Origin of the sequence: Saccharothrix xinjiangensis, assembly GCF_039527585.1 — a bacterium.
Lineage (GTDB): Bacteria > Actinomycetota > Actinomycetes > Mycobacteriales > Pseudonocardiaceae > Actinosynnema > Actinosynnema xinjiangensis.
In genome coordinates this window covers 1-115,343 of sequence record NZ_BAAAKE010000030.1, presented here as the reverse complement: position 1 = coordinate 115,343, position 115,343 = coordinate 1, and the positions used below count along the sequence as shown (strand labels likewise).

Sequence of the window (115,343 nt, the reverse complement as noted above, 5' to 3'; positions counted from 1 at the left end):
CAGGTCGCGATCCGTGAAAGCATTCCCGCCGTTGTCCTCGCTGGCTCGCACCGCAAGGACTGGGTGTTGGACGATCGACTGCGCTACGAGGCGGGCGAGGCTGTCGCCATCACTACCTACAGCAGCGTGTTCAACAGTTCTCCGAAGCTTCTGACGGCTGACTTGTTGCTATTCGACGATGCGCATGCCGGGGAGCAGTATGTCGGAGAGCAGTACGCCGTAGGTATCGGCAGGCGCGAGAACATCGCCGTATACGCGTTGCTGTTGGAGGCCGTGGCCCCCGCATTGGACGGAATGATCTTGCAGCGACTGCGAGACGCCTCGCCCGATCCAGGAGCCCACCACCAGGTGCGCCTGGTGGTGCCGTTGCGCAACGACGGGATGGTCGCCAAGTTGGACGCGGCCCTCGCCACTCTTGAGGGTGACCAGGCTTTCCGGTACTCCATGATCCGCGGTGGTCTCTCGTCGTGCCTGGTGTACGTGTCCTACAGCGGCATCCTGATCCGTCCGCTGATTCCGCCGACCTCGGACAACTCACTGTTCGTCGGTGCGCATCAGAGGCTCTACCTGTCTGCGACGTTGGGCAGCGGTGGTGAGCTGGAACGGGCCTTCGGGCGCTCGCCCATCACCCGGCTCACGTTGCCGGACAAGTCGCCGACACCACGGTCGGGTCGCCGGTTCTTCGTCTTCCTGAGCATGGTGGAGGACGCCGACCCGGTTGCGCTCGCCCGCGAGATCGTCGCGCTGACCGGCAAGGCCCTGGTCTTGACCCCCGACGGCGACACCGCCGCAGCACGCGCTGCCGAACTCGCGCAGCCGGGATGGCCGGTGATGACCATCGGCGATGTCGAGAAGGGGATGGAGCCCTTCGCGAAGCTGCGCAACGGCACCTGTGGGTTGGCCAGTCGCTACGATGGACTCGACCTGCCCGGGGACGACTGCCGAGTCGTGGTCCTGGAGGGCACGCCGAACAGGGACACGCTCCAGGAACGTTTTCTCTCGGTTCGGGTGCGAGCGCAGAGCGCCCTGGCGGAGCGGGTGCGCACCCGCGTGGTGCAAGGCGCGGGCCGTTGTACCCGCGGACCCAATGACTGGGCGGTCGTGGTGGTATTGGGTGAGGACCTGACCGGCTATCTCCTGCGACCGGAGACCCTATACGCCCTGGATCCGGAGATGCAGGCGGAGATCCAATTCGGCGTCAGTAACAGCCGCGACACGAGTCAGGCCGAGGTTCTGGACAACGTCCGCATGTTCCTGGCCCAGGGGGAGCAGTGGCGCACCGGCGCCGAGCCGCTGCTGTTGCAGAACCGGCAGGCTGCGGTCAAAACGCCGCCACCGGGCACCGCCGCACTCGCCGACGCCGTGGGCATCGAGATCGAGGCCACCAGCGATGCCTGGGCCAAGCGGTGGGCCGATGCCGGGCGTCGAGCCCAGGACGCGGCTCGCAAGATTCATGAAGGCGGAGACGTTAACCACGGCTACCGGGCCTTGTGGACCTACCTGGCCGCGGTGTGGACCGATCAGGCTGGAGTGACTGGCGGTGACGCGGGAGCACGACTGGCTGCGCGCACGCTGATCCAGCAGGCCGAGCAGATCGCCAAGCCCGGAACGTGGCTGCGCGAACTGCCACCGCTGCCCGACGTCGAACCCGAACCACTGGGCCCGGAGGACACCGCCGCCGTGGCGGCCGTCGTCCACCGGCTTACCGCCGGGTTTACCCAAGCCAACCATGACACCGCCGTGCAGGCGATGCGCGAAGGATTGGGCAACACCGAGGCAACGTTGTATGAGGCGGCGCTCGCGCAGCTGGGCACTCTGCTCGGCGCGGAGGCGGGCAAGCCGGAAGGCACTGGCCGGTGCGACGCCCTCTGGAGCTGGGCGAATCATCTATGGATCGCATTGGAGGCCAAGAGCGAGCAGAAGCCGGTCGGCCTGGTCTCGCATCGCTACGTTCGACAGGCCAATGACCAACTGCGGCTGCTTGCCGCTGACCGCGGTGTCGTCGCCGCACCGTTGGGCAGCGTCACTGTGATCGTCTCTCCTCGGCCCGGTATCGAAACCGAAGCGGCCAAGGGAGCCGAAGACCATGTGCACCTGGTGCACCCGAATATCCTGTTCGATTTGTTGGAGGACACCCAGGCGGCCTGGCGGACCGTCATCGCTCAAAGCCCCGGCCGTAATCGTGAGCAGCTACGAGTCCTGATCGCTACGACGTTCGGAGAACGCGGTCTGCTGCCCACTCAGGTGCGGGATCGCCTTACTTCGCAACCGGTGGCTGCCCGATGAATCGCCGCTGATCGGGAGGGAGACAGGCGCTCTCTGCTGTTTCCCTCCCGATCAGATAGTCCTGGCTTCCCGAAAGCCTGAGCGAAACGCCAGTTGATCACTTTTCTAGTGTCAACCTGGCGATGTGCTGTATCCGGTGAGGAAGTAACCAAGGGGTGTCACCGGCGGTCGTTGGCCGCCAACGCCTCGGCAAGCATTTCTCGCACGACATGATCGAGTCGGCGTACATCGCCATTGGTTTGCAAACGAATGGCAACGGCCATTACTGCGTCGTCGTCGAGCCCGTCCAGCCAGGCTTGAATTACCGCAGGCTCGACCCGTTCCGGATGCAGGGCGAGCGTCTCCGTCAGTCCCTGACGGGCGGTCGCCGCCATGATCCTCCACTCCGACCGCTTCATGGCCGACTTGTCAGGAGCGACAGACAGGGTCACACGGAGGTCTTCGTGGCCCACTGTGGTGTCAAGTCCAGGTGGCAGCGGGCTTACATCGCGGGTCCCGGCAACCAAGTATGGGATCGCAATCGTGCGGACCCACTCCTCCAGCATGCCCAATTCCTTTATCACTATGTGCCAGGTGGCAGTGTGAGGACGCTGGATTGACACCTCGGGCCAGATGGTGGCGGGCACTTGCTTACCCATCGGTATGGTCGCGAGGATGTCCCCGATTTGTACCGGTCCGCCGGGCATTGTCGTCGCCGCAGGTTCCGGTACGTCGAGATTGATCTTTCCCAGGCGCACCGCCGCCACGGCAGGGGTTCGGTGTTTTGCGAGATTGGTGTGCTCGGCCAACACTCGCATCGGGTGGTTGTCGACGTCCGTGCGCTGGTACGGCTGTAGTTGGCGTAGGCGGCGCACCATCGGCTGGCCGTCGTGCAGGGGTGGAAGATCACGGCGGCGCCGATGCCTTAACCACTCGGAAAACTTCGCCTCACTGATCGCCGCTGGCATCTCGATCGCCCGTGCCTCGTCATCGGAAAGTGCCCGTCCCAGGACATATTCGATTTCGGCGAAAATTGTGTGCTCGATTACGGCCCGCAACTGAGTCATCGCATCCGCTGCGTAACGAGCTGCGGCGGCAGGCAGTGGCGCGACGGCTTTCACTCGCACCTTGGCGACCTGACCGTCGACGATGTTCTCCAGAGTGAACGGACCTGGCTCCAGGTAGTCATGGAGCACCTCGCCGGCACGTGCGATGAGCGCATCAACGTGGGCGAGTGTGTACGCGGCGTGGAACTGATGCTCAGGCAGCCACGAGTAGTCACGTTCAGGCGGAGTCATCGCAGCAGCCTAAGCGATCGGTTCAGAAGGTGCCTATGCATTCACTAGCGACGCGCTCGCTCAAGGTCTATGGTCGCAACCTCTAACGATCTCGCCAGGCGAGTGGTGAGAGAGTCACCGCGGCCTCGGCGATCCGTCGGGCGGTCTCGGTCTTAAGGCCCTTGAGGGCGGAATCGATCCAGCCGCCCACACGTTGCACGCCGGTGTCGCGGTATTCGACGGCTTGGAGCAGCATCTCCAGCTTGTCGGCGTCGCTGGCGCACCGGGCTTCAGCTGATTCCTTGGTCTCGTACTCGGTGACGGCATCGCGTACGGCATCGCGTGAGCGCTGCGGGAGCTTCGCGGTCTGGTCTACGGTGATGGCCCGGGCGTCGGGTTTGGTGATGTAGCCGTTGATGGTGTGGGGTAGGTCGCCGGTGCGGGTCTCCTGGGTGTCGTGCCACAGGGACAGAAAGGACGCGCGGGCTGGGTCGGCGCCTTCTTCGGCGGCGATCAGGGCGGCGAGCTGAGCGACGCGCATGGTGTGCTCGGCCACGGACTCGGGGTCGCGCACACCGGCATGCCACCACCCGGTGCGGCGCATGCGCTTGAGCACGCCCAGTTCGTAGCCGAATGCGGCGAGGGCCGTGGCATCGTCGGACATATGCTCTCCCTGCTGGCCTCAACGCGAAGGATGTATTACGGATAATTAGGGTGACCGTATTGAATGGATCAGGAGACGGCGGTCCAGCGGATACTGCGATCACCGGAGCGCAGTGAGCGCAGTCGAATGTTCAATTCCTGTGCGGCGGCCGGTTTGTCGGGGGCGAGACGGATATAGGACCCGAGCGAGTGCAATTCGGTGATGTCCCGCAGAATGCGCCATTCGCTCCACTGGGTGGGGTCATGGCCGTAGGCGTTGCGGAATGCGGTCCGTTCGGCTTCGGGGGTGTGGAAGTGGTCGGGGAGGCTGGCGACGAGGTCGAGTTCGCGGGGGCCGATGCACGCTTGATCCCAGTCGATTAGGACCCAGTCCTCGCCGTCGCGGACGAGGTTTTCACTGTGAGCGTCGGCGTGTACCAGTCCTGTGCCGAGGGGGAAGTCCGTCGTGGTGAAGGCGTCGAGCGCGTGGCTGATCTGCTCGTGTAGCCATGCATGGTCGTCGTCGGTCAGCATGGGTACCGGTCTGTTGCTATCGAGGGACAGGGCTTCGCGCAGCCTGCGCAAGGGCTGGTAGCGCGGCACGTCGAACGGTGGAGGTGGCAGGTGGTGAAGATGCCGCAGTGGTGCCGCGAGGTCGGCGGGCCCTGGCGGGGGAGTGGTCGGGCGCCACGGCCAGAAGGTGACGATCGCGTCAGCCACGACGACAGGTTGGTCTCCGGGCATCGGGGCCAGCGCGATGGGAGCGGAGTCGGCTGCCAACCACCGGGTGACCGCGATGGCGGTAACCGCGCGTTCGTGCCGCAGCGGAGTTGCCGGGGCGAGTCGCACGACGACGTGCTCACGGGGTAGCAGGTAGACGGCGTTGGAACGGTGGTGCAGCAGGCGGGCCTCGGTGGGGTCCAGGCTGAAGACGGCGCACGCGTGGCGCAGTTCGGTGTCGCCGGGCAGCCCGCCGCGTTGGCGTGGTGTGACGCTCACGCGGCGCCGTTCGGGGACAGCGCCTTTACCCGTTGGCGTAGCTCGGCGACGTCGGATCGGTGCGCGTGGGGTGCGGCGACGGCGGCCATGCTGTGTAGCCGGAGGTGGGCTCGTCTGGAGGACAGCGCGCTGATCTCGGTGATGGCGCGGTGTCCGGTGGCGACGGCGGCGTCGATGTCGCCGACGCGGAACTGGCTGGTCGCCAGGCCGGGCAGGTTCACCGCGGCGGAGCGGGCGTAGTCGGGGCCGTAGCCGTCGACGGCGGCGCTGAGCCGGTCGACCGCCTCGACGGCGAACGCGGCGTCGGTGGCGGCGAGCAGGTGCAGCGCGTGACCGCGCTGGGCGTCGAGTTCCGCCGGAACCACGTGCGGCGGGATGACGGTGGTGTCGAGGTCGAGGTAGGTCCGTTCGGCCAGGTCGAGCGCCCGGCGGCAGGCGTCGACGTTGCCCAGTGAGGCGTGGCACCAGGCCAGGTTGGAGGCGATGTAGCCGTCGGTGCTGCGGCTGACCGGGTGGTCGTGGCCCGCGGCGGTGGCGTGGGCCAGCCGCGCCAGGTTCAGCGCCTCCCGGGGCCGGTCGCGGTGCAGCGCCTGGTGCGCCATGTCGAGCTGGAGGTGCACGGTCAGGTCGGCGCCACGCGGGTCGTCCACGTCGTGGACGAGCTTGAGGGCGATGGTCCACAGGCGCAGGGCGTCGTCGTGCAGTTCGACGTCGTAGGCCATCCACCCCGCGGTCTGGGCAAGGTCCGCGGTGGCCAGGCGGAGAGAGGTGCGCACCGCAGGCGAGCAGTCGAGGTCGTGGAGCTTGAGCACGTGTTCGAGTTGGGCGAGCGCGGCGCTGCGGGCCAGGCCGCCGCCGTAGCGGTAGTCGTGGTCGCGGAAGCCGCGAGTCAGCTGTTCGATGCCCTCGATGTCGGCGACACCGAGCCGACGCGGCAGGCGTGGGGTAGCGGTGCCGGGCAGCAGGTGCTCCAGCCGGTCGAGCTCGGGGACGACGTCCATTCCCAGGGTGATGGTGGCGATGGCGTTGACGAATCCCCTGCGGTTGAGAGCCATCCAGGCTGCCTCCTTGTCGGACTTCGCGCCGGTGTCCGGCATGGCGTGCCGGTCCGGTGACATCGTCTCATCGGTGCGGTCGCGCCGGTGAGGGCCGATGACGTTGTCGGAGGTGGTGGAGGCAGGCAGTCCGGCCAGCAGCCTGTCGAGGTCATCAAGGGTGACGCGGAGGGCGTCGGCGAGGGGTTGGCGCAGTTCAGGTAGGGGCTCGTTCTCGCCGGCTTCCCAGGACCGGATGGTGCGCGCGTTGACGCCCAGCTGCGCGCCCAGGCTGTCCTGAGTAAATCCGGATTTCCGCCGCCGTCGCTGGAGCGCCTCACGTCGTACGTACTTCACGCCGCCCTCTTCCATGTCCGGGTCGAAGACGCTAGCGAAGGAAGGGGGGAAACGGCAGGTCAGAGCGTTCGCGTCGAGTTCTGTCACCCGTTTGGATCATGGGTTCTCCGGAGATTCTCCGCAAAATTGCCGCTTCGTCACCTGGTGCAGGGCTCGGGTCGGCAGTTGGCTACCAAGCAGGACCTGGCTCTGGTGATCCCGGAGAGCAGTCGGGGGTATGGGGGTGACGGCGCAGGTCAGCACCTGTTCCACAGCTTTGGAGGCTGGTACCGATGTCTCTGCTGGTACTCGCATCGGCTCGTCGGGGCGTCTGGTTGGTGTCGAGCGACCCGGGCCACACGTCGCTGGGGCCGCACAGGCTACGACACCGTCGAACACGGTGCGACGGAGTGGTTCGTGGCACGCGAACCACAACGACCACGGGCTTCGACCGTGCGGGGTGTCGCAGGCGACTCCTATGCCCAGCTGAGGTGGCGTGATGTTGGTGGTGGAACGCGAGCCCTACCGCTGGTTTCCGCACGCCGGTGGTCGCCACGCCATCCCGATCGACGCTGGCCCCGGTGACACAGTCTTGACCGCCTGCGGAGAGAAGGCGGTGCTGCCACGTGACGGGATGCCCCGCCTTGAGCATGAGCCGGAATGCGCCGAGTGCGACACGCGCTGGCGCCGACAGCGCGGCCTGCCGACCCGGGAGGAGTTGCTGAGCGGCGCGATTCGACGAACTTGCAGGGCGGCGGGCACAGCGGCGCTTTCTCGGCGTCCGGTACGCACCGCAGGTGTCGGTTGATGAGCAACGCCTCGACGTGCGGCGACCCTGCCGACGCCTGTACTGCCTGCCGCAATGGACGTGTCCTCCGTGCCGCAGGGAAGCACCACGGACTGGAGGGCGCTGTCGGTGGAATCGCCACCTGGGCACCTGGTGGGTCGTCGGTGTCGGAGGTTCAGAGTTGATGACGAGCCGAGGGGGAATCGCCGGTGCGGGAACGAGGCCGTGAACGGCGGTCGTATGGGCTGCCGTCCCGAGGCGACCGCCGCCGGACGAACACCGAACCCACCGTCTGTCGCGGCGGCGCGTCGCGTGTGGCGTCGAGATGTGAGAGGTGCGTGCGTGCGGCATCGTGATTACCTCGTCGATGGTCGACCGGACCCGGGTCGCAGGGGAGTGGTCATGGTGGCGCTGCGCGCCCGGCCCGCACATCGTGGGGCCGGAGGTCGGGTGCCGTGGTCTCAGCTCGTCGTCTTCGGAGGTGGCACTCGTTTGTGGTCGGTCGCGTTCTGTGGCGAAGTCGGATGTCGAGGAGTCGTCGGGGCTGCGCTGTCTGCCGGGTGAAGATCGGGTGCGCACGTCGTGGGGCGCGCGGAAGCGTGGTGCGGCCGTGGCGGCGGTGCGCCCGATGCCGAGCGCGGGTGCCGGACGGCTTCGCGGCCGAGCCCGACGAATGGTGCTCGCCCTGTCCGGTTTGAGGTGTCGGTGCGCGGCGCTGCGAGACCTGGCCGGAAGGTGCCCTCAGGCAGGCGATGAGGACCGCCGTGAACACCATCAGCATGACCACGCAGGAGATCGCCTCCCACCGGTTCACCCGCCACCTCCACTGTCGGCGGCGCAGTGCAGGATCGCCGGCTGCATGGCCTGGGCCCGGTGGTCGTGGCCTGCCGCGAGGTAGTTCGTCCTGGCGGCGGTGAACCAGGCGAGCGCGCCCTCGAGGTCACCTGTGGCGCGGGCGCAGCGCCCCAAGGCCGCCTGTGCCTCGGCCACGTCGAGCGCACAGCCCGATCGGGTGACGATCGGAAGGGAGTCGGCGAGCAGGGCGAAGGCCTGGTTGGGGTGACCGGTGCGAGTGAGCGTGTCCGCGTGGCTGGTGGTGACCCGGGCGCGGCCGAGGTCGTCTCCGAGGACCCGCATCAGTCGGGCGGCGTAAGCGAGGTTGATCATGGCCTCGTCGTGGCGGTCGAGGTCGGTCAGCACGACGGCCAGGTGATGGTGGCGCAGGGCACGGCTGTGGTCGTCCTGGGCGCGCTCGAGCGCGCGGAACAGGTCCACGGCAGCCCGACCGGTATGGCCCGCGGTGTGCTGAGCATGGGCACGGGCCGCCAGCGCGGCCGAGAGCACCGTAGGTGAGTCCTCGGCGGCTGCGATGGCCACCGCCTCCTCGCACAACGGCAGCGCCGCCGCGTGCCTGCCCGAGTCGACCAAGGAGGTCCCTGCGCGGGTCAGGTGATCGGCGCGGGCGAGCAGCCGCGCACGGCGGGACAAACCCGGTGAACGCTGGGCCACGGTGAGTCCGATCATCTGGGCCTCGCACGCGCTGTGGTGGTCGCCGGTCCAGCGGCTCAACGCCCACAGGTTCTCCGCGGATCGCCACGTCAGGTCGAAGCGGCCCAGGTCGAGCAATACGGGCAGCAGGGCTTGCAGGTGACGGGCGTTGTCGGTGTACCACCTGACGGCGTCTTCGGTGCCGGGGAAGGTGTGCACGGTGGAGGTCGGCGGCGGTGCCGAGCGACGATCGTGCGGGCGGATCGTCAGGTCGGCGGCCAGGGCGCGCCGCAGGAACCAGTCGGCGTGGCGCAGCAGGGGTGTACGCAGGTCGTCGGTCGATCCGGGACGCTGCACTCGACGGATCCGGTAGCTTCCGTCGCCGGTATGGGTGGCGCGCCCTACCGACTGCAGGTAGGTCAGCACGTCCTGGGCATCGGCGAACGAGCCGCCGGTGACATGGACGACCAGCTCCGCCGACACCGCGGCCGCAGGCTGTGCGGGTACCGACAGCACCTTCACGAGCAGTTCGGCGCGGGAGATCAGCGTGGACTGCCCGGCGTACGTCGGCATCGTCGTGGAAGCACTGGGTGCGACGGCGGCCATGGGGGGCGACGCGATGCAGCTGGCGGCGGACACGACACCTCCCTGATGCAGCTGGGCCTGGTTCGACGTCCCCAGGGGCTGGCTGGGGCGGCACCCGTCACCGGGGGGACGACCACCGCTTCCCGACAGGAGGTTCGGAGAACGAAGCGATCTGCGTGAGCAGGCCCGGTGTCGAGCGCCGCTGATCCTCAGCCAACCGGCTGCTGGCCCGCGGGACCAGGTGACGAAGCGGTGAAGAAGCGGCAATTTTGCGGAGACGGCGACGAGACGGCTGACCGCTCGGCACTCAGCGGTGCCGGGACGGCGGTGACTGCACCGCACCTAACGGGCCTTCCACGCGACCGGACTGATCGCGCGATCACGCCCTGGTGAAGCCGTGGGATCACCGGGCGGCAGACTGGGCTGTGCAGTTCGGGTGACCAGTCGCGGGAGGCCAACGGTGTCCGCTGTTCATGAGGGGACCTGGTGGGTCGCCGACCACCGTCCCGAATCCGAGGTCCGTCGGCTCAACGGCAGGCTCACCATCGACGAGCGCGGTCGTGCCGTCCTGGTCACCGCCGGCTTCGTCCCGCTGTTGATCGAACCGGTCAACGGCGTCTGGTCGGCCCGGTCCACGGCGACGTCGGCGCTGGTTGTACACGGACAGACCACCATGGGCGGCCGGATCACGCTGTTGCACGTGCGGGGCAACATGAACCGCCTGCTCGCGGACGCGGTGGTCGAAGGCGTGTGGTTGCACCTGGGCCGCCCCGATGACCTGGACCCGGAGCTCCCGGTGCCCGTCGACCGGCGCGCCGATCTGGTCCCGGCGGAGAAGACGGCCGTGTTCTCCGGCGTCGATGTGGAGCTGGAGCACCTGGCGGCCTGGTCGGCGTCGGAAACCCTGCGTCGGGTCATGCCCCGGACCCCGCAGCACGACACCGTGCCCTTGGTGCAGCGCGCTGTGCACGTTGAACCGACCGCCACGCTGGAGGACGGCACCACTGTCGCGCTGGTGTCCAAGGTCGGCATGCGCCGTCACGACACCGTGAGCGGATCGCAGGTCACCGTCAACGAGACGATCCAGGCCCGGATCCGCACTCCAGCGCCGGTCGACCTGGACACCTTGTTGGTACACGTCGGGTCGCTGCGTCGCCTGCTGAGCCTGACCGTGCGCCGAGAGACCGGCGTGCTGTCGGTGATGCTGCACCACGCCGACCGCGACACGGTCGAGGACGCCGCGCCGCACCGTGCCACCGACGGCGCCCCGCTGCTACAGCTGCACAAACGGTTCCCGCCGGTGATCCCCGCCCAGACCGGCGCGGTGCCCAGGTCGAGGATGCTGTTCACCCTGGAGCACGTCGACTTCGCCGAGCTCCTGCCGCGGTGGCGGCAGGTGGCCGACGAACTGGACGGCACGATGGCCACCCTGACCACCGCCCACGAGCAGACCCTGCTGATGGACACGCGCCTGGTCGCCGCCGTCACTGCGGCCGAGTCCTACTTCGCCGGCCGCGCCGACACCGCCGGCATGACCCGCATGCCCGCCGAGGACTTCGCCCAGCTGCGGGAACTGATCGGCACCACGCTCGCAGACCACCCTCATCTGGGGCAGTACAAGGGCTTCGTGCTCGACTCGCTGCGCAACCAGCCCACGCTGCGGCAGCGGCTGCACGAACTCGTCGACCACCTGGGCGAGCACGCCGAGCCCTTGCTGACCAGCCGCCACACCACCCGCCGGGAGCCCGACCCGGGCAGCACCGGCCCCGCTGGCAGTCAGCCCGCATCCGACCAGCCCGACGGTGCCGAGCGCGCGGCAGCTCCGTCCGAGCTGCCCGAGGCCACAGCGTGGGCGTGGGCGGCGTCCAAGGCACGCAACGACGCCGCCCACGGCGGCGTGGTCTCCGCACTGGACTTCGACACCGCGTGGATCACCCTCGACGTCACGATGGCCATCGTGGAACTGCTGGTACTGCGCGACCTCGGCGTGAATGACGAGCGCCTCGCCGAACTGGTCCGCGACCGCCACCACGACCTCGCCGGCCGTGTCCGCGAGCACCTCATGCCGGCCTTCACCGAGGTGGGCACCGCGCACCAGCCCGCCGCCCGCAAGACCAGGCTGCGGCCGGACACGACCGTCGACCGGGAACCCGAGCCCGACGACGGCCTGGATCCGCTGGTGGCGGCCCTGCTGGATGTCGCCGGCAGCTCGTGGCGCCGGGAATGGGCACCCTGGGCTGCCGTCGCCGCCGCCCTGCGCCGCCGAGGCGCGTTGCCGGTCGAAGCCGACACCCACGACCACCTCGTCCAGATGCTTGCCGACACCCTAGGTCCCGCCGTCCCTGCCGCGGTCCCCGGCCGCAAAGCCATGGCAGGCCCCGGCTACACCACGCTGTCGCTGTTCATCGCCGTCAACGACCACTGCCTGGCCATCGGCCGAGAACTGCCCTGGTCACGGTGGCGCCGCCACCCCGACCTACACCCGGTACTCGACACGCTGCCCCTGCTGGCCGACGCCATACCCGACACCGCTACCGACGTAGCGACCGCCACCTTGAAGACCGACGGCCGACCATCCGACCAGCGAAATCTGCAACACCTACTCGCGCTGATCGCCAACCGGCGTCCCTGGACGTGGCGGCTGCCTCCGGCCGGCGGATGAGCCCGCGAATGGACGCAGCACAATTGCGGAACAGGCAGACACCGGAGCGATTGCGGTGCCGTCCGATCTGGCGGATTCGGCCGAGCCGTGTGAGCTGATCAAGGGCTACCGGCCTGGTTGGCGGATCTCCGCGTAGGTTGGACGAGTGAAACAAAGCTCTTCAGTTGGCTGTCCGGGGAGTAGTAAACGAACCGGGTCGCATTCTGTATCAACTTCTCATTGATGAAGGCGACTCGTTCGGCGGTGAGGACGTCTCGCTTCTTCTTTCTTCCGATGCAAGCCAGGGTTGTGCGACTCAAGGGCATGACGATGGCATGCGCGTCACCTATGGCCACGCCGATGCGCGTGGTACGACGGTCTGCTGAATACTGCATAGTGAAAGCCGGGGCGTCCGAGATCAGCAGTTCCGAGCCGGGAGGGGTGCTCCAAACCTCCAGTGCGTGACTGTTCAACATCTGCTTGGCGGACTCAAACGTCTGCTCAATCATCACTCGCATGTCGGAGCCGTCAAGTCTGCTGCTGGCCTGTTCGGAAACGAGTTCATCTGCCAGGCGAATCAGGTCCCTCGGACTGTCGGGAAGCCGGTGGTTTCGCCTGATGTACACACCTAGAAGTTGATCGTAGTACCTTATCAGAACTCGATTGCGAACTTGGTCGGGCACTCGTGTTGTGCCGTCGTTGTGGATTCGCCTGTAGCGATCACTGCGAACGAGATGGAGGGCCATCGTGTCCTTGATCGTTCTGGTCGTGTTCAGGTCGAGTCGTCCCCGTTCGACCATGTCTATGGCGGCACCCAACTTATTTTCAACCGTTTGCCAGAGTTCTTCGACGGATTTGGACGCGTATGGGACGAAGTGGGGAATCCAGGCGCAGCCTGCGGGGCCGGTCTGCTTCAGTTCGCGGCCGTGTTCCACGTCGAACGGAACGAGGACCGCTCCGCCATTGCTGTCCTGCCCGGCGAAACGCCTCAGCAGCGCCTGGGATACGATGTGCTGCTTCTTGATCAACTCTGTGGCGCCTGGCCGGAGTGCCTGCAAGCGGGCCTCGTACTCCTGGCTGAAGACTTCGCGGGGGGAGGTCCACGGCGACATGCCAAGACAATACGGCGTACCGGCGGGTGCTCCAAACGGTTATGTGTCTGCATTCAGTTTCCCGGGCCAGGCGGCGCCGGTGCTCAACTGTCTACAGGATTCGCCATCGCCGGTCCGGGGCATCTTCCAAGCCGTCGATGCGCCGATGCACCTCGGCGGCCTGCGGGCTTCCGGGTGCGGACTTGCGAGCGTTGGTCGTGACCATGCGAAGTTCCCGAAGCTGCCTGAGTTCGGGGTAGCCCGGCCACTTCCGGATGTCGCGTCCGTAGGCGCGGCAGAAGCCCTCGTAGTCGGCGTCGGCGTGGCCGAACCGACGGTAGTGGATCTCGATGGTCACCAGGTCCCATTCGACCGGGCCGAGGGTGACGTCGTCCAGGTCGCACAGGACGGCCTGACCGGTATCCGACTCGCCGGGCTGATGCGACCGCTCGCCGGAGGGGCGCCAGAGTGTGTTGCGGTGCTGGGGATCGGTGTGGACCAGTCGCGCGGCCGAGCTGGAGCACAGGGCGGTCCAGGCGGGCATCAGGCGGTCGAGGCGGTCGAGCAGCACGCGTCGTTGCCGTGAAGTCAGGATGGGGCTGACGGCAATGGACCGGGTGATCGCGGCATGCGGGTCCAACGGCGGACGGGTGATCGGAGGAAGAGGGGCTTGGTGCAGGGCGCGCAGTGGTGCGGCGATGGCGTGGGTGGTGACCGGCTGCTGCTGGGGCAGGTAGTGCCACAGGGTGACCACGTGGCCGTCGATGAACAGTGGCTGGTGTGGCGTGTCGAGCAGGGTGGTGGTGGGCACGTCGTGGCTGGTCAGCCACTCGGTGAGTTCAACCAGGCCGTGGGCATCGCGCAGATCCTGATCGGGGTCGGGGCCGGGACGCCCGATCTTGACCACGACCTCGTGAGGCGGCCGACCCACGAGGTAGACGGCGTTGCTGTGGTGGCGCAGGAGCCGGGTGTGGCCGCTGTCCACACCCGCGAGGCGGCATGCCCTCTCCAGCATCGGGCGAGTGGTGGCGGCGGTGAAGTCCTGCTGCGCGGTCGCTTCGTACGGCCCTGAAGTCACCACCCCAGTGTCCGGACCGCGGGGTCGGTCGCCCTGTCAGGGGTGCACACGACCGGGGTGGCGCCTTCGGGAGATCGGGCCGGTCTGCGGCGGGGTCAGACCGTGGTGAGCTCGCGTAGCTGCTCCACAGCCTGCACCGCGTCCTTGCGTACGCCCGGCAACGCCTCGGCGGCTGTGACGACGTCGCGGGCGCGCGTGAGTACGACGGCGGTCCGGTGGGCCGGCGCGAGTTCGGTGAGCGTGGCCACGGCGAGGTCGGCACCACCGGCCGAGTCGCCCGCGGTGGCCTGGACGAGCGCGCGGTCCAGGCAGATCAACGCCGGGTCGATCACCAACCTGGGCTCGGCCGCGTAGGTTTGTAGTGCCTGGTCCTGGACCGCATGGGCGTGGGCGACGTCGCCGAGGTTGGACAGCGCACCGGAGGCGTAGAGCGCCAGCCTGCCGTGGTTGAACCGGTAGGCGGCGTGCGGATCGTCGCCCGCGCGCAGGTCGGCAAGCCGGTCGGTCAGGAGCCGGGCCTCGGTCAGTGCCCGGTGGACACCACGGGTATCGCCCAACTTGCCCAAGGCTCGGGCCTCGGCGGCGGCGGCCAGCGCTGCGGCGTCGCACACGGTGTCGCCGGCCAGCTCCCGGGCGTGCCGCGCCAGGTCGACCGTCCGCTCCGGTGTCTCGTAGTAGTAGGCCAGCATGGTCTGTTGGGCCAGCACCAGCGCGGCCAGCAGCGGGTCGTCACCGTCACGGGCGGCCAGCAGCGCCGTGCGGTACCACCGGCGCGCGTCGATGACCGACCCTTGCTTCATGTGGGCGTCGGCCACCAGCAACGTCAGCATGGTGACCGCCGCGGACAACGTCCGGTGGACCGGAACGGGATGGCGCCGTGCGGCCAGCGTGTGGACCTCGTCGAGATCGGGGATTAACGACGCCAGGGCCTGCTCCGGACTCGTTCGGGTGTATTCGGTCAGGTGGTCGCGTACCTGCTGCTCGATCAACTCCAACCTGCCGGGCGAAGCGGTATCCGACAGGGAGAAGTCCAGTCGCATCCGCAGCCGCTCGGCGTCACCACCCGCTGTCGCCAGGGCGTCGGGCTCGTCAAGGACCGGGAGACCGGCGAGAAGTCGGTCCAGATCGTCGAGGCTGATCTTCAGGGCGGTGGCGAGCGGTCGGCGGTGCTCGGGGAGTGGGTCGTTTTCGCCGGCTTCCCAGGAGCGGATGGTCCGTGCGTTGACGCCGAGTCGTTCTCCGAGTGTTTCCTGGGTGAAGCCGCATGCATTACGTCGTCGCTGAAGCGACTCACGCCTGGCCATCTTCGTCACCCTCCCGTATTCAGACCCGGAACAGTAGCCGACGCGGGTTGGAAATGGCAGGTCAGGAGCTTTATCGGTGCCAATGGATCACCCGTTCGGCGGACGGCTGTCTCCGGAAGATCTCCGCACAGTCTCCGCTTCGGCGCCTGGTTGAGCTTCCGGTCGGCGTCTGTCCTCGGCCGGGGGTGTTCACGGCGGCCTTTCAAGTGGAAACAGCAGATCGCAAAGATTCATGTCCTTGCCGGATCAACCGTTTGATCGCCGTGTGGCGTCGATCGGAACATGTGTTATAGGTCGTGCCAGGTCAGGCTGGCTTCGTCTTGACGGAGTACTTGCAGGCGGTGGCGTAGCACGGCGGAGGCTTCGTGGTCACCATTGTCGGCTCGGCGGATGAAGGAGCCGAGGGTGTGCAGGTCGCGGAGGCCGCGCAGGGTTGTGAGGCCGGGCCAGGTACGCAGGTCGTGGCCGTAGGCGTGGGCGAAGCGGTCCAGTTCGGCGCTGGTGCGGCCCATGCGGATGCCCTGGTAGGTGTTGGCGAGATCGAGTTCGCGGGGGCCGGTGGCGGTTTCGTCCCAGTCGCCGAGTAGCCAGCGGCCGTTGGTGGTGTCCAGCAGCAGGTTGCCGGGGTAGGCGTCGCCGTGCAGGTGGCCGCTTCCCAGTGGGAAGTCCAGGGAGGCGTAGGCGGTCAGCAGGGTGTCGGCGGTTTCAGTGAGCCAGGTCCGGTCGTTAGTGGTCAGGTAGGTCGCGGTGGCGATCGTGGTGCGCAGGGAGGACAAGGGGCGGTAGATGGGCAGGTCGACCGGGGGCGGCGGGAGTCGGTGCAGTTCGCGCAGCAGGTGGCCCAGCACGGCCGGGTCGGGACGGAGGGCCGGGTCGGGCTGGGGGTAGTGGGTCCAAAAGGTGATCGCGGCTTCGCCGTCGACGACGGGGACGTGGCCTTGTAGTGGAGCGGTGACCGGGAAGCCGAGGTCTGTCAGCCAGTCGGCGATGGTGACCGCGCGTACGGCGGCTGTCGGGTCGCTGGTGTGCACGCGGGCGACGGCGTCGACGGCGGGGAGCAGGTAGACCGCGGTGGCGTGGCGGTGCATCAGCCGCAGTCCGCTGGTGTTCAGGCCCAGCTGGTGGGCTGCGCGGTCCACCAAGGGGCGCGTGAAGTCCTCGTCATGATGTGGTGCGATCACCACTCGAATCTAGCGACCGTGCCGCTGGTGGAGCGTGGAGCAGGTCTGCCAGCAGTTCTCGTGCGCGTCGGGTGCTGTCGAGTCTGGCGATCATGCGGTGGGTGCGGCGGATGGCCGGGGGTAGTTGCGCGATGCGCTGCTCGGGCGGCAGGTGTCGCAGTGGTTCGAGGGCCGCCGCGGCGGTGTCGAGGTCGCGGTCGAGTAGGTGGCTGTGGGCGAGCGTGACGCGCGTGAGGGCGATGTCGCCGTAGGACTGCTCGTGCTCGGGTGCGGCGGCGTAGGCGGTGAGCGCGTCGTCGGCGTGGCGACGCGCCGCGGTGGCATCGCCGAGCAGGTCGTGGGTTCCGGCCTGGTAGTAGGCCCGCTTGGAGTCGGGGAAGGTGAAGAGTCCGCCGAAGGCGCTGACCTCGTCGTGCCGGTCGGGCAGCGTTTCCAGTGTCTGTAGGCGCCGTAGGGCGTCGTGGGCCCGGACGGTGTTGCCTATCCGGGCGCTCACCCGCGCTTCCAGGGCTACGGTGCGTCGGAGGGTCTGCGTGCCCACCGCCTCCAGGGACACCGGATGGAGGAACCTCAAGGCGGCAGCCGGGGTAGAGCTCCACTCCAAGGCCAAGGCGGCGCTACCGCGTGCCCATATTCGCAGGGCGTCGCTGTCGGCGGCCTCGGCGCAGCGTTCGGCGGTGTGCAACTGCGCACGGGCCGCGACTGTATCACCCAGGTTCTGGGAGGCGGAGGCCAGCAGCAGGCACCCGGTCCCCGCGATGAGGTAGGCGTCGCGGAGCTGGCGGGGCCGGACGCCGCGGCGGATCAGAGCGAACGCGGCGTCGCGGACCTCGACGATCCGCGGAAGCAGGTCGGTCGCCGGAGTGTGGACGTACTCGGTGGCCAACTCCGCCAGAGACACCCCCAACCAGTCCAGGTCGGGGTCGTCGGTGGTCGCGTTCGCCAGCACGGAACCGAAGTCGACCGCTCGACGCGCAGCGGCGGCCAACAGCGTCGGCACGTCGACCGGCTCGATGATCACCGGTTGATCGGTGCTTTCGCCGACGTCGCCTGTGAGCGAAGCGCGGTCCGATTCATGCTGTGAGAGGGCCTCCGGGTTATTGCCTGCCGAATGCGCAGCGTGCGGTTCCTGGAGCGGAAGTCCTGCGAGGAGCCGGCCAAGGTCGTTCAAACCGATTTCAAGGGCTTCGGCGAGAGGCCGGCGATGCTCGGGAAGAGGATCGTTCTCGCCTGCTTCCCAAGATCGAACGGTTCGCGGGTCGACGCTGAGACGTTCACCAAGAGTTTCCTGGGTGAAGCCGCATGCCCTGCGGCGCAGCTGAAGCGTTTCACGTTTTGTCATCGTCGCCGCCCTCCCGTGTACAGGTTGAAGACAGTAGCCGATGCGAGCTGGAAACAGCAGGTCAGGAGGTGTGCAGATGTTGATGTATCACCCGTTTGGCGCTGGGCATCTCCGGATGATCTCCGCAACTTCTCCGCTTCGCCACCTGGTACATCCGAAAGTTGTGCGATGGGCTTTTGGTCGGCGTCCGTCGTTGGTCGATCGAGTTCACGGCGACCTTCCAATGAGAAGGCCGTCGCCGCGCCTCGGTTCGGCCGGCGACGGACGCCGCCAGCCCCTGTGAACAGTATCTGGAGCATGCCCGGTATGTCGTTCGTTCCCAATCCGACTGTCACCACATCGCCGCCGGTCATCCTGCAAGGGCGGTCGGTTGCGACGCTTCCCGGACGTGGGCGTGCACCGGGGCTGGCGGCATGAAGTCCAGCGGCGCCGACACGGCCAATCACCTCGGCGGGACGGTGCACGGCCCGGCGGTGCAGGCGGGCAGCGTCGACGTGCTCAACATCCACGTGCCCGGTCCGGCCACCGGTGTCGTGGCGATCCCGTGGCAGTTGCCGCCGGTCACGCGGGCGTTCACCGACCGGAAGGACGATCGCGAGCGGTTGAGCCTTGTGCTCGTCGAGACAGACGGAGCCGATGCTCAGGTGGCCGGGGGACCGGTGGTGGTGGGCCTGTACGGTGCCGCGGGTATCGGGAAGTCGGCCCTAGCTGTGCGGTGGGTGCTCGACGTCCGTGAACGGTTCCCGGACGGGGTGCTGTATGTCCGGTTCGACGCCAGCGGCCCGGGACAAACCCGTCACCCGGACTCGATTCTGGTGGGGTTTCTGCTCGCGCTGGGCGTGGCGCAGCACGCGCTGCCCGCCGATCCGGAGCACTGCGCCGCGCTTTTCCGCACGCTGACCGCCCACCGGACGTTGGTGGTGCTGCTCGACGACGTTGACCACGGCCGGCAGGTGACACCACTGCTGCACGGTGGCTCGGCCTGTCTGGTGGTGACCACCAGCCGCCACCCACTGGGATCGCTGGTCGAGCACGGCGCGCGCGTCCACCACGTAGAACCCCTGGATCACGAACACGGGCTGGCCTTGTTCCAGGCCATCACCGGCCCTGATCGCGCGCGTTCCGACCTCCTGGCCGCCGCCAGGCTGGTCGAGCTGTGTCACGGGCGTCCGCTGACCATCGCCGCCTTCGCCGCAGCTGCGGCGATCCGCCCCGGTGTGCCGTTAGCGGATCTAGTCGACGACCTCAACCACCCGCTGGACATCTTCGACCGGAACAGCGACACCCTCGTGAACCACGCAGTCCAGGCAGGCTACGCCGGCGCGGCTGGCCGACACCATGGAGCATGCCCGCGCTCTGGAAGTGCTGGCCGACATCGCCCATGCCACCGACGACCCCGCCTCCCTTTACCGGCTCGCCGACGCCTTTGCCTTGTGCGAGTTGGTCAACTCGCCGCACGCCGACCGGGGGCGCGAGCGCCTGGCCGCCATCCACATCGCCGTCGCGACCGGTGAGGACCGGGCAGCCGGGGGACCGGGTCTGGGGCGATCGTGAGCATGACCAGGGACGTGGTCGGGCAGTCGGCCCGCGCCAGAGAGCGGGACGGTCGGGGCGCAGGGACGGAACCGCTTTTCGGTTCCATGGAAAACCTTACATATCAGGGAAGAGATGTACGACAGAGGGTTCATCGCAAGTGTCAAGCCCTGGCCTGTCAGTGGACTCGTCGAATCGGACGCCGGGGTGCCGAAAGCGGGTTGGTCGGCGAGCTATCGCTGCCCCGGAGGGCACTCCTTCGCTCATCGTCTGGCGGACACGGTCGCCGCGCCGGGCGTCTGGCGGTGTCGTCGTCACAGTGGACTCATGGGCACGCTGTACGGGCAAGAGCACGGATCCGAGTGGGTTCCGGGTACCGGTCCGTCGGGGGAGTCCTTTGCCGGAGGAAGCGGAAGTCCCGGGTCCGGTCGGTCACCCTGGCACATGCTCCGGGAACGTCGCAGCATCCCGGAACTGGAGAAGCTGCTCGAGGAACGCCTGACGCTGTTGTACGCCGACCGAGCGCGGGAACAGGGCCGCGTCACGGACATGAACGTGGCGCGACAGCAGCGCGGAACCATGGTCCGCCGTGGAAGTACCGCGATGTCGTCGGACAGGTCCGAGCCCCTCGGGTCTCCGCCTGCGGGGTAGCTGCGGCAGTTCGGCCGGTTCGACTGCCGGTCACGACGTCGACGCATCCCTGTCAACCCTGCCGTAAACGGGTCGTGCGGCTTCTGCCAGCTCCCGCCATCCCTGCTACCGATCAACGAGGAATTCAGTCATGACCGAACAACCGGTGCACACCACCACTCGGGGGGCCGGCGCAGGGCTTGCCGCGCCCGGAGGCGCTACTGCGCTCGGGCCCGAGGGGCCATCGGATCCGATGACACGGCCTTGCGACAGCGCGTCGATGCGCGGTGACGACCTGCGTCGGTTGATCGGTTACGTGCGGATCGCCGCCGCCCCCGATGTCGAGGTCGTCGGGTGGGGGGATCTGCCGGACAGCATCCGGCGCATGGTCGCCCGGCACTGCGAGCGTCACAGTTGCCTCTGTCGCATGTCGTCACCGACCGCGACATGGCCGACGGCCGGCTCGTCGGCCGCGTCGACCTGGCTGCGGTGCTGGAGGTCGCGGCGCCGGTCGGGACGTCCGCGATCGTGGTCCCGTCCCTCGACCACCTCTCGACCGACCATGACGTGCGGAGGGCACTCACCGCCCGGTCGGTCGAGGTCGGGGTGCGACTCATCGCGATGGGACCGGCTTCGAGCGGGGAGACCCGGTGACCGGCGTCGTTTTCCTGCCCTTCGAGGATTCCGTGGCCGGGGCGTGGACGCGCGGTCTTCCTCTTCCACTCCCGGTGAGGCGCGGTCGGCCGGGAACGCCGGCGGGCGGCGACGACAGCCTGGGCGCGCATTCCCCGACGATGCGCCCGCTCGTCGACCGCACGCCCCTGGGCGCGGAGGCACGTCATGGATGAGCGGCGCATGGTGTTCACCCGGCTGTCGAGGGTGAACGAGGATGCCGCGAAATTCGCGACCCCACCGGTGGTCGGGTTACCGAACGCAAACGCGCCGACATCAACCGGTAACCGGGTCGACGGCCACGAGGAAGATATCTGCGGCTAGTTGTCCGTCGCTTCTACAAGTCGCCTCAATCTCGGGGAAGAAATGCACGAAAGAGGAATTCTTAAAGGTGTTGTACCTTGGCCAGTCAACGGGACGGTCGAATCGGATGCCGGTGTTCGGAAAGCAGGTTGGTTGGCGACCTATCGCTGTTCCGGGGGGCACTCCTTTGTTCGGCGTCTGGCGGATACGGTCGCCGCTCCGGACACCTGGCGGTGTCGTCGTCACGGTGCGTTCGTGGGCACGCTGTACGGGCGAGAGCACGGGCCCGAATGGGTTCCGGGCGCCGGTCCGGCGGGGGAGTCCCTCGCCGGGAACAACAGGAGTTCCGGGTCGGGTCGGTCGCCGTGGCACATGCTCCGGGAACGTCGCAGCATCCCGGAACTGGAGAGGTTGCTCGAGGAACGCCTGGAGTTGTTGCGCGGCTCCCGATTGCGGGAACAGGGCCGCATCCGACGCTATGACACCACGCTCCCGCCGCGCTCTCGGTGAACCGGCCCGCACGCTGTGGGCGATGCTGTGCATCCTTTCATGTCCCGACCTGGGGCTTGACGCCGTCGGTATGCTGCTGCCCACCCGCGACCGGGCGGGGACGGACGCGGCATTGGCCGGGTTGGTGGCCGCCGGGTCGCTGCACCTCGGCGGCCCGCCCAAAGCATCCCGGTGGCGGGTACCCGACGCGCTGCACGGCGAGCGCGACGCCGCCGACCAGGAAGCCACCGCCGATCCGGAGGTCACCGCCGCGCACGAGCGGCTGATCGAGCACCACTTGGTCAGGCTGACCGAGGTGTCGGAGACCCTGGAACCCGGCAAGTTCGTTTTCTCCGAACCACCCGGCGCGGGGTGGGCGCCGCCCGGTCGCCCGGTCGCGCGCGTCTGGGTCGAGGCGGAGTACCTCACCGTCATGGCCTGCCGGCGGCTGGCAGTCGACCTCGGACGCGACGATGTGGTGTGGCGCATCGGGGAGCGGTTGTGGATCCCGCTGCGCTCCGCCGGGCTGTTCGATGCCGTGCTGGACAGCCGGAGCGTGGCCGCCGACGCGGCGGACCGCGCGGAGCACCCCTACGTCCCGGCCGCGCATTCGCGCATGTGCTGGGCGCTGACCCGGCTGGGGCGCCACGGGAAGGCCGCGCGGGTCGGCGCGCTGGCGGTGGCGTTCGATCACGCCTGGTCGCGGGCGACGGCGTGGTCACAGCTGGGCCGCGCCTACCACGCCCACGGCGCCCCCGACCTCGCGGTGGACTGCCTGCGGCGCGCCGAGGCCGAGGACACCCTGCCCGCGGCCCGCGGGCAGGGTCGTCGGCACATCGGCGAAGTGCGCCGCTCCACCGGCGACCTGGTCGGTGCGGAAGCCGATTTCCGCGCCGCCCTGGAGCTGATCGTGTCCGACCTGCGGCCGCGGCATCCGGAGACCGCCCGGGTGTTGGTCCTGCTCGCCGAGGTTCTGGTCGAGCAGGACCGTGCCTGCGAGGCCGTCGACGAGCTGGGGGAGGCGGTGGGGCTGCTCGACCCGGACGCCGACGCCCTGTACCTGGCCGAGGTCGAACTGCACCTCGGCCATGCCCTGCTCGCCCACGGCGACCGGGCCGGACATCCGCGCCGCGCCCAGGACGCCTGCGCCTGTCACGACGCGATCGGCGGGGTGGACTGATGAACCTTCGGCTCGCGCACGACACCGGCCCGGGGCGGGCCGGCAGGCACGGCGACCTGCTCACCGAAGAGTCGGCGTCGGCCGCGCACCTGGCCTGGTGGGTGCGGGCGCAGGCGCCGTCGCTGATCGCGATCGTCGACGACGACCAGGCGGGCGGTCACCGCCGCATCATGGGCTGGGCGTTGCGTCACGGAGACCGTTGCGAAGTCCTCGTCGAGGGCTGCCACTTGTCGGGACTGCCGCTCGACGAAGTGCTGACCACCCTCGACGCGCACAACAACCGTCTGCGCGCCGTCACGGTCTACGACCCCGACCAGCCTGATGCCGGTGCCGCGGTGTCCGGTGAACCTGACCTGACGCTTCCGTTGGGGCCGCAGCTGTCGGGCCGCAGCCGCGACGACGCCGTCCGCCTGGCGTGCCTGGCCGAACTCAAGGCACAAGCCGCCACCGGGATCGCGCCCAGGCAGCTGGCGGCACGTCACGGACTCACCCCGCACCGTCTGGAATCGCTGCTGCGCGAAGCCGACCTGGCCCTGCACCCCGACCGGCCGATCGGCCCACAGATCCGGATGCTGCCCCTCGCGCATCCCGTCCGACGGCAGGGCGAGGCGATCCTGGCCCAGGAGTACCTGTCCCAGGAGCACCCCGACGTGGTCAAGCGGCGCCACGACGTCAGCGCGCACCTCCTCTACGGCGCGCTACGCCGCTACTGCGAAGGCGGGCTCGTCGCCGGGATGCCGCTGGGCCCGCAGCTGCGGGTGCACCTGCCGGGCAGCCCGGCGCGGGTGCTGGCCGAGCAGGTCATCGCCCGCGAACACGCCGCCGAGGGCGCGGAGGTGGTGCGCCGACGGCATCTGCTCAGCCCTCGACGCCTGGACACCGTGCTCGCCGCGGCCGCCGAGCACGACGTCGACGCACCCCTGTCAATCCGGCCGTGATCCGGGCCGTGCGGCTCCTGCCGGCTCCCGCGATCCCTCCACCGACCAACGAGGAATTCCCAGTCATGACCGAACAACCGGCGCACACCGCCAGCGGGGGCACCTCCAACGGGGGCACCGGCGCGGGGCGCGCCGCGACCGGAGGCGCCGCTGCTCTCGGGCCCGACGGCGCATCGGGTCCGAAGACCGCTGTGCCCGTGGTGCTCACGAGCCTGTGCGGTGCGCTCGCCGTCGTGCCGCTGGGCGTCGCCGCCTGGCTGTGGATGACCGCACACGAGCTGCCCGAGCGTGTCCTGCACCCCCGGAACGACACCACGGCTGTCCCGGCGGACCTGGTGATCAGGTCGGTCGAGCAGGTGGCCTGGGTGGCGTTGCCGGTCGTTCCGATGATCAGGGTGCTGCGCGCCGTGCGCGCCACCCGGGCGTCCACCACCACAACCCGCGCGGTGGTATGCGCCGGACCCGGGCGAGTCGGCCACCGCGTTGGCCTGGTGATCCGGGCTCGTGCTGCTGCCGCCTGCGGCCGCGGCGGCGGTCGAACTGGTCGCGCGTGGGTGGTCCGTCGTGGCGGCGGTGCTGGTGTCGATGGTGCTGGTGATGTGCCCGGACCTCGTGGCGATCCTGCTTTATCCGGCTCGGTGTGTCGGCCGCCCGGTTCTGCTGTCCCTGCTCGACCGCCGCAGGAACTGCTCCCCGAAACGGTCCGAGACCATCGACGGCCCCGACGAGTCTTCGACGGGTCGCGGAATCCGGTCCCGGCCAGACCATGGGAATGCAACGGATGAACGCAGCCGCTTGACCAACGCTGCAAGCGCGGATCCGCACCCTGTCAAGGGTGCCGGTCGACACCTCCGGCCGTGTCGAAGTCCGCCCCGTTGTCACCGGATGACGGTTCTGGCCCTGCCGTGTCGTAGAAGAACGATGCCGAGCTGTCGGCTGCATGAATGAGGGTTGTTGTCGATGAACACGAAGAACGAGGGTTTCGAACTCGTGGATGTCCGGATCAGTGACGCGTTCAGTCGGGACTTGGGGGCGACGCTGCGGCAGATCCGCACGGAGTCCGGTGCCAGGTTCGGTGATCTGCTCGAGGCGCTGGAGTGGTCGGCGGGCAAGCTGTCCAAGCTGGAGCGGGGCACACGCGGAGCCAGTGACAGGGACATCTTCCTGCTGCTGGGGCACCTTCAGGCGAACAAGGACCAGCGGGCCCGGGTGGAGGAAGCCCTGGCGACACCCGCCCGCTCCGGGTTCGTGCGTCGTCACGAACGCGGCGGTGCCTCATCCGGTCTCCTTGCACACGAGCACATGGCGCAGGTGGTGACCGTCTACGAGACGGTCACCGTGCCCACCACAGCTCGGACCTGGGAGTACGCGCGCGAACTCACCGAAAGCGAGGAGCTGGCGACACAGCAGGCGAAACGCGCCACGCAGGCCAGGACGCGGATCACCGCCTCCCTGCCGCAACGCTGGGTGTACTACCTCCACGAACTCGCCCTGCATGCGGTCGTGGGCGGCCCGAAGGTGATGCGAGACCAGCTGCTGAACCTGGTCATGCTGACCAACACCCACAACACCGTCGTCCGTATCGTCCCTCTGTCCGTGCCGATGGACGGTGATTTGCAATACCCGGGAACGTTCATGTCCATGGGGCCGGGCGCCAAACGGGTGGTCGTCGTGGAAGGCGACACCGCCACCGCCTTCCACGACGATGCCGGATCCCTGGAGGCGTTTCAGGCCAGGATGGACAAGCTCGACGAGGTGGCGTTGGACGTCGACGGGTCCCGGGCGGTCCTGGCCCGCTGGGCCGACAGCTACGACCAGCGCATCCCTCGCGACAACACTGATTCGGAGCGGTGATGTCGCGCGGTATCGATCTCCGCGGGAAAGGTCTGCCCAAATTCCCTGATCCGTCCGGCTCCGGTCGGACGGCGGGTCGGCTCGGGTCGTGCGCGCCGACCGTCGAGGACAGGGCCACGAGGGTCGAGGGCACGGGGTCGGTGTGCGGGAAGGTCGGCGGTGGGACGGAGAAGCGGCGTGTGAACGCCCACGCTGTCCGGGGACAGTTCGTTGGTTCGGAGGTCGGGGCCCTGCTCGGAGGAGTCGGTGCCGCGAACGCCGGAGACGGCGGACGGCGGTGGCGTGCAGTGCGCGGTGCCTGCGCGGTGTGCAGGGGGCGGCGATGAGCGGTCGGCCCGGAGCGGGCGGGGAGGTGGCCCTGCCGTATCGGATCGATCGGGCGCTGGCCGACCTCGCCGCCGCGGGCGCCGATCCGGTCGGTCGTGCGGTCGCGTCACGACGTCTGGCCGAGGTGCTGTTCGCCGCCGGCCGCCCCGAGCAGGCCCAGGCCCACCTGGGGCACGCCCACCGGATCCGGCCCCACCGGGATCCGGCGGCCCGAGGCGTGCGGTTGCTCGCCTCGGCCTGCGGGCCGGCAGGCGACGACCCGCAGGCCGAGGCACCCGGGGTGGTCGACGGGCCGTGGCGCGACGCGGTCGCCGCCCCCACCGTGCGGCGGCGGCGTGCGCGGGGCGGGGCGCGTCGGTCCGGCGCGGACACCCTGGCCGCGCCGCTGCCCACCGCGGCCGACCTCCGGCTCGACCCGGACACCCGGCGGGCGCTGGCCGACGCCGAGACCTGCCTGCGACAGCTGCGCGCTGCGGCCGCCCGCAGCGGTGTGCCGGGGTTGGCCGAGGCGGTGCTGGTACGCGACGCGCGCGCCGCCGCGTACCTGGACGACACACATCTGGCGCTGCGGGAACTGCTGGTCGCCGCCGTGCCCGGCGCCACCGACGCCTGTCCGGACGCGCTGCGGTATCTGCGTGCCGCCCGGACGCTGCACCACCCGGGGCGGGCGGGCGGGGCGGGGCGGTTCGCCACGCTGGTCGGGCAGGTGGCCGCCCGTCTGGCCGGACATCCGACCGGCACCGTGCGGTTGCCTGCGGAAATCCGCCGGGCTCTGCCCCGGCTGGCCGGCTGGGTCGAGGGCGCGCAGGACATCCCGGTGCTGGTGCGGCTGGCGGTGGCCTACCGGCGCCTGCACACGCTCCCGCTGCCCTCGGCCGCGGCGCTGGCCCGGCTGTACCTCACCGCCGCACTGGGCCGCCCGCACGGCCCCGGTCACGTGCCGGCGATGTCGGTGTGGATCGCCGCCGACCCCGCCGGGCACCACCATCAGGTGGCCACGGCCACCGACGTCGGCTTCGCCGCGCACCTGGCAGCCGGTCTGGTCCACGCCTGCACTGTCGAGCACACCCTGATCGACAACCTCGCCGCCACCGCCGCGGACCTGATCGACCGCCACCCCGACCACGACCCCGACACCCGAGGCCTGCTGCGGACGATGGCGGCCGGACCGGTGGTCGACCGCGCCGTGCTCGAGCAGCGGGCCGGGGGAGATGCGCTGCGCGCCCGCCGCGTCCTGGCTGGCCTGCGCAACCATGGACTCGTCGTCGACCTCGACGACCACACCTCCGACGGATCCGATGCCGATACAGGCGTCCCCGGAGGGCACCGTTACGCGTATCCGTCGGCGCTGGCGCTGCTGGCCGCCCCGCACCCGCCACCCCCCGACGGCGACGACCTGGCCACCCGCCCCGCCTCGGCGACCACCCTGTCCGCAGTCGCTGCGCCCACAGCCGCGGTGGTCCCGACCGTGCCGGCCGCCACGTCGCGGGATGCTTGGCTTGCCGGGTACCGGAGCACCGGCCGGTGGCACCGCGTGGTGGACCTGGCGTGGGACTCGATGCACACCGCCACCGACGACCTCGACCGGGCCAGGGCGTGGGTGCGGCTGGGACGGGCGTTGTCCGAGGCCGGACGCCCGGCCGACGCGCTGGAGCCCGCGCGCCAGGCCTGCACGCTGCTGCGTGCCGACCACGTCGGCAGTCCGACGCGCGGGCGTGAACTGGCCGAGGCGTTGCTGCTGCTCTCGGCGGCCCACCGGGCACATGACGAGCCGTCACGGGCGGCCAGGGCGCTGCACGATGCGCTGGCACTGCTGGTCGACCACGACGAGGACGCCGCCGAGCAGGTCCGCGGCCTGCTGCGGGCCCTGCGCCGGGACAGCGCCGTACCGGCACCGACGGGCACGACGCCAACACCGGCCGGCACACCAGCGGCAGGCCCGCCGAGGAGCACTGCCGTGGCCGCGTGGCGCGAGCGCCGCTGGCACGACGACACCGTGCGGGAACTCGGCGCGGCCCTGGACGCGCTGCGAGGCCTGGACCGGGTCGCCCGGCACTCCCCGCTGGGCCCGGCGCTGGCCCGCTCGGCACGACTACGCGAGCTGCGGGCCGGCGCGCACCTGGACGGAGCGCACTGGGCACTGTGCGAAGTCCTCCTCCACACCCACACTCGCACCGACCGGCCAACCCGTACCTGCCTGCTCGACCGGTACCTGCACGCCGACGCCGCGGCCCACGACGGTCCCGCCGACTTCGACGCCGAGAGCCTGCACCAGGTGTCCCTGGCGTTCTCCGAGCACGCCACGGCCACGCGATACCTGGCCACCCTGGCCGGGATCGTGCGCGCCCGGCGCGTGCAGCGCCTGCTGGACTGGACCGCCGCCGACACGGGCCCGCCCGCCGTGGCCAAAGTGATCCTGGGCCACCTGCACCTGGCCACCACCGGGCCACGGCGACCCGGCGACCCGGTCCTCGCCCGCGCCTACCTCGGCATGGACCTGCGCCGGCTGGGGCTGCTGCGGGAACCCTGGCTGCCCCTGTCCACCTGGATCGACCGCCACCACCGGGCCTACCGACGCCACCTGCGCCACGCCCACCACACCGGCGACGTCGAACCGTTCGTCGCCTTCCTCGCCGCCGGTATCACCCGCACCTGCCGGCATGAAGCCCGCCTCATCGACGCGATGAACACCACCTGGCAACAGCTGTGCCGGGCCCTGCCGGGCCACCGCACCCAACTGCGGGAACGGGCCGTGGCCGACATCCTGGCCTGCCCCGCGCACACCGGCCACAGCCTCGCCCGCCACATCGCCACCACACCCACCGCAGCCGGCAAGAACCTCCAAACTTTCGTCCACGCCGGCCTGGTGGTGCCACACGGCACCACCACCGGTGGGCGACCGGCGTTCGTCAACCCCACGGCACTGCGCCTGCTCACCGACCCTCCCGCCGACAGCAACAACCCCGACACCGGCAGGGACACACCGGCCCCGACCGCCGCCGGGCGGCCCGCCGCCCGGCGGACACCGCGATCCACCGGCCTCGACGCGGGCGCCGCTCCCATCGCGACAGAGCTGGGAAGGCGGCGACGCCGATGACCGGGATCGCACCACCTCCGCAGGAGACCGCGCGGCCGCTGCCGGCGGGGCTGGACGCGGCACTGGCCGACCTGGCCGCCGCCGGTAACGACGTCCGGCACACCGCGGCCGTCCGGGTCGGCGCGCAGTGCCTGGAGGCCGACCTGCCGCACAGCGCCGCGCACCACCTCACCCGGGCCCACCGCCTGCTCGACACCGGCGCGCACCGCGCGGGCGCCGAGCACGTCGAGTGCCTGCTGCTGTTGGCGCAGGCCCACCTGGACTGCGGTCGACACGACAGCGCCGAGGCCGCACTGCACCAGGCCCGCGCACTGCACCTGACGCACACGGGCACGACCGCGTTCATCGACCGCAGGCTGCGGCAGGTCGCCCGCGAACGCCACCGCCCATGCCCCGACACCGACCGGTTCGCCCACGCCGACCGGTTCCCCGACAGCGCCGACGACCTGTTCGCCCCCCTGCCCACCGCACAGGGCCTGCTGCCCGACACCACCACCCTGCAACCGATGCTGGACGCCACCGCCGCGCTCGCCGCCCTCGACGTCGCCGCCGCGCACAGCGACCTGCCCGGCCTGGCCGACGCGGTCATCACCCGCGAGACCCGGGCCTGCGCCCAGGTCGATGGCGTGCACCTGGACATGTGGGATGTCCTCACCGCATATCTGCCCGAAACCGCCGGCACCGCCGACAAGGACACACTGCGCTACCTACGGGCCGCACAACACCTGATCCCGACCACGCAGACCTCCGACACCGCGCTCGACGCCGACGCCCTGGCACGCGCCGCCGCGAGCCTGGCCGGACACCCCGACCACAGCCTGCCGTTCGGTCCCTCCACGCGGCGGACGCTGCAACAGCTGACCACCTGGGTGGACGAGGCCGGGGACATCCCCGCGGTGTGCCGGCTGGCCGTGGCCTACCGGCGCCTGCACACCATCCCCCTGCCCGCGCCGGTCGCCGCGCCGCTGGCCCGGCTCTACCTCACCGCCGCGGCCACCCGACTGGCCGGCCCGACCGGGCATCGGCCACCGCTGTCGACCTGGATCGCCACCTGCGCCCCCGACCACCACCGACTGCTGGCCACCGCCACCGACCGCGACTTCACCGCCCATCTCGCCACCGCCATCACTCACACCTGCCAAGCCGAGAGCGACCTCGTCGACCGGCTCGCCGTCATCGCCACCGACCTGACCGGCGCGCACACCAGCTACGACACCACCACCCACCACCTGCTCAGATCCATCCCCACCCTGCCCGTCATCACCAGCACGACGGTCGCCGCCCGCCGCGCGACCACCACACGCGCGGCGATCGACTTCATCACCAGACTCACCGCCCGCGGCCTGATCCAGCGCGTCGACGGATCCGACACACGACCACCCGGCGGACGCCGCTACACCCACACCGAGGCGCTGGCGCTGCTGACCGCGCCACACCCGGGCTCCCCGTGCCACACCCCGCCGGCGGATGCCTCCCGTTCTTCGGTACCCCCGACATCCGATGACCCACCCAGCGCGCACCAGGAACAACCACGATGACACCGACCGACCAGGACACCGGACACCCCGACCACAACCCCGTGAATCTCTCGATCAGCACGGCACACCGCACACCCCGCCCCACCGCGATGGAAAGCCTGCTCGCCTACCCTCAGGCCCTGGCCCGCCACCTGGTCGCCCTGCGCGAACAGCAGGGTCTCACGCCGGAGCACACGGCGACGCTGCTCGCCATCCCGCCCACCACACTGCTGGAGTGGGAGAACGGCACCCGCCGCCCGTCAATGCCACGACTGCTGCGGCTCACCACGCTCTACCAGACCCCGCTGCTGCACTTCCTCGACCACGTCGCGCGCGAGGTCCGTCCTCCCGACGACCCCTCACAGCCCTCCGTCGTCGAAGCGCTCCTGTTGTGGAACGGAGTGGCACCCGAACAGCTCCACGGCATCACACCGGCCGCTGGCAACGCTTTCCACCATGACGGCCAGGACGGGCAGGACCAGCCGCTGCGCGATGCGGTGCTCTACCGGCGCAGCGACGACCCCGTCCGGATCAACGCGGGCCGCCGGATCGCGCAGGAGTACGAAGTCGATCCGAGCATCCGCGTCCTGGCCGCCCGACACCACCTCTCGTTCGGAGTCGTCCGAAGCCTGCTCCACGAAGCCGGCGCAGCGGTACGTAGTCCAGGCGGGTCCAACAACACAGCCCGCCCAGGGGGCGAGATCGACAGGCCCGACCCCTAGCGGACTTCTCCGCCCACACGAGTGAAACCGGTCGATCCGGAGCACACCGCCACCCCTGCGACTCGTCTTCGGGACCGGCCACCACGGCTCCGGGCGCCCACCGGCCGGATCTCGACGCAACCGACTGCCCCGGCCACGGCGACATCGACGGCCCCCGCGACGCCACCGGCCGGTGACGACACCCATCGTGAACAAGGAGATCGGCGTGACCGAGACAGCCGACACCCCACCCCGCCGCATCCGCCCCGACACCTGGAGCAGGCTGCTGGCACCCACCTCCGGGTTGATCGACCAGCCCATCACCCTGCGCCGGGCCCTGCTCGCCCTCGACGACCACGCGATCGCGGACGAGGTGCACGCGCTGACCGGACCGGACACCCCCGAACAGGACCAGCAGGTCCTCGACGGGACGCTGCTGTACCTGCGGCATCTGGGCGCGTCGGCCAGGGGAGACCACGACGCGGCCGAAGCGATCGGTACGCAGGCCTGGAGCCACACCTGGTTCAGCCGAGCGGACTGGCACGACGTCAGGATCCTGGCCGTCCTGCTCTGGGGAATCGCCACGGGTCGGCTGCCCGACACCACCCAAGGGGCCGTCACATTGTTGCTGCTCAGCACAACGGACGACACCACCACACACCGGATCCTGTCCTCGATCCGATTCCGCGGGCTCGTGCCCTGGGACATCCTGCACGCCTGATCGGACGACCGGGAACAGGCGGTCCTCGACGTGTCCCTCACGTCCGTCCTGACCGACGGTCGCGATCCGCCCCCATCCGGACCCCGGCCGCCCCTGGGAGTCCTGATCGCGCGGCATGTCCGGGGCTGTCGTCCGGCGCGACCGCAGCGCCCGCGACGACACCGCCCACGATCGCGACGGCAACCCGCAACCCCGCAACCCCGTCTCCGCCGCCAACGTCGACCGTGGAAGGAAACCCGGCGTGACCGACGAAGCCCACACCGCACCCCGCCATCCCCGATCCCACATCCGGTACCGGCCGCCGGCACCGGTCTCCCTGCCGGTCGACCGACACGACACCCTGGGCCGGGCCCCGGCGGCCCTCGACGATCACGCGGTCACCGCCGAGCCGCGCGCCCTGCCCGGACCCAACATTCCCGCCCAGGACCGGCAGGTCGCGGAACAGAATTCCGCCCTATCCCCGCACCCGCGCATCCTGCGGGCGATGGGTGGTGTCCGGTGAACACCACACACCGCATCCTCACCACCCTGGCCCATGCCGGCGAGCACGGGCTGACCGGCGCGGACCTTCGGGAGCGCACCGGCATCGGCGTGCGCGCCGGCTACCCGCGCCTGGTGAGGCTGGGCATCGCCGGACTCGTGACCCTCCGGTGGGAATCGACGCGCCCCGGCGCACCCCGCAGCTGCCGGTACCGGGTCACCGACCTGGGGCGTGCCGAGGCACGGCAACGGGAACTGCTGCCGCCCGCCAGGTCGACGCCGGGGGTGACGGTGCCCTGGGCCCGAGACGCTCGCGCCGGGCAAGTCGGGGACGGCGCGGCACCGCCGGAGGCGTTCGGCGCCCGGTGGCCGCATCCGGTCCTGCTGCGCAACCACCTGCTGGGCGGATCGCTCAACCGCCCCGTCGACCGACAGGAGGCAGCCCGGCTACGCAGACTGGACCCCGGCATCGACACCCGCGCCCGAGCCCTGGAAACCCACCGCGGCGCCGTGCTGCGGGCATTGGCCGACAACGGGTCGGCCGAGCAGGTGCTGGACCTGTCCACCGGAGTCCCCGCCCCCGGCATCGTGCGCTGCGCCCACCTTGCCCTGGCCGACCAGGATCCGCCCACCCCGGTGGTCTACGTCGTCACCGACGATCAACTGGCCCTCGCCACCCGGACAGTCCTGCACGGCTGTTCCCACACCGGGGCCGTGGTGGCCGATCCCTGCGACGCGCACACGCTCTGGCGGGCGGTGACCCGCCTCGACCGGACGCCGCGTCGTCTGCTGCACCCCGGCCGACCGGTGGTCCTGGACGCCTCGACGATCGGCGACCTTGTGCCCGACCCGCGCAGGCTGCACGCCGTGCTGCGCGCCTGGCGCAGCACCGTGCCCGACGGCTCGGTGCTGCTGCTGGCCCACTCGCTCGACCCTGCCCTGCCCGACCCTCTGCCCGTGGCGCACCGCGCGGGTTGGCACCGGCTACCCGCCGTCCCCCCATCCTCCCCGGATACCCGGGGAGTGGTCGACCACCGGACACAGGTCGCGGTGCTGACCACCGCGAAGCGTCGACGGACGCGGCGAGAGGCGTGACATGACCGCCACGACCTCAGCACGCCGTCAACCCGCCTGCCACCGCCCGACACCGGACAACTCACACGACGCATACCGGCCGGACGCCCTCGGCGTCCGCAGAGCGTCCGCCGAGGCCTCTGCGACCGCCCGATCACCGGCAACGACTCCTTGTCCGGACACGTTCGCGCCGCCCGGCCATCCCCCTGCCCGACCAGGCGGCGATCGAACAGAAGGAGGCCAGGGTGAGCCCTCCACCGCCACGTCGTCCCCCCGACACGGCCGACCTGCCCTGGGGATCCGCCCACAGCGGCGGGGCACCGACGCCCCACGACCCGGGCCCACCGACCGAGTACCTGCCTCTACTCGGCACTCTGCCCCGCCCGACACCGGCAGCCGACCACGACCGGGACCGTGAGCGGGCCGCCGCCTCGGAAGCGCTGCGACACAAGCAGGACCCGAACATCGACTATCTCGGCTTCCTCGACCGGGTCCTGCACGGACTGCGCCACCTGTGACAAGAGCAGATCACGCATGATCGACACCCGTCCGAATGGTTGGAGCCTCCCGCGCAGACCACCCGATCCCTCCCGACCCGACCCGACCCGAGCCGGTGGCGTGGTAGACGACATGTCCTGCCGGCTGTTCCCGACAGCGCAAGACACGTCATCGGACACCTCCCCGCCCCGTCGCATCGGCGGGCCGCGGCCGATCCACGGCGCCCGACCGCGTCATCCGCCTGCCCGTAACGACCGCGACAAGACCGGCCACCTCACCTAGGCGGCCACCGCCGCACCCAGACCGCACGCCGCCCCGGTGACGAGGCGGTGCTGTGCGAACCGGCCGCCCACCGGCACATCGACATCGACAGCGGGCCCGACCAGCGTCAGGCCACTCGTGGGGTGTTTCCTTCGGCGCGTGATCTACGCCGTCGGGTGTGGTGGCGAGGTGGTCGGGTGCGAGGTATGTCGGTTGAAGGTGTCGAGCAGGGACAGCACTGTGGCGCGCAGGTGCTCGACGGGCAAGGAGAGGCCCGTTTGCAGGTCGGGGTGGTGCTCGATGCTGTCGATCATGGTCAGCAGTCGGGCGAACTCGGTATTGATCAAATCGACGTGGGTGGATGACGGACGGGAGTGCTGGGCTGCGTTCCACAGGCGGACGATGAGCTCCATCTGGAGGGTCAGGCCGCTGATCTCGTGTCGGCCGTGGGCTCGCAGTTCGGCGCGGATGAGGTCGCGGTAGCGCTCGATCGCGCCGTCGTCGGTGCCGGGGGAGGGCCGGTGGAGATCGATCCAGGCCAGGTCGAATCGGCAGGTCAGGGCCAGCGGGTGGTGCTCGCCCAGGAACGTGGTGCAGTGGTGGATCAGGTCGGTGTAGTCGGCTGCGCAGTTCCGGATGTGGTCGGGGTCGGCCTCGGGGCAGGGGTGGCTGCTCCAGCGCAGCCAGGCCAGGTCGCGTCGGATGGTGAGCACGTCGGGGTGGTGTTCGCCCAGATGGTCGCGTCGGGTGGTCAGCACCTGGCGGTAGAGGGTCTCGGCGCGTCGTGGTGTGTGAGTGAGTTGGGCGAACACCGCGGTGCTGCGGGTCAGTTTGGTGGCCAGCAGCCGCCAGGTGTCGGGCAGGTCGGGGTGGTGCTCGACGTGGTCGACGAGGTGTTCCAGGTGGGGGATCAGCGCGGCCCAGCGTGACCGGTGGTCGGGGGCGCCGGTGTGCAGGTGGGTGGTGGCGCCGTCGAGGACGGCGATGCACAGCGCCAGGTAGGGGTGGGGGTCGGTGAGCAGGTCGGGTTGGTGTCGGTTGGCCTCGCGGATGACGGGATGGATGAGCATGCAGGGGGTGGTGGCGGCGGAGGAGCGGCTGTCGTGGAAGTCGACCCGGTCGATCAGGCCGAAGTCGACCAGGACGGCCAGGGTGTCGGTGACGTCGGCGCCGGTGACGGCGGGAAACAGCGGGGAGTGGATGAGGATGTCGGGGTCGGCCAGGGCGTAGGGCAGGGGCGCGGGGGCCAGGCAGGACAGCCAGCGCAGCAGGGGACGGGCGTGGCGCAGGCCCCGGTCGTGCAGCAGGTCCAGGGACAGCTCCCAGGTGCGGGTGAGCAGTTCGCGGTCGTCGAGGTCGCGCCCGCCGAGGTTGTGCAGGCGGTCGACGTGGGCGAAGTGGTCGCGGAAGGCGTGGCGGTAGTGGTCGAAGTCGACGGGCAGCAGGACACCGGGCACGGTCGGCAGGGCGGCGGCGCCGCGCAGGTAGCGCCCGGCCAGGTGCAGCGCCAGGGGCAGGCGGCCGAGCACGTCGGCCAGCAGCAGCGCCTGCGGGCGGGTTCCGGCCGCGGGCGCCAACGAGCACAGCACGTCCGCGGCGTGATCACGGCCCAGGGGGCCCAGCGGAACGAGGGTGGCGTGGCGGGGCCAGCGATCTGGGGTGCCGTCACGGCTGGTGATCAGCACGTGGCCGGTGCGGTGGCGTAACGCAGGGAGCCAGGGTTGCAGCAGGCGGGTGTCGTCGGCGTTGTCGATGACGACGGCCCAGGGGCGGGGGCAGTGCGCGAGCGCGTCGGTGAGCACCGGCAGCGGGGACAACGTTCCGGTCCAGGCGTGGATGACCTTGTCGACGGGGGCTCCGGCGTCGAGGGCCAGCTCGCGCAGTCCGGCGGTGAGGCTGCGTTCGGTGGAGGCGTCGATCCACCACAGGCGCAGGCTGCGGTGGTCGCGGTCCAGGCGGTCGGCCAGGGTGAGGGCGGCGGCGGTCTTGCCGCTGCCGCCGGCGCCGTGCAACACGCTGGTCGCGCCGTCCTGGCGCAGCACACGCCGGAGCAGGTCGGTGACCAGTTCGTCGCGGCCGTGCAGATCGGTGGTGACCCGGTCCAGGGGCGGTCGGACGGAGACCGGGCCGGTGGGAGTGTCGGTCCGGGTGTGGACGGCGATGTCGCCGTGGACATCGCCCATCTGCAGCACCACCGAGTGGCGTGCGTGGTCGACGCGATTGGTCACCGGGCCGCCGGGTTGAGGGCCGCCGGGCTGGGGGTCGACGGGACGGTGCGGGGGGTTGGGCATGGTCGGTGGTCTCCGTGCGGTGGTGAAGGCGACGCAGGCGGCCGGGGCGGCGAAGATGCCGCGGCCCTGGGCGGGATGGGACGGGGCGTGATTCCGTCGGGATGCAGCGGAACACCGTGTCCGACCGCGACGCGGACGACAACCCCGTCAGCACTCTCCTCGGTCGTCGGGTGTGGTGGTGTGGGAGGGCTGGTGCGGTGCTCATCCGGCAAGCGGTCCGGCGCTGATGAGGTCTTGGAGTTGCTGTGCCGACTGGGGGCCGCCGAACAGCTCGCCTTGGCCGAGGTCGGCGGCCAGGTGATGGGCGGTGTCGCGCTGGGCGGTGGTGGTGATGCCCTTGACGGTGACCACGCGGGTGAGATTGCGGCTCATGCGGATGAACGACGCGGCCACGGTCTCCTCATGCTGCTCGCGTGTGGGGTCGTCCAAAGTCGCGGTCAGCTCCGGGGGGACGACCAGGGTGTGCAGGGTGAGGTTGGACAGGGTGTGATAGCGGAGCACGTCTGTGCCCAGTCCTTCCAACGCCAGACGCACGTCCATGCTGCCCAGTCTGATGACGTGGCGGCGGGGGAGGCCGCGCTCGTCGACGACCGCGGCCTCGGGCATCGACAGCATCAACTGGGCGGCCGGGACGCCCGCCTCCTCCAGCGCGTCGCGGACGTGATCGACCAGGGTGCCGCTGTCGGCGAAGCGCCGGGGAATGTGGACGGTGACGCGGGGGGCCGCCTCGCCCAGCGCGTGCCGCCAGCGGGCGGCCTGAGCCAGCACGCGCCGCAGCAGCCAAGGCCCCCACCGCAGGCTCAACCCGATGTCGTCGGCCAGCGTGAGCAGGTCGTCGACCTGGCGGACGCCCAGTTCGGGGTGGTGCCACCAGGCGGTGGCCTCGGCGCCGACGACCACCCCGTCGTGCAGGCGGGCGATGGGGGTGTAGGCGATGTTGATCTCCCCGCGTTGCAGCGCCGCGGGCAGCGCGGCCAGTAGATGGGCGCGTTCGATGTCACGGGGCTGGCGACATTGGGGCCGCACGGCGGACCGGCGGGGAACGCGGTCGCTGTTGGCGTGCAGCGCTGCCTGGGCCTGGGTGAGCAGTTGGCCTGCGGAGGTGTGGGGGTGGGCTTCGGTGACCCCGACGAGGGGACGGAGCACCAGTTCGTGTCCGTCGTCCCATAGTGGTTGAGACAGCCAGTCGACCAGGCGCCGCACGGTGTCGGTCACTCCGCTCCGGCCGTGGGGGTTGGTGAGTAGGACGGCGAAGACGTCCCTGTCCAATCTGCCCACGACGGTGGCTGGTGTGGCCTGCACCGCCGCGGTGATGCGGGCGGCGATGGCGCGTTCGACCCGCGCGCCGACCCTGGGACCCAGGGTGCGGGTGATGGAGGCCAGCCCGTCCAGCCGCAGGGTGCACAGGCCGATCCAAAGGTCGGATTGCCGGTGTTGGAGAACGACGTGCACGCGGTGCAGGAAGTTGCGCTGGGTGGGCAGGTTGGTGATGGGGTCGTAGTCCCGGCCCGGCAGCAGCCGACGCGACCAGGACCTCCAGGCGGTGATGTCGCGCAGCACCATGTTGAAGCGGTGCCCGTCGGGGTGGTGGTCCACTCGTCGGACGAACGCGGCCACGACTCGGAAGCCGGGTGCCGAGTCGGCCACGACGAGGGCGAATTCGGTGTGCGACCACCCGTCCGTCGCCTGGTTTGCCCGACGCAGGGCCTCCTCCACGGCGACCGCGTCGGAGGCGGTGAGGGTGTGACGCGACAGCGGACTGCCGATGACCGCGGTGCCGCGGTCCTCGCCCAGCAGGGCCCGCAGCGCCGGATTGGCCCGTACCAGGATCCCGCCGGTGGTCAGGACGCATCCGGGCTGGGGGCAGCTGTCCAGTTGCCGGATGAACAGCCGCGTGTCGTGCAGGGCGGGCGGTGGCGTCGGCGGTACCGTGCCCGCCGCCCGCGTGAGTAGCAGTTGTTCGTCGAAGACCCGATCGCGGGCACCGTCGGCGAAACCGGCGGCCAGACCGGCCAGTGCGACGGTCAATCGCCGCCGTCCGGCCGGTTCACACGCGGCGGCCGTGTGCTCCAGCCAGGGAATGATCACCTCCAGGGCGTCCTGGAACGCGTGCGGGGTCATCCGCAGTTCCGCGGCCAGGTGACGGCCGATGCGTTGGGCAGGCCACTGGCCGTAGGGCTGTCCTCGGACATGGTCGATGAGCGCGGAGGCGAACACGCCCACCTGCTTGCGCAAGGCGGCTCTGTCCAGGTGCAGGTTGGTCGCGGCGATGGCGTCGACCCATTCCCCGATCATGTCGACGGATCGGCCGCGCCCACGACTCACCCGGATTCGCGCCCGGTCGACCGGCGTGGGGTCTTCCCGGGTGTCGACGCTGTGGGCGGCCGCGACGGCAGGGGCCCCGGCAGTGTGATCGCCGGCCAGCAGTCGCGCCAGCCTGGCCTCCACCTCGGCGTCGGGCAGTGGCGCCAGACCGGCGTCGAACACCGCCCGCAACTGCCGATCCGACACGCGCCGCCTGCTCCGCCACGCCGTCGTGAACCATCGCCGCAGCCTCGCCGACAACATCACCAACCACCTCCATGGTTCGGATCGACCACATCACCGCTGCCCGGATCTGGGAACTGGGTCGCACCGGCATCGCCGTCGAGGTGTCGACCTGCCGTCCACAGGTAGTTCGACACCGAGTGCGGGCTACATCCCATGACGCGGGCGATCTCGGAACGTGTCAATCCATAGATCTTCAAGCTCAGTGCCTCCCGCACATGCCGGGGCATCCCGGCGATCCTGTCCCGCACATCCGCCCACCGCTGCCAGTCGTCGACTCCCTCCACGGGCACGGTCGTCAGCCGGTGGGAGTCGTCGGGCTCGACCGGCATGGCCGAGGGCCTGTTCTGGTTCTGGATCAACTCGTTGCGCGCGATAGTGAACAGGTATGCCCGACGATCCACAGTGATACGTCCCCAGTACCTCCACATCTGGGTGAAGGCCTCGTCGGTGATCTGGTCGTACTCGGAGCCGGGGTTCGTGGCGCGCACCCAGGAACGCAGGCGGTTGTAGTTGGCTTTGTAGAACGCCGAGAACTCGTGATCGTCGGGGTGGCGTGGACGGATGCGGATCACGTACCGACGCCCCGACCTGTCCCCGTTTCCCCGGTCCGCGTCGATCGTGTCGGCCGGCCGCCGTGACCCCCGGCGCCGTAGCCCCTGATGTGGTCGACCCGACGGCGGGCTGTCACGGCGCCGTGGACCGCACCCGCGGAAGGCCCCGCGCGGTAGACGCCCCGTCCGGGCGCGGTGACCGGCGGGCACCCCGGCGACCGGACCGCGCCCGGACGCACGGCGTCCACCACGATCATGGTGTTGAACAGCAACACACAACCCTTCCCAACCGGGATGCCCGCGGCATCGGTGTGGACCTACTACCTGGAACAAGTCCCGTGATCGACGGATGTCCATGCCGTAGCCGTGAGGATCACCCGATCGTGGAGGCATTTCCTGTGGAGTGGAATCAAATGTGCGGTTCTGCGGCCGGACGGGTGAACGATGGTGGCCGCCATGGAGCAGGCGAGGGTGATACACCCCCGGACGCGGCCCGTTCAGTGGAACCGTCATGGGCCCACCCGGCCTAGGATGATCATCAGCGGAAGGGAGCTGCCGTGCCCGACGAATCCGACGATCCCACGACGGCCGACTTCGACAGACCCAGCGCCGCCCGCATCCACGACTGGCTGCTCGACGGCGCTCTCAACACCCCCAAAGACCGCGAAGCGGCCCGAGCGGCCATCACCGCGCTCCCCGGCCTGCGCGAACTCATCCGCCATCACCGCGCGTTCCTGCACCGCGCCGTACACCACATGATCAACGCAGGCATCGGGCAATTCCTCGACCTCGGCGCAGGCCTGCCGACCATGGCGCCCACCCACGTCGCCGCCCATGCCCACCGGCCCGACATCCCGGTGATCTACGTCGAGAACAACCCGGCCACCGTCGCCCACTCCCGACTGATCCTCGAACACACTCCGCAGGTCGCCGTCGTCCATGCCGACCTGCGATACCCCGATCGGATCTGGCGCGACGAGCGCACCCGTCCACTGCTCGACACTGCGCGGCCCACCGGCGTGCTGATGATCGACATACTCGACACCCTTACCGACGACCCCGGCCGGATCATCGACCACCACCTCGACCACCTGGCACCGGGCAGCGCCCTCGCCATCACCCATCTAACGACCACCGACACCACCGCACACCCCCAACCCTCGACCGGAACCACCCCCACGGTCGAACCTGCCGACACCCTCACGGGCGGCCGCATCGCCCGCTCCGCAGAGCTCGTCAACGCCTGGCTGTCTCGGCTGACACCGGCCGAGCCTGGAACGGTCCCGCCCTGGCAGTGGCGACCCGATACGGACACACCGGCACCGATCACCGACGCCTCGGCGGTCTGCGCGGTTGCATTCCTACCCTGACTTCGACCAACCGCACCCGACTGCTCTGCTTCGACCGAGGCGGTCCGGCCGGGCGGAATAGGAGCGCCCGCCTGCCGTCAACTCCGACCCTCCCATTGTTGGCCGTGATGACCTATGCAATGCACTGGCTGATCCTCCCCTGGTTATTCGGAGTCGGGTTACTGGATGATCACTCATCTCAGTAGTCCGGTGGACAGCGCTTCGTGACCGCGTCGACCAAAGCCGGGCCTGTGCCGAACAGCAGGCCGTTCCAGGTGGGGCCCGCAGCGGCTTTGGCGTCGGCGGGGTCCTGCGCCAGCCGTGCCTTGTCCCGGGCTTACTGGCCCTCCAAATCGGCCAGTGCGACGCAGGCCCTCGGTCTCCATCGGCGTCTCCAGGTCAGGGTCGACCGCAGAGGCCAGCCGGTGTCGTCGTGGCGCGCCGGGGAACGTAGACGGGAATGGTGGGGTGAACCAGCCGGGCAATCACTGTGTCCTGGTCGGTGCCGTCCGGCATGATGTGCCAGCGTTAACGTTCGCTTGAGGGACCTACACGGCGGCGACGGGGGAACCCGGCGAGTTGCGCAGGATCGGACTCCTGGCCGCCCTCGCGCGGACGGGGCCGATCCAGCGCCGTGATGGCCACCTTTCCGAGGTTGACGATCCGGTTGTGCATGGCGTCCACCGCGTGTAGGCAATCGAGGCGAGCCAACCGCTCGCGTCGTGGAGTGCTGTGGCCAGAAGATCGACATGCTCTCCCGGCACAGTGCCGAGGAGGCGAGAGTTCTCGCTGCGTCCACAGTTGGGTGTAACGGAACCAGTCCGCATGGTGACAAACAGCAACTGATTAACTACGTTCGGTCATGAAGTTGGTGCGACGGCCTGGGAGAGGTCGAGGTGTCCAGGGTCTGCTCGGGTGTCGCACGGGGGTCGGAGAGTGGTGAAGCGGCGGGGCGGACCGAGAATGTGATGCCTACCGGCTGTTGGGGACGTCTCGTTCGGTGTGCTCGCGGATCGCGGGATCGCGCCGGGTTCCACCGCGTGTGACCCGGAAGCCACGCAGAACAACGGGGGGAGAGCGGTGAGTTCCGTCGGAAGGATGGGCGAATCCGAGGCGGCCGGGTTGAGAGGGCGGGGGAATCACGGGCCCGGCTCGGCGGACGAGTTGTTGTCGCCGCTGACCAGGGTGCCAGTGGAGTCGTTGCAGGACCTCGGGTCGCCGCGCACCGAAGGAGTGAGTCCCGAGCACGTCCGGCTCCTTGCGGAAAGCGAGTCGCCGCTACCTCCGATCGTCGTGCACCGCTCGACGATGTGCGTGATCGACGGTGCACATCGCCTGCACGCCGCTCGGCTCAGCGGCGAGCGGGACATCGACGTGCGGTTCTTCGAGGGCAGTGAGCGGGACGCATTCGTGTTCGCGGTCCGGGCGAATACTATGCACGGCCTGCCTCTCACCTTCGCGGAACGGGAAGCGGCGGCCGAGCGAATCGTCGCGACCCACCAAGATTGGTCTGACCGGGTAATTGCCTCGGTCACCGGCCTGTCGGCCCGGACGGTCGCAGGTGTGCGGGCGCGTTCGACCGAGCACGGCCCGCAGTCGAACACCCGGGTCGGTATCGACGGGCGCAGCAGGCCGCTGGACGCGTCGGTGGGCAGGCTGCGCGCGTGGGAGATCATCCGCGAGCACCCGCATGTCTCCTTGCGTGAACTCGCGCGCCGGTCGGGCGTGTCCGTCAGCACCGTTCGCGACGTGCGGAAGCGGCTGGAACGCGGCGAGCACCCGGTGCCGGAAAAGGCTCGCGCCCAGCGCGACGTGTCCGCCGCCGGCCGGGACCACCAGCGACTCGTGTCAGACGACCCGGAGGCGTTGCTGCGCGAGTTGACCCGTGACCCGTCGCTGCGGTTCAAAGAGGGCGGCCGGGCTCTGCTCCGCCGGCTCGTGACGCTGTGCCTGACACCGGTGGAACGGGACGCGATGGTCGGAGCGGTGCCCCCGCACCGCGCGCCTCTGGTGGTCGACCTGGCCCGCGCGGCGGCGGGCATGTGGCTCGACTTCGCCGCGGAGGTAGAGCGCCAGAGGGGGACGAATGAAGGGGAACCCCCGCTCGGCCAGAACGCGTGAACCAAGGTCGCCCGACGCGCGGCCGCCCCCTGCGCCGGGGTGTCGCCGCCCGGTCACGCACGGAGGGTGACCCATTGCGCTCACCGGACCGGAGATTCACCTAATAGGGGCATGCGGCCCCGGAATTACGCCCGCGCTAGACTAATCCGGTGACGTTGGTCCACAAGGTACTCGCGCTGCTGCCCGCCCCGCTGCGGAAAGTGCTGTTCAGGCACCGCGAACTGCTGAAGTTCCTGGCCGTGGGCGGGACGACCTTCCTGGTCACGATAGGCGTTAACTACGCGCTCAAGTTCACGGTGCTGACCGCCAAGCCCGTGACCGCGTTGATCATCGCGACGATCGTCGCCACCATCGTGTCGTACGTCCTCAACCGCGAGTGGTCCTTCCGCGCCCGCGGCGGCCGTGAGCGGCACCACGAGGCAGCACTGTTCTTCCTGATCAGCGGAGTCGGCATCGCGCTCAACTCGGTGCCGCTGGGCGTGTCACGGTACCTGCTCCACCTGGAGACCCCCGCGGTGTCACTGGCCGTTCAGGAGGTCGCCGACTTCCTCAGCAGCATGATCATCGGCACCCTCGTCGCCACCGCGTTCCGCTGGTGGGCGTTCCGCAGATGGGTCTTCCCGCTCGGCGGGGAAGAGCAGCTGCCGGACGACCGGTCGAACGGGCCCGACGCCGATCTCGACAAGGCCGCCTGAACGACGCCCCGAGCACGGTTCGTACCATCCCGAACTCTTGTCACCCGACACGGTCGCGGTTACGGTCGATTTCGTCGGAAATAATCCGTTTCCGATTTCCGATTTGTTGCCGATCCCATCGGCATGGAATTGGGGAGAAATCGTGGAAGAGAACGTGCTGGAGAGCTACGAACCGCCGCTGATGATCGAAGTCGGTGACTTCGCCGAACTGACCAACGGCATCGGCAGCCAGACCTGGGACACCGCCTGGCTCTGGGACTGAGGGGTGTAATGAACCGCCACCACGGTGGCGGTGAAGGAGCATTCGCGGTCCTCCCGGACCGCGAATGCGACTTCGCCGTCGACACGCTCATCCCTCGGGCGGAAGTCCTGGCGTCCCACGGGTCCGGCCGCCCCCTGGTGGTCGGGGTGCTCGCGGGCGACCACCTGCGGGTGGTCACCTGCCGGGCCGGGATCGTCGTGCTGATCGGGTTCTGCCCGCTCGACGACGCGAGGCTCGACAAGATGTTCGGTCTACTCACGGACGCGCGTCAAGTCGACCGCGTCCGCCCGCCCGGCAGCCATCACGTAATCGCCGCGTTCGGGTCCACCGTCCGGGCCCGCGGCACCGCGTCGAACACCCGGAGACTGTTCCGAGGGCCCGGCGTGGTGGCGAACCGGGCGGACGTGGTGGCGGCCGCTTCGCACGCCCCACTGGACGAGGAGAGCGCCGCGCTGAGGCTGCTCTTCCCCGCGGTGCCGCACCCGCTGAGCGCCACCACGCTGTGGCGAGGGGCGACGGCGGTGCCGCCCGGCGACGCGGTCGAGTGGAACCGCGGAGGCGCTCCGACGACCTCGACGTGGTGGACCGCGCCGGACGCCGAACTGACCCTGGAAGAGGCGGCCGGGCCGTTCCGGGATGCGTTGACCAGGGCGATCGGGGACAGCGCCGAGGCACACCCCACGATCAGCGCCGATCTGTCCGGTGGCATGGACTCCACGCCGATCGCCTACCTGGCGTGGCAGCGCAATAAGGATCTGACCTCGTACACCATGACGGGCCTGACGACCGAGGACGACGACACCGCCGTCGCCCTGCGCGCCGTCGCCCGGATGCCGGGTGTCCGCCACGTGCTGCTGGACACCGGCGACATGCCCCTGCCGTTCGACGCCTTCTTCGACCCGAACCCGTACCACGACGAGCCGTTCCTAGGGCCCTCGGGCGCGCGGGTGAAGCACGTCGCCCGACTGGCGGCGGCCCACGGCTCCACGCTGCACTTCACCGGCCACGGCGGTGACGAGGTGCTCGGCAGCCCGGCGTCCTACCTGCACCGACTGGCCCGCCGCAGTCCCCTTGCCGCTCTGGACCACATCCGAGGCCACCGCGGCCTGCGCCGCTGGTCGGTACGGCAGGTGTGGCAGGCCGTGGCGGACAACCGGTCCTACCCCCGGTGGCTTGCCGACAGCGCGGCGGGCGTGGGCGTAGCCGGACCGCCCGCGGGCGCGCGGCTGCCACCGCCGAGTTGGCACCATCGGCTCTGGTTGGCGCCGTGGACCACGCCGGCGGGTCGGCAGTCCGTGGTGCGGGCGCTCACTGCGGCGGCGGAAGTGGCGCAACCCCTCTCGCCGGACAGATCCCAGCACATGGCGCTGGAGGGCATTCGCGCCGCGGGACGGGTGTCCCGCCTGCTCGGTCATCTCACCGGGCACGAGGGCGTAGGCACCGCCGTGCCATTTCTCGACGACCGGGTGGTGGAGGTCGCCCTGTCCGTCCAACCGCACCTGCGCGCCGGTCCCTGGGCATTCAAACCGCTGCTCACCAAGGCGCTCCGGACGAGCGTGCCGGACGGCTTGATCCAGCGCTCCACCAAGAACGACATGGCCGAGGACGTCCACGCAGGGCTGCGCGCCCAACGGGGCCGGCTGGCGGACTGGTGTGACGACCTCGTGCTGGGCGACTTGGGCCTGGTGGATACCGAGGCGCTGCGCCGGGCATGCCTGTCGCCGCAGCCGCCCGGCCAAATGCTGCCTGTGCTGGCCATGACCTTCAACCTCGAATCGTGGCTGCGTACGACCGGTCGCGACCGGTCGCGCGGCGTGGCCGCGGCAAGGAGTGGTGACCGGTGAGAGCCAAGGCCACCGCGGTGACCCGGACCGGCGGGGTCGGACTTCCGCGCCGGCTGTCGGCGACGCTCTCGATCTACCTCGCCCGCGCGTTGTCCACCCGGTCGCCCCAGCGCATCCGCCGGGTGCTGGCTGTGCTCAGGCGCGGGGCGCGTCCCGCGACGCTCGACGAGGCCCGCGCCGCGCACCGGTCGGTGCTCGCCAGCAGCGTGATGGTCGCGGGCGACGGGTGCTTGCCGCGCTCCATCGCCGTGGTGCTGCTGTGCCGGGTGCGCGGCGGGTGGCCTACCTGGCGAGTGGGCACCCGGCTCCACCCGTTCCGGGCGCACGCCTGGGTCGAGGTCGACGGTGTCCCGGTCGGCGAGCCGTCGGACATGGGTCACTGGATTCCGCTGATCACGATCGACCCACCGACTTCCGGAGGTTCTGGTGGCACTTCGAGCCGGTGACCACGTCACCATCACCCGCGCCGAGGACGGGATGGTGGTCCTGGACGAGCGCGCCGGTCGCTACTGGCAGCTCAACGCGAGCGCGACGGCCGTCCTGGACTGCCTGCTGAGCGGGCAGAGCGCCGCGGAGATCGGCGAGCGCATCGCGCGTACCCGTCGGGTGACACCCGAGAAGGCCGCCAAGGACGTCGACGACTTCATCGGGCAGATGCGTTCCGCCGGTCTCGTCACCGATTGACACCGATTACGGGGAGGGGGAAGCAGATGGGGAACGACGCCGTCCACCCGCTCGAAAAACTGGTCTCGACGTTCGACGCGGACGAGCAGAACGGGGTACACGCGTGGCTGGGTAACACGCTGCCGGGGATCTCGCTGCGCAGCAACCACGAGCGGGTGGTCGACCTGCCGCCCCGGCCTCGCTCCGACGATCCGGCCGCGATCCGCAGTGTCGGTGTGATCGGCGGTGGCACCGCGGGGTACCTGACCGCGATCGCCCTGCGCACCAAGCGGCCCTGGCTGGACGTCTCGCTGGTGGAGTCGCCGACCGTGCCGATCATCGGCGTGGGCGAGGCGACCGTACCCGGACTCGTGGTGTTCCTGCACCACTACCTGGGCATCGATGTCGAGGAGTTCTACCGCGAGGTCCGCCCGACGTGGAAGCTCGGGATCCGCTTCGACTGGGGCCCGGACCCGGACGGGTTCATGGCCCCGTTCGACTGGGACGGCAACACGATCGGCACGGCGGGCGCGATGCGGACCGACGGCCACATCGGCGCGTACACGGTGCAGTCGCTGCTGATGGGAGCCGACCGGGTCCCCGTGTTCGACCTCGGCGACCAGCACGTGTCGCTGATGAAGTACCTACCGTTCGCATACCACATGGACAACGCCCGGCTCGTCGCCTACCTCGCGGCGGTGGCCGAGCAGCGCGGTGTACGGCACGTGCGGAGCACGATTGCGGACGTCGTGCTCTCCAGTGCCGAGCACGTCGACCACCTGCGCGCCGACGACGGCCGCGAACTGCGATTCGACTTCTACGTCGATTGCTCGGGGTTCCGCTCACTGCTACTGGGCAAGGCGCTCAAGACACCGTTCCACAGCTATGCGAGCAGCCTGTCGACCGACTCCGCGGTGACCGGCAACCTCGACCACGGCGGCCGGCTCAAGGCGTACACCAGCGCGGTGACCATGCAGTCCGGCTGGTGTTGGCAGATCCCGACGCCGGAGGACGACCACCTGGGGTACGTCTACTCGTCGTCGGCCATCTCCGACGACGACGCGGCCGCCGAGCTGTCCCGGCGATTCCCCGGTATCAGCGAACCCCGCCAGGTCCGGTTCCGCGTCGGACGCCACGACCGCACGTGGCGCGGCAACGTGATGGGGATCGGCAACTCATACGCGTTCGTCGAGCCCTTGGAATCGACCGGACTGCTGATGATCACCTCCGGCGTGCAGTCCCTGCTGGCGGCGCTGCCGCCATCCCACGACGCCCCGCACGCCAGGGATCTGGTGAACAGGGGCCTGGCCGACCGCTGGGACGCGCTGCGCTGGTTCCTGTCGCTGCACTACAAATTCAACACGCGACTGGACACGACGTTCTGGAAGGAGGCCCGCGCCAACACCGATATCTCAGGGGCGCAGGCGTTGCTCGACATGTACGCGACCGGTGTGCCGTTACGGTTCCGCCACCCGCTGCTCCGAGTGTTCGCGCGGGTGAGCACACCGACCTTCTACGGGCTGTCCGGAGTGGAGACCATCCTGCTCGGGCAACAGGTACCGACCCGGCTGCTACACCCGGCCGAACTCGATGGCGCCTGGGCCCGGCGGCGCGCGGCGGCCGAGGCGTTCGTGCGGCGGGCGCTGCCCCAGCACGAGGCGCTGGCGGCGTTTCACACGGACCCGTCGTTCAACCAGGCGCTGCTGTTCGACGACGACAGTTGGGCGAGCCCACGCAACGCCGAGCAAATCGGAATGGCGGCCGGGTGATGGTAGACAGACTACCCGAGGTGGCCGCCGCGGAAGGGTTGCGCGGAGTGATGGCTGCGTTCCCTACCGGTGTCGCCGTGGTGGCGAGCACCGGTGCGGGCGGCGTGCCATACGGAATGACATGCTCCGCATTGTGCAGCGTGTCCCTGGAACCGCCCACGCTGCTGGTGTGCCTGCGCCACGGTGCGACGCTGGACGCGGTTCTCGGACGCGGGACTTTCGCGGTGAACCTGCTACACGATCGCGCGCGGGCGACGGCGGAGCTGTTCGCGTCGGCCGTGCCCGACCGGTTCGAGCACGTACGGTGGCAGGACCACCCGGCGGGCGGCCCGTACCTGTTCGACGTCACCCACGCCGTCGTGCACTGCCGCGTGGTTTCCACCACCGAAGTGGGCGACCACGCGGCCGTGTTCGGAGGGGTGTCGGCCATCCACTCGCAGCCCCATCCGACCCCGCTGCTCTACGGGTTGCGCCGCTACTCCGCCTGGCCGGCCCCTGAACCGTGTCGAGGTCCGTCATGACCAGCCAGCTTCGGACGGTAGAGGCGTTCGAAACGGAGCATGCACGCCGACACCACGGTTGGCGCACCCAGCCGGTACGCAGGGAGGGGCCGATCGAGTAAGCGGCGGTGAGGCGGCGTTGGTGGCCGACCAGCATCGCTTCGACGCGAGTCGCCGAGTCCAGCTTGGCCGGATCCGCGACACGTGGCTGCGCACTGTCGGCTCGCAAATGTGCAACTCCATCTCGATCTTCAGGTTGTTCAATCTTCGCGGTGCTGGTTTCATCCTGATTGGCGGGCTGTTCGCGGCGTCACCCCGGTCCTGGTGTCGGCGTGCGCCTCGAGCGGCGGCGTGCCTGTTGAGGTCCTCGATGTCGGCGGCCGCAGTGTTCGCCGCGCAGGCCTGCGCGGCAGGGTCTGGCTCGGCGGGTTCACTGAGTTCGGTGGTGCCGGTGTCCTTCTACGTTCGCCAGGTCGTGGTGGGCGACGTCGGCCGTGCCGGTGTTCGCCGTGCGGCTCGCGAGCCGGGTTCGCCTCGTCCTTGACGTCGGTGGCTGCAACGCGCGGGATGCTTCACTGGCCTGAGGTGTCGAAGCGGTCCCACCGGTCGAGCCACTGCCCGACCTGTCCGGAGGCCACGTCCGGCGGGGTGAGGTAGAAGCGCGGCCCGGAGTCGGAGAAGTCGACGAAGACCAGGGAGTGGGCGCCGGTGGCATCCTGGCCGCTGCCGCGGCGCAGTGGCCTGGGCGTGGTGACGCGCCGACCGAATACCCGTACAAGGTGCCCATTGATCCTCAGCTTCCACCGGTTTTCCTCAAAGGTGAGTTCAACGCGGTGCCGATTTCAGACTCCGGAACTTGCTCCTGTCCGCAGCGACAGCAACAGGGTTCGGAACGGTCTCGTGCTCTGGTGTGGTGGTCGAGGTCCTTGGCTGGGTGTGTTGCCGGCTGGGCTTGGCCTGGTGTCGGGGTATGCCGAGGGCCTGCGCGCTTCGGCCGGCGGGTGCGGGCCGGTTTGGATCATGGCGACCGCGGTCGCTGCGCCGGTCTGGTAGTCGAGGCACCAGCGCACGTTCGGGCCCGGGGCACGGTCGGTTCTGGCACTGCTACCACCACACACCTTTGGTGTCGTCGTCGACCACCGTGTACCGATTGTGCGTCACGTAGCGTAGGTCCGCGCCCGAAGGGTCGGCACTGGTGAGGTCGGTACTGGTGAGGTTCGAGCCAGAGAGATCCGCGCTGGTGAGCTTCGCATCGACGAGGTCCGCATCGGTGAGGTTCGCGTGGCTGACCTCCGCGCCGGTCAGATCCGCTCCCGACAGGTCGGTGTCGATGAGGTCCGCCTCGTCCAAGCGCGCGTTGGTGAGATTGGTCTTGGCCAGGCCGGAGTTGGTGAGATCGGCGCTGATGAGGTAGGTGCCGGTGAGGTTCGCATCGTAAAGCATCATGTTTCGGAGGTTGGCGTTGAATAGCTCCGCGCCGGCGAGGTCCACACCGATGAGGTGCGCCTGGACGAGGCTCGCCAGCTCGAGGTCCGCGCCGGCGAGGTTCGCGTGGCGGAGGTCGACTCTACGGAGGCAGGTTTCACGCAGGTCGACGCGGGTCGACCCGTCGTGGTCCGGATTACGGCGGCCCAGCACGGTCAGCGCCGCCTGGACATCGAGCGCGGGTGGCTCGTGCGAGCACTGTTCACCCACGCCGGCGGCCACAGGCCGCGGGGCAACGCTGCGGACGAACGCGGAGAGGACCTCCACCACGGTCGGGTGGTCGCGTGGCGAGTCTCGGGTCAGGCGTTCGAGCGCGTAGATCGCGCCAAGGCGTGCCTGCAGGAGATCGACAAACTGACCGCGGTGCGGGCGTTGGGGTTGCCCGGTGGGTTGTTCGCTGACGCCTCAGAGAAGCTGGTCGCGGCGTGGAGGGCCTGTGCCGCGGGCGTATCCGGGACCACCCCCGCTCGCGCGGGGAGCACTGTCGTCGCCGGGTGGCCGCCGCAGGATCCATCCGGGACGCGCGATTTCGGTGTCGAGTCGAGGCAGGTGCGCAGGGCCGCCCGACAGGGTCAGGGTGCGTGCCGCGCGCACCTTGGGCAACCGGCGCGACGCATGGCGCAGCTCGGCTGCCACACGGCCGGTTTCGCCGGCGCCGGTACGGACCAGGGCGCGGAAGACCTCCGGCGGGCAGCGCGCGGTGTGCTCGGCGACCTCGGCCAGGGACAGGGAGGCGTCATGCCGATCACGGGGCGGTCGCCTGGTCGTCCATCAGACCCGCACACCGGCGGGCCGGCACATGGTCCGCAGCCGCGTGCACGGCCATGGGATGTCAGCGCTGCCGGTCAACCGCGGCGCCGTATGCCCGTGGTGTTCACGCCGGCAGTAGGTCCAGGGCGCGGTGATCATCACGAGCACGACCTGCCGCTGCACGGAACCGCCGAGTAACCTCTTGCCCGGCCTGCGGTATCGAGTTGGTGGTACCGGTACGGGGACGTGCGGCGCGCCGCCTGCGCGACATGAGTCGAGGACGTGGACACCCGATCGGCCCATGGCGTCCTGCGGGACCACAGGAGCGGCATCGGCACTCGACACGCCGTGCACAGGCACTGATCAAGATTCGCGATCGGTCCCCGCCGGTGACGCAGTTCGGCCGGCGTCCGCAGAGAAGCCGGCCGCGGACCTGCGGGTCGCTCCCGCCGAACACGGCGGTGGCTGCGGCGAAAGCACGGTCCTGCCAGACCAGGGGGTTTCTCGTCGGGCGGGACGTTGCCGAGCGGGTACTCGGTTCAGGACCGGTCGGCTGGGCGGCCGATCGGCACGTGCACCGTGGCGATCTCCGGAGCGGGCTCGATGACGGCCTGCGGAGTGTGGTCGAGGTAGAGGGTGAGGGCTTGACTCAGGTTGTCCAGGGCCTCCTGCCGTGAGGTGCCCTGGCTGGCGACGTCGATCTGGAGACACTGGGCGACGTAGTGATCCCCGTCTGCGGTGACGGCCGCGACGAGGGCGAGGTGCTCCTCGGCGGGGGCCCCGGCGGGAGTCTGGTGGCGGTCCATGGCCACAAGCATCCCAGACGGCGTCGCCACGTAAGAGAGACCGTGCCCTCGGTCGGAATTCCGGTCGAGGGTGGCGGGCCTGGTGTCCCACCACCGAGATGCGGCGACGAACACCTCCACTCGCGCGGCGACCCGGTCAGGCAATGCGCGGGGATCAAGGCCACTGTCCGGCGCCGGTCACACTTCGCCACCGGTCGAGGCCGCGCGGTCGGCGGTGGCGCTCGGCCGGCTTCTGCAGATCCACTCATTCGAGGGCCGGGAGTGGTGGGCGGCGCCGCAGTTCGACATCCTGCGCCGCCGCCGTGCGCGGATCTCATCGTGCCGGGAGGCCAGGCGGCTGACCGCCAGCTCGCGGAACCGACGCAGTTCCTCCAACTCGGCGGCCTGCTCGACGAGGCGGTCGCGCAGATACTGGTTGTCGGCGGCGAACCTGGTGAGCCGGTCCTCGCGCGGGTCCGCCCGGTGCTGCCGTGCGTCCTGCTGGTCGCAGTGTCGGGTGAACTCCGCTGCCGGATGTTGCACCGGGCCGTCCGCCCCTTGACCCGGTCCGCCCCGAGGGACAGCTCAATGACCGAGGCATCGCCACGTGGGGATCGCGCCCTATGCCCTGCGGGCCGACTCACCCATTCCCACCCCGTAACGAAGCGACCGTTCGGCGAATGTCCATAGCGCAGCGATACATCCGTTCGGGTGTCAGAGGCTCGGATCGAGGTGGGCGTATCGGCAGCTCGGCGATCGGCAGTGGCGCGCCGGTCGGCATTCTGATGGCGGAGATGACACGGCGGCTGCGGGAAGCCCGGCTGCTGGAGGTTCGGATCGACCGGTGCCTGCTGGCCTTCGCGGGCGTGCGCTTGAGCGACTACCTCGTCCTGGACACCTTGGCCGCTCGACGGGGACGGGCACGGATCGGCGCGCTCGCCGACGCCGTGGGGATGTCAAAGTCCTGCGCGTCGCACCTGGTCGGCCGCGTGGAGGGCCGGGGCTTGGTGACATGCTGTGCCGCCGTGGTCGACGGACGGGGGATCGAGGTCCGTCTCACCGACCAGGGCGCGCGGCTGCGCGAGACCGCGACCGAGGTGTACGGGCGGCTCGCCCTCGGGCCGGAGACCGTCGTCGAGGTCGGTGGCCCGATGCTTCGTCACGTGGCGTGAGTGCTCCGATGTCGCCGTTTCGGCCGCTTGCCCGAAGACGGCGGGACGATCTCCCCGCGAGGTCGTGCCTGTGAACTCGTGTGGTCCGCTCGCCAGACCTGCGGCCCCGGTGCGGTCACCACCGGCGCAACGGGCCATTGCCGGGCCGTCGCACGATTTTGAGGTCCAGGTCGGCCAGGGCCAGCAGGTGCCCGGCTGCGGTGGTGATCACCGGCCAGCCGGTGCGTTGCGCGGCCGCCACGACGTGCGCGGTGGCACGTAAATCGCGATCGTGGCGGAGCTCGTCGGGCAGTTTCGCCCGGTCGACGACCAGACGGTTCTCCAGTACCTGCCGGAAGTCGGGGTGGTCGTGGTCGGTGACCATGCGCAGGACCCGTACCCGCTGTTGCACGCGGATGTCGTCGAGGTCGATCGGATCGTCGCGGTCGACACCGAGGGCGTGATCCAGGGCTGTGATCGGGAGCAGCAGTCGCTCGCCGTGGTCGATCACCGCCTGCACTGCGGCCTGGGCGTGTGCGTCACCGCGCAGGAAATGCTCGACGATGGTGGTGTCCAGCACCCAACCCGGAAACGCGGTCACGGACCAGCAGGTTAGACGGCCCGCTTGATCGGCTCGGACGGGCCGTACAGGTCACCGGTGACCGAGGCGAGCACACCATGGGGGACCGGTGTCAACGTCGCCATCGCCGCCCGACGCTCGTCCGGGACGGCGGGATCGATGCCCACCGGCGGCTGCAGCAACACGCGAACCCGCTCGGCGGGCTCCGGCTGCCGGTCGTCGTGTGCAGCGGTCATGGCATCACGGTAGCGCGTGCACGCAACGCTTCACCACCGCCGCGGAGCCCCGGAGGCTCCTCGTACGTCGTGCCGGCAGTTCCACCGCCGCCAGCCGCGACGAATCCAACGCTCATTGCGCCGTCGGCCTGGTGAGAATCACCGACGACACGCCCGGCGTCGGAACCCGGTGTCATACCTTGCCGCCACATGACTTTCGTCAACGTATCCGCCGAATACGCAACACGCTCTTCGCTTACATACGGGCGACGTTGGCCGTCCACCGCTCCGCGCTAGGCCGTTCGGATGAATTCGGGTGACCTCATCGGTCTTCTAGCGGCACCTCGTCAACGAGGTCTGCGCTGGTAGGGAAGCGTGGCGGCTCCTCCGTCTAGCACGAGTGTCGTGAAATGGACATCGCACCGTCGGAGTGGGCATCATGTCGACCGGAGATGGACGCTGATGGGATTGGCTGCCTGACAGTTGCTGCTCCACGTCACCATGGAGTGACACCGCAGTTCCGAAAACGAGAGGAGGTGGCCCCCATGACGTCGAACATCACGGGGGCCGCCTCCTGTCCACTGGTCGACGAAGAACTCCCGTGCCCACGTTGTCTCGGGTCGCTCGGAGAAACTCCCGCGACCTCGCGTGCCGACCGCCGCGTCCACATCTGCCCAGAGTGCGCGCACGACGAAGCCGCGCGGCAGGCGGCCGGTTTCCCACCCTGCCCACCTGCGTTGTGGCCGGTCGACTACCACCTCAAGAGCTGGTGACCACGCACCGACCGCCCCTGTCGAACGCCATCGCCGTGTCGACGACATGAGGACAACGGTTCTCCTGCCGCGATCGTCTTGTCCACCCATGGCAGTTCGCGGATTCCGTGGACAACGTCGACCCGCCAGGTCGCGACCGATTGCCCCTGCCACACCAGTACCTCGATCCGGGTGTTCTCGACGTCGGCGAGGGTGGCGAATGCCTTGTCGCCGGAGCAGACGGTGAACCGGGTGCAGCCGCCGGCCTGCATACGGCTCGCGTGCCTGATCAGCGCGTTCTCGGCGGCAGCGGGTCCTCGTGCACCACCCGCTCGTGGTGCACGGTCGCTGCGGGGTGGGCGGCTACGACGTGGGCGATCGTGTCGAAGTAGGCCGGTTCGCCGACATGGCTGGCGCCGATCGGCACGATGGTGTGGCCGGGTTTGCGGGTCCGGGTCTGCACGGCGGTGTGCAACTCGCCGTTGGCTACCCCGGTGGCGCGGCGGTGCGCGCGGTGCGGCGTCACGGGTCGTCCTCCTGCGGGTCGGGGTCGTCGGTCGGCCACAGCGCGGGCCAGCACCGGCCGCACCAGGCCCAGAGGGGGTCGGGCCGGTCGGTGGGCACCGACATCGCGCCGCAGGTCGCCGCCCAGAAGGTCAGGCCGTCGTGGCGGACGGTGCGGGCTTGGTCGTCGAGTCGGTGGATCAGGTGGCGGAAGATCCCGGCGGCGGTGTCGTGGTCGACACCGTCGTCGGTGACCGCGTCGATGTCCTCGGCCACGGCGGTCACCCCGCCGCCTTGGAGACCGTCATCGATGGGCCTGGACCGGTCGCAGCCGCGGCGAGGTCGTCTCGGCGCGCGTCGGCACGCCGATCGCCCGTCGCCACTGCCCGTCGCACAGTGCGCGCAGTTCGGCGGCGATCTCGGTCAGAGGGATGGCGGGGCGGGTGGCGGCGGCGCGGGCGGTGATCGCCAGGGCCAGCGGGTAGGACCCGCACAGCGCCACCAACTCGTCCACGGCCTCGGGTTCGGCGGCGGCGCGGTCGGCGGGCAGGCGCGCGGCCTTGGATCGCATGACCTGCAATATCGGCATGATCTCGCCGGTGCCGGGCAGTTGATATAGCAGAAGATCCGCGTAGTATCAAGTCGCCGCAGCTACTCTCGCTGGTCAGCACCGAGCAGTGGTGTTGGTTCAGAGAAGCTGGCAGATCCTGGCCTACGCCTGGCTGGACACTCTGAACCTGCACCACATCCGGTCGGTGGGCCTCCACCCGGCCCGCCACGGCGTACTGGTGGCCTGGAGCGCCCGCACGCTGGCCGGCGCGCTGCCGGGCGCCCAACCAGTCCGCCCGCATCGAGCAGGCCCGCCGCGAGTTCCTGGAGGCCACCAGGGTGATCCGCGCCGAGGGCGGACGGTTCCCGATCGCCTGACCACGCCGGCCGCGTTCTCCGGTGCGGACGGCGATACGGCCGGACCGGGGCCGGTGGCCACCACAGAGCAGCACCGACCAACCTGCTTCCATACCGCTCGGAATGGGAGGTCCGCTCGCCGAACGGGCAGTGTTGCGCAGTCGCCATCGGACGCATAAGCGCAGCTCAGAGCCGTTGGCCGGATGACGGCCACTGAGTGAGGCTTCGCTGCTAACTAGCGCCATATGTACATCATCGGTACGTTTGCGGCAGCGCGATGTCGCCGAAACGTGCGTTTCGGTGACATCGCGAAGGCCGACGGCCGAGAAGCATCACCGCGGGGTGGCAGCCCCGCGAGCCTCTCGGCCGCCGACCCGGGTCACCTCTGGTTACGCAGCTTGCCGGCCGCAATCCGGAGACCGAGACCGAGAAGCCCGGTGGTCGCGTAGATCACCGGGCTTCCTCCGGTCAGGAGCGGACCCGTCAGGGTCGCCGCCTCCAGACCGACAGCCAGGTGCTCACACACGCCAGCGACTCGTTCCCGGCTCCACCACGAAGGTGAGCCCTCCGACTTCTTCCCGTCAGTCAACGACGCCGGTCCTGCCTTCCTCCGGCGAGGGAGGAGCTGTTCCGCCCCCGACCGGTACCGGGTCGGGGGTGGTGTCGCCGAGGCTGGTGGGACCGACTCGCCTGTCGAGTCGACGTCGTGGTGGGCACCTTACAACCCCGTTCCGACCGCATGGATCTTTCAGACGGGCCAGCCTGTGGACAACTCCGTCGACAGAGCGGTTGACCTGCGTGAACGTGCGCACATCAGCGATCACCGTCGTGTCCGGCGTAGCGACGACCGTCCCCGAACCAGTGATGCGAACGACAGCCCTAGACAAGGGACGCGCTTACGGTGCCGCGCGGCCAGCGTCAACGCGGGGCCAGACCATGACCGGCATTAGTTCAGAGAAACACCTCCACTCGCGCGGCGACCCGGTCAGGCAATGCGCGGGGATCAAGGCCACTGTCCGGCGCCGGTCACACTTCGCCACCGGTCGAGGCCGCGCGGTCGGCGGTGGCGCTCGGCCGGCTTCTGCAGATCCACTCATTCGAGGGCCGGGAGTGGTGGGCGGCGGCGCAGTTCGACACCCCGTGCCGCCGCCGTGCGCCGTGCGCGGATCTCGTCGTGCTGGAAGGCCAGGCGGCTGACCGCCAGCTCGCGGAACCGACGCAGTTCTTCCAGCTCGGCGGCCTGCTCGACGAGGCGGTCGCGCAGGTACCGGCTGTCGGCGGCGTGACCAGGCAGCTGGCGTGCTCCTCGATGGCGAAGGCACGCTCGGCCTGCTCGTGGGCGACCGGCTCGCTCAGGTCGGTCCACCGTCGGCGTCCGTCCAGCCGGAGTGGCTTCCGCGTGGATGGCGAAGGTGACCTCGGATGCGCTGCCGGTCGGTTCCGGGGATCGACTCAGCGGGCTATCAGTCGAAGGTGGGCAGGTCGACTGGCAACCGTGCAGTGTTCGGAACTTGCGGTATTCGTTGTGCTGGTGGGTGGTGGGTGGGGTCGGCATCTGCGGCTCGCCTGGTGTCGGCGGCGTCCGCGTTGGCCGTGCACGGACGGGTGTTCTGGGTGTCCTGGTCAGGTCGACCGCTCGTGGTGGGTGGTGTTGTCGAGGTCGTCGAGTTGGCGTTGGACGCGGTCGGCGTCGGCGTCGCGGCCTTGCTCCCGGTACAGCTCCAGCGCCTCCCGCCACACCGCACGTGCCTGCTCGTGATGCCCGAGGGTGGTGTGGGGCGCCCCGATGTTGTTGAGGGTGTTCGCGACCTCGTAGGTGTTGCCGAGGGTGCGGTACAGGGCGAGGGCGTGGTGGTAGTGGGCGAGGGCTTGTCGGTGGTCGCCGGTGCGGTGGGCGATGAGACCGAGGCTGTCCAGGGTGGCTGCCTCGCCGTCGGGGTAGGAGTGTTGACGGTTCAGGGCGAGGGCTGCGTGGCAGTGGTCGCGGGCGGTGTCGAAGTCGCCCAGGCGTGCGGCGTACCAACCTACGACGTTGAGCGCGATGGCTTTCCGCACCGGCTGGTCGAGGGTGCGGTAGAGGTCCAGGGCGCGTCGGGCGTGGTCCAGGGCCCGCCGGTCGTCGCCTCGACGCCCCCAGGCGGACGCGAGCGCCCGGAGGGTGTGTGCCTGTTCGGCGGGATGGCCGTGGTGCACGGCCAGGGCCAGGGCTCGGTCCAGGTGTTCGGCGGCCTCCTCGTGCAGCTCCAGCCGGGCGCAGGCCCAGCCGAGGAACCGGTGGGCGCGGCTCAGGGCGGCGGGGTCGGGGAGGTGTTCGGCGGCCTTCAGCGCGGCCCGCCACGCGACGAGCGCGTCACGTCCGTGCGCCTGCCGGACGTGAAAGTCGTCCAGTGCCCAGGCGAGGTGCCACACGACGTGGTGGAGGCCGAGGGCGGCAGCGGTGCGCTGGGTGGCGAGCAGGGTGACGTGCTCGGCTTGCAGCCAGGCCATGGCGGCCATGGCGTCGGCTGGCGTGGGCGGGTGGACGCCGGGCGCCGGCGGGTCGAGCTGGAAGGTCGGGCGGTGGGGGTCCAGAAGGTGGTGGGCGGTGTGGGCGGTGTGCAGGTGGAAGTCCACCACTCGCGCCAGGGCCAGCGCCCGTACGCTTTCGGGCAGGTCGTGGGCGAGGGTGGTGGCGTAGCCGCGGACCAGATCGTGCATCGCGTAGCGGCCCCGTGCGTGCCGGTCGATCAGGGACGCGTCCTCCAGGACGTGCAGCGCCTTGCGCGTCCGCGGCAGTGACATACCGGTGAGGGAGACCGCGGCCGGTAGGGTGACGTCCGGACCGGGGACGATGCCGAGCAGCGCGAACATGACGCGCTGCTCGCTGGTCAAACCGCGCAGCGACCAGGACAGCACTGCGGGCAGACTGGCGGCGGGGTCGTCATCGTCCAGTACGTCCAGGCCCAGGTCGCGCAGTTCGGTGGTGAACTCAGTCAGGGGGACGTTCGGGCGGGTGGCGGCGTGGCGGGCCGTGATCGACAGCGCCAGCGGGTAGCGGCCGCACAGCTCGATCAGCTCGTCGACCGTGTCGGGTTCGGCGGCCACCCGCTCGTTGCCGAGGCGTTCGACCAGCAGGGCACGGGCCTCCCCCTGGGACAGGACGTCCAGTTGGAGATGGTGGGCGCCGTGCCGGTCGATCAGCGAGGCCAGCTTGCGGCGGCTGGTGACCAGCACGGTGCAGGTGGGTGTGCCGGGCAGCAGGGGGACGACCTGGTCGCTGGTGGCGGCGTTGTCCAGCACGATCAGCATCCGCCGGCCCGCGATCAGGCTGCGGTACAGCGCAGCCTGCGCGTCGAGGTCGGTGGGGATCCGGTTCGAGTCGACGCCGAGGGCGTCGAGGAACCCGCGCACCGCCACCGCCGGATCGACCGGGTCGCCGGCGGGGCTGAAGCCGTGCAGGTCGACGAACAGTTGCCCGTCGGGGAAGCGGTCGGCGTGGCGGTGGGCCCAGTGCAGCGCCAGCCAGGTCTTGCCGATGCCGCCCGCGCCGGCGAGCACGGAGATGATCACCGTGGCCGCCTCCTTGACGGCGTCCAGTGCGCTGTGCAGGTGGTTCAACTCGTCGTCGCGGCCGATGAACGGTGACGGCGGGGCGGACAGCTGGCGGGGTGTCGCCGCCGGAGGGGGTGTGCCGACCGTCGGGAGGGTCAGGGTGGGGTCGGCGGTGAGGATGCGCTGGTGCAGCTGTTGCAGGGCGGGGCCGGGGTCGGTGCCCAGTTCCTCGGCCAGTCGCTGCCGGGTGCGCTGGTAGTGCTCCAACGCCTCGGCCTGGCGCCCGGAGCGGTACAGCGCCAGCATCACCTGGCCGGTCAGGCGCTCGTCCCACGGGTCCTCGGCGGCCCGTGCGGTCAGCTCGGGCAGCACCTCACCGTGCTGGCCGCACGCCAGCGCCCAGTCGACCCGATCGGCCCGCGCGGCGGCCCGCTCCCGGTGCAGGTGCTCGCGTACCGACCGCGCCCACTCGGTGTCCAGCTCGGCGAGCGGCTCACCCCGCCACAACGCCAGCGACTCGTCCACCAGGGTCAACGCCCGCCGCAGGTCGCCGCCGGCGCGGGCCAAGGCGACCAGGCGGCGGAAGCGGTGCAGGTCCACCTGGTCCGGATCGACGGCCAGCAGGTAGCCGGTGTCACGCCAGGTGATCGTGATCCCGGTCGGCGCCAGCGCCCGACGCAGGTTGGACAGGTAGGTCCGCAGCACCGACCGCGCCCGGCCGGGCGCGTGCCCGACCCAGACCCGGTCGATCAACCGGTCCGGCGGCACCACCCGGTTGACCTCGACCAACAGCACCGCCAACACCGCTTTTTGCCGGGCATGCCCGACCGGCACCGGCGTGTCGCCCCAGCGGACCTCCAGGTTGCCCAGCACCCCGGCCACGACCTGCGGTGCCACGCCGTGCTCGCCCTCGTCCGCCACGACTCCTGTGTACCGAACGTGACCAGGCGGTTCAACGCAGATTGGGCGGGTGCTGAACCCCGGTTCCCGACAGTGATTCACCTTGGGACCGGTCCTCGCCCGCGCGGCTACGGTCCGGTTCGACGGTTCAGCCGGAAGGGGAGGGAAATGGGGATCAACCGCAGGACCAGGGTACGTGCGGCTTTGACCGCGTCGGTCGTGGCACTGGGCATGGTGCAGGGCGTCGCCCCGGCGCAGGCGGCGACTTGCGCCAGCGGCTACATCTGCCTGTTCGACGGGACGAACTTCACGGGGAGGAAGCTTTCCTACCGCGACTGCGCACGCGTCGACATCGGGAAGGTCTGGGGCAACGACAGGATCAGGTCCATCATGAACAACCAGTCGTCGGGCACCCTCTCGCACTTCTACAGCTGGCACGCCGCAGCGGCGAACTGGACGTACGTGGGCTACTCGCGCGCCAAGGCGAACCACGCCACCGTCAGCGCCGGTGTCGCGTCGGCGGAGGCCGTGGACGTCTGCTGAGACGAACGTCGCCGGCGCCGGGGGTCGGTCGGTGCCGGGCCGGGGTTTCCGAACGCCCCGGCCCGGCACCCGCCACGACAACCCGCTGCACGGGGCTGGTGCTGTCCACCAGCCCCGTGCAGCCGGACTCGGCCATGCTCGACCCGCCGTCCCGAGTGGGGCCGATCCCGGTTTTCCGGTCGGGAAACACGCCGCTCCACCTGCTTGGAGCCAATTACCGAAATTCAGCGCCTTTCGATGAAAACAACTGCGACCGAGCGACCGCCTGCCGGGTCGAATCAACCACAGTTGACCACTTCGCGGCGAATATCGGAGAACGGGGATTGTCCTGGGCAAGGCGTTCCAGGGTGTAGAGCCAGGCGAGGCGGACCGGGGCCTTATCCGAGCCGAGTTGCTCGGAGGCTTTGGTGTAAAGCTCGGTGATCCGGCGAGCCTCGGCGTCGGCACGGGTGTGCTCGGCGGCCGTGCGCTGTAGGTCGTAGGCGCGTGCGACGTCGGCCAGGTCGCGTTCCTTCTGCACCAGGCCGACCTCGGTGGCGTGCTGGCGACGCCAGGCCAGGTAGAGGGCGAACAGTCCGCCGCCGCCGATGCCGATGCTCAATCCAGTGCGCAGGGCGTCGAGCCGGGGGGTGGCCAGGTCTTTACCGGACAGGCCGGTGGTGCCAGCCAACCACAGCACGATCACCAGGCCTGCGGTGAGCACGAAGATCCCGGCGGCGATCAGCGCGATCATCCGGGCCGGCATCGGCCGCAGCGGACCGAGCCTGAGCTGCGAAAAGCTAGTCGACGACCCCAAGCCGGCGCAGGAACGCGGTCGGGTCCGGGGCGGGGAACCAGTCGGCCGTGAGGCCGCCGAGGGACATCGATTCCTTCAGCCGCGGCCCGATTTCCTCCCATTCGTCCAGTTGCGGTGCGTCGGCGTCGAAAAGCACGTAGGCGCAGCCGCACCTCTGGGCCAGCCGGACGATCGACACGAGTTCGTCCGGCCAGTCTGCTTGTCCGCAGACGTCGTCTGCGCGGTCGCCGCGCGCACGCACGTCGAGCTGGTCTTGGTCGACGAGATCCACAACCTCAACCTGGCCACCCGCTCCGGCGCGGAGGTGTCCGACCAGCTCAAATACTTCGCCGAACGACTGCCCGCGACCTTCGCCTACGCCGGGATCGATGTCGCTGAGAGCGGCATGTTCGCCGGAGTCCGGGGCGGCAGATCGCCGGGCGGTTCACCATGATCCGCTCCACCGCGTTCGACTACGGCACCGACGAGCAGCGCGCCGCCTGGCGCGCGCTGGTCGGCACGCTGGAGTCGCTGCTGCGGCTGCACCGCCACCAGCCTGGCACGCTGGTCGGCCTGGCCGACTACCTCTTCGAGCGCACCGGCGGCTCGATCGGCAGCCTTTCCCAGCTCGTCCGGGGCGCGGCGGTGCTGGCCATCGACGACGGCGAGGCCGTCACCCGCGAGCTGCTGGACCTGGTCCCGGTCGACGAAGCCTCGTTCGCCACCCGCCCAGGGCGCCGCAAGCGCGCCCGGTCCGCGCCTGCCGCGCAGCAGTCGGGGCGTGATGGTCTCCCGGCTGCCGATCGCCGTCCCGCCCGCCGGCGACGAGATCGCCGTGTCCTTCCTGACCCGGCTCGCCACCCTGCACGACATGGACTTCGACGTCCTCTGGGCGCAGGTCAGCAAGCCCCGCGCCAAGGGCAACAGCACCCGCCGCCTGGACGGCGACCTGCTCGCCACCGTCGCCAACCAGCCCCGCGACCGGCTCAACCGGGCCGTGGTCGAGCTGCGCGACCCGCAACCGGACTGGCTCGCGCTGCGGCACGAACCCCAACGCGGCTGCCGCCGCTGCGACGCCCGCCACCCCGGCGGGCCGGTCCTGCGGCTGCTGCCGCACCACGCCTACGTCTGCACCCGCCACCGGATCTGGATCGGCCCGCCCGACCAGCACGACCACCCCAACCAGGCCTGGAGGAGCTGCCCGAGGTCGTCGCCGCCCAGCACCGGCACCTGCGACTGCTGCGCCGCCTCGGCCCAGCCGCCACCTACGACGCGGTGCCGACCGGGTTCCTGATCTGCGCCCACCGCTGGAACTTCACCGACACCGCCTTCGACGGCGACGCCTGGCTGGACTGGGTCCGCCGCGCCGAGCCGCTCATCCCGCCCGGCACCGAGACCGACACCTTCAGCACCTCGCGGCTGTTCGCCGCCACCTACCCCGAAGCCGTCGCGGTCGCCTAGGTGATCGGCCCGCTGCGCTGGCGGCGGCTGGCCGCCGGCGGACCCGACGACCAGCGCGCGTTCGCCGCCGAGGTCGGCCGCCGTCTCGGCCTGCGCGACTACCACCCGGCACTGACCTGCGACCCGATCTCGCACTGGATCGAGCAGGACTGCCACCAGGCGCCCAGCACGCCCAACACCGACTACCGCAGCCTGCGCACCTTCGGCGGCAGCTCGTTCGTCAAGCCCGCTAAGGACAACGACAACAAGCGCCGACTCGCCGCCTACTGGTTCGCCCGGAAGCACCGCCGCGGCGGCGACGCCCTGCTACACCACCGCAGCCTGGGCCTCGTGATCATCCGCGACTGGTCGCCCAGGATGGAACTGTTCACCGCGGCCCTGGCCCAGACCGCCGCCACCCGCACCCACCAGCCGCGCCGCCCGCGCAGCGGACCCGAGGAACGCGCCCTGGTCACTGCCACCTGGACCCGACCCGACCCGGTCCACTCTTCCTGGCTGGACACCGCCACAGAGCCCCTGCCCTGGCACGAACGCACCGGACCACGACCGGCGACCGCCGCACGCCCGTTCCTGCCCCGCGAACGCCCACGCACCCGGCGATGACCACAACACAGGGCACCGCGGGACCGGCGCGGTCGCGGTACCGCTGCGCCCGTCGTCCTGCGCGCGCCCGGTCGGGTCGCCGGATCTGCGGCGGCCCGACCGGGGGTGTCGGCGTCTCGTCGGACTAGCAGGGCCCCAGCGAGCTGACCCTGTCGTTGAACTCGTAGCGGGGGCCGATCGGTCCCGGCCCCCAGCCGGCCGCGATTCGCAGGACAGCTCCTCCGCGGTTGATGTTCTCGTAGAGACACCAGATCCGGCTGGTCCGGTTCCACACGGACGAGATCTTGTCGTTGAAGACGAAACTGCCGACCGGCACGGTCAGGTCCAGCGATCCCGTCTGGAACCTGGCCCAGTGACCCGTCCCGTCCGCGTGTTCCCAGACGCAGAAGTAGCCGGCCGGGCAGTCGGCGAAGGCCATGGCCCCCACGTCACCAGGCTGTTGGGCCTGCGCGACGGCCGGCGTGGTCAGAGCGATCACCGCCAGACCCAGGGCTGCGAGCACGGTTCGAATCCGATTCATGTCCCCTCCTCGACGTTCAGTGATGTGATGGTCACCGGCCCGGGAGTTCCGCCCCCGCCGGCCGCGACAGCGCGGGTCGACCACCACCGACTCAGCGTCGAGGCCCGATCGTGTGAACCGCTGGCAAGGTTTCTGCATGGCGCAGCGTGAGCTGCTATGGCTGGTGGCCGGGGAGGCATCCGGGGCGGAGGGCTTGGTATGGCGGTGCTGGTGCGCTTGTTGGGGGAAGTAAGTGCGGAGGTCGGCAGGCGCCCGGTGGACCTGGGCACGCCCAGGCAGCGGTGCGTGCTGGCTGCGCTGGCGGTGGACGCCAGGCGGGTGGTGCCGGTGGAGCGGCTGGTCGAGCGGGTCTGGGGTGCGGACGCGGCACCGCGGGCGCGGGCGACGCTGCACGGCTACATCTCCCGACTGCGACGGGCCCTGGCCGACGCGGACGAGGTGGCGATCGTCCGCCGGTCGGGTGGGTACGTCCTGGTGGCCGACACGGCCGAGCCGGTGGTGGACCTGTACCGATTCCGGAACCTGTGTGTCCGTGCCCGCGGCGAGGGCGGCCAGGCGGTGCCGGTGTTGACCGAGGCGCTGGGGCTGTGGTGCGGGGAGGCGCTGACCGGTGTGCACGGGGAGTGGGTCCAGGCTGAGCGCGACCGGCTCGAACAGGAACGGCTGGCCGCGCACCATGACCTGGTTGACGCCCGGCTGCGTGCCGGGGAAGGCGGAGGACTGGTGGCCGAGCTGGCCGCGCGGAGCGCACAGCACCCGCTGGACGAACGAATCGAGGCCCAGTACCTGCTGGCCCTGCACCAGACTGGGCGGACCAACGACGCCCTCGCGCACTACCTGCAGTTCCGAATGCGGTTGATCGAGGAGCTTGGCACCGAACCCGGCGCCGTCCTCCAGGATGCGCACCGGCAGGTCCTGGCCGCCGGCGCCGTTCCCACCGGCACGACACCGGGCACGACCCCGGGCGCGGGGCCCAGGCCGGTGGTGTCCGGGCCGGTGGTGCCGCGTCAGTTGCGCGCCGCGCCCGTGTCCTTCGTCGGCCGCCACGACGAGCTGCACCGTCTGGACGACCGCATGGCTCCCGTGGAGCCCGGTGGCTCGATGGTGATCTCGGTCATCACCGGTGCGGGTGGCTTCGGCAAGACCTGGCTGGCCCTGCGCTGGGCACACCGCCACCTCGCCCGGTTCCCCGACGGCCAGCTGTTCGTGGATCTGCGCGGCTTCGGCCCGGATGGCTCGCCGATGGCACCGACCACGGCGCTGCGCGGTTTCCTCACAGCCCTGGGCATCGAGCCGGGGTCGGTCCCCTTCGACGCCCAAGCCCAGTCCGCGCTGTTCCGCAGCCTCACCGCCGACAAGCAGGTGCTCCTGGTGCTGGACAACGCCGCCGACACCGACCAGGTGGTCCCGCTGCTGCCCGGCGGTGCGGGGTGCGCGGTCGTGGTGACCAGCCGCAACCAGCTGGTCGGCCTGGTCACCGGTCACGGCGCCCACCGCCTGTCGCTGGGCGCGCTGTCCGACGGCGAAGCACGCGACCTGCTGGCCACCCGACGCGGCACGTCGGAGATCGACACCCGGGACGCGGTGGTCGACGAGCTGATCAGCCTGTGCGGCGGGGTACCGCTGGCGTTGAGCGTGATCGCCGCCCGCTCGCAGGTGCCGCTGTCCCTCGCGGTCGCCGAGCTGCGGGAGTCGGGGCTGGCCGCGCTGGACGACGAGCCGCCGGCCAGCCTGCGGGCCGTGCTGTCCTGGTCGTTCCGCGCGCTGACTCGGGAGCAGGCCACCGCGTTCGCACTGCTGGCGATCGCGCCCGGCCCGGACATCGGCCTGCCCGCCGCCGCCAACCTGACCGGTTCGTTACCCGCCGTCGCCCGGACGGTGCTACGGGACCTGGAACGAGCGTCGCTGCTGGACCGCGACACGCACGGCCGGTACCGGATGCACGACCTGATCCGCGCCTACGCCACCGAGACCGCACGACAACTGCCCGAAGGCGTGCGGGACGCGGCGCTGCGACGCGTGATCGGCTTCTACGCCCACACCGCCCACACCGCCGACCTGCTGCTGGACGCGCACCACAGGCCCGTCGGACTCGCCGCGCCCGCACCGGGTGCCCACACCCATCCGCTGCCCGACGCCGCCGCGGCACTGGCCTGGCTCGACACCGAACGCACTACCCTGCTCGCCGCCCAGGACATCGCGGCCCTGCACCACGACCATCGCGCCGTGTGGTGGCTGGCCCTGTCCACGAACACCTTCCACCACCGGCGGGGCCACCGCCACGACCGCCTCACCCTGTGGCGAGCGGCCGCACACGCCGCGGCGCACCTGCCCGAGCCCACGACCCTGATCGTCGCCCACCAACAACTGGGCAGCGCCTGCGCCGCCCTGGGCCTGTACGAGGACGCGGTCGGGCACTTGGACCATGCCATCGGCCTCGCCGAGAAGCACGGCGACCCCTACCAGCAGGCCCACGCCCACCAGGCGCTCGCCAGGGTCCGGGGTAGGCACGACGACCGCGAGGCCCTGCATCACGCCACCCGCGCCCTGCGCCTGCTCCTCGGCCTCGACGTACCGCTGTGCCAAGCCCACTCCCACAACGCCGTGGGCTGGTACACCGCCCGACTGGGCGACTACGACACCGCCCGCGGTCACTTCCACACCGCCCTGGCCCTGCACCGACAACACCGCAACCGCACCGGCGAGGCGAACACCCTCGACAGCCTCGGCTACATCGAGCACAACACCGGCAACCACCACCTGGCCATCCGCCACTACCGGCAGGCCCTCACCCTGCGCCGCGGCGGCGGCAACATCTACGACGCCGCCAGCACCCTCGAACACCTCGGCCGGCCCTACGCCGCCCTCGGCCACCACGACCAGGCCCGCACCGCATGGCAGGAAGCACTGCAGCTGTACCGGCACCAGGGACGCAACGACGACGTCGAACACCTGCAACGGCAACTCGACCCGCTACTCCGCCCCGGCGACGACCGACCCGCCGAAGCCGCAACGTAGGTCCGGACAACCAACCCCAGGACCTACCCCGGTGATGCCGCAGGCCGGCGGCAGATGTCGACCTGCCCGCTCGGGGCCGGTGACCCTTCGCAGACCGACCGTTGTCGCGAACCGCTCCCGGCGCCGCCTCAAAGCCGAAATCGGGGGACACTCTGCGGATCCGCCAACTAAGTCCGGACACTGCGCCCGCGTAATCGCCTGCCTGATTCAGTAAGAACGCAAGCTTCTGTCGGATAGTCAGAGTGACCGGATGGTCGGATCCCAAATTATCCAAGGCATGGCCGTGCAACGTGCGCCAGTAGGTGGTTACGGCCTGGATATGGCCTCTGTAGCTCAGTGATTCGCCTACACGTTCAAACACGTCATGAAGATTGGGGGTAAGCAGCAGGGCGGGGGCGGTATGAATGTGAAGGGCTGTGGTGATCGAGTGCATGACTTGTTTGATATCTGAGCTTGAGTTTTAACCTGTTCGGCGGGGTCGTGGAGTGGTCGACTTCGTCTTCCTGCGCTGTTTTGGTTTCTCGCCGTTCGTGCTGGTGGCGGTGTGGACGTCGAGCGCGGCAGCAGCCGGGCCGGCGGTGATGGGCAGTCGCGGGCGGGCGCGGTCAACCTCGTACCCGCCGGCCTTCCACCAGGGATCAGTGGCCTCGCGGTACTCGCAGTCCGCGTGGTCCAGGTGGGGCGTGACTACAGGTCATGGTTGTCACACGCGGACGCGGCTCGTTCCATGGTCCTTCGTGTGCCCGGTGGCCGAGGTGCGGCCACCGGGCACGGAGCCGGACTCGCGGAAGAACCGGGTGGTCAGCGGGGCGGGGAGGACTCTTCTTCTTCGATGGCCGCGTCGAATTCGGCGATCTTGCGGTCGTAGAAGGCCATCAGTTCGTCCTCGGTGTCGTACTCGGGCTCGATCTCCCCCTGGTTGAGGTGCATGATCCGCCGGAGCGCATCGTTGTAGTCGCGCAGGTTCGCGCACATCGCCCTGCGGGTCCGGTTGGTCAGCTCCGGGTCGTCGTACAACTGCTCCCGGGTCGCCCGGTGCGGTTGCAGCGTGCTGGGCCGGAACGTGTAGGGCATCCGGTCCTGGATGTCGGCGAACTTGCTCAGGAACCTGTCGCTGCGGTCCTTCTCGCACAGGAATTCGTTGATCCGCTGAATGTCGTCGCCGGATTGCGCGTTCGCCGGAACGGCCAGCACACTCCCCAGGGCCGATCCCATCAGCAGCACTGCACTGGTACGCCAGCCGATCGACACCGCGTCACGTTTCGTCGTCACTGTCCTGTCCTCTGTCGATGGATACCCGGATCGGGTCGGGTCGTCAGCCGCAGACCGAGCTGACGATGTCCGAGACGGGCTTGCCGACCGCGGGCAGCCCCCTCTTGTTCGCCGTGAAGGTCAGGGAGTAGACGACGTCGCACTGGTTCCTCTGCTTGGCCGGGCTGGTGTCGTCCTCGACCAGGTCGTCGGTCAAGTCGGCCGCGGTGTCGGTCGCGGGCGCGGCGACGGCGCTGCCGGTGAACAGGGCGCCCATGGCCAGCGTCGCCCCCACCGTCCCCGTCAGCACGCGCTGGGTCCAAGTAGACACATGAAATCCTTTCGGGAATAGAAAACCGGTCTCGCCGCGGAGCGGGAGCGGCGACCGGAACCCTAGGGGCAAGGAGCAAGGGAACCTCGCAAAAGCGATCGGTCTTCACCGCAACGAGTGCACACATATCACCCGGACCGGGCGCACGTCGACAGGGCGCACGACCGCCGTGACGCGTCTTCGGACACAGGCGGGTCCGTATTCCCGGCGACCACCGGTCAGGTGTCCGACACCGCCGTGCCGACATCGTCCCCGCCGATCCGAAACGGTTCCGGCTGTCCGAACAAGAATGCTCTTCCGGGCCACGCCGGGGGTTTCGGCGGGCGGGGTCCGATCACGGCCGGCAGGGTGCTCGTCGTCGGACAACAGGAAGGGGATCGTCGTGATGAGTCGTCGGCACCGGAGTTCGTCGTGTGCGGTGGGGCTCGGGACGCGGGCGTTGGTGCTCGGTGTGCTGGTCGCGGGGGTCGCGGGGGGCGGTGGGCCGGTGGCCTGGGCCCAGGCGGACCCCCCGGGCTGCACCCGCACCGCCCAGGGGACCGGCGAGAGGATCGAGTGCACCGAAGGCGTCCCCGCAGGCATCACCCTGCGGGGCACCGACGGCGACGACGAGATCGTCATCACCGGACGGGACGGAGCCGACACCCCCCGATACGGGGAACGGGGTGGAGTGGGCAACGCTGGCACCGTGGACAGCGGCGAGGGCGTCGACACCATCACCATCACCGGCGGAACCGGCGGGAACGCGTTGGACTACACGCTCGAGGACGGCGACCGGCCGGCCGACTTCAGGGGCGGCAACGGCGGTCACGGCAACACCGGGTCGATCATCACCGGTGGCGGCACGACGACGGTGACGATCACCGGCGGACGTGGCAGGGACACCGCGTTCGAAGGGGGCAGGGGAGGTCAGGGAGGAGACGGCTGGGCCGCCACAAACGCGACGCTGTCGACCACGGGAACGCTGAACATGACGATCACCGGTGGCGACGGAGGCAACGGCGGACCGGTCGACACCAGCACCACTCTTGGAGGGGGAGGTGACGGCGGTGACGGCATTGCCGCGAACTCGCGTTTGACCGTGACCGGATCCTCCCCGGTCGGCGCGACCTTGACCGCGCTCGGGGGCAACGGCGGCGACGGGGCGACGCTGGGTGAGAGGGTAAGGCCGGGTGGGGTGGGAGGAAGCGGCGCCGCCCAGGTCAGCCAGACCACCATGACTCCGAACAATGACGTGGTGATCGCCGGAGCGGGAACGCCCGGATCACCGGCACCCTCCACCATCAGGGAATTCTCCCTCATCGGGGCCCGCGTGGACGCCAGGGACGGCGACGACTCCGTGATCACCATGGACAGGACCCAAAGCAGCACCGTCGTGTGCGGGCGCGGCAACAACGACACCTACCTCTACGAAACCGACCCCGCATCCCGCCGCGGTTGCGAAACAGTGGGCCGCCAATAAGGCATACCGGTAGCAGGCACGCATAAAACAACGTCTCAGCTTGCTGTTTAAGCTGTTCGGCGGGGTTTGGTGCCCTTTTTGTGGTGGGCTGGTCGGGTGTATGCCTGGCCGGTGGCCAGGAGTAGCCCGACGTCGAAAGGATGTCACGTATTGAGACGAAAGTGTCCACTTGCCTGCACCTCAAGCCGCTGACCAGCGGGTTCGCCGTCGAGATGAAGGCAACCGCACACTTTCGTCTCAATAACTCGGTGACTGATCGGCTGGAATGATGTGGCTGTGCAGGTGATCTCGGCGTCCCGGTCGGAGTGGATCGCGCCCTTCACCGGCTTAGCCAGGGCAGTTCCGCAAGCTGGTGAAGATCGTGGCCGAGCACGGCGGTGACGCCATCGCCGACGAGCGTCCCGGACGGCAGTGGCGGCTGGACCTGGCCGATCGGGTGCTGCTGGTGGCGACCTACTGGCGCACCAACCTCACCATGCGGCAGCTCGGGCCGTTGTTCGGCGTCTCCCACGCCGCGGCCCACCGGGTCATCGACACCGTCGGCCCGCTGCTCGCACTCGCCCTGGTCCGGCGCCGCCGCATCGACCAGGTGGCGATCGTGGACGGCACCCTGGTCCCGACCCGCGACCACCGCCTCGCCGCGCGCTCGAAGAACTACCGCTATTCGACCAACCTGCAGGTGGCCATCGACGCCGACACCCGTCTAGTGATCGCCACCGGCGAGCCGAAGCCGGGCAACCGCAACGACTGCACCGTCTACCGCGACTCCGGCATCGCCGACACCCTGGCCGGACGTCCGGTGATGGCCGACGGCGGCTACCAGGGCAACCCCGAAGTGATCACGCCCTACCGCAAACCCCGCGACGGCGGCCCGCTCGAAGACTGGCAAGAGGATCTCAACACCACCCACCGTTCGATCCGAGCCCGCGCCGAACACACCCTGGCCCGCATGAAGAACTGGACCGTCCTGCGCGACTACCGCCGCGCCGCCCACACCCTGCGCGACACCGCCTCCGGCATCGCCCACCTCCACAACATCACCCTCACCGGCTGACCGAGAGGCGCTCGGCCACCGCCACAAGACGAGTTACGTGACATTCCTGAAGCGTTGCGCGACAACACGGTTCTTCGACCCGGCAGGTCGTCCCGGTCCGGGCCGGACAGGTTTCGGTGCCGCTGCTGGGCGGGCGATCTTCGTGTGGAGGTTGCGAAACCCGCGCCGGACACGAGACGGGGTGAGCCTGGCGGGTTCGGCGGGCCGTTCCCAGGGGTGGCGCAGGTCGGCGACCAGCGGGCGGGCCAGGCGCAGTTGGGTGTGGGCGGCCAGGATCAGCCAGGTCCAGCGGTCGGCGGCGTCGGGATCGCGCAACCGTGGCCGGGTCCAGCCGAGGGTCTGCTTGAGCATGCGGAAGGTGTGCTCGATGTCGAAGCGCCGCAGGAACATCCGCCACCACCGGTCGATCTCGGCCGTGTCGGCGTCGACGTCGGAGCACCACAACCAGACGGGTTTGTTCACCCCGCCGGAGGGCAGCCGCTGCACCGTCAGGCGGATCACGGTGCCTTCGATGATCGGCAGTGGTGCGGTGTGGTCGATCCAGGCGTTGCGTCGGGTCAGTCGTGGGTGCAGGCGATTCCAGGCTTGCGCGGTGGCGGTGCCGTAGAGGCGGGTGTCGGTGCCGGTGGTCACGTGCTCGGTGCCCCAGGTGGCCGGATCGCCGAAGACGAACTCACCGCCGTGCTTGGGGAAACGTCCGCCCAATGGGTTGTGGGCCCTGGGCGGGATCGGGCGGCGCAGCACCCGGTCCGACCGCATCCGCCCGAGAATTCGCACCGGCAGGTCGGCCACCAGGTAGGCGATGCGGGGCGCGTCGTAGCCTGCGTCGAGCACCACCAGGATCTCCGGATCGCCTGGGCTCCACTGCCCGGCGGCGATCAGCCGTTCGACCACCCCGCGCACCTGGACCACGGTCACCGCGGCGACGTCCGCGCCGGGTGGCAGCCGGACTGCGTCCGGCAGCGCGGTCCACGAGGTGCCGCCGGCCGCCAGCGCGGCCACGAACGAGTACGGCCGTCCCGGGATCATGCGGTGCTCGTTGCGTCCGCGGCCGTAGGTGTGGCAGAAGGAGCGGTCCGGGCAGGTGTTGCCGTCCGGGCGCAGCCACGGCGAGACGTCCACCGCGAGCACCAGGCGACCGTCCGCCGCGCGAGGCAGCGGCAGCCCGGCCAACGCGTCGCGCAACCGCTCCGGGTCGACCCGGCCGTTGTTGACCGCATCGTACAGGCAGCCATGCCCTCGCCGGTGTTCCGGCGCCAGCGACAGGCCGACCAGCGTCCGCACCGGCCCGTCGGCGCACGGCACGGCGTCGGCCAGCTCGAACAGCCCGTCCGCCCGGCGGGTCAGGCAACGGTGGAACTCACGGCGGAACCCGGACAACGCCCCGAGCGCGGGCCCGGAGTCGAGATGGTGCACACTGATCACGCAGCCCTTTGGTCGATCATCCTTCTGTCGCAAGAGCGATGATCAACCAAGGGCTGCTTCCATGATCAACCGGGGTGCACGTCACCGACCGGAACCTTAAACGGCAAGCTAAGGCAGTCAGAGCTCTGGCTACCGCCGTCTTTTAGTGCCGATGCTGCTTGGCGTTGTTCTTCGCAGCGAAAGTCCCAGACCCCTTCGGCTCGGTCAGGACATAGTAGAAGCCAAGGCACGGGGAGGCTGGCTTGTCGGTGCCCGGACCTAGTATGCGGACCATGACACGATATATCGACGAGGATCTGCACGGTGCGGAGTTCCGCGAGTGCGACCTGACCGGGGCACGCCTGATCGGCGTCGTCATGCAGGATGCCGTGATCGATGGGCTCATCACCAACCTCGTGGTGAACGGTGTCGAGGTCACCGGGTACGTCGAGGCAGAGCTCGACCGGCGTCATCCGGTGCGGGTGCTGATCCGCTCCGAGGACCTTGCCGATCTGCGCGAGGCGTCGCGTCAGCTCCATGCCGGCTGGGCCGCCACAATCGAGCGAATCCGCCGTACGCCCGGCATCGAGCGCCACAGCGTGAACGACGAGTGGTCGGCGGTCCAGACGATGCGCCACCTGGTCTTCGTGCATGACTCGTGGTTCCGCCGCTGTTGCCTGGGCTCGACGGAGCTGTTCACGCCGATGGGCATCGGGCCGGACGTCGAGCCTTACCGTGGAGCGCACGGGCTTGACCTCTCACTCGATCCGGACTTCGACGAGATCGTGAGCGTGCGTGACGCACAGGCCGCCGAGCTCGAGGCCTGGCTCGACAAGGTCACCGCTGAGCAGCTCGCAGCGCCGGCGCCGGTGCCCGACGACGATGTCTGGCCGCCGTACGCCCAGGGCCGCTCGGTGCGGCGGTGCCTCGGCACGGTGCTGAACGAGACCTTCGAGCACCACCGCTTCTGCGTTCGCGACCTCGACCTGATCGAGGCACAGGACGCCGAGTAGGGCCGACTCTGGTAGGCCACCTGGTGGAGGCCCAGGAGCTGGAGCGCCGCCGCATCGCCTGGGACGTGCACGACGACTCGATCCAGGCGATGGTCGCGGTCGGCATGAGGCTCCAGTTGCTGGCCGGCCGGCTGCCCGCCGAGCACGCCGACGTGGTGCGCCGGCTCGACGAGGCGGTCGGGGACGCCATCGGCCGCCTGCGCGACCTGGTGTTCCGGCTGCGGCCGCCGGAGCTGGACCGGTACGGCCTGGTCGAGGCGCTGGACCGCTACCTCGCCGACGTGACCGGCTCGTGGGAGGTCGGCTACCGGCTGCGGCACGCGCTGGACCACGAGCCGCCCGCCGACGCGGCGATCACGGTCTTCCGCATCTGCCAGGAAGCCGTCACCAACGTCCACAAGCACGCGCGGGCGACCACCGTCGAGATCACCCTGTCCTCCGTCGACAACGGCACGCTGGTCGAGATCGCCGACGACGGGGTGGGGATCGGGGAGCTGCCCGGCCGCAACACCTCGGAGCACTTCGGCACCGTCGAGATGCGCGAGCGGGCGGAGACCGCGGGCGGCTGGTGGTCGCTGACCGACCGGCCGGGCGGCGGCGCCCTGGTCCAGTTCTGGGTCCCGACACCGGTGGAGGTCGAGCGGTGACGCCCGGCAAGCTCAGCGTGGTCATCTCCGACGACGACGCCATGATCCGCGACGCCCTGCGCGAGGTCCTGGACGCCGAACCCGACCTGGAGGTCGTCGGGGTCGCCGCCGACGCCGACGAGGCCATCGCCCTGACCGCGCGGCACGCGCCGGCGGTCGTGGTCCTCGACGTCCGGATGCCCGGTGGCGGCGGGGGCCGCGCCGCCCGCGAGATCCGCAGGTTGGCGCCCGGGACGGGCATCCTGGTGCTGTCCGCGCACGCCGACCTGGCCGCCGTGGAGGAGGTCCGGGAGGCCGGGGTCACGGAGTACGTCGTCAAGGGCGCGCCCAACCGTGACATAGTGGCGGCGGTGCGACGCCTCGGCACTGGTAGAACGTCGGGATGACACCGCAGCCCACAGCGGGAGCCGCCGTGACCGAGCCGATCGAACCGCCGCCGTTCGACCTCGACGTGCGCGTCGACCGGGCCGGCGATGCCCATGTTGTCGCTCTTTCGGGTGAACTTGACATGGACAGCGCGCCGCCCGTGCACGCCGCTGTGGACGACGCCCTCAGCGCCACGCCGCCGCTGCTGGTCCTGGACCTGACCGAGGTGGTGTTCTTCGGCTCGCCGGGGCTGTCGCTGTTGTTAGCGGCCCACGAGCGGGCCCTCGGCGCGGGCGGCGCGGTCGCCGTCGTGGCCGACCGCAGGCCGGTGCTGAGACCGCTGGAGGTCACGGGCGTCACGGAGGTGCTCGACGTCTTCGCCTCCCGGGCCGAGGCGCTGGACGCGCTGGGGTCGGTCGTCCAGCGGACGGGCACGTCCGCCACCGGCGCGCCGGCGCCGGACCCCGGTCGGGGCGCGGGCGGGTAGTCCCGGTCGGGTCGACTCGCGGGGCCGGCTCGCGGTGGGTCGGCTCACAGGGTGAGGCGCGGCACGCGGACCGGCTCGTCGTGCGGTTTCGTCGGTCCCGCTCGGACACTGGAGGGGTGACCACCGCACCGCCGCTGATCTCGCCCACCCGCATCTACGTGGAACCCGCCGCCGCCGAGCTGCCGCGCGGTCGGGCGGTGCTCGACCGGTTCCCGGACGCGGAGCGGGTCGAGGTGGCGAGCCACTGGCAGATCCCCGAGCTGCACGGCGACGAGGCGAACGCGCGCCGCTGGGTGCGGATCAAGCGGGAAGCGCTCGTGCTCGGCGTCAAGAAGTCGTTGAGCGCCCGGCCCAACGGCCGGTCGGCGCACTTCATCGCACCGTCCACCGCCAACGGGTGCGCGATGGCGTGCGCCTACTGCTACGTGCCCCGGCGCAAGGGCTACTCCAACCCGATCACGGTGTTCGCCAACATCGAGCAGATCACCGGCTACCTGGCCAGGCACGTGGCGCGGCAGGGACCCAAGGTCGAACCCGACCAGGTCGACGACCACGCCTGGGTCTACGACATCGGGGAGAACTCGGACTGCGCGGTCGACGCGCTGGTCAGCGACAACGTGCGCGACCTGGTCGACCTGTTCCGGGACCTGCCGACGGCCAAGGCGTCGTTCGCCACCAAGCACGTCAACCGGGACCTGCTCGACTGGGACCCGCGCGGCCGCACGCGCGTGCGCTTCTCCCTCATGCCCGAGAGGACCGCGAAGCTGCTCGACATCCGCACCAGCGCCATGGCCGAGCGGCTGGCCGCGCTGGACGACTTCCGCGCGGCGGGCTACGAGGTGCACGTCAACCTCAGCCCGGTCGTGGTGCACGACGGGTGGCTGGACGACTGGCGCGAGCTGCTGGAGGCGCTGGGCGACGCCGCCTCGCCCGAGACCCGCGCGCAGCTCGCCGCCGAGGTGATCATGCTGACGCACAACCGGGCGCTGCACGACGTGAACCTGCGCTGGCACCCGAAGGCGGAGGAGCTGCTGTGGCGGCCCGACCTCCAGGAGGTCAAGCGCAGCGAGGGCGGCGGCGTCAACGTGCGGTACCGGGCGGGCCTCAAGCGCGGGCTGCTCGACGAGCTGCTGGCGCTGATCGACCGGCACGCGCCGTACCTGCGGGTGCGTTACGCCTTCTGAGCGTACCGGTGGGTTTCGTGTGGGAATTGCGGGAACCGGTGTGCGATCGGCTTCTCTAGTGCCGTCGGGTGTTGGTGTCAAGGTTATTCACGCCGTGCATATTTAGGTGGTGGTACCGGTGCGAGAAGGGAAAAAAGGGCAACCCGGTGGCCCGTTCGATCAGCACGTCGTCCGATCGTCCTACCGGTCCACGCGGTGGGAGGTGCCGCGTGGGCCAAGCCCGCTCTGCGCGGCGAGCGAGGCTTCCACCTGCGTGAACTCCGCGCCTGCCTGATCGGGCCGGGCGCGGGTGGGCGCACGCGCGCCCCGGCCGCAGCCGCGGGTGGCACAACGGGGGAAATCCGCGCAATTTGTGAATTTTGTTCATGGGGGTTTCACGGGGTTGTTTTCCGGGTCACTCCACTTCGGGGCGGGCTTGACGGTTCGGTGTTCGTGGATAACATCGGTCGAGTGGGTGTCGCCGGTTCTTCCCCGGCTGTGATCGGATTGTGCGAAAGGGGCTCGATGTCGGTCGGTCCGGGTCTTTCCACCTCCCCGTGCAGACCGCTCGTCGGGCGGAGCCGGGAGCTGGCCGTGCTGGCCGGCCACCAGCGGACCGGTGGCGGCAAGGCCGTGCTCGTGCGCGGCCCGGTGGGCGTCGGCAAGACCGCCCTGCTCACCGCGGCGCGGGCCGCGACGCCCGACCCCGCCGCCACCGTGCTGACGTGCTCGTGCGACACCTCCACGACCTCGGTCGCCTACGGCGCCGTCCGCCGCCTGTTCGCGCCGCTCGTGCGCGCCGGCGCGCTGGAACCCGGCTCACCCCTGGTGCGGGGCGGCGCCCGGCTCGCGCGGTCCGCCCTCGTGCCCCTCCCGGGGGGCGCGGGCCCGGAGCCCTACGCCGTGCAGCACGGCCTGTACTGGTTCGCGGTCAACGCCATGAGCGGCGCGCCGCTGGTGCTGGTCGTCGACGACGTCCAGTGGTGCGACGAGCGGTCGTTGGCGTGGCTGGGTTTCCTGCTGCGCCGGGCGGAGGACATGCCGCTGGTGGTGCTGCTGGCGCAGCGCACCGGGACGCCCGTGGCCGCCGGCGACGCGCTCGCGGACCTGCTCGCCCTGTGCCACTGCCACGTGCTCGACCTCGGGCCGCTGGCCGAGGACGGCGTCGCGGAACTCCTCACCGCCGCCTTCGGCGTCGAACCGCACGCGGAGTTCACCCGCCAGTGCGCCGAGGTCACCGGCGGCTACCCGCTGCCGCTCGACCGCCTCGTCGACCGGCTCCGGGCCGCGGGCACCCCGCCCGACGAGCGCGGGGCCCGGCAGGTGGCCGACGTCGGCCGGGCCGTGGTGGCGGACTCCGCGCTCGCCGTCCTGGCCCGCTCGTCACCCGACGCCCGCGCGGTCGCCCGCGCCCTGGCCGTGCTCGGGCCCGGCGAGGCCGAGCCGGTCGCGGCGCTCGCCGAGGTGTCGCACCAGGCCCTGCTCGCCGCCCTGGAGGAGCTGCGCGACGACCGGCTGCTGGCCGACACCGGGCGGGGGTTCCGGCACGACGCGGTCCGGGCCGCCGTCCTCGACGACTGCGCGCCCGGTGAGCTGACCGCCCTGCGCGGGCGGGCGGCCGTGCTGCTCAACGACGCGGGCCGGCCCGCCGAGGAGGTCGCCGGCCTGCTGCTGGCCCTGCCGGAGCTGACCGAGCCCTGGATGGCGGGCGTGCTCCGGGAAGCGGCGGCCTGCGCCGAGGGCCGCGGCGCGCCGACCGCGGGCGCCCACCACCTGGCCCGCGCGCTGGAGGCGGACCCGACCGACGTGCGGGTGCGGGTGGACCTGGCCCGGATGCTCGCGCAGACCGAGCCCGCCGCGGCCGTCGACCACCTCGAACGGGCGCTCGCCCGGACCACCGACCCCCGGGAGCGGGCCCCGATCGCGGTGCAGCTGGCCCTGACCTCCCTCGCCGTGCAGCGCTCGCTGCGGGCGGTGGTCGTGCTGACCGGCGTGCTCGACGAGCTGGACGCGGTGATCGGCCCCGACCCGAAGCCCGCCGACCGGGAGCTGCGGCTGCTGGTGGAGGCGACCGCGCTGATCTCCGGCGCGGACGAGAAGACGACGCTGCGGCACGCCATCGTCCGGTCGCGGGCCGCGCCGCCGCCCGCCGGGGACACGCCCGCCGAGCGGCAGGTGCTGGGCATGACGGCCGCGATCGGCGCGCTGGAGGGCCGCCCGGCGCGGCTGGTCACCCGGCTCGCCGAGGGCGCCGCCCGGGGCGGCGACGTCACGCCCGGCGGGTGGGCGCTGTTCGGCGCGACCCTGGCGCTCCACCTCGCCGACGAGGTCGACGCCGCGCTGCGCCTGCTGGACCGCCTGCTGGAGGACTCCCGGGCGCACGGCCGGATCTGGACCCACCACCTGGCGCTGAGCACCCGCGCGACCGTCCGGCACTGGAGCGGCAACCTCACCGAGGCGCTGGCCGACGCGCAGATCTCCGTCGGCATCGCCGAGCAGTTCCCGTGGCGGGCGAACACGACCGCGCCCCGCATCGCCCTGGCCGCCGTCCTGGCCCGGCGCCAGGACCCGGTGGCGGCGCAGCGGGCGCTCGACGACGTGGACCGGCCCCGGGACGAGCAGTTCTCGGTGGAGCACCACGCGCGGCTGATGGTCGCCGCCCGGGTCCGGCAGCAGCTCGACGACCCCGAGGGCGCGCTGGAGCTGCTGCTGCGCTGCGGGCGCAGCCTGGCCGAGGCGGGCATCGGCAACCCGGTGTTCGCGCCGTGGTGGCTGGAGGCGGCCTGCCTGCTGGCCGACCTGGGCCGGCACGGCGAGGGCGCGGCGCTCGTCGACCCGGTCGCCGACCGGGTCGAGCGGTGGGGCACCGCGCGGGCGCGGGGCCTGCTGCTGACGGCCCGGGGCGCGTGCACGCCCGGCCGGCGGTCGGTGCCGCTGCTGGCCGAGGCCGCGCGCACGCTCGCCGACACCCCGGCCAGGCTGGAACGCGCTAGGGCCGAGTACCTGCTCGGCCGGGCGGTGCTGCGGCACGGCAGCGCCAAGGACGCCCGGGAGCACCTGCGGCGCGCGACCGACCTGTCCGTGCTCAACGGCGACCGCGCCCTGGCCGCCGCGGCGCGCGCGGCGCTGGCCGACGCCGGCGGCCGGGTGCGCACGCGGGCCGAGTCGCCGCTCGACCTGCTGACCGGCAGCGAGCGCCGCGTGGCGGAGCGGGCGGCGACGGGGTGGACCAACCAGGCCATCGCGGAATCGCTGTTCCTCACCGTCCGCACGGTCGAGGTGCACCTGTCCAACGCCTACCGCAAGCTGGGCGTGTCCGGTCGCGCCGACCTGCCCGGCGCGTTGCGCACCGCGCCCGCGAACGGCACCGCTGCGAACGACACCGCCGCGCAGCACACCGCCGCGTGCGGCGGGGGCCTGGTCCGGTGAGGCCCGGCCCCGGTGCGCCGGGCGGCGCCCTCGTGCAGCGCGAGGCCGAACTCGGCCTGCTGGACCGGTTGGTGCGCGGCCTGGCGGAGGGCCGGCCCGCCGTCGGCCTGGTCCACGGCCGGCCCGGCACCGGCCGCACCAGCCTGCTCGCGCACGCCGAGGAACTGGCGCGCGAACGCGGCGTGGGGGTGGTGCGGGCCACGGCGTCCCCGACCGAGACCGACCTGCGCTTCGGGGTGGTCTCGCAGCTGCTGCCCGACGCCGGCGCGGAGGTGGGCGAAGCGCTGCGGTCGCCCGAGGTGCCCGACGAGAGCGCGGTGCCCCTGCTGTGCGGCCACTTCCTGGGCCTGGGCCGGCGCGGACCGCTGCTGGTCGTCGTCGACGACGCGCACCTGGCCGACCGCCACAGCGGGCTGTGGCTGCGGGCGCTGGCTCGGCGCGCGCACCGCGCCTCGCTGATGCTGCTGGTGTCCACCACCAGCACGCTGCCGCAGTCCGGCGCGGACGCCCCCGAGGACCCGTGGTTCCCGGACGCGTCGACCGACCCGGGCACCCACCACGTGCTGCGGTCCGCGCCGCTCGACGAGGACGGCCTGGCCAGGGTGGTGTGGCGGTGGTACGGCGGCGAGCCGCCCGCCGGCCTGGTGCCCGACCTGGCCGCCGCCACCGGCGGCAACCCGGCGGTGCTGCGCGCGGTGCTGGCCGGGCTCGACGAGCGCGACGGGGTCCCGCCGGCGGACCTGGCGGCGGAGGCCAGGCGCGACCAGGTGGGCGCGGTGCTCGCGCACCTCTCCCCGGAACTGCTGTCGCTGCTCAGGGCGGTCGCCGTGGCGGGACGGGTGCTGCCCGCCGGGGTGTTGGCGGTGCTGGCGGACCTCGGCCGGGTGCCGCCGTCCCGCGCGGCGCGGCTGCTGCGCGACAACGGGCTCGCCCACGAGGACGGCGACCGGCTCGTCGCCGACGACGCGGCCACCCAGCGCGTGCTGGCGGACATGTGCCCGGAGGACCGGGCGGAGCTGCACGCGCGGGCCGCCGAGCTGGCGCACCGCTCGCTGGCCGCGGACGAGGACGTGGCCGGTCTCCTGCTCGGCGCGGCGCCCGTCGGCGCGTGCTGGGCCGTGGACGCGCTGCGCCGCGCGGCGGGCGCCCGGGACCGGGTGCCCGGCGACGGGCCGGCGGCCCGCTTCCTGCGCCGCGCGCTGCGCGAACCGGTGTCCGAGGCGCGACGGGCGGAGCTGCTCGTCGAGCTGGCCGCGGTCGAGGCCGTCGACCAGCCCGAGGCCGGGGACCTGAGGCTGGTCCGGGTGCTGCTCACCGACACCGGTCCGGGCACCGCCGCGGTCCGGCTGGCCGCCGCCGACCTGATGCTGGTCCGCAGCGCGGTGGAGCTCGCCCGCCAGGTGCTGGGCGTGGTCAGCGCGCGACCGGACGCCGAACCCGCCGAGCGCGCCACCATGGCCGGGCTGTACTGGCTGGCCGACGACCACTGCCACGGCGGGCGCGACGTGGTGGTGCCCGCCGTCCCGGAACTCCCGCCCGAGGTGCGGGACCCGGACCTGGCGGGCATCTCGGCGTGGCTGGCCGCCGCCCGCGGCGTCGACGCCCGCCGGGCCCGGCGCCTGGCCAGGCTCGGGCTGCGCGCGGGCGGTGACGGCGACCGCCTGCTCGTGCCCAGGATCGTGGCCGCCCGCGCGCTGATGCTCACCGACGACCTGGACGAGGCGCTGGTGGGCCTCGACGACACGCTGGACGCCGCGCGCCGCCGCGGGCTGCGCAGCGCGGTCGGCGCGGCCCTCACGGTCCGCGCCCAGCTGCACCTGGTGCGCGGCCGGGTCGACGAGGCGGACGAGGACCTCAACTGCGCGCGGGTCGAGTACGCGCCGCACCGCCGCCACCCGGCCGCCGTGGCCATGCTGGCCGGCCTGGAGGTGCTGCTCTGGCTCAGCCGGGGCCTGGTCGACCGGGCGGAGAGCGCCGCCGCGACGGCCATGCCGCCCGGCGCCTCGCAGAGCTTCGGCTGGACCTACCTGCGGTTCGCGCGGGGCACGCTGAGGTTCTGCGCCGGCAACTACGAGGAGGCGCTGTCGGACCTGCGGGAGTGCGGCCGCCGGCTGCTGGGCCGCAACTGGCACAACCCGGTGCTGCTGCCGTGGCGGTCCCTGGCCGCGCTGGCGCACACCAGGTGCGGGCGGACCCGGGAGGCGGACCGGCTGTTCGCCGAGGACCGGGAGCTGGCCGAGCGGTGGGGCACGCCCACCGCGCTCGGCCTGACCGGGCTGTGGCGCGGGTGCGGCTCGACGGGCGAGACCGCGCGGGCCGCGTTAGCCGACGCGGTGCGGGACCTGCGGGCGTCGCCCGCCCGCGGCTGGTACGCGCACGCCCTCTACGAGCTGGCCGCGCACCACGCCGCCGAGGGCGACGGGCAGGCGGCAGCGGCGCTGCTCGCCGACTGCGGGCGGCTCACCGCCGTGCGGACGGACGGCATCCTGCGCCGGCGGGTCCAGGAGCTGACCGGCAGGTTGTGGGCCGCGCGCCGGCCGGTGGTCGTCGGCACCTGGCCCGAGCTGTCGGAGACCGCCGAGCGGATCGTGGAGCTGGTCGTGCGGGGCATGTCCACGGCGCAGGTCGCCGACGCGCTCTCGGTCAGCCGCAGGTCCGTCGAGCTGCACCTCACCGCGGTCTACCGCGCCTTCGGCGTGACCGGGCGGGCGCAGCTGCGGGCCGTGCTGACCGACCTGGGAGGGGTGCCCGCGCCGTGACGCCGTTCGAGCGCGAGTCCGAAGTGGACCTCATCGCCGACGCCCTGCGCCGGGCGGGGGCGGGCGCCGGTTCGCTGGTCGTGGTCAGGGGCCCGATGGGGATCGGCAGGTCGGCCCTGCTGCACCGGGCGCTCGCGCTCGCGACCGAGGCGGGCGGCGCGGTGCTGCGGGCCCGCGCCGCGCCCGCGGAACGCGGGTTCGACCACGGCGTGGTGCGCCAGCTGCTGGAGCCCGTGCCGCGCGTCGACGTCGAACCGCACCCGTCGCCGCTCTTCGCGGGAGAGGCCCCGCCGACGCCGCACGAGCTCTTCCACCGGTTCCGCGCCGAGGTCCGGGACCTCTCCCGGGAGCGCCCGGTGCTCGTCGCCGTCGACGACGTGCAGTGGGCCGATCCGCCGTCCCTGGCCTGCCTGGCGTACCTGGGCAGGCGGCTGGGGCCGCTGCGGGCGGTCCTGCTGGTGTCCCTGCTGGACGGTGACCGCGGCGCGGAACTGCCCGCCGCGATCGACCTCGTGCGCGCGGCGCGGGCCGTGCTGCGACCGAAACCGCTGTCCACCGCGGGCGCCCGCGCGCTGCTGGCCGGCCGGCGCGGCGGCCCGGTCGACGAGCAGCACGCCCGCGAGTGGCGCCGGCACACCGGCGGCATCCCGCTGCTGCTGCACGCGCTGCCCTCCGGGCCGGACGACGGCGACCCGGGGTCGTGGCCGGTCGCGGACCTGTCCGAGGTCGTCGGCCGGTGCCTGCGGCTGCAACCCGGGCGGGTGGGCGCGACGGCCGACGCGCTCGCCGTGCTGGACAGCCCGGCGGACCCGGACCTGGTGCGGCGGCTGGCCGGGTTGGACGAGGTGGACGTCGCCGAGGCCGTCCGCGCCCTGCGCGCGCTCGGGCTGCTGGCGCCCGGCGCGGACCTGGCGTTCACCGCGCCGGTGCTGCGCCGGGCGGTGCGCGGCGCGATGGCGGCGGCCACCCGGGAGGAGCTGGAGCTGCGGGCCGCGCGCGCCCTCTACGGCAGCGGCGAGGTCGAGCGGGCCGCCGACCACCTCGTCGCCACCACGACACCCGCGGGCGAGTGGGCCGCGAACGTCCTGCGCGCCGCCGCCACCACCGCCATGGTCGGCGGGGACGCCCCGAGCGCCGTCCGCTACCTGCGGCGGGCGTTGCTGGACGGCTCGCCGGACGGCCCGGACCGCGGCCGGCTGCTGGCCGACCTCGCCGCGGTCGAACTGGACCACGACCTGGTCTCGGCCGTGCGGCACGCCCACCAGGCCCTGCCGCTGCTGCCGTCGGCGGTCGAACGCGCGTCCGCCCTCTGCCTGACCCCGGTCGTGCCGGCGCTCGGCGGCACGCCCCGGCTGGAGGAGGTCCGGTCGGTCGCGGCGGAGCTGGGCCCGGCTGACCGGCTCACCGGCCTGGAGCGGGAGATGGCGCTGAAGCTGGAGGCCCGGCTGCGGCTGGCGGGGCAGGAGGACCCGGCCCAGCTCGCCGACGCGCACGAGCGGTTCCTCGCCCTCGGCCCGCGACCGCCGCTGGACTCGCCCGGCGAGCGGGAGCTGTGCGCCGTGCTGCTCCACGCGGGCGCGCTGACCGGGCGGGTCGAACCGGGCGCGCTGGCCGAGCTGGGCAACCGGGTCCTGGCCAGGGAACCCGCCGCGGCCTCCCGCGCGTGGGCCACGCCCGGGGTGCTGACCACCACCCTGGTGGCGGCCGAGTCGGTGGGTGAGCTCGGCCGCTGGCTCGACGCCGCCACCGAGGACGGCCTGGCCCACCGCAGGGTGCTGCCGCTGGTGGCCGTGCGCACCAGGCAGGCGCTGGTGGCCCTGGTCACCGGCAGGTTGGTCGAGGCTCGGGACCTGGCGCGGCGGACCATCGCCGAGGTCGACCCGGCGCTGGTCGAGGTGATCAGCACCTGCGCGGTCGTGCTCTGCGCCGCCGCCGTGGAGCTGCGCGAGCCCGAGCTCGCCCGGTACGCGCTCAGCCGGTGCCCGACCCGCGCGGAGAACTCGCGGCTGGCCTCCCTGACCGGCCTGCTGCGCGGTTCCGCCGCGGTCGCCGCGGGCGACCTGTCGGTGGCCGTGGAGCACTTCGCCGACCTGGGCAGGCACGTCGACCGGATCGGCTGGCGCAACGGCGTGCTGTTCCCGTGGCGGTCGCGGCTGGTCACCCTGCACGCGCGGTTGGGCAACACCGAGCTGGCGCGCGGGCTGAACGAGGAGGACCTGGCGGAGGCCCGCCGGGGCGGCGTGGCCGGACCGATCGGCCGCGCCCTGCGGCAGCGCGGCGCGCTGGTCGGGGGCCGGGCGGGGATCACGGCGCTGAAAGACGCCGTCGACGTGCTGGCGCCGTCGACCAACCGGGTGGAGCTGGCCAAGGCGCGGGCGCTGCTGGGCAGGCGGCTGCGGGAGGCCGGCGACGACGCCGCGACCGCGCACCTGCGGGAAGCGCGGCACCTCGCGCTCGCCTGCGGCATGACGTGGCTCGCCGACCGGGCGGGCGCCGCGCCGGGACCGCGCCCGGGGGACGGCCGCCGCGCCGACCTGACCTCCACCGAGCGCCGGGTCGTGGAGCTGGTCATCGACGGGCACCGCAACAAGGACATCGCCGACCGGCTGGGCGTGGGCGCGCGTGCCGTCGAGAAGCACCTCACCAGCGCCTACCGCAAGCTCGGCGTGCGCGGTCGGTCCGAGTTGGCCGGCGCGGTGCCGCCGCCGGGCGCCGACGGGTGGTCGCGGGGGTCCCGCGCCGGGTAGCGGCGGCGGTTCCCGTTCCCCCTTTCCCTTTCACCTCGCGTTCGCCGGTCATTCCGCCCCGCATTGGGTGCGCAGCGGAATGACCGGCTTGGCCGTCGTGCGGTATGTTGCACTTCCGTAAAAAGCAGTGGGCGGGTCTGTTCCCTTTCCCGGGTACCGGTCGTTCCCGTGAATTCCGCGACCCGCGCGTTCGGCGGGGTGGGTCGCGTTGCGCCGAACAGCGGCTCGGTGTGGGCCGTTCGGTGCCGTATGCCGGTCCGCACGCACCGCCCGTCCTCGCCCCATCGGGAACGGGGACCCACAGTTTTAGTGGCGCCACGACGCAGGTCGTTGCCTGTTACCGCGTGGCTCCATAACGTGGTCGGTAATCCCGTTGGTCACCGCCGGGATCCGCGGTGCGGGCGGTGTGCAATTCACCGGCCGGCGCGGGAAGCCACGTTGAAGGGGGTAGTTGACCGTGAGCGGCGCGACGAGAGCGATGCCCACACCTGCCGCGGCCGGCGGCGCCGGTCGAGGTGACGAGCAGGCGGATTTCCTGGGTTCCCTGGCGGAGAGCTCGGGCCTGTGCATGGCCCGGCTGGACCGGGGGCTGCGCGTGGTCCGGGCCAACGGCTTCTTCCGCCGGCAGTTCTCGCCCTCCGCGGAGGACCTGCGCGGGCGCAGCCTCTACGACTTCCTGCACCCCAGGGTGCACAGCCGCGTCGGCTACCAGTTCCGGTACCTGGCCGAGGGCAGGCGGACCTGGTTCGCCGAGCGGGTGGTGGCGATGCGGCCGGGTGCGGCCGAGTTCGACGGCGCCCTCACCGGCGTGGCCAGGCGCGGCAGCACGGGCATCACCGTGCTGCTCAAGACCGCCGCCGGCGAGGGCGGCGAGCGGGACGTGGTCGGCGACGACCGGCTGTCCGAGGTGTCCGCGCGGGTGCTGGAGCGCGTCGCGGCGGGCGAGTCCAACCCCGAGATCGCCACCCGGTTGCGGTTGAGCAAGCAGGGCGTGGAGTACCACATCGGGACGATGCTGCGCCGGTTCGGCGTGTCCAACCGGGCCGCCCTGGTGTCCCGCGCGTTCACCGCAGGCCTGTTCTCCGGCGCGGAGTGGCCCCCGCACGTGCTGCCGCAGTACATCAGGTGAGCCACCGGCCCCGGCCCGCGTCGGGTGACGCGGGCCGGGGCCGGGATCCCCGGTCGCACCGGGTGGAGCCCGCGGCGGTCAAGGGCCGGACCGCTCAGGCCCCTGTCACGTGCTCGTCCGCCGCGTTGTCGTCCGCCGTGACCATGCCGGCCCGCATCAACCGCTTGAGCAGTTGCAACTGCGTGGCGGTCAGCTTCGTCTCCAGCTGCCGCAGCGACGCCGAGCGGGACCGGAGGATGTCCAGCAGCTCCGCCGCGCCCTCCCGGCCCAGCCCCCGCACCTCGGCCGCGTCGGGCTGGTCGGCGAAGCCGAAGCGCAGCGCCGGCGCGGGCGTGGCCACCGGCGACACGACGGCGTCCCCGTTCCCGATCGGGTCGCTCCAGTAGCGGGCGATCGCGGCCCGCGTCTCGTCGTCGACCTCCGCGTCGAACGGCGGCGCGGGCATGAACGCCTTGAAGCCCGGCGCGTCCAGGCCGACCGTCTCCCGCGCGGTGACCCCGGCGGCCAGCCCCAGCGGCGCGTGCTCGTCGACGGGCGCGGGCTCGGCCCGCTCGGCGGCGCGCGCCAGCGGCCCGGCGCCCTTGGGCACGGACCCGCTGATCACCTGCATCAGGTTGGGCGTGACCGCGGTGTTCAGCAGCACGTCGAAGGTCCGCTCCTGGATGTCCAGGTCCGGCCCCGTGCCGCGGTGGTGCCAGTAGATGCTGTCCGGGTGGTCCTTGCCCAGCGCGTGGTACCACTGGTCGATGGACAGCGCGAAGGTCTCGGCCATGCCGTGCCAACCCTCGTCGTAGTCGCGCCACAGGTCCCCGAGCGACCGGCGGTCCAGGTCGCCGGCGAGCGTGGTCTCCAGCAGCATCGCGGCGTTGGCGGCCTGGTTGGTGGCGAACGCGACGCCGGAGGAGAACAGCGGGTCGACGAAGTAGGCGGCGTCGCCGACGAGCAGCCACCGCCGGTCCAGGTCCGCGAACTGGCCGTTGATCATGGAGTAGTTGGTCGCGGTGTTCATCTTGTCCGCGACGGGCTCGACGTCCTGGATCAGGTCCTTCAGGTGGGGCACCTGCCGCACGGTGCGCAGGAAGACCGCCGGGTCGGTGAAGTCCAGGCCGTCCTGCTTGAGGATCTCGGGGATGGTGACGATGCCGATCGAGTGGGTCAGCTTCCGCTCGCCGTCGATGATCTTCGGCACGGGGATGTACCAGCACCAGCCGTTGAGGAACGCGAAGCAGCCGATGGGGGAGAGGTTGTCCTCGCGGAAGATGTTCCAGTCGCCCGGCAGCGACTGGGCGTCCTTGCCACCCAGGTAGTGCTGCCAGATCGCGATGTTGCGGTAGCCGGACAGCCAGTCCCGCTTCTGCTTGGCCGCGATGCTGTTGCGCCGGCCCGACGCGTCGACGAAGTAGGAGGCGCGCACCTCCCTCCCGCCCTTCAGCGTCACGGTCGCGCCGTCCGCGTCCGGCTCGAACGCGCTGACCGACACCTCCTCGAACACCTCGACGCCCAGCGACTCGGCGTGCCGCAGCAGGATCTCGTCGAACTCGGACCGGTTGACGTGCATCGCCCACCGGCGCACCCCGTCCTCCGCGGCGTGGCGGCCGTCGAAGAAGGCGGTCAGCGGGGTCTCGGCCCAGTTGAAGATGCCGCCGAACTTCTGCACCCAGCAGTCGCTGGCCAGCACCTTCTCCAGCGCGCCGCTCTCCTGGAGCACCGACATCATCTGGTGGGCGAACGACTCGCCGATGTGCTCGCGGGGGTGCTTCTCCTTCTCGAACAGCGCGACGCGCAGGTCGGTGCGCTTGGCCAGCAGCGCGCCCAACGTGGAGCCCGCCGGGCCGCCGCCCATGATGACCACGTCGTACTCCGAGCCGATCTCCTTGCTCATGGGCCTACTTCCTGGTGAGGGGAGCGACGCCGCGGCACGGCGCCGGGTACGGGCGTTCGGGCGTCCTCATCGGACGGACGGCGGGACCGGCGCGGGCGACGGCGCGCCCAGCGGGTTGAGCCGGTCCTCGCCGATCCGCTCGCGCAGCGCCCGGTCGGTGACGCCGAGCCCGCTGGTGGGCGCCATGCACAGCACGCCGACCTTGCCGATGTGGTCGTTGTTCTGCACGACCCGCGCGGCCTCGGCCACGTCGTCGAGCGGGTGGACGGACGACAGCACCGGCGCCAGGTGCCCGAGCCGGAACAGCCGGTTGCACTCCGACTTCTCCTGGAGGTTCGCGACGTGCGACCCGATGATCCGCTTGAGGTTCATCCACAGGTACCGGTTGTCGAAGGTGTGCTGGTACCCCGTGCTGGAACCGCAGGTCACCACGACGCCGCCGCGCCGCACCACGAACACCGAGATGCCGAACGTGGCGCGCCCGATGGAGTCGAAGGCCACGTGCGGGTCCTCGCCGACCTCCTTGCGGATCACCCGGCCGAGCCGCTTGCCGTGCTCGACGGCCAGCTCCGGCGAGTCGCCGCCGCCGTCGATGCCGATCTCCGACCGGTTGATGACCACGTCGCAGCCGAGCCTGCGCAGCACCTCGGCCTTCTGCTCCGAGCCGACCACGCCGATCGGGATCCCGCCCGCGTTCTTCACGAGCTGCACCGCGTACACGCCGAGGCCGCCGGTCGCGCCCCAGATCAGCACGACGTCGCCCTGCTTGATGCGCGCGCCGTTGTCGCTGACGAGCATCCGGTAGGCGGTGCCCGCGCACAGCGTGATGGACGCCGCCTCCTCCCACGTCAGGTGCGGCGGTTTCGGCAGCAGCTGGCTCGCGCGCACCACCGCGTAGTGGGCTAGGCCGCCGAAGTTCGTCTCGAAGCCCCAGGCCAGCTGGGTGGTGCTGAGCATGCCGTCGGCGTGCGTGGCGGGGTCCTGGTCGTCGACGTAAGCGCCGCTGAGCACCACGTGGTCGCCCGCTCCCCAGTGCCGCACGCCGTCGCCGACGCGCACGACCACCCCGGCCCCGTCCGAGCCCAGCACGTGGTAGGGCCGGTCGTGGCGGGCGGCGTACCCGCCCTTGCGCCCCAGCCGCTGGAGGAAGGTGAACGTGGGGATCGGCTCGAAGGTCGCCGACCACACCGTGTTGTAGTTGATGGAGCTGGCCATCACCGCGACCAGCACCTCGTCGGGCGCCAGCTCCGGCATCGGCACCTCGCCGACGTGGAGCGACTTGCGGACGTCCTTGTGCTTCACGCCGCGGAAGAGGTCGACGTCCTCCACTCGGGTGTGCGCGGCGGTGTAGTGGGTGGGCAGCGGTGTCCGGGCCAGCTCCTCGGCCCCGGCACCCGCGAGGACCGCGTCCATCAAGGCACTCACGTCGCTCTGACTCCTTCGTCGCTGATCGCCGGCCGGCGGCGGCGGGGACGGCGGCGGCGACTGGGCGTCGGCGGCTGCTCCCGTTCGGTTCCGGCCTGCGGCCAGCATCCCGGCGCCGCCACGCCGGGAGAAGCGGCGGACGGCACGGTGCGCACACCGCCGGGTAATCCCGCCCCGGCGCGCGGCGGGATTACCCCGCCGTGGTCGGGGGATGGCCCGTCGTCGTCGACAGCTCCGGGAGCCGCTCCTAGCTTTCCGGTGGTCCGCGACGGAAATCCGGCGTCCCCCAGGGGTGCGCGGATCGACCCGAGGGAGTCGTCCATGCGGCGTGGGAACCCCGCCCCGCTGTCCTACCTCGCCCGGGGCGCCGGTCCGGGCCTGCTGCTGGTGCACGGCGGAGGGGCGACGGCGGAGTCCACGTACGGCCCGCTGCTGCCGGCGCTGGCCGCCCGCCGCGCGGTGGTGGCGCCCAACTACACCGGCGTGCGACCCGACCCCGGCGCCGCGCTGGACGTGCTGGCCGACCAGCACGTGGCCACGGCCACCGCGGCCGGGCTGGAGCGGTTCGCCGTGGTCGGGCACTCGCTCGGCAGCATGATCGGGGTCCAGGCCGCGCTGCGCCACCCCGACCGGGTCACCGCGCTGGTGCTCACCGCCGGGTTCGCGCACGCCGCCACGTCCTTCCGCCTCAAGGCGCGGGTGTGGCGCTCGCTGCTGGCCGGCGACCCGGACCTGCTGGCGCGCTACCTGATGTCGGTGATGTTCAGCCACCGCTACCTCGGCTCCATGACCGACGCGCAGGTCGACGGCTTCGCCGAGCTGGTGGTCTCCTCCGGTGGCGGTGACGCGTCCGCGCAGATCGAGCTGGCGCTCTCGCTGGACCTGCGCGGCGAACTGGCCGGGGTGCGGGCGCCCGCGCTGGTCGTGGCGACCGCCGACGACCAGCTCGTGCCGCCCTACCTGTCGGCGGAGCTGGCCGCCGCCATCCCGGGCGCGACGCTGGCGTCCCTCGACTGCGGCCACCACCCGGCCCTGGAGTGCGCGCCGGACTGGGCGCGGCTGATCGACGACTTCCTGACGGTGCTGGACGCGGAGGCGGAGTGCGCATGGGCGGCGAAATGACCACGGCGGACGAGCCGGTCGCGATCGTCGGGCTGTCCTGCCGGCTGCCCGGCGCGGCGGACCCCCGGTCGTTCTGGCGGCTGCTGGACGAGGGCCGGTGCACGGTGACCGAGGTGCCCGCCGACCGGTGGGACGCCGGGGCGCTCGCCGACGTGCCCGGCGCCCGCTGGGGCTCCTTCCTGGAGCGGGTGGACGAGTTCGACGCGCCGTTCTTCGGCATCTCGCCGCGCGAGGCCGCGGCGCTGGACCCGCAGCAGCGCCTAGCCCTCGAACTGGGCTGGGAGGCGTTCGAGGACGCGGGCATCGTGCCGTCCGCGCTCCGGGACGCCGGCGCGGGCGTGTTCCTCGGCGTGATGCACGACGACTACGCCCTGCTGGCCCACCGGCGGGGAGCCGGCGCGGTCGGGCTGCACTCGTTCACCGGCACCCAGCGCAGCCTGCTCGCCAACCGCGTGTCCTACGCGCTGGGCCTGCGCGGGCCGAGCCTGACCGTCGACACGGGGCAGTCCTCGTCGCTGGTCGCCGTGCACCTCGCGGCGGAGAGCCTGCGCCGCGGCGAGTCCGGTGTGGCCGTCGCGGGCGGGGTCAACCTGGTGCTGGCGCCGGAGGGCTCGGTGGCGGCGGCGCGGTTCGGCGCGCTGTCGCCGGACGGGCGCTGCCACGTCTTCGACGCGCGCGCCAACGGGTTCGTGCGCGGCGAGGGCGGCGGCGTCGTCGTGCTGAAGCGCCTGGCGGACGCGCTCGCGGACGGCGACCGGGTGCACGCGGTGATCCGGGGCGGCGCGGTCAACAACGACGGCGGCGGCGACGGCCTGACCCAGCCCGACGCCGCGGCGCAGGCGGCCGTGCTGCGCGAGGCCCACCGCCGGGCCGGCGTGGCGGCCGACGACGTCGGCTACGTCGAGCTGCACGGCACGGGCACGCCCGTCGGCGACCCGGTCGAGGCGCGGGCGCTCGGCGAGGTGCTGGGCGCGGCGCGCTCGGGCGGACCGCTGCCGGTCGGCTCGGTCAAGGCGAACGTGGGTCACCTGGAGGCCGCCGCGGGGGTGATCGGCCTGATCAAGGCGGTGCTGGCGATCCGGCACCGCCGGCTGCCGGCGAACCCGGGCTTCCGCACCCCGAACCCGGCGATCCCGCTGGAGCGGCTGAACCTGCGGTTGAACGACACCGCTTCGCCGTGGCCCGCGGCGGACCGCCCGCTGGTGGCCGGGGTCAGCTCGTTCGGCATGGGCGGCACCAACTGCCACCTCGTCGTGGCGGAGCCCGCTCCGGAGGACCTGGTACTCGCGGGTTCGCCGGCGGCGGGCTCACTGCTCGCGGGTTCGCTGCCCGAGGACTCATTGTCCGAGGGCTCGTCGTCCGAGGGCTCGTCGTCCGTGGACCGCCCGGGGCCACGGCCCTACCTGGTGTCGGCCCGCGACGCGGCGGCGCTGCGGGACCAGGCGTCCCGGTTGCGCTCGCACCTGGCCGAGCACCCCGACCTCGCGCCCGCCGACCTCGCCACCTCCCTGGCCACCGGCCGCACGACCTTCGAGCACCGCGCCGTGCTGCTCGCCGAGGACGCCGACGAACTCCTCCGAGGCCTGGACGCGCTCGCCTCGGGCACGCGGGCCGCCGGCGTCGTCACCGGTATGCCCGGCGCCGTCCCCGGTCTCGCGGTCCTGTTCTCGGGGCAGGGCAGCCAGCGCGTCGGCGCGGGGCGCGAGCTGGGCGCGCGGTTCCCCGTGTTCGCCGAGGCGCTGGACGAGGTGTGCGCGCGGCTCGACCCGCACCTGGAGCGCCCGTTGCGGGAGGTGCTGTTCGCGGAGCCGGGCTCGGCCGACGCGGCGCTGCTCGAACGCACCGCCTACACGCAGACCTCCGTGTTCGCCGTGGAGGTCGCGCTGTTCCGGCTGTTCGAGAGCCTGGGCGTGCGGCCCGGCCTGCTCGCCGGGCACTCCGTCGGCGAGGTCGTGGCCGCGCACCTGGCCGGCGTGCTGTCGCTGCCGGACGCCTGCGCGCTGGTGGCCGCGCGCGGCAGGCTCATGGACGCCCTGCCCGGTGGCGGCGCGATGGTCGCCGTGCGGGCGGCGGAGGCGGAGGTGCTGCCGCTGCTGCGCGGTCGCGACGCCGAGGTGTCGCTCGCCGCCGTCAACGGGCCCGGCGCCGTGGTGCTGTCCGGCGACGAGGGCGCCGTGGCGGAGATCGCCGGCGTCCTCGCGGAGCGGGGGCGCAAGACCACCCGGCTGCGGGTGAGCCACGCCTTCCACTCGCCGAGGGTGGAACCGGTGCTGGCGGAGTTCCGCCGAGTGGTCGGAGCGCTGGACCTCCGGCCGCCCGCGATCCCGCTGGTGTCCGCGCTGACCGGGCGGTCGGCGACGGCCGAGGAGCTGACCTCGCCGGAGCACTGGGTGCGGCACGTGCGGGAACCGGTGCGGTTCCTCGACGCGGTGCGGACGCTGGCCTCGTCGGGCGCCGGCGCGCTGCTGGAGCTGGGCCCGGACAGCGTGCTCACCTCGCCCGCGCGGGACTGCCTGGCCGGGGTGGCCGACGCGGTGGTGCTGCCGGTGCTGCGGGCCGGTCGGTCCGAGGTCCGTTCGCTGCTGACCGCGCTGGCCGAGCTGCACGTGCGGGGGCACGGGGTGGAGTGGGCGGCGACGGGTGGGCTGACCGGGCGGCGGGTGGCGCTGCCGGGGTACGCGTTCCAGCGCAGGCGCCACTGGCTCGGCGACACGGGTCCCGCGCCCGGCCCGGTGGCCGGGACCGAGCCCGACCCGGTGGCCGACCTCGCGCCGGACCTGGCGGCCGACACCGCGCCCGACCTGGCTGCCGACCTCGCGCCCCACCCGGCGACCGGTGCCGTCCCCGACACCGCTTCCGGTGCTGCCCCTGACGCCGTCCCCGAGCCGGTCGCGGGCCAGGCGGTCCACGCCGACCCCGGTCCGGCACCGGGGGTGGCGGGCGTGCTGGAGCTGGTCCGGGCGCGCACCGCCCTCGTGCTGGAGGCGGCCGTCGCCGACGTGGACCCGGACCGCTCCTTCCACGACCTCGGCTTCAACTCCCTCATGCTGACCGAGCTGCGCGACGAACTGGCCGACGCCACCGGCCGCGCGCTGCCCAACTCCGCCCTGTTCGACCACACCAGTCCCCGCGAGCTGGCCGCCCACCTCGCGGGAGCCACCCCGGCCCAGGCGCCGCCCGAGCCCGCCGACACCGACGCCGACCCGGGCGAACCCGTCGCGATCGTCGCCATGAGCTGCCGCCTGCCGGGCGGCGTGTCCTCGCCGGACGAGCTGTGGGCGCTGCTGGCCGAGGGTGGTGACGCCATCTCCGGGTTCCCCACCGACCGGGGGTGGGACCTCGACCGGCTCTACGACCCCGAGCCGGGCACCCCGGGACGCACCTACGCGCGCGGCGGCGGGTTCCTCCCGGCGGCCGGGTTCGACGCCGCGTTCTTCGGGATCTCCGCGCGCGAGGCGACGGCGATGGACCCGCAGCAGCGGCTGCTGCTGGAGACCACGTGGGAGGCGTTCGAGCACGGCGGGATCGACCCGCGCGCGCTGCGGGGCAGCCGCACCGGCGTGTTCTTCGGCGTGACCGCCCAGGAGTACGGGCCGCGCCTCGCCGACGCGCAGCAGGGCTTCGAGGGCCACGCGCTGACCGGCACCACCGTCAGCGTCGCCTCCGGCCGGGTCGCCTACGTGTTCGGGCTGGAGGGCCCGGCCATCACGGTCGACACCGCGTGCTCGTCCTCGCTGGTCGCGCTGCACCTCGCGGCCCAGTCGCTGCGCCGCGGCGAGTGCTCGATGGCCGTCGCGGGCGGGGCCACCGTGATGGCCGGGCCCGGCATGTTCGTCGAGTTCGGCCGGCAGCGGGGGCTGTCGCCGGACGGCCGGTGCAAGGCCTTCGGCGCGTCGGCCGACGGCACCGGGTGGGCCGAGGGCGTCGGCGTCCTGGTGCTGGAGAGGCTGTCGGACGCGCGCCGCGCCGGGCGCCCGGTGCTGGCGGTCCTGCGGGGCAGCGCGATCAACTCCGACGGCGCGAGCAACGGCCTGACCGCGCCCAGCGGCCTCGCCCAGCAGGGCGTCGTCCGCGACGCCCTCGCCGCGTCCGGGCTCGTGCCGTCCGACGTGGACGCGGTGGAGGCGCACGGCACGGGCACCCGGCTCGGCGACCCGGTGGAGGCGGGCGCGCTCCAGGCCGCCTACGGCCCCGGGCGGTCGGGCGACCGGCCGCTGCTGCTGGGCTCGGTCAAGTCCAACATCGGCCACACCCAGGCCGCCGCGGGCGTCACCGGCGTGATCAAGGTCGTGCTCGCGCTGCGCCACGGCGTGCTGCCCGCCACGCTGCACGCCGACGAACCCAGCACCGAGGTGGACTGGTCCTCGGGCGTGCTGTCGCTGGTGACCGCGCCGACGCCGTGGCCGGACACCGGGCGGCCCCGGCGCGCCGGCGTGTCGTCGTTCGGCATCAGCGGCACCAACGCCCACGTGATCGTCGAGCAGGCAGGGGAGGACCTGGTCGAGGCGGAGCGCGTGCAGCCCACCACCGAGCAGCCCGCTCCCGCGCAGCCCGCCACCACCCAACCCACCGTCGCGCAGCCCACCACCGTGCAATCCGCCGCCGTGCCGCCGTGGGTGCTGTCCGCGCGGTCACCCGGCGCGCTGCGGGCACAAGCGGCGAAGCTGCTGGAGTTCGTGCGCGACCGGCCGGGGATCGACCCGGCCGGCATCGGCCTGGCGCTGGCCACCACCAGGGTCGCGTTCGAGCACCGCACCGCGGTCGTCGCGCCCGACCACGACGGCAGGCTGCGCGGTCTCGCGGCGCTGGCGGCGGGCGAGCCCGACGCGGCGGTGGTGCCCCCGACCACCGCCCGGGGCGGCGGGGTCGCCTTCCTGTTCACCGGTCAGGGCAGCCAGCGCGTCGGCATGGGCGAGGAGCTGGCCGCCGCCGAACCGGTGTTCGCCGGGGCGCTGGCCGCCGCGCGCCGCGAGCTGGACCGCCACCTCGACCGGCCGCTGCGCGAGGTCGGCGAGCTGGTCGGGCAGACCCGGTACGCGCAGGCCGCGCTGTTCGCGCACGAGGTGGCGTCCTGCGCGCTGCTCGCCCACCGCGGCGTGGTGCCGGACCTGCTGCTCGGGCACTCGATCGGCGAGGTCGCCGCCGCGCACGTGGCCGGGGTGCTGACCCTGGCCGAGGCCGCCGCGCTCGTCGGCGCGCGCGGCAGGCTCATGCAGGCCGCGACCGCGGGCGGGGCCATGATCGCGGTGCGGGCCACCGAGGAGGAGGTGGCGCCCTTCGTCGCCGAGCAGCCGGACCTGCTGGCGCTCGCCGCGGTCAACGGGCCCGACTCGGTCGTGGTCAGCGGCGACCGGGAGGCCGTCGCGCGGCTCGGCGAGCTGTGGCGGGCCCGCGGCAGGCGGGTCACGAGCCTGAAGGTGAGCCACGCGTTCCACTCGCCGCACATGGATCCGGTGCTGGCCGAGTTCGGCGAGTTCCTGGGCACGCTGACCTTCGCCGACCCGGCGATCCCGGTCGTCTCCAACGTCACCGGCGAACCCGCGACCGCCGCGCTGCTGCGGTCGCCGGGGTACTGGGTGCGGCACGTCCGGGAACCGGTGAGGTTCCTCGACGGCGTCCGCTCGCTCGAAGCGGCCGGCGTCACCACCTACGTCGAGGTCGGCCCCGAGCCGACGCTGACCGGTCTGGTCCGGTCGTGCCTGGCCGACGAGACCGGCGTGGTGCTGGCGCCGGTGTTCCGCCGCGACCGCCCGGAGCCGGTCACGGCCGCCGCCGCGCTGGCCGCCGTCCACGCCGCCGGTGTCGCCGTCGACTGGCCCGCGGTGTTCCCCGGTGCGCGCCCCACCGCCCTGCCCACCTACGCCTTCGAGCACCGCCGCCACTGGCTGGACGCGCCGACCGCCGAACCCGGCGGGCTCGGGCACCCGCTGCTGGGCGCCGCGGTGAGCCTCGCCGACGGCACCGGGACCCTGTTCACGGGCCGGCTGTCGCGGCGCGCCCACCCGTGGCTGGCCGACCACGTCGTCGCCGGCGCGGTGGTGCTGCCCGGCACCGCGTTCGTCGAGCTGGCGATCCGCGCCGGCGACGAGGTCGGCTGCGACGAGGTGGCCGACCTCGACCTGGAAGCGCCCCTGGTGCTGCCCGCCGAAGGCGAGGTGCGGCTCCAGGTCGCGGTCGGCGCGCCGGACGCCTCCGGTCGCCGCCCCTTCGAGGTGTACGCGGGAGGTCCGGACGACGACTGGACCCGGCACGCCACCGGGACCCTGGCCCGTTCGGGCGCCACGCCGAACCCGCCCACCCGCCGGCCGTCGATCCCCCCGAGAGAGGGGGACGAGTACGAGCGACTGGCCGCCCACGGCTACGGCTACGGGCCCGCGTTCCGCTGCCTGGTCGGTTCCCTGGCGGTGGGCGCCGACGTGGTCGCCGAGGTCCGCCTGCCCGAGGGCGGGCCCGCCGGGTTCGGCCTGCACCCGGCCCTGCTCGACGCCGTGCTGCACCCGCTCGTGCTCGCCGCCGCCGATCGGGACGGCGCGCTGCGGGTGCCGTTCTCGTGGCGCGGCGCCCGCCTGCACGCGACCGGCGCGACCCGGCTGCTGGCGCACGCGACCCGCACGGGCGAGGACACCTACGCGCTCGTCGCGGTCGACGGCGAGGGCGCGCCGGTCGTGTCGGTCGACTCGCTCGTGCTGCGGCCCGTGCCCGCCGAGCGGTTCGCCGCGGCCTCCTCCCACCGGTCGCTGCACCGGCCGGTGCTGGCGCCCGTGCCGTTCGACCACACCGCCGCGACGCCGGACCACGAGGTCGCGACCATCCGGCCGGGCACCGCCCGGGAGGCGGTGCGGCAGGCCCTGGACCTGATCCGGGACCGGTCCGAGGAGGCCGCGCCCCTGGTGCTGCTGACCAGGGGCGCCGTGTCCGCCGGCGACGCCGACGGGGCCGACCCGGCGGCCGCCGCGGTGTGGGGCCTGGTGCGCACCGCGCAGACCGAGCACCCCGGCCGGTTCGTGCTCGTGGACGCCGACGAGGCGTCCGCGGACGTGCTCGGCGCGGCCCTGGCCACCGGGGAACCGCAGCTCGTCCTGCGCGCGGGCCGGGCCCACGCGCCGAGGCTGGCCCGCGTGCCCGCCACCGCGGGCGACCCCGTGCGGCTCGACCCCGGGGGCACGGTCCTGGTCACCGGCGGCACGGGCGTGCTGGGCGCGCTGTTCGCCCGCCACCTCGTGCGCGCCCACGGCGTGCGCCGGCTGCTGCTGGCCGGCCGCCGGGGACCCGCGGCGGCGGGCGCGGCCGGGCTGGCGGCGGAGCTGACCGGCCTGGGCGCGGAGGTCCGCGTGGCGGCCTGCGACGCCGCCGACCCGGCCGCCCTGACCGAACTGCTGGCGTCCGTCCCCGCCGAGCACCCGCTGACCGCCGTCCTGCACCTGGCCGGCGTCCTGGACGACGGCGCGGTCGCCTCGCTCACCCCCGAGCGGGTCGACGCCGTGCTGCGCGCGAAAGCGGACTCCGCGTGGCACCTGCACCAGGCCACCGCGGGCCTCGACCTGGCCGCCTTCGTGCTGTTCTCCTCGATCGCGGGCACCATCGGCAGCGCGGGCCAGGGCGCCTACGCGGCCGCCAACCGCTACCTGGACGCCCTGGCCGAGCGCCGCCGCGCCGCCGGGCTGCCCGCCACCTCGCTGGCGTGGGGCCTGTGGTCGCACGGCATGGCGGCCGGGCTCGACCAGGCGGCGGTGGCCCGCTGGCGCCGGGCGGGCGTCGTCCCGCTGGCCGCGGACACCGGCCTGGAGCTGTTCGACCACGTGCTCGCGGGCGGTTTCACCGACCCGGTGCTGGTGCCCGCCGCGCTCGACCCGGCCGCCGCCGACGCGGTGTCCCCGGTGCTGCGGGACCTGGCACCCGCGCCCCGCCGGTCCGTCGCGCGGGCCGGCGCGGACCGCACGTGGTCCGACCGGGTCGCCGCGCTGCCCGGGGCGGAGCGGCGGCGGGAGGTCCTCGCCCTGCTGCGCCGCGTGGTCACCGCCGTGCTCGGCGGTGGCGGCGAACCCGACCCCGACCGCACGTTCCGCGAGCTGGGCTTCGACTCGATGACCGGCATCGAGCTGCGCAACCGGCTCGCCGAGGTCACCGGCGTGCGCCTGCCCACGACGGCCGTCTTCGACCACCCGACCCCCGCCGGGCTGGCCGACCACCTGCTCGGCCTGGTCGCCGGCGAGCCCGCCGCGCCGCCCGCCCCCGTCGCGCCCGCCCTCGTCGCGGCGGCCGACGACGACCCGGTCGTCATCGTCGGCATGGCCTGCGCCTACCCCGGCGGCGTGCGCGACCCCGAGGGCCTGTGGCGGCTGGTCGCCGACGGCGTGGACGCCATCGGCGGCTTCCCGACCGACCGCGGCTGGGACGTCGAGGACCTGTACGACCCCGATCCGGACCGGGCGGGCCACTCGACCACCCGCGAGGGCGGCTTCCTGCACCACGCGGCCGAGTTCGACGCCGAGTTCTTCGGCATCAGCCCCCGGGAGGCGCTGGCCGCCGACCCGCAGCAGCGGCTGCTGCTGGAGGCCACCTGGGAGGCGATCGAGCACGCCGGCATCGACCCGCACGTCTTGCGCGGCAGCCGCACCGGCGTGTTCACCGGGCTGATGTACCACGACTACGCCGCGCGGATGCCGGTCGCGCCCGAGGGGTTCGAGGGCCACCTGCTCACCGGCAACACCGGCAGCGTCGCGTCGGGCCGCGTCGCCTACACCTTCGGCTTCGAGGGGCCCACGCTCACCGTCGACACCGCCTGCTCCTCGTCGCTGGTCGCGCTGCACCTGGCCGTGCGGGCGCTGCGGACCGGCGAGTGCACGATGGCGCTGGCGGGCGGTGTGACCGTGATGTCCACCCCGAACACCTTCGTGGAGTTCAGCAGGCAGCGCGGCCTGTCGCCGGACGGCCGGTGCCGCGCCTACTCCGACGACGCGAACGGCACCGGGTGGGGCGAGGGCGTCGGCGTGCTGCTGCTGGAGCGGCTGTCCGACGCGCGCCGGGCCGGGCACCGGGTGCTCGCGGTCGTGCGCGGCACCGCGGTCAACTCCGACGGCGCGAGCAACGGGCTCACCGCGCCCAACGGCCCGTCCCAGGAGCGGGTGATCCGGCAGGCCCTGGCCGACGCGGGGCTCACCCCGGCGGACGTGGACGCCGTGGAGGGCCACGGCACCGGCACCCGGCTCGGCGACCCGATCGAGGCCAACGCCCTGCTCGCGACCTACGGCCGGGACCGGTCCGACGACCGGCCGCTGTGGCTGGGTTCGCTGAAGTCCAACCTCGGCCACACCCAGGCCGCCGCCGGGGTCGGCGGCGTGCTGAAGGTGGTCATGGCGATGCGGCACGAGCTGCTGCCGCGCACCCTGCACGCCGACACCCCGTCCACGCGGGTCGACTGGTCCTCCGGCGCGGTGCGCCTGCTGACCGAGCCGGTGCCGTGGCCGGCGGACGGGCGGGCGCGCCGGGCGGCGGTCTCGTCGTTCGGCATCGGCGGCACCAACGCGCACGTGGTCCTGGAAGCGCCCGCTCCCGAGCCGGCTGGTCCTGAGCCTGCCGGACCCGAGTCGGCCCGACCCGAGCCGGCTGTGCCGGACGGCGCCGGACCGGACAGCCCTGGACCCGACCCCGTTAACCGGCCCGTCATCCCCCTGGTGCTGTCGGCGTTCGACCCGGCGGCGCTGCGGGCCGCGGCGGACCGGCTGCTGTCCTTCCTGGGCACCCGGTCCGACGTGCCGGTCGCGGACGTCGCCGGCACGCTCGCGACCGGGCGCGCCACCTTCGACCACCGGGCCGTCGTGCTCGGCGCCGACCGCGACGAGCTGCGGTCCGGCCTGGCCGCGATCGCCGGGGGAGGGGTGCCCGCCACCGGCGCCGTGACCGCCGCCGACGGCGCGACCACCACCGACGGCCCCGTGTTCGTCTTCCCCGGCCAGGGCTCGCAGTGGGCGGGCATGGCGGTGGAGCTGCTGGACACCTCGCCGGTGTTCGCGGCGCGGTTGCGGGAGTGCGCGGACGCCGTCGAGCGCTTCGTCGACTGGTCGGTGCTCGACGTGCTGCGCGGCGAACCCGGCTGCGCCGACCCGGAGCGCGTGGACGTCGTGCAACCGCTGCTGTTCGCGGTGATGGTGTCGCTGGCCGAGCTGTGGCGGTCGCTGGGCGTCGAGCCGGCGGCCGTGGTCGGCCACTCCCAGGGCGAGATCGCCGCCGCGTGCGTGGCGGGCGCGCTGTCGCTGGAGGACGCGGCCCGCGTGGTCGCGCTGCGCAGCAAAGCCCTGGTCGAACTCGCCGGCACGGGCGGGATGGTGGCCGTGCAGCTGCCCGCCGACCGGGTGGAGGAGCTGGTCGGCGCGTGGCCGGGCCGGGTGTCGGTGGCCGCCGTCAACGGGCCGGGCGCGGTCGTGGTCTCCGGCGAGCCGGACGCCCTGGACGAGCTGCTGGCGCGGTGCCGGGCCGACGACGTCCGGGCCCGCCGCGTCCCGGTGGACTACGCGTCGCACTCACCGCAGGTCGAGGTGCTGGAACGGCGGCTGCTGACCGACCTCGCCCCGATCACCCCGCGCCGCGCCGAGGTGCCGTTCCGCTCGACGGTGACCGACGACCCGCCGGACGCCCTCGACGCCGGCTACTGGTACCGCAACCTGCGGCAGGCGGTGCGCTTCGAACCGGCCGTGCGGGACCTGCTCGACCAGGGGCACCGCGTGTTCGTCGAGGTCAGCGCGCACCCGGTGCTCACCGCGGCCGTCGAGGAGACCGCCGAGGGCGTGGCGGGGTCCGTGGTCGTCGGCACGACGCGCCGCGACGACGGCTCGCTGCGCCGGGTGCTGACCTCGGCCGCCGAGGCGCACGCCGGCGGGCTCCGGGTCGACTGGGCGCGCCTGCTCGGCTCCACCGGGGTGGTCGACCTGCCGACCTACCCGTTCCAGCGCCGCCGCTACTGGCTCGACGCCACCACCGCGCCCACCACCGGCGCGGGCGCGGTCGACCCGCGGCACCGGCTGCTGACCTCGGCCGTCGAGATCGGTGACGGCGGTGGCGCGCTGCTCACCGGCGCGCTGTCGCTGCGCGCCCACCCGTGGCTGGCCGGCCACCGGGTCGGCGGGGCCGCGCTGCTGCCGGGCACGGCGTTCGTCGAGGTGGTCCTGCGCGCCGCCGACCAGGTCGGCTGCGACGTGGTGGAGGACCTGGACGTCGAAGCGCCGCTCGTCGTCCCCGAGCAGGGCGCGGTGCTGCTCCAGGTGTCCGTCGGCGGCCCGGACGACACCGGTCGCCGCGCCGTGTCGGTGCACTCGCGCCCCGCCGGCGCCGAGCACGCGACCTGGACCCGCCACGCCACCGGCGCCGTCACGCCGGATCCGCACCACGCCCCGGTCTCGCACCACGCCCCGGCCGCCGCGCCGGGACCGTGGCCGCCGGCGGGCGCCGTGCCGGTGGACCTCGACGCGGCCTACGAGCGGCTGGCCGGGCGCGGGCTCGACTACGAACCCCCGTTCCAGGGCCTGAAGGCGTGCTGGCGGCTCGACGACCACCTCTACGCCGAGGTGACCGCGCCCGACACCGACGTGGAGGGCTTCGGCCTCCACCCCGCCCTGCTCGACGCCGCGCTGCACCCGCTGGCGCTGGCGGCGGACCTGGCGCCCGACGAGGTGCCGCTGCCGTTCGCGTGGCGCGGCGCCCGCCTGCACGCCACCGGCGCGACGACCCTGCGCGTCCACCTCGGCCCCACGCCGGACGGCACCTCGGTGCTGGTGACCGACCCGACCGGCGCACCCGTCGCCGGCGTCGACTCGCTGGCCCTGCGCCCGGTGCCGGTCCAGCGGCTCCGCGCGGGCGCGCCGCTCCACCGCGTCGACCTGGTGGCCCTGCCCGAACCCGACCGGTCGGGCCCCTCGCCGTCCCTCGCGCACGTGGACGACCTCGACGCCGTGACCGGTTCCCCGGACGCCGTGGTCGTGCGCCTCGCCCCGGCGCCCGGGGAGCCGCCCGCCGCGGCCCGCGACCTGGTCGACCGGACGCTGTCGCTGGTCCAGCGCTGGGTGACCGACGACCGGTTCGAGGCGGCCCGGCTGCTCGTGGTGACCGGTGGCGCCGTCGCCGCGGCGCCCGACCAGGCGCCCGATCCCGCCGCCGCCGCGCTGGGCCTGCTGCGCACCGCCCAGACCGAGCACCCGGACCGGTTCGTCCTGCTGGACACCGACGAACTCACCGACGACGTGGCGGCCCGCGCGCTCGCCACCGGCGAGCCGCAGGTCGTGGCACGCGCGGGCGGCCTGAGCGCGCCCAGGCTCGTCACCGCGACCGCGGGCGCCGACCGCCCCGGCTGGGACCCGGACCGCACCGTCCTCGTCACCGGCGGCACGGGCACGCTCGGCCGCCTGCTGGCCCGCCACCTGGTCACCGAGCACGGCGTGCGGCACCTCGTGCTCGCCGGCCGCCGCGGCGAGGCCGCCGAGGGCGTCGCGGAACTGGTGGCCGAGCTCGCCGACCGCGGCGCGCACGTCGTGGTCGCCGCCTGCGACACCGCCGACCGGGACGCGCTCGCCGCGCTGCTCGACGCCATCCCCGGGGAACACCCGCTGGACGCCGTCGTGCACGCCGCCGGCGTCCTCGACGACCACGCCGTGCTGTCCCTGACCCCCGAGCACACCGCCGCGGTGCTGCGCCCGAAGGTCGACGCGGCCTGGCACCTGCACGAGCTGACCGCGCCCCTCGGGCTGTCCCGGTTCGTGCTGTTCTCGTCCATCGCGGGCACCCTCGGCACGGCCGGGCAGGGCAACTACGCCGCCGCCAACGCCTGGCTCGACGCCCTCGCCGAGACCCGCCGGGCCGCCGGCCTGCCCGCCACGTCCCTCGCCTGGGGGCTGTGGGCCGGGGACAGCGGCATGACCGGCCACCTCGACGACGTGGCCCGCGCCCGCCTCGCCGGCAGCGGCATCGCGCCCCTCGACGCCGACCGGGGCCTGGCGATGTTCGACGCCGCCGTCGCCTCCGACCACGCCACCCTCGTGCCCGCCGCGTTCGCCCTGCCCGCACTGCGGGCGCGGGCCGCCGCGGGCACCCTGCCCGCCCTGTTCCGCGGCCTGGTCCGGGCCGCGCGCCCCACCGCGGACCGCGCCCCGGACGCCGGCTCGCTGCGCTCCCGGCTCGCCGGGCTCGCCGCGCCCGACCGGCAGGAGGCCCTGCTCGACCTCGTGCGCACGGCCGCGGCCGGCGTGCTCGGCCACGCCACGCCCGCCGACCTCGACGCCAGGCGCGCGTTCCGGGAGCTGGGCGTCGACTCGCTCACCGCGATCGAGCTGCGCAACCGGCTCAACGCGGCCACCGGCCTGCGGCTGCCCGCCACCACCGCCTTCAACCACCCCACCGCGCTCGACCTGACCCGGCACCTCGACACCGAGCTGTTCGGCGGCGGCGCGGAGCCCTTCCGCGCCCCGGTCACGGCGGGCACGCCCGGCGCGGCCGAGCCGATCGCGATCGTCGGCATGTCCTGCCGGTTCCCCGGCGGGGTGCGCTCGCCGGAGGACCTGTGGCGGCTCGTCGCCGACGAGGTCGACGCCATCTCCGGGTTCCCGACCGATCGGGGGTGGGACCTGGAGAACCTGTTCCACCCCGACCCCGACCGGCACGGCGCCTCCTACGCCCGCTCGGGCGGGTTCCTGCACGACGCCGCCGGGTTCGACGCGGGGTTCTTCGGCATCCCGCCGCGCGAGGCGCTGGCGATGGACCCGCAGCAGCGGTTGCTGCTGGAGACCGCGTGGGAGGTGCTGGAGCGCGCGGGCATCGACCCGACGTCCCTGCACGGCAGCGACACCGGCGTCTTCGCCGGCGTCATGCTCAACGACTACTCGACCCTGTCCGCCTCCGCGCCCGACGACCTCCAAGGCCAACTGGCCGTGGGCAGCGCGCCGAGCGTCGCCTCGGGTCGGGTGTCGTACTCGTTGGGTTTTCAGGGTCCTGCGGTGACGGTGGACACGGCGTGTTCGTCGTCGTTGGTGGCGTTGCACTTGGCGGTGCAGTCGTTGCGTTCGGGTGAGTGTTCGTTGGCGTTGGCGGGTGGTGTGACCGTGATGGCCACACCCGACCTGTTCGTCGAGTTCTCCCGCCAGCGCGGTCTGTCGCCCGACGGCCGGTGCCGGGCCTTCGCCGCCGGTGCGGACGGCACGGCCTGGGGTGAGGGTGCCGGGTGGTTGTTGGTGGAGCGGTTGTCGGACGCGGTGCGTCATGGTCGTCGGGTGTTGGCGGTGGTGCGTGGGTCGGCGGTGAACCAGGACGGTGCGTCGAATGGTCTGACCGCGCCGAACGGGCCCTCGCAGGAGCGGGTGATCCGCCAGGCGCTGACCGCCGCCGGCCTGTCGTCGGCTGATGTGGATGTCGTGGAAGGTCATGGCACGGGCACGGCGTTGGGTGATCCGATCGAGGCCCAGGCGTTGTTGGCCACTTATGGGCAGGACCGTGAGACCCCGTTGTGGTTGGGGTCGATCAAGTCGAACATCGGCCACACCCAGGCCGCCGCCGGCATCGCCGGGGTGATCAAGGTGGTCATGGCCATGGAGCACGGCGTGCTGCCGCGCACCCTGCACGTGGACGAGCCCTCCCCGCAGGTCGACTGGTCCTCCGGCGCGGTGGAGCTGCTGCACGGATCCCGGTCCTGGCCTGAGGTGGGGCGGCCGAGGCGTGCGGCGGTGTCGTCGTTCGGGATCAGTGGGACCAATGCGCACGTGATCGTGGAGCAGGGGCCTGTGGTCGAGGTGGATCCGGGTCCGGGGTCGGTGTTGCCGGTGGTGCCGTGGGTGTTGTCGGGCCGTTCGGACGGGGCGGTTCAAGAGCAGGTGGATCGGTTGCGGTCGTGGGTGGGATCGCATCCGGACGTGTCGTCGGTTGATGTGGCGGCGGGGTTGTTGTCGCGGTCGGTGTTCGGGGCGCGTGCGGTGGTGTTGGGGTCGGCGGGTGTGGTGTCCGGCTCTGCCGTTTCCGGTGGTGTGGCGGTGGTGTTCTCGGGTCAGGGTTCGCAGCGCGTGGGCATGGGGCGTGAGCTTCATGGCCTTTTCCCGGTTTTCGCGCGGACCGTGGATGAGGTCTGCGGCGAGTGGGGAATGGTGGCCGATGACCTGTGGCGGTTGGTCGGTGACGGTGATCTGTTGCGGCGGACGGGTTCGGCTCAGTTGGCGGTGTTCGCGGTCGAGGTCGGGTTGTTCCGGTTGGTGGAGTCGTGGGGTGTGAGCCCGGACTTCGTGGGTGGTCATTCGGTTGGCGAGGTCGTCGCCGCTCACGTGTCCGGGGTGTTGTCGTTGTCGGCTGCGTGTCGGTTGATCGAGGCTCGGGCTCGGTTGATGCAGGCGCTGCCCGAGGGTGGCGTGATGGTGGCGGTGGAGGTGTCGGAGGAACGGGCGCGTGAGGTCGCGGCCGGTGTTGATGTGGCTGCGGTGAACGGTTCGCGTTCGGTGGTGCTGTCCGGCGCTGAGGACGCGGTGCTGGAGGCGGTCGGGGAGCTGGACTGCCGTCACCGCCGCTTGGACGTGTCACACGCGTTCCACTCGGTGCTGATGGAGCCGATGCTGGCGGAGTTCTTCGCCGCCTTGGTCGGGATCGAGTTCGGTGAGATGACGATCCCCCTGGTGTCGCTGGTGTCCGGTGACCTCGCGGGGGAGGAGGTCCGTTCGGTCGACTACTGGGTCCGGCACGTCCGTGACTGCGTGCGCTTCGCCGACGGGGTGAAGACCTTGGCGGGCAACGGGGTGTCGACGTTCGTGGAGATCGGTGTCGGCGCGGTGTTGTCCGGTATGGGTGAGGGTGAGTGGGTGCCCCTGCTCCGCTCCGCCGACGAGGCCGGATCCCTGGTCGAGGGCCTGGCCCGGCTGTGGGTGCGCGGTATCGGGGTCGACTGGGCGGCCGTCCTCGGGATTACCCCGAAGGTCGTGGACCTGCCGACCTACGCCTTCCAGCAGGACCGGTACTGGATCGAGGGGCGGGAGGTCACCGCGCGCGACGCGATCGACGCCAGGTTCTGGGACGCGGTGGAACGCGAGGACCTCGACGAGCTGGCCGGCGCGGCGACCTCTACCTCCCGCTCCGAGCTGGCGGCGGTGCTGCCGCTGCTGTCGGAGTGGCGTCACTGCCGGGTGGCCGAGACCGGGGTCGACCAACTGCTCTACCGCGAGACCTGGACGCCCGTGGTCGACCGCCCCGCCGTCCTCGACGGGTCGTGGCTGGTCCTCGTGCCCAGTGGGACCGGGCACCCGGTGGACGACTGCCTCGCCGCCCTGCGCGCGAGCGGGGCCGACGTGGTCACCGCGTCCGTTGACGGCCTCGCCGACCTGCCCGCCACCGACTTCCGGGGCGTGCTGTCCCTGTCGGCCCTGGCCGACGACGACGCCCTGGGCCACGCGACCGCGCTGCTCACCGCCGTGCAGGCGTTGGGCGGCGCGGGGATCACGGGGCGCTTGTGGGTCGTGTCGCGCGGTGTCGGGAGCGCGGCGGTGTGGGGCCTGGGTCGGGTCGTGGCGCTGGAGCACGCCGATCGGTGGGGCGGCCTGGTCGACGTTCCCGTGGACGCGGACGCGGGCGTGTGGACCCGGTTGGCGGGCGTGCTGTCCGGCGCCGAGGACCAGGTGGCGATCCGGGCCGACGGCACGTTCGGGTGCCGCTTGGCGCGTGCCGCCGGCGGTGGCGCCTGGCGCCCGCGCGGGTCCGTGCTGGTGACCGGCGGCACCGGGGCCCTGGGCGCGCACGCGGCGCGGTGGTTGGCTCGGCACGGCGCGGAACACCTCGTCCTGGCCAGTCGCAGCGGTCTCCGGGCGCCCGGCGCGGCCGAGCTGGTGGACGAGCTGGCCGGCCTCGGCGTGGGCGTCACGGTGGTGGCGTGCGACGTCGCCGACGGGGACTCCCTGCGCGCCCTGGTGGCGAACCGCGACCTGCGCGCCGTCGTGCACGCCGCCGGCGTCCTCGACGACGCCATGCTCGACGACCTCACCCCGTCGCGGGTGGAGGCGGTGCTGCGGCCGAAGGTGGACGCGGTGGCGGCCCTGCGCGAGGCGACGAGGCCCCTCGACCTGGACGCCTTCGTGGTGTTCTCCTCCGTCGCCGGCGTGCTCGGTTCCCCCGGCCAGGGCAACTACGCCGCCGCCAACACCGCGGTGGACGCCCTGGTCCGGGCCTACCGCGCGGAGGGCTTCCCGGCCACCTCGATCGCCTGGGGCCCCTGGGCGGGTGACGGCATGGCGGACGGCGAGGTCGGTGACCGGCTGCGTGACCGGGGGTTCCGGCCGATGGACCCCGACCACGCCTTGGCCGCCCTCGGCCGCGTCGTGGGACAGGACGAGCCGGTGGTCGTGGTCGCCGACCTCGACTGGGAACGCGTCGTGCCGACCCTGACGTCCACCACGATCTGCGCCGACCTCCCGGAGGCCCGCCCGCTCCTGGCGGCGCGGACCGAACCGGCGTCCGCGCTGGCCGACCGGGTCGCCGGGCTGTCCGAGGCCGACCGCGCCGCCGTGCTGCTGGAGCTGGTGCGGTCCGAGGCGGCGGCCGTGCTGGGCCACGCCGACCGCGCGACCGTCGCCGTCGACCAGGCGTTCCGCGACCTCGGGTTCGACTCGCTGGCCGCCGTGCAGCTGCGCAACCGGATCAGCGCGGCCACCGGCCTCCCGCTGCCCACCACCGCCGCCTTCGACCACCCCACACCGGCGGCCCTCGCCGCCCACCTGGGGCACGAGCTGACCGGCGAGCGGCGCACCGGGGCGCCGGAGCGCCGCGCCGGCGCCGCGCACGACGAGCCGATCGCCATCATCGGCATGAGCTGCCGGTTCCCCGGCGGCGTGGCCACGCCGGAAGACCTGTGGCGGCTGGTCTCGGAGGAGGCGGACGCCGTCGGCGGCTTCCCGCTGGACCGGGGCTGGGACGTCGCGGGCCTGTACGACCCGGACCCGGACAACCCGGGCACGACGACGGTCCGCGCCGGTTGCTTCCTGGGTGACGCGTCGGGTTTTGACGCGGGGTTCTTCGGGATTTCGCCGCGTGAGGCGTTGGCGATGGATCCGCAGCAGCGGTTGTTGTTGGAGACGGCGTGGGAGGTGTTGGAGCGGGCGGGTGTCGACCCGGTGTCGTTGCGGGGTAGTGAGACCGGGGTGTTCGCCGGCACCAACGGCCAGGACTACCGCGACCTGGTCGACGAAGCGGACGAGGAACAGGCGGGGTACGGCGCCACCGGCTCGTCCGCGAGCGTGCTGTCGGGTCGGGTGTCGTACTCGTTCGGTTTTCAGGGTCCTGCGGTGACGGTGGACACGGCGTGCTCGTCGTCGCTGGTCGCCCTGCACATGGCCGTGCAGTCGCTGCGGTCCGGAGAGTGCTCGTTGGCGCTCGCCGGCGGCGCGACGGTGATGGCCACCCCCACCACCTTCGTGGAGTTCTCCCGCCAGCGCGGGTTGTCGTCGGATGGTCGGTGCCGGGCTTTCGCGGCCGGTGCGGACGGCACGGGGTGGGGTGAGGGTGCGGGTTGGTTGTTGGTGGAGCGGTTGTCGGACGCGGTGCGTCATGGTCGTCGGGTGTTGGCGGTGGTGCGGGGCAGCGCGGTGAACCAGGATGGTGCGTCGAATGGTTTGACGGCGCCGAATGGTCCGTCGCAGCAGCGGGTGATCCGTGCGGCGTTGGCTGGTGCGGGGTTGTCGTCGGCTGAGGTGGATGCCGTGGAAGGTCATGGCACGGGCACGGCGTTGGGTGATCCGATCGAGGCCCAGGCGTTGTTGGCCACTTATGGGCAGGACCGTGAGACCCCGTTGTGGTTGGGGTCGATCAAGTCGAACATCGGTCACACCCAGGCTGCCGCCGGTGTGGCGGGTGTGATCAAGATGGTGATGGCGTTGCGGCACGGCGTGCTGCCCCGCACCTTGCACGTGGACGAGCCGACACCTCGGGTCGACTGGTCGTCGGGCGCTGTCCGGGTGTTGACCGAGGCGGTGCCGTGGCCTGAGGTGGGGCGGCCGAGGCGGGCGGCGGTGTCGTCGTTCGGGATCAGTGGGACGAATGCGCACGTGATCGTGGAGCAGGGGCCTGTGGTCGAGGTGGATCCGGCGGCGGAGTCGGTGTTGCCGGTGGTGCCGTGGGTGCTGTCGGGCCGTTCGGACGGGGCGGTGCTTGAGCAGGCGGACCGGTTGCGGTCGTGGGTGGAGTTGAACCCGGACGTGTCGTCGGTGGATATCGCTGCCGGGTTGTTGTCGCGGTCGGTGTTCGGGGCGCGTGCGGTGGTGCTGAGGTCGGCGGGTGTGGTGTCCGGTGAGGCTGTTGCCGGTGGTGTTGCGGCGGTCTTCTCGGGCCAGGGTTCGCAGCGCGTCGGCATGGGACGTGAGCTGTACAGCTCGTTCCCGGTGTTCGCGCGGAACGTGGACCAGGTGTGCGGCGAGTGGGGGATGAGCCCGGACGACCTCTGGCGGTTGGTCGGTGACGGTGATCTGTTGCGGGAGACGGGTTCGGCTCAGTTGGCGGTGTTCGCGGTCGAGGTCGGGTTGTTCCGGTTGGTGAAGTCGTGGGGACTGCGGCCGGACTTCGTGGGTGGTCATTCGGTCGGTGAAGTGGTTGCCGCCCATGTGTCCGGGGTGTTGTCGTTGTCGGCTGCGTGTCGGTTGATCGAGGCGCGAGCTCGGTTGATGCAGGCGCTGCCCGAGGGTGGCGTGATGGTCGCGGTGGAGGTGTCCGAGGAACGGGCACGTGAGGTTGCGGCCGGTGTTGATGTGGCTGCGGTGAACGGCTCGCGTTCGGTGGTGCTCTCGGGCCCCGAAGACGCGGTGATGGAGGTGGTGGACGGGCTGGACTGCCGTCACCGCCGGCTGGACGTCTCGCACGCCTTCCACTCGGCGCTGATGGAGCCGATGCTGGACGACTTCGCCACTGAGCTGGCCGGTCTGGAGTTCGGTGGGATCGGCATCCCCCTCGTCTCGATGGTGTCGGGCGGTTTGGCCGGTGACGAGGTGCGTTCGGTCGACTACTGGGTCCGGCACGTCCGTGACTGCGTGCGCTTCGCCGACGGGGTGAAGACCTTGGCGGGCAACGGGGTGTCGACGTTCGTGGAGATCGGTGTCGGCGCGGTGTTGTCCGGTATGGGTGAGGGTGAGTGGGTGCCCCTGCTCCGCTCCGCCGACGAGGCCGGATCCCTGGTCGAGGGCCTGGCCCGGTCGTGGGTGCGCGGTATCGGGGTCGACTGGGCGGCCGTCCTCGGGATCGCCCCGAAGGTCGTGGACCTGCCGACCTACGCCTTCCAGCGGGACCGGTACTGGGCCGGGCGCAGCCATGCAGAGTCCCTTGTGGATGGTTGGGCGTACCGCGACTCCTGGGTGCGGGTGGTCGACCGGCCCCCGGTGGCCTCGGGCCGCTGGCTCCTGGTCGACGCGGCGGGAGGTGGGGCCGAGGGGTGCGCGGAGGCGCTGGCGGCGGCCGGTGCCGAGGTGGTGCCCGTGGTGCCGTCCCCGGCGGAGCAGTTCGACCGCGAGGCGCTCGCCGAGCTGCTCGCCTCCCGGGGTGAGGGCGTCGAGGGCGTGCTCTTCCTGCCCGCCCGGGACCTCCGCGGCTGCGGTGCGGCGATGGCCACCCTGGTCCAGGCCCTGGGTGATGCCGGTGTCGGAGGCCGGCTGTGGGTGGTGTCGCGGGGCGTGGTGGGACCGGACCCGGGTGGCTCGCCGGTGGGCGCGGCGGTGTGGGGCCTGGGTCGGGTCGTGGCGCTGGAGCACGCCGACCGGTGGGGCGGCCTGGTCGACGTCCCCGTGGACGCCGACGCGACGACGTGGGCTCGGCTGGTGGGTGTGCTCTCCGGTGTCGAGGACCAGGTGGCGATCCGCGCCGAGGGCACGTTCGGGTGTCGCCTGGTCCGTGGTGGTGGTGACGGCACGTGGCGTCCGCGTGGATCGGTGCTGGTGACCGGCGGCACCGGGGCCCTGGGCGCGCACGCGGCGCGCTGGCTGGCCGGCAACGGCGCGGAACACCTCGTCCTCACCAGTCGCCGAGGCCCGGACGCGCCCGGGGTCGAGGCCCTGGTGGACGAGCTGACCGGTCTCGGCGCGGCGGTGACGGTCCTGGCCGCCGACGCCGCCGACGCCGAGCGGATGGCCGCCGTCGTGGCGGCGGTGGAGGAGGACGGGTGGCCGCTGACCGCCGTGGTCCACGCCGCGGGCGTGCTCGACGACGGCGTGGTCGACTCCCTCACCCCCGACCGGGCCGAGGACGCGCTGCGGCCGAAGGTGGACGCGGTGGCGTCCCTGCGCGAGGCGACGAGGCGCCTCGACCTGGACGCCTTCGTGGTGTTCTCCTCGCTCGCCGGTGTGCTGGGCTGGGCGGGGCAGGGCAACTACGCCGCCGCCAACGCCGCGGTGGACGCCCTGGTCCGGGCCTACCGCGCGGAGGGCTTCCCGGCGACCTCGATCGCCTGGGGTCCCTGGGCCGGGCCCGGCATGGCGGGCGACCTGGACGGCAAGCTGGCGCAGCAGGGCCTGACCCCGCTGTCGCCCGAGGTGGCGTCGACCGCGCTGCGCCGCGTGGTCGGCGGCGCGGAGGCGTGCGTGACGGTCGCCGACGTCGACTGGGAGCGGTTCGTCTCCTTCCGCGGTTCGAGCCCGCTCGTGGCGGACTTCCTCGGTGGCGGCCGCGCCACCGGGCGGGACGGGCAGCCGGGGCTGGACGAGCGGCTGGCCGGCCTGACCGGCGCCGAGCGCGACCGCGCCCTGGTGGAGCTGGTGCGCGCGGAGGCCGCGCGGGTGCTCGGGCACGGGGATGGGGCCGCCGTGCCCACCGACCTGGCGTTCCGGGAACTGGGCTTCGACTCGCTGACCGCCGTGCAGCTGCGCAACCGGTTGGTCGCCGTCACCGGGCTCGACCTGCCCGCCGGGCTGGTCTTCGACTACCCGACCGCCGGGGAGCTGGCCGCCCACCTCGGGACGGAGCTGTTCCCGGGTGGTCCGGCCGGTGACCTGTTCGAGGGACTGGACCGGATCGAGGCCGCCCTCGCCGGCCCGGCCGTGGCCGACGAGGACCGGGTCCGGATCGCGGACCGGCTGGAGTCGGTCCTCACCCGGTTGAGGGTCGCGCCCGGACCGGGCGGGCGGGCCCTGGACGACGACGGGCTGGACGAGGTCACCGACGACGAGATCTTCCGGATCATCGACGAGGACTTCGGCCTGTGACACCCGGTTGACCGGGCGCCCGCGATCGCGGGCGTCGATTACCGGGGAGTGGCCCGCCAATACCGGGCGGACCTTGCCCGGTCCCTGGCGGATTGCTTGACTCGGCTCCGGGCAGGAGTCCGCCGATCAGTTGCCGATGAGCTTGGGGAGATGTCGAGGATATGAGCACCGAGCAGATCGCCGGAAACGCGCCCGTCGAAAGCAACCCGCTCGTCGACCTCATGCGCCGCGAAATCAGGGCGGACCCGTACCCGTTGATGGCCGAACTGCGGGAGAGCGGGCCGGTGCCGGTGCAGGACGGCTCGGTGGTGATCTTCGGCGAGTACGCCGCGTGCTCGCAGATCCTGCGGCACCGCGAGATGGGCAGCGACACCTCCTCCGCGCCGATGGTCAAGGCGTTCGTGGCGAACGAGGAGGACCGGGCCGCCAGTTCGATCTTCTTCATGGACCCGCCCGGTCACGGCAGGCAGCGCAAGTTCATCTCCAAGTCCTTCACGCCGCGCATCGTGTCGAATTTCGAGGGTCAGATCAACAAAATCGTCGACGACCTCTTCGGGAAATTCCGGGACAAGGGCGAGTTCGACGTCGTCAGCGAACTCGCCTATCCGCTGTCGATCGGCATCATCTGCGACATCTTCGAAATCCCGGAAGATGAGCGGCACATGTTGAAGGAATGGTCCGACGACCTCGCGCTGTCCACGGAACTGCCCACCCTCGGCGCGGCCATCGGCATCCTGAACGTCTTCTCGCGCGACGAGATCAACCGGTTCGGCAGCACCGCCATCGAGGCGCACGCCTACTTCGCCGACCTCATCCACCGGCGCCGCACCAACCCCGGCGACGACCTGGTGTCCAACCTGCTGAAGACGCAGGGCGACGGCGACCGGCTCACCCGGTTCGAGGTGACCAGCGTGCTGGCGACGCTGTTCGTCGCCGCGCACGAGTCCACCACCAACCTCATCTCCAACGGGGTGCTGGCGCTGCTGCGCAACCCCGACCAGCTCACCGCGCTGAGGGAGAAGCCGGAGGTCATCACCGGGCTCGTGGACGAGGTGCTGAGGTACGACCCCCCGGTGCACCTCGCGGCCAGGATGGCCCGGACCGACACCACCATCGACGGCTACGACGTCAAGCAGGACGACGTGGTCGTGGTGCTGATGGCCGCCGCCAACCGCGACCCCAGGGCCTACCCCGACGCCGACCGGTTCATCGTCACCCGGGAGAAGCCGAACGTGTCGCTGTCCTTCGGCGCGGGCGCGCACTACTGCATCGGCGCCAGCCTGGCGAAGCTGGAGGCCGAGATCGCGATCTCCGCCTTCGCCCAGCGGCTGCGCGACCCCGAGCTGGACGAGGACTCGCTGGAGTACCGGCGGCACATCGTGGTGCGCGGGCTGGACCGGCTCAAGGTGGGCTTCACGCCCTGAGAACCCCGGCGGACACGTCCACCCGCCCGGCGTCGATCGGAGAACACCCATGTCGGCCGACAACAAGCTCCGCGACTACCTCAAGAAGGTCACCGTCGACCTCGGTCGGACGCGCGAACGCCTCCGCGAGGTGGAACAGGCCCGGCGCGAGCCGATCGCGATCGTCGGCATGTCCTGCCGGTTCCCCGGCGGGGTGCGCTCGCCGGAGGACCTGTGGCGGCTCGTCGCCGACGAGGTCGACGCGATCGCGGAGCCACCCGGTGAGCGGGGCTGGGCGCCGGACCGGATCGCCGGCTTCCTGGGCGGCTTCCTGGGTGACGCGTCGGGTTTTGACGCGGGGTTCTTCGGGATTTCGCCGCGTGAGGCGTTGGCGATGGATCCGCAGCAGCGGTTGTTGTTGGAGACGGCGTGGGAGGTGTTGGAGCGGGCGGGTGTCGACCCGGTGTCGTTGCGGGGTAGTGAGACCGGGGTGTTCGCCGGCACCAACGGCCAGGACTACGGCAAGCGGGCGGCGGGCGGTGTCGCCGCGTTCCAGGGCTTCGGCTCGACCGCCGCCAACGGCGCCGTGCTGTCGGGTCGGGTGTCGTACTCGTTGGGTTTTCAGGGTCCTGCGGTGACGGTGGACACGGCGTGTTCGTCGTCGTTGGTGGCGTTGCACTTGGCGGTGC

78 protein-coding genes and 1 pseudogene (1 of these 79 running past the window's edge) are annotated in these 115,343 nt (G+C 71.9%); 48 read left to right on the top strand and 31 right to left on the bottom strand.

All coding sequences use genetic code 11. From position 1 onward, the window contains the following. Window positions 1-2,286 carry the 3' portion of a DEAD/DEAH box helicase gene (locus tag ABD223_RS37220; protein WP_344041832.1) on the top strand. It extends 291 nt beyond the left edge of the window, so the window shows 2,286 of its 2,577 coding nt (coding positions 292-2,577); its start codon lies off the left edge, out of view; the stop codon is at window positions 2,284-2,286. A 158-nt stretch (window positions 2,287-2,444) separates the two neighbouring features. Here the strand turns inward: ABD223_RS37220 and ABD223_RS37215 are convergent, their stop codons facing one another. The 4 genes from ABD223_RS37215 to ABD223_RS37200 form a co-directional block, all read right to left on the bottom strand. Further along, entirely contained in the window at window positions 2,445-3,563 is a 1,119-nt protein-coding gene (locus ABD223_RS37215) for a hypothetical protein (protein ID WP_344041830.1), read from the bottom strand. Between the two features lie 82 nt (window positions 3,564-3,645). Continuing rightward, window positions 3,646-4,206, bottom strand: a complete 561-nt coding sequence (locus tag ABD223_RS37210) for an HD domain-containing protein (RefSeq protein ID WP_344041828.1) — start codon at window positions 4,204-4,206, stop codon at window positions 3,646-3,648. A gap of 68 nt (window positions 4,207-4,274) precedes the next feature. Beyond that, window positions 4,275-5,183: a phosphotransferase family protein gene (locus tag ABD223_RS37205; protein ID WP_344041826.1), complete on the bottom strand. Its 909-nt coding sequence runs from the start codon at window positions 5,181-5,183 to the stop codon at window positions 4,275-4,277. Continuing rightward, window positions 5,180-6,574, bottom strand: coding sequence for a helix-turn-helix transcriptional regulator (locus tag ABD223_RS37200; RefSeq protein ID WP_344041824.1), 1,395 nt, complete (start codon window positions 6,572-6,574; stop codon window positions 5,180-5,182). The genes ABD223_RS37205 and ABD223_RS37200 overlap by 4 nt, the downstream gene beginning before the upstream one ends. A gap of 478 nt (window positions 6,575-7,052) precedes the next feature. Between ABD223_RS37200 and ABD223_RS37195 the strand changes: the two genes are divergently transcribed. After that, complete coding sequence (locus tag ABD223_RS37195; RefSeq protein ID WP_344041822.1) at window positions 7,053-7,361, top strand: HC3 family zinc finger protein; 309 nt, start codon at window positions 7,053-7,055, stop codon at window positions 7,359-7,361. A 789-nt stretch (window positions 7,362-8,150) separates the two neighbouring features. On the opposite strand, the gene ABD223_RS37190 is transcribed toward ABD223_RS37195, so the two are convergent. Further along, window positions 8,151-9,467, bottom strand: a complete 1,317-nt coding sequence (locus ABD223_RS37190) for a tetratricopeptide repeat protein (RefSeq protein ID WP_344041820.1) — start codon at window positions 9,465-9,467, stop codon at window positions 8,151-8,153. Between the two features lie 406 nt (window positions 9,468-9,873). Here ABD223_RS37190 and ABD223_RS37185 point away from each other — a divergent pair, with 406 nt between their 5' ends. Then, window positions 9,874-12,075, top strand: a complete 2,202-nt coding sequence (locus ABD223_RS37185) for an ApeA N-terminal domain 1-containing protein (RefSeq protein ID WP_344041818.1) — start codon at window positions 9,874-9,876, stop codon at window positions 12,073-12,075. 98 nt (window positions 12,076-12,173) lie between these two features. On the opposite strand, the gene ABD223_RS37180 is transcribed toward ABD223_RS37185, so the two are convergent. The 5 genes from ABD223_RS37180 to ABD223_RS37160 all read right to left on the bottom strand — a co-directional run bounded on the left by ABD223_RS37180 (window position 12,174) and on the right by ABD223_RS37160 (window position 18,050). Then, window positions 12,174-13,166 (bottom strand): DUF4238 domain-containing protein, encoded by a 993-nt coding sequence (locus ABD223_RS37180; protein WP_344041816.1) that lies wholly within the window; start codon window positions 13,164-13,166, stop codon window positions 12,174-12,176. Window positions 13,167-13,257: 91 nt separating this feature from the next. After that, on the bottom strand, window positions 13,258-14,223 hold the full coding sequence (locus ABD223_RS37175; RefSeq protein WP_344041814.1) for an aminoglycoside phosphotransferase/kinase family protein: 966 nt from the start codon (window positions 14,221-14,223) through the stop codon (window positions 13,258-13,260). 95 nt (window positions 14,224-14,318) lie between these two features. Further along, window positions 14,319-15,527, bottom strand: coding sequence for a helix-turn-helix transcriptional regulator (locus ABD223_RS37170; RefSeq protein WP_344041812.1), 1,209 nt, complete (start codon window positions 15,525-15,527; stop codon window positions 14,319-14,321). A gap of 287 nt (window positions 15,528-15,814) precedes the next feature. Further along, window positions 15,815-16,708 carry a phosphotransferase family protein gene (locus ABD223_RS37165; protein ID WP_344041810.1) on the bottom strand — a complete coding sequence of 298 codons (894 nt, stop codon included), beginning with the start codon at window positions 16,706-16,708 and terminating at the stop codon, window positions 15,815-15,817. Next, a complete protein-coding gene (locus ABD223_RS37160) occupies window positions 16,689-18,050 on the bottom strand; it encodes a helix-turn-helix transcriptional regulator (RefSeq protein ID WP_344041808.1) in 1,362 nt (453 codons plus the stop codon). Before ABD223_RS37160 ends, ABD223_RS37165 begins: the two co-directional genes overlap by 20 nt. A 413-nt stretch (window positions 18,051-18,463) precedes the next feature. On the opposite strand from ABD223_RS37160, the gene ABD223_RS37155 reads away from it, so the two are divergent. The 14 genes from ABD223_RS37155 (at window position 18,464) to ABD223_RS37095 (ending at window position 33,587) form a co-directional block, all read left to right on the top strand. Beyond that, window positions 18,464-19,564, top strand: a complete 1,101-nt coding sequence (locus ABD223_RS37155; RefSeq protein WP_344041806.1) for an NB-ARC domain-containing protein — start codon at window positions 18,464-18,466, stop codon at window positions 19,562-19,564. 154 nt (window positions 19,565-19,718) lie between these two features. Then, complete coding sequence (locus ABD223_RS43740) at window positions 19,719-20,234, top strand: RNA polymerase-binding protein RbpA (protein WP_425564077.1); 516 nt, start codon at window positions 19,719-19,721, stop codon at window positions 20,232-20,234. A 393-nt stretch (window positions 20,235-20,627) separates the two neighbouring features. After that, complete coding sequence (locus tag ABD223_RS37150; protein ID WP_344041804.1) at window positions 20,628-20,867, top strand: hypothetical protein; 240 nt, start codon at window positions 20,628-20,630, stop codon at window positions 20,865-20,867. Window positions 20,868-21,053: 186 nt separating this feature from the next. Continuing rightward, window positions 21,054-21,209, top strand: a complete 156-nt coding sequence (locus ABD223_RS37145; protein WP_344041802.1) for a hypothetical protein — start codon at window positions 21,054-21,056, stop codon at window positions 21,207-21,209. 42 nt (window positions 21,210-21,251) lie between these two features. Next, window positions 21,252-21,698, top strand: coding sequence for an RNA polymerase-binding protein RbpA (locus ABD223_RS37140; RefSeq protein WP_344041866.1), 447 nt, complete (start codon window positions 21,252-21,254; stop codon window positions 21,696-21,698). A gap of 70 nt (window positions 21,699-21,768) precedes the next feature. Next, entirely contained in the window at window positions 21,769-22,857 is a 1,089-nt protein-coding gene (locus ABD223_RS37135) for a tetratricopeptide repeat protein (RefSeq protein WP_344041800.1), read from the top strand. Beyond that, window positions 22,857-23,795: a hypothetical protein gene (locus tag ABD223_RS37130; RefSeq protein ID WP_344041798.1), complete on the top strand. Its 939-nt coding sequence runs from the start codon at window positions 22,857-22,859 to the stop codon at window positions 23,793-23,795. The genes ABD223_RS37135 and ABD223_RS37130 overlap by 1 nt, the downstream gene beginning before the upstream one ends. A 960-nt stretch (window positions 23,796-24,755) precedes the next feature. Then, complete coding sequence (locus ABD223_RS37125) at window positions 24,756-25,649, top strand: Scr1 family TA system antitoxin-like transcriptional regulator (RefSeq protein ID WP_344041796.1); 894 nt, start codon at window positions 24,756-24,758, stop codon at window positions 25,647-25,649. A gap of 322 nt (window positions 25,650-25,971) precedes the next feature. Continuing rightward, entirely contained in the window at window positions 25,972-29,073 is a 3,102-nt protein-coding gene (locus ABD223_RS37120; RefSeq protein WP_344041794.1) for a hypothetical protein, read from the top strand. Continuing rightward, entirely contained in the window at window positions 29,070-30,611 is a 1,542-nt protein-coding gene (locus tag ABD223_RS37115; protein ID WP_344041792.1) for a hypothetical protein, read from the top strand. Before ABD223_RS37120 ends, ABD223_RS37115 begins: the two co-directional genes overlap by 4 nt. Then, a complete protein-coding gene (locus ABD223_RS37110) occupies window positions 30,608-31,312 on the top strand; it encodes a helix-turn-helix domain-containing protein (RefSeq protein WP_344041790.1) in 705 nt (234 codons plus the stop codon). The genes ABD223_RS37115 and ABD223_RS37110 overlap by 4 nt, the downstream gene beginning before the upstream one ends. A gap of 205 nt (window positions 31,313-31,517) precedes the next feature. Further along, a complete protein-coding gene (locus ABD223_RS37105) occupies window positions 31,518-32,012 on the top strand; it encodes a hypothetical protein (protein WP_344041788.1) in 495 nt (164 codons plus the stop codon). 241 nt (window positions 32,013-32,253) lie between these two features. Continuing rightward, window positions 32,254-32,514 carry a hypothetical protein gene (locus ABD223_RS37100; protein WP_344041786.1) on the top strand — a complete coding sequence of 87 codons (261 nt, stop codon included), beginning with the start codon at window positions 32,254-32,256 and terminating at the stop codon, window positions 32,512-32,514. After that, window positions 32,511-33,587 (top strand): SAM-dependent methyltransferase, encoded by a 1,077-nt coding sequence (locus ABD223_RS37095; protein ID WP_344041784.1) that lies wholly within the window; start codon window positions 32,511-32,513, stop codon window positions 33,585-33,587. The genes ABD223_RS37100 and ABD223_RS37095 overlap by 4 nt, the downstream gene beginning before the upstream one ends. A 902-nt stretch (window positions 33,588-34,489) precedes the next feature. On the opposite strand, the gene ABD223_RS37090 is transcribed toward ABD223_RS37095, so the two are convergent. The 3 genes from ABD223_RS37090 to ABD223_RS37080 all read right to left on the bottom strand — a co-directional run bounded on the left by ABD223_RS37090 (window position 34,490) and on the right by ABD223_RS37080 (window position 39,738). Next, window positions 34,490-36,508 carry a hypothetical protein gene (locus ABD223_RS37090; protein WP_344041782.1) on the bottom strand — a complete coding sequence of 673 codons (2,019 nt, stop codon included), beginning with the start codon at window positions 36,506-36,508 and terminating at the stop codon, window positions 34,490-34,492. Between the two features lie 309 nt (window positions 36,509-36,817). Beyond that, window positions 36,818-39,127 (bottom strand): EAL domain-containing protein, encoded by a 2,310-nt coding sequence (locus tag ABD223_RS37085; RefSeq protein ID WP_344041780.1) that lies wholly within the window; start codon window positions 39,125-39,127, stop codon window positions 36,818-36,820. Between the two features lie 56 nt (window positions 39,128-39,183). Further along, entirely contained in the window at window positions 39,184-39,738 is a 555-nt protein-coding gene (locus ABD223_RS37080) for an RNA polymerase sigma factor (RefSeq protein WP_344041778.1), read from the bottom strand. A 536-nt stretch (window positions 39,739-40,274) separates the two neighbouring features. Here ABD223_RS37080 and ABD223_RS37075 point away from each other — a divergent pair. The 9 genes from ABD223_RS37075 (at window position 40,275) to ABD223_RS37035 (ending at window position 48,941) form a co-directional block, all read left to right on the top strand. Then, window positions 40,275-41,087, top strand: a complete 813-nt coding sequence (locus ABD223_RS37075) for an SAM-dependent methyltransferase (RefSeq protein WP_344041776.1) — start codon at window positions 40,275-40,277, stop codon at window positions 41,085-41,087. 1,077 nt (window positions 41,088-42,164) lie between these two features. After that, window positions 42,165-43,187: a winged helix-turn-helix transcriptional regulator gene (locus tag ABD223_RS37070; RefSeq protein WP_344041774.1), complete on the top strand. Its 1,023-nt coding sequence runs from the start codon at window positions 42,165-42,167 to the stop codon at window positions 43,185-43,187. A 149-nt stretch (window positions 43,188-43,336) separates the two neighbouring features. Further along, the gene (locus ABD223_RS37065; RefSeq protein WP_344041772.1) at window positions 43,337-43,882 is read left to right on the top strand and encodes a GtrA family protein; all 546 of its coding nucleotides are present in this window, start codon (window positions 43,337-43,339) and stop codon (window positions 43,880-43,882) included. 37 nt (window positions 43,883-43,919) lie between these two features. Continuing rightward, the gene (locus ABD223_RS37060; RefSeq protein ID WP_344041770.1) at window positions 43,920-44,144 is read left to right on the top strand and encodes a lasso RiPP family leader peptide-containing protein; all 225 of its coding nucleotides are present in this window, start codon (window positions 43,920-43,922) and stop codon (window positions 44,142-44,144) included. A gap of 8 nt (window positions 44,145-44,152) precedes the next feature. After that, window positions 44,153-45,988, top strand: a complete 1,836-nt coding sequence (locus ABD223_RS37055; RefSeq protein WP_344041768.1) for an asparagine synthase-related protein — start codon at window positions 44,153-44,155, stop codon at window positions 45,986-45,988. Then, window positions 45,985-46,434 carry a lasso peptide biosynthesis B2 protein gene (locus tag ABD223_RS37050; RefSeq protein WP_344041766.1) on the top strand — a complete coding sequence of 150 codons (450 nt, stop codon included), beginning with the start codon at window positions 45,985-45,987 and terminating at the stop codon, window positions 46,432-46,434. The genes ABD223_RS37055 and ABD223_RS37050 overlap by 4 nt, the downstream gene beginning before the upstream one ends. Beyond that, window positions 46,415-46,672, top strand: a complete 258-nt coding sequence (locus ABD223_RS37045) for a lasso peptide biosynthesis PqqD family chaperone (protein ID WP_344041764.1) — start codon at window positions 46,415-46,417, stop codon at window positions 46,670-46,672. Before ABD223_RS37050 ends, ABD223_RS37045 begins: the two co-directional genes overlap by 20 nt. Before the next feature lie 26 nt (window positions 46,673-46,698). Continuing rightward, window positions 46,699-48,420: a tryptophan halogenase family protein gene (locus tag ABD223_RS37040; protein ID WP_344041762.1), complete on the top strand. Its 1,722-nt coding sequence runs from the start codon at window positions 46,699-46,701 to the stop codon at window positions 48,418-48,420. A gap of 20 nt (window positions 48,421-48,440) precedes the next feature. Then, window positions 48,441-48,941 carry a flavin reductase family protein gene (locus ABD223_RS37035; protein ID WP_344041760.1) on the top strand — a complete coding sequence of 167 codons (501 nt, stop codon included), beginning with the start codon at window positions 48,441-48,443 and terminating at the stop codon, window positions 48,939-48,941. A 1,083-nt stretch (window positions 48,942-50,024) separates the two neighbouring features. Here the strand turns inward: ABD223_RS37035 and ABD223_RS37030 are convergent. The 3 genes from ABD223_RS37030 to ABD223_RS37020 form a co-directional block, all read right to left on the bottom strand. Next, window positions 50,025-50,675: a pentapeptide repeat-containing protein gene (locus tag ABD223_RS37030; protein ID WP_344041758.1), complete on the bottom strand. Its 651-nt coding sequence runs from the start codon at window positions 50,673-50,675 to the stop codon at window positions 50,025-50,027. Between the two features lie 1,019 nt (window positions 50,676-51,694). Then, a complete protein-coding gene (locus ABD223_RS37025; protein WP_344041756.1) occupies window positions 51,695-51,961 on the bottom strand; it encodes a type II toxin-antitoxin system HicB family antitoxin in 267 nt (88 codons plus the stop codon). Between the two features lie 177 nt (window positions 51,962-52,138). Further along, entirely contained in the window at window positions 52,139-52,483 is a 345-nt protein-coding gene (locus ABD223_RS37020) for a hypothetical protein (RefSeq protein WP_344041754.1), read from the bottom strand. A 251-nt stretch (window positions 52,484-52,734) separates the two neighbouring features. Here ABD223_RS37020 and ABD223_RS37015 point away from each other — a divergent pair, with 251 nt between their 5' ends. Then, window positions 52,735-53,112: a MarR family winged helix-turn-helix transcriptional regulator gene (locus ABD223_RS37015; RefSeq protein ID WP_344041752.1), complete on the top strand. Its 378-nt coding sequence runs from the start codon at window positions 52,735-52,737 to the stop codon at window positions 53,110-53,112. A 115-nt stretch (window positions 53,113-53,227) separates the two neighbouring features. Here ABD223_RS37015 and ABD223_RS37010 read toward each other — a convergent pair whose 3' ends face one another. The 7 genes from ABD223_RS37010 to ABD223_RS36980 all read right to left on the bottom strand — a co-directional run bounded on the left by ABD223_RS37010 (window position 53,228) and on the right by ABD223_RS36980 (window position 60,500). Then, the gene (locus ABD223_RS37010) at window positions 53,228-53,692 is read right to left on the bottom strand and encodes a hypothetical protein (RefSeq protein ID WP_344041750.1); all 465 of its coding nucleotides are present in this window, start codon (window positions 53,690-53,692) and stop codon (window positions 53,228-53,230) included. Window positions 53,693-53,703: 11 nt separating this feature from the next. Beyond that, window positions 53,704-53,907: a hypothetical protein gene (locus tag ABD223_RS37005; protein ID WP_344041749.1), complete on the bottom strand. Its 204-nt coding sequence runs from the start codon at window positions 53,905-53,907 to the stop codon at window positions 53,704-53,706. Window positions 53,908-54,927: 1,020 nt separating this feature from the next. Continuing rightward, entirely contained in the window at window positions 54,928-55,164 is a 237-nt protein-coding gene (locus tag ABD223_RS37000; RefSeq protein WP_344041747.1) for a hypothetical protein, read from the bottom strand. Beyond that, window positions 55,161-55,427 (bottom strand): hypothetical protein, encoded by a 267-nt coding sequence (locus ABD223_RS36995; protein ID WP_344041745.1) that lies wholly within the window; start codon window positions 55,425-55,427, stop codon window positions 55,161-55,163. The genes ABD223_RS37000 and ABD223_RS36995 overlap by 4 nt, the downstream gene beginning before the upstream one ends. A 19-nt stretch (window positions 55,428-55,446) precedes the next feature. After that, window positions 55,447-55,713, bottom strand: a complete 267-nt coding sequence (locus ABD223_RS36990) for a hypothetical protein (protein WP_344041743.1) — start codon at window positions 55,711-55,713, stop codon at window positions 55,447-55,449. 1,428 nt (window positions 55,714-57,141) lie between these two features. Continuing rightward, complete coding sequence (locus ABD223_RS36985; RefSeq protein ID WP_344041741.1) at window positions 57,142-57,414, bottom strand: hypothetical protein; 273 nt, start codon at window positions 57,412-57,414, stop codon at window positions 57,142-57,144. A gap of 257 nt (window positions 57,415-57,671) precedes the next feature. Further along, a complete protein-coding gene (locus tag ABD223_RS36980; protein WP_344041739.1) occupies window positions 57,672-60,500 on the bottom strand; it encodes an AfsR/SARP family transcriptional regulator in 2,829 nt (942 codons plus the stop codon). 183 nt (window positions 60,501-60,683) lie between these two features. Here ABD223_RS36980 and ABD223_RS36975 point away from each other — a divergent pair, with 183 nt between their 5' ends. Next, a complete protein-coding gene (locus ABD223_RS36975) occupies window positions 60,684-61,022 on the top strand; it encodes a peptidase inhibitor family I36 protein (RefSeq protein WP_344041737.1) in 339 nt (112 codons plus the stop codon). A 214-nt stretch (window positions 61,023-61,236) separates the two neighbouring features. Here ABD223_RS36975 and ABD223_RS36970 read toward each other — a convergent pair whose 3' ends face one another. Next, on the bottom strand, window positions 61,237-61,755 hold the full coding sequence (locus ABD223_RS36970) for a hypothetical protein (RefSeq protein ID WP_344041735.1): 519 nt from the start codon (window positions 61,753-61,755) through the stop codon (window positions 61,237-61,239). 46 nt (window positions 61,756-61,801) lie between these two features. Then, window positions 61,802-62,089 (bottom strand): DUF5983 family protein, encoded by a 288-nt coding sequence (locus tag ABD223_RS36965; protein WP_344041733.1) that lies wholly within the window; start codon window positions 62,087-62,089, stop codon window positions 61,802-61,804. Between ABD223_RS36965 and ABD223_RS36960 the strand changes: the two genes are divergently transcribed. The 4 genes from ABD223_RS36960 to ABD223_RS36945 all read left to right on the top strand — a co-directional run bounded on the left by ABD223_RS36960 (window position 62,072) and on the right by ABD223_RS36945 (window position 63,861). Further along, entirely contained in the window at window positions 62,072-62,251 is a 180-nt protein-coding gene (locus ABD223_RS36960; RefSeq protein ID WP_344041731.1) for a hypothetical protein, read from the top strand. The two genes, ABD223_RS36965 and ABD223_RS36960, sit on opposite strands and share 18 nt — an antisense overlap. 327 nt (window positions 62,252-62,578) lie before the next feature. After that, a complete protein-coding gene (locus ABD223_RS36955; RefSeq protein ID WP_344041729.1) occupies window positions 62,579-63,091 on the top strand; it encodes a TniQ family protein in 513 nt (170 codons plus the stop codon). After that, window positions 63,073-63,258, top strand: a complete 186-nt coding sequence (locus tag ABD223_RS36950) for a hypothetical protein (protein WP_344041727.1) — start codon at window positions 63,073-63,075, stop codon at window positions 63,256-63,258. The genes ABD223_RS36955 and ABD223_RS36950 overlap by 19 nt, the downstream gene beginning before the upstream one ends. Next, complete coding sequence (locus tag ABD223_RS36945; RefSeq protein ID WP_344041725.1) at window positions 63,259-63,861, top strand: hypothetical protein; 603 nt, start codon at window positions 63,259-63,261, stop codon at window positions 63,859-63,861. 124 nt (window positions 63,862-63,985) lie between these two features. Here ABD223_RS36945 and ABD223_RS36940 read toward each other — a convergent pair whose 3' ends face one another. Next, complete coding sequence (locus ABD223_RS36940; RefSeq protein WP_344041723.1) at window positions 63,986-64,363, bottom strand: peptidase inhibitor family I36 protein; 378 nt, start codon at window positions 64,361-64,363, stop codon at window positions 63,986-63,988. 216 nt (window positions 64,364-64,579) lie between these two features. Between ABD223_RS36940 and ABD223_RS36935 the strand changes: the two genes are divergently transcribed. Next, the gene (locus ABD223_RS36935) at window positions 64,580-67,399 is read left to right on the top strand and encodes an AfsR/SARP family transcriptional regulator (protein ID WP_344041721.1); all 2,820 of its coding nucleotides are present in this window, start codon (window positions 64,580-64,582) and stop codon (window positions 67,397-67,399) included. Between the two features lie 801 nt (window positions 67,400-68,200). Here the strand turns inward: ABD223_RS36935 and ABD223_RS36930 are convergent. Both ABD223_RS36930 and ABD223_RS36925 read right to left on the bottom strand, forming a co-directional pair. Then, window positions 68,201-68,671: a hypothetical protein gene (locus ABD223_RS36930; protein WP_344041719.1), complete on the bottom strand. Its 471-nt coding sequence runs from the start codon at window positions 68,669-68,671 to the stop codon at window positions 68,201-68,203. A 43-nt stretch (window positions 68,672-68,714) separates the two neighbouring features. Continuing rightward, window positions 68,715-68,981, bottom strand: coding sequence for a hypothetical protein (locus ABD223_RS36925; RefSeq protein WP_344041717.1), 267 nt, complete (start codon window positions 68,979-68,981; stop codon window positions 68,715-68,717). A 487-nt stretch (window positions 68,982-69,468) separates the two neighbouring features. Here ABD223_RS36925 and ABD223_RS36920 point away from each other — a divergent pair, with 487 nt between their 5' ends. Together ABD223_RS36920 and ABD223_RS36915 are read left to right on the top strand one after the other, a co-directional pair. Further along, window positions 69,469-70,443 (top strand): hypothetical protein, encoded by a 975-nt coding sequence (locus ABD223_RS36920; protein WP_344041715.1) that lies wholly within the window; start codon window positions 69,469-69,471, stop codon window positions 70,441-70,443. A gap of 276 nt (window positions 70,444-70,719) precedes the next feature. Beyond that, a pseudogene (locus ABD223_RS36915) lies at window positions 70,720-71,497 on the top strand (transposase family protein). A 33-nt stretch (window positions 71,498-71,530) separates the two neighbouring features. Here ABD223_RS36915 and ABD223_RS36910 read toward each other — a convergent pair. Continuing rightward, window positions 71,531-72,922, bottom strand: a complete 1,392-nt coding sequence (locus ABD223_RS36910; protein WP_344041713.1) for an NF041680 family putative transposase — start codon at window positions 72,920-72,922, stop codon at window positions 71,531-71,533. 272 nt (window positions 72,923-73,194) lie between these two features. Between ABD223_RS36910 and ABD223_RS36905 the strand changes: the two genes are divergently transcribed. From ABD223_RS36905 to ABD223_RS36865, 9 genes are all read left to right on the top strand, one after another. Continuing rightward, entirely contained in the window at window positions 73,195-73,914 is a 720-nt protein-coding gene (locus tag ABD223_RS36905) for a DinB family protein (RefSeq protein ID WP_344041711.1), read from the top strand. A gap of 23 nt (window positions 73,915-73,937) precedes the next feature. After that, window positions 73,938-74,561 carry a sensor histidine kinase gene (locus tag ABD223_RS36900; RefSeq protein WP_344041709.1) on the top strand — a complete coding sequence of 208 codons (624 nt, stop codon included), beginning with the start codon at window positions 73,938-73,940 and terminating at the stop codon, window positions 74,559-74,561. Next, a complete protein-coding gene (locus ABD223_RS36895; RefSeq protein ID WP_344041707.1) occupies window positions 74,558-74,947 on the top strand; it encodes a response regulator in 390 nt (129 codons plus the stop codon). The genes ABD223_RS36900 and ABD223_RS36895 overlap by 4 nt, the downstream gene beginning before the upstream one ends. 26 nt (window positions 74,948-74,973) lie before the next feature. Beyond that, window positions 74,974-75,414 carry an STAS domain-containing protein gene (locus ABD223_RS36890; protein WP_344041705.1) on the top strand — a complete coding sequence of 147 codons (441 nt, stop codon included), beginning with the start codon at window positions 74,974-74,976 and terminating at the stop codon, window positions 75,412-75,414. 116 nt (window positions 75,415-75,530) lie between these two features. Then, window positions 75,531-76,598 (top strand): spore photoproduct lyase family protein, encoded by a 1,068-nt coding sequence (locus ABD223_RS36885; RefSeq protein WP_344041703.1) that lies wholly within the window; start codon window positions 75,531-75,533, stop codon window positions 76,596-76,598. 504 nt (window positions 76,599-77,102) lie between these two features. After that, window positions 77,103-80,006 carry a helix-turn-helix transcriptional regulator gene (locus tag ABD223_RS36880; RefSeq protein ID WP_344041701.1) on the top strand — a complete coding sequence of 968 codons (2,904 nt, stop codon included), beginning with the start codon at window positions 77,103-77,105 and terminating at the stop codon, window positions 80,004-80,006. After that, window positions 80,003-82,765, top strand: coding sequence for an AAA family ATPase (locus ABD223_RS36875; protein ID WP_344041699.1), 2,763 nt, complete (start codon window positions 80,003-80,005; stop codon window positions 82,763-82,765). The genes ABD223_RS36880 and ABD223_RS36875 overlap by 4 nt, the downstream gene beginning before the upstream one ends. Beyond that, window positions 82,762-85,512, top strand: a complete 2,751-nt coding sequence (locus ABD223_RS36870; protein ID WP_344041697.1) for an AAA family ATPase — start codon at window positions 82,762-82,764, stop codon at window positions 85,510-85,512. The genes ABD223_RS36875 and ABD223_RS36870 overlap by 4 nt, the downstream gene beginning before the upstream one ends. A gap of 478 nt (window positions 85,513-85,990) precedes the next feature. Further along, window positions 85,991-86,641: a helix-turn-helix transcriptional regulator gene (locus ABD223_RS36865; protein WP_344041695.1), complete on the top strand. Its 651-nt coding sequence runs from the start codon at window positions 85,991-85,993 to the stop codon at window positions 86,639-86,641. Between the two features lie 94 nt (window positions 86,642-86,735). Here ABD223_RS36865 and ABD223_RS36860 read toward each other — a convergent pair whose 3' ends face one another. Then, window positions 86,736-88,523 carry an NAD(P)/FAD-dependent oxidoreductase gene (locus ABD223_RS36860; protein ID WP_344041693.1) on the bottom strand — a complete coding sequence of 596 codons (1,788 nt, stop codon included), beginning with the start codon at window positions 88,521-88,523 and terminating at the stop codon, window positions 86,736-86,738. A 66-nt stretch (window positions 88,524-88,589) separates the two neighbouring features. After that, window positions 88,590-89,948 (bottom strand): crotonyl-CoA carboxylase/reductase, encoded by a 1,359-nt coding sequence (ccrA, locus tag ABD223_RS36855; RefSeq protein ID WP_344041691.1) that lies wholly within the window; start codon window positions 89,946-89,948, stop codon window positions 88,590-88,592. Between the two features lie 321 nt (window positions 89,949-90,269). Here ccrA and ABD223_RS36850 point away from each other — a divergent pair, with 321 nt between their 5' ends. The 4 genes from ABD223_RS36850 to ABD223_RS36835 form a co-directional block, all read left to right on the top strand. Next, window positions 90,270-91,070, top strand: a complete 801-nt coding sequence (locus ABD223_RS36850) for an alpha/beta fold hydrolase (protein ID WP_344041689.1) — start codon at window positions 90,270-90,272, stop codon at window positions 91,068-91,070. Then, window positions 91,055-113,251 (top strand): type I polyketide synthase, encoded by a 22,197-nt coding sequence (locus tag ABD223_RS36845; RefSeq protein ID WP_344041687.1) that lies wholly within the window; start codon window positions 91,055-91,057, stop codon window positions 113,249-113,251. Before ABD223_RS36850 ends, ABD223_RS36845 begins: the two co-directional genes overlap by 16 nt. A 161-nt stretch (window positions 113,252-113,412) precedes the next feature. After that, entirely contained in the window at window positions 113,413-114,675 is a 1,263-nt protein-coding gene (locus ABD223_RS36840) for a cytochrome P450 (protein ID WP_344041685.1), read from the top strand. A gap of 49 nt (window positions 114,676-114,724) precedes the next feature. Continuing rightward, window positions 114,725-115,343 (top strand): beta-ketoacyl synthase N-terminal-like domain-containing protein (locus ABD223_RS36835; RefSeq protein ID WP_344041683.1); only part of this gene is annotated, 619 nt, incomplete at its 3' end.

Excerpts from the sequence above, each read along its gene's own strand:
- ABD223_RS37195 (WP_344041822.1), top strand. The coding sequence starts at position 7,053 with ATGTTGGTGGTGGAACGCGAGCCCTACCGCTGGTTTCCGCACGCCGGT.
- ABD223_RS37215 (WP_344041830.1), bottom strand. The coding sequence starts at position 3,563 with ATGACTCCGCCTGAACGTGACTACTCGTGGCTGCCTGAGCATCAGTTC.
- ABD223_RS37170 (WP_344041812.1), bottom strand. The coding sequence starts at position 15,527 with ATGGCCAGGCGTGAGTCGCTTCAGCGACGACGTAATGCATGCGGCTTC.
- ABD223_RS37125 (WP_344041796.1), top strand. The coding sequence starts at position 24,756 with ATGAACACGAAGAACGAGGGTTTCGAACTCGTGGATGTCCGGATCAGT.
- ABD223_RS36970 (WP_344041735.1), bottom strand. The coding sequence starts at position 61,755 with ATGATCGCGCTGATCGCCGCCGGGATCTTCGTGCTCACCGCAGGCCTG.
- ABD223_RS37130 (WP_344041798.1), top strand. The coding sequence starts at position 22,857 with ATGAACCTTCGGCTCGCGCACGACACCGGCCCGGGGCGGGCCGGCAGG.
- ABD223_RS37070 (WP_344041774.1), top strand. The coding sequence starts at position 42,165 with ATGGGCGAATCCGAGGCGGCCGGGTTGAGAGGGCGGGGGAATCACGGG.
- ABD223_RS37135 (WP_344041800.1), top strand. The coding sequence starts at position 21,769 with ATGCTGCTGCCCACCCGCGACCGGGCGGGGACGGACGCGGCATTGGCC.
- ABD223_RS37090 (WP_344041782.1), bottom strand. The coding sequence starts at position 36,508 with ATGGGCGATGTCCACGGCGACATCGCCGTCCACACCCGGACCGACACT.
- ABD223_RS37110 (WP_344041790.1), top strand. The coding sequence starts at position 30,608 with ATGACACCGACCGACCAGGACACCGGACACCCCGACCACAACCCCGTG.
- ABD223_RS37140 (WP_344041866.1), top strand. The coding sequence starts at position 21,252 with ATGCACGAAAGAGGAATTCTTAAAGGTGTTGTACCTTGGCCAGTCAAC.
- ABD223_RS36880 (WP_344041701.1), top strand. The coding sequence starts at position 77,103 with ATGTCGGTCGGTCCGGGTCTTTCCACCTCCCCGTGCAGACCGCTCGTC.
- ABD223_RS36990 (WP_344041743.1), bottom strand. The coding sequence starts at position 55,713 with ATGCGATCCAAGGCCGCGCGCCTGCCCGCCGACCGCGCCGCCGCCGAA.
- ABD223_RS36935 (WP_344041721.1), top strand. The coding sequence starts at position 64,580 with ATGGCGGTGCTGGTGCGCTTGTTGGGGGAAGTAAGTGCGGAGGTCGGC.
- ABD223_RS37005 (WP_344041749.1), bottom strand. The coding sequence starts at position 53,907 with ATGACCGCTGCACACGACGACCGGCAGCCGGAGCCCGCCGAGCGGGTT.
- ABD223_RS36845 (WP_344041687.1), top strand. The coding sequence starts at position 91,055 with ATGGGCGGCGAAATGACCACGGCGGACGAGCCGGTCGCGATCGTCGGG.
- ABD223_RS37160 (WP_344041808.1), bottom strand. The coding sequence starts at position 18,050 with ATGACAAAACGTGAAACGCTTCAGCTGCGCCGCAGGGCATGCGGCTTC.
- ABD223_RS36840 (WP_344041685.1), top strand. The coding sequence starts at position 113,413 with ATGAGCACCGAGCAGATCGCCGGAAACGCGCCCGTCGAAAGCAACCCG.
- ABD223_RS37115 (WP_344041792.1), top strand. The coding sequence starts at position 29,070 with ATGACCGGGATCGCACCACCTCCGCAGGAGACCGCGCGGCCGCTGCCG.
- ABD223_RS36850 (WP_344041689.1), top strand. The coding sequence starts at position 90,270 with ATGCGGCGTGGGAACCCCGCCCCGCTGTCCTACCTCGCCCGGGGCGCC.
- ABD223_RS36865 (WP_344041695.1), top strand. The coding sequence starts at position 85,991 with ATGCCCACACCTGCCGCGGCCGGCGGCGCCGGTCGAGGTGACGAGCAG.
- ABD223_RS37145 (WP_344041802.1), top strand. The coding sequence starts at position 21,054 with ATGGATGAGCGGCGCATGGTGTTCACCCGGCTGTCGAGGGTGAACGAG.
- ABD223_RS37015 (WP_344041752.1), top strand. The coding sequence starts at position 52,735 with ATGACACGGCGGCTGCGGGAAGCCCGGCTGCTGGAGGTTCGGATCGAC.
- ABD223_RS37055 (WP_344041768.1), top strand. The coding sequence starts at position 44,153 with ATGAACCGCCACCACGGTGGCGGTGAAGGAGCATTCGCGGTCCTCCCG.
- ABD223_RS37120 (WP_344041794.1), top strand. The coding sequence starts at position 25,972 with ATGAGCGGTCGGCCCGGAGCGGGCGGGGAGGTGGCCCTGCCGTATCGG.
- ABD223_RS37025 (WP_344041756.1), bottom strand. The coding sequence starts at position 51,961 with ATGGACCGCCACCAGACTCCCGCCGGGGCCCCCGCCGAGGAGCACCTC.
- ABD223_RS37180 (WP_344041816.1), bottom strand. The coding sequence starts at position 13,166 with ATGTCGCCGTGGACCTCCCCCCGCGAAGTCTTCAGCCAGGAGTACGAG.
- ABD223_RS37040 (WP_344041762.1), top strand. The coding sequence starts at position 46,699 with ATGGGGAACGACGCCGTCCACCCGCTCGAAAAACTGGTCTCGACGTTC.
- ABD223_RS36860 (WP_344041693.1), bottom strand. The coding sequence starts at position 88,523 with ATGAGCAAGGAGATCGGCTCGGAGTACGACGTGGTCATCATGGGCGGC.
- ABD223_RS36905 (WP_344041711.1), top strand. The coding sequence starts at position 73,195 with ATGACACGATATATCGACGAGGATCTGCACGGTGCGGAGTTCCGCGAG.
- ABD223_RS37210 (WP_344041828.1), bottom strand. The coding sequence starts at position 4,206 with ATGTCCGACGATGCCACGGCCCTCGCCGCATTCGGCTACGAACTGGGC.
- ABD223_RS43740 (WP_425564077.1), top strand. The coding sequence starts at position 19,719 with ATGTACGACAGAGGGTTCATCGCAAGTGTCAAGCCCTGGCCTGTCAGT.
- ABD223_RS37155 (WP_344041806.1), top strand. The coding sequence starts at position 18,464 with ATGAAGTCCAGCGGCGCCGACACGGCCAATCACCTCGGCGGGACGGTG.